The following is a 114,885-nucleotide window of genomic DNA, read 5'->3' on the forward strand; positions in this document are numbered from 1 at the left end:
CAAACACGACCTAGCGGTCGGGTACTCAACCCGTCGGAACGAGCGGCCTCCTACCGAAGGTCGACCGACTTCCCGGTCGCGGCCGCGTGGCCCGCCCGGTAGCCGAAAACCATTGCCGGACCGATGGTTCCGCCGGCCCCGCCGTAGGCCCGTCCGGTCGGCCCGGCCATGGCGTTGCCGGCGGCGAACAGGCCCGGTATCGGATCGCCACCGACATGCAGCACGCGGCCGTCGCGGTCGGTGCGCGGCCCCCCTTTGGTGCCCATCGCGCCGATGCACACCGGCACCGCGTAGTAGGGCGCGGTGTCGATCGGGCCGAGGGTCTTCCCGGCGAGGGTGGTGGCGCTGTCGTCGCCCCAATACCCGTCGTAGGCGCTGGAACCGCGGCCGAAGTCCGGGTCGGAGCCGGCGGCCACATGACGGTTCCATTCCCGGATCGTGCGGGTGAGGCCGTCGGCGTCGATGCCGGTCCTTGCGGCCAATTCGGCAAGATCCGCCGACTCGCAGAACCAGTCGGGGGCGGCTTGCCCGGCCGCAATGCCGAGAAATCCATAGCGCCGCAAGTGGACTGCGTCGAAGACCATCCATCCTCGATCGTTGACATACCCGCCGCGGGGATCGAGGTAGTGGAAGGCGCCGGCCATCGAGTTGTAATCGCACGCCTCGTTGACGAACCGACGGCCGGCCGAATTGACGATGATGCTTCTCGGGCGGGTACGTTCCAGCCGGACGCTGCGGCTGCGTTGCTTGCCGTCGATGGTGTCGCCCGGTATTCGTACGATCGGCACCCACCAGGCTTCGCCCATGTTGGCGAGGTCCGCGCCCTGCGCCATCGCCATGCGCAGGCCGTCCCCGGTGTTGTTCGGCGGGGACACCGCGCCGTGCATCGGGCCGCGCAGAAAGGCTTGCACCAGAACGGTATCCCATTCGAAGCCGCCGGTGCCCAGGATGACCCCGCGCCGAGCGCGCACGCTCATGGTCCCCTCCGGCACCGCGATCCGCACTCCGGTGATTTCGCCGGACTCGGCGATGAGTTGTTCGGCCCTCGCGTTCACCCGCGGCGCCACCCCCGACTCCAACAAACCCTTGAGAAGGCCCGCGATCAATGCGGTGCCGGCAACGCAGAGCTGACCGGTTTGTTCATCCACCGCCGCGTGCAGGCGGGCTCTGGTTTCGGCGTCGAAACCGACGTTGGAGCAATCCGCCGGAAACGACGTGATGCGCGAACCCCACTCGCCCAATGCGGTGAGGTCAAACGGAGCCGCGCTGAGTGATCGGCCCCCGGACGGCCGCCCGCCCGGCAACTCCGGCCGGTAATCGGGGAAGCCGGTGGCGATCTCGAAGCGCAGGCCGCTGTGGGCCTCGACGAAGTCGAGCATCGCCGGACCGGTCCGCACGAACGTTTCGACCAGGGCGTCGTCCATCGAAGCCAAAGACTGCGCACGCAGGTATCGCAAGGCGTCGGCTACCGTCAATTCCCCATCGGGAGAACGGTTGTGGGCGGGGATCCACGCGATGCCACCCGACACCGCGGTGGTCCCGCCGACGGTCGGGGCCTTCTCGAAGACCTCCACCGAGGCGCCCGCGGCCGCCGCCGCTAGCGCCGCAGTGAGCCCCGCGCCGCCGCTGCCCAGCACGACGACGTCGACTTCGTGGTCCCACGGCATAAACTGCTACCCCTTCAGCTCAGTCGCCCGGACAGCTGCTGGGCGGCTTTGATGACGGCGTCTTTGCCGCGCATCACGACGTCTTCGCGGTGGGAGATGAGGTTGATGCAAGTCGGCGGACACGGCGCCTCGCGGCGGACCGGCACGGCCAGGCCATAGGTATTCGGTTCGATCTCCCCGTACGTCGTCACCCAGCCGCGCTTCCGGGCCCGGGCGACCAGATCTCGTTCTCCCGGCCGCGGCGGCATGCTCGCGAGCAACGCGATCCCGGCGGCACCGCGGCTGAGCGGATACCGGCTGCCCTCGTGAAAGGCCAATTGGTAGGCGACATGGCTCGGCACGATCACGGCGATCGCGACCTGCTGGTCGCCCTCGGCGATGAGCAGCGACACGGTGGTGCCGAGCTCGTCGGCCAGCGTTCGCAACGTCGGCAGGCTGAGCTGGCGCACGTTGCGGTCGAACGACGCGCCGAGCACGGCGAGGCCGGCGGCCGGCCGGTAGCGCCCGTCCTCTCCCTTGGCCACCAAACGGAATTGGGTCAACGTCGACAGCAATCGGTAGGCGATGGTGCGGTGCACGCCGACGTGGTCGGCGAGCTGCTGCACCGTCAGCCCGCCGGGCGAATCCGCGACCATTTGCAGCGCGGTCAGCCCCCTGGCCAGCGTCTGAGAACCCGTGCCCGGACCCGTCACAACCTTGACAGACCACCACGCGAGAGCGAAGCTCTATATATACCGCACATGACTGTGCGATATTAGCACATTAGCTAAGCCCAAAACGAGAACTAGATTTCCAGCATGGCGAGGCCGGAGAGGAACCGTGGCGGAGTTCGAGAGCATCTGGAGCGATCTCCAGGGCGTCGCGTTTGAGCAGGGCTATCTCGACGTGGGCGGAGTGCGGACTCGCTATCTGCGCGCCGGCCGGCCCGGCATGCCGGTGCTGGTGCTGTTGCACGGATCCGGTGGCCACGCCGAGGCTTACGTCCGCAATCTGGCCGCGCACGCCGATCACTTCTGGACGTGGTCGATCGACATGCTGGGCCACGGCTACACCGATAAGCCGGGCCACCCGCTCGAAGTTGGCGACTACGTCGAGCACCTGATGGCCGTGCTACGCACCATCGGTGTCGATCGCGCCTGCCTGAGCGGCGAATCGCTCGGAGGCTGGGTGGCCGCGCGCGCCGCCGTCGACCATCCGGACGTGGTCGACCGGCTGGTGCTCAACACCGCCGGCGGCTCGCAGGCCGATCCCGTGGTGATGAAGCGGATCATCACCCTGTCCATGGCGGCCGCCGAGGACCCGACGTGGGAGACGGTTCAAGCGCGGATCAAATGGTTGATGGCCGACAAGTCCAAGGACTACGACGACCTGGTCGCCAGCCGCCAACGGATCTACCGCCAGCCCGGATTCGTCGCGGCCATGCGCGACATCATGGCGCTGCAGGACACCGAGATTCGCGCGCGCAACATCCTCGGCCCGGCCGAATACGGGTCGATCACCGCGCCGACGCTGGTGCTGTGGACGAGCGACGACCCGACCGCCGACGTGACCGAGGGCCGCCGCATCGCGTCGATGATCCCCAACGCGCGCTTCGAAGTGATGCCCGGCTGCGGTCATTGGCCGCAGTACGAGGACGCCAAGACCTTCAATCGCCTGCACCTCGACTTCCTGCTGGGGCGGTGATGGACGGCCCCCGGCAAGGCGCGGATGTGGACGTTCTGGTGGTCGGCGCGGGCCCGGTCGGGTTGACGCTGGCCAATATCCTTGGCCGGCAAGGCGTTCGGACGCTGGTGGTCGACGAACGCGACACGCTCATCGACTACCCGCGCGGCGTAGGATTGGACGACGAGGCGTTGCGCACCTTCCAGTCGATCGGGCTGGTCGACCGCATCCTGCCGCACACCGTGCCCAACCAGATTCTGCGTTTCCTCGACGCCAAGCGGCGCGTGCTCGCCGAAATGGCCCCGCCCGACGCGCGTTTCGGCTGGCCGAAGCGCAACGGCTTCGTGCAGCCGCTCGTCGACGCCGAATTGCTGCGCGGCCTGGACAGGTTCGAGCATGTCGAGGTGCGGTGGAACCACCCCATGACCTCGTGCGCACAGGCCGCCGACGCGGTTTCGGTCGAACTCGGCGGCGACTCCCCGAAGGCCGTGCGGGCGCGTTATGTCGTCGGCTGCGACGGCGGCCGCAGCACCACCCGCCGGATGATGGACGTGTCGTTCGAGGGGACGACGTCGTCGACGCGGTGGCTGGTCGTCGACATCGCCAACGATCCGCTGGGCCACCCGAACAGCGAGGTCGGTGCCGACCCGGAACGCCCGTACGCCTCCATCTCGATCGCGCACGGAATTCGCCGCTTCGAGTTCATGATTCACGCCGACGAGTCCGACGAACAGGCGGAAGATCCGGATTTCCTGAGGCGGATGCTGGCGCGGATGGTGCCGCACCCCGACCGGGTCGACGTGATCCGGCGCCGCGTCTACACCCATCACTCGCGCATCGCCGGCGCGTTCCGCAGCGGACGGCTGTTGCTCGCCGGAGACGCCGCGCACCTGATGCCGGTGTGGCAGGGACAGGGTTACAACAGCGGAATCAGGGATGCGGCCAACCTGGGGTGGAAGCTCGCGGCGGTGGTGACCGGGCGGGCCGGCGACCGGTTGCTGGACACCTACGACGTCGAGCGGCGCAAGCACGCCCGGGCGATGATCGACCTTTCCACCATGGTGGGCCGGGTGATCTCGCCGACCGACCGCAGGGTCGCCACCGTGAGGGACCTGCTCATCCGGTCGGCGTCAATCGTGCCCTCGCTCAAGCGGTATGTGCTGGAAATGCGGTTCAAGCCGATGCCGCGCTACGAGCAGGGGGCCGTCGTGCACACGGTGGTTCCCAAGAAGCCTGGCGGCGCCGACTCGCCGGTCGGCACCCTGTTCATCCAGCCGCGTGTCGACACCCGGACCCGGCAGGATGTGTTGTTGGACGACGTGCTCGGCGATTGGTTCGCCGTGCTGTGCTGGAACAACAACCCACGCAAGATCCTCGGCGACGAGGCCTTCGCGAACTGGAAGGCCTTGGGAGCGCGCTTTGTCGCGCTGCGACCGTCGACGCAGCTGCAGTGGACCGGCGACGACGACCCCGATGTCGTGGTCGTCGGCGATCGCGGCGGTGCCCTCAAGTCCTGGTTCGACGTCCACCACGAATCCGTGTTGTTCCTGCGCCCCGATCGGTGCATCGCCGGTGCCTGCATCGCTCAACAGGCACCCGAGCTGAGCGCCGCGCTGCTGGACGTCCTGGCACTCACGCCGGGAGGGGGTGATCTCGACAATGACCCTGGCTCTGTGCTGTATGTCGCACAGCCCGCTGCTGAATCTTCCGGGGCCGTCGCGGGACCTGCTTGACGACATCGAAGGCGCCATCGCCCGGGCGCGCACATTCGTCGAGGGCTACGACCCGGAACTCGTCGTCATCTTCTCACCCGACCACTACAACGGGTTCTTCTACAAGGTGATGCCGCCGTTCTGTATCGGCATGCGTGCCAACGGGGTTGGCGACTACGGCACCCACGCGGGCCCGCTCGACGTGCCCGAGGACCTGGCGTCCGAGTGCGCGAAGGCCGTGCTCGGCGCCGGCGTCGACGTCGCGGTGTCGGTCGGCATGGACGTCGACCACGGCACCGTCCAGCCGCTGGAGAAGCTGTTCGGGAATGCCACCGCGCGCCCGGTGATACCGATCTTCGTCAACGCGATCGCGGTGCCGCTGGGGCCGTTGCATCGTTGCCGCGCACTGGGTACCGCGGTTGGGGCGTATCTGGCATCTCTGGACAAGCGCGTCCTGGTGGTGGGATCCGGCGGGCTTTCGCATAGTCCGCCGGTGCCGACACTGGCGACAGCGCCTCCGGCGGTGCTGGAGCGGATCGTGGATGGCCGGCCGATGACGCCGGAGCAGCGGCAAGCCCGGCAGGCGGCCGTGATCGACGCGGCCAAGAGCTTCGCCGGTGGCCAGAGCGAACTGCAACCACTCAACCCCGTGTGGGACCAACAATTCCTTGAGATCATCGACGAGGGGCGGCTGGCGGATCTCGATCAGTGGTCGAACTCGTTCGTGGTCCACGAGGGTGGCGGTTCCGCACACGAAATCAGAACGTGGGTCGCGGCGTTCGCGGCGCTGGAGGCCGCGGGGCCCTACCAAACCAGCGTGCGCTACTACAAACCGGCCGCCGAACTGATCGCCGGCTTCGCCATCCGGACGGCGGTGCCGACATGACCGCCGGCGTGGATGGCGTTGATCACGCGGTCGACGTGCTCATCGTCGGGTCCGGCGGCGGCGGCATGACGGCCGCCCTGACCGCTCACGCTTGCGGGCTGGACGCGTTGGTGATCGAAAAGTCCTCGTATTTCGGGGGTTCCACCGCACTATCCGGTGGCGGCATCTGGGTGCCGGGCGCGCCCGCGCAACGCAGGGAAGGCTACGCCCCAGAACCCGAAGGCGTCGTCGTGTATCTACAGAAGATCACCGACGGACTGGTCAGCGAGGCGCGGATACGCCGGTACGTCGAGTCCGCGCCGCGGATGCTCGAGTTCCTCGAGAAGCTGTCGGGATGGTTCGAGTTCGTCTGGAAGCCAGGCTATGCCGACTACTACCCGGAGTTGCCCGGCGGTTCCGAACTCGGCAGCACCATCAACGTGCCGCCCATCGACCTGCGCACGTTGGGCGTCGACGAGCAGAGGCTGCTCAAGCCGCTCGCTCTGGCCCCTAAGGGAATCTGGCTGGGTCCCAAGGAGCTTCGGACCTTCTACCGGATCAGGCAGTCGTGGGCCGGCAAAGGCGTGTTGCTGAAGCTGATTTGGCGGATGGTCAAAGCGCGCGTGTTCAACGAGCGCATCGCGGCGATCGGGCAGTCGCTCGCGGCCCGGCTCAGGCTGGCGATGAGGGAACGCGGTATCCCCCTGTGGCTGGACGCCCCGATGGTGGAGTTGCTGACCGACGCCGACGGATCGGTGACCGGTGCCTTGGTGGAGCGGGAAGGCGGGCGGCAGCGGATCGGTGCGCGCCGCGGGGTCATCCTGGCGTCCGGCGGCTTCGACCACGACCTTGCCTGGCGCAAGGAGCTTTTACCGGTCCTGGACCAGGACTGGAGCTTCGGTAACCCCGCCGCGACGGGCGACGGCATCCGCGCGGGGCAGAAGGCCGGCGCCGCAACCGAGCTGCTCGACGAGGCCTGGTGGTTCCCGGCGATCCAATGGCCCGACGGCCGAATGCAATTCATGCTCAACGAACGGATGATGCCGGCGCAGTTCATCGTCAACGGCGAGGGCAAACGCTTCGTCAACGAGGCCGCGCCCTACATGGACTTCGGTCACGCGATGATCGACGGCCAGAAGTCCGGGGTCGCCCACATCCCGTGCTGGCTCATCACCGATCACAGGTCGTGGAATCGCTATGTCATCGCCGGCCACCTGCCGATACCGAAGATTCCCGGGGCGCCGGTGCCCACCGGCCGTAGGGTCCCGGCGGCCTGGCTGGAGTCGGGCGTGGTCAAGGCGGCGACGAATTGGGACGACATGGCAACCAAGATCGGCGTTCCGGCGCACCAGCTGTCGGAAACCGCGCGCCGCTTCAACGAGCTCGCGCGCAAAGGTCACGACGACGACTTCAATCGCGGGGACAGCGTGTACGACAACTACTACGGCGATCCGACCCTGCCCAACCCCAACCTGTACCCGCTGGGCGATCCGCCGTACTACGCATTCCGCATCGTCCTCGGCGATCTGGGGACCTCGGGTGGCCTGCGCACCGACGAACACGCGCGGGTGCTCAGGGCCGACGGCACGGTCGTGCGGGGACTGTACGCGGTGGGCAACACGGCCGCACCGGTCATGGGTCGCAGCTATGCCGGCGCCGGGGCGACCATCGGCCCGGCCATGACGTTCGGCTTCGTCGCGGCGAAACACGTTGCCCGGCAGGCCGTTAATTCTCCTAGGAGGTAGCGATGAAAATCTCACTGTTCTACGAGTTCGCCCTGCCCCGCCCCTGGGCGCCCGACGACGAGCGGATCATGCTGCACGACTGCCTGGATGAAGTGGAGGCCGCGGACAAGGCCGGCTTCTCCAGCGTCTGGCTCACCGAGCATCACTTCCTGGAGGAATACTGTCACTCGACGGCGCCGGAAATGTTCCTGGCCGCGGCCAGCCAGCGGACCAAGAACATCCGGCTGGGATTCGGCATCATGCACCTGCCGCCCGCCGTCAATCACCCCGCCCGGGTGGCCGAGCGCATCGCCACCCTCGACCTCATCTCCGACGGGCGGGTCGAGTTCGGCACCGGCGAATCCTCCTCCGTCGGTGAACTCGGCGGATTCAACATCGACCCCGCCGACAAGCGCGCCCAGTGGGAAGAGGCCCTCGAGGTCGCGATCCGGTGCATGATCGAGGAGCCCTTCACCGGCTTCAAGGGCGAGCACATCCAGATGCCGGCCCGCAATGTCATTCCCAAGCCGATGCAGAAACCGCACCCACCGGTCTGGGTCGCCTGCACGCGCCCGGCCAGCGTTCAGATGGCCGCCCAAAAGTGCATCGGCGCACTAAGTTTCGCCTACACCGGTCCCGGACCGCTCACCGAGCGGGTCAACGGATACTACAAGGAATTCGAGGAGAACGGCGTGCCGGTCACCCCGAAGATCAACCCGAACATCCTGGCCATCGGCGGCGACCTGTCGATGATGGTCGCCAAGACCGACGAGCAGGCGCTGCAACGCCTCGGGCAGGGCGGCGGGTTCTTCTCGTTCGGCATCATGCACTACTACATGACCGGTGTGCACACACCCGGACGGACCGGAGTGTGGAAGCGCTACCTCGAAGAGGTCGAGAAGGACCCGACGCTGGCCTACGGCCCCGGGCGCGGCGCGATCGGATCCCCGGCCACCGTGCGTGAATTCCTGCGCGGCTACGAAGAAAGCGGCGTCGACGAGATCATCCTGCTGCTCAATCCGCGCAGCCACGAGGGCACCATGGAATCCATCGAGCTGATGGGCAAAGAGGTGCTGCCGGAGTTCATCGAGCGCGACGAGAAGGCGGTGGCCGACAAGGCCGCGCGGCTGGCGCCCGTCATCGAGAAGGTCGAGGCGCGCCGGCCAGAATCGGCCGCGCCGGCATTCGACGAGAATTACTCCTTCGGCGGCCTGCCCACCGGCCGGGGCGGTAAGTTCACCGCCAGCGAGATCCCCGAGGCCATGGCGGAGATCAACGAGGGCCGCGTCCAGGCCGCGCAGCGCGCCAGGGAACAGGAGCAGCGCACGTGATACCGGAAGCGGATTGAGCGTTGGCACGAATCGACGATCTATGGCGCTACGACGGTCGCCGCGCGGTGGTGACCGGGTGTGCGTCGGGCATCGGCCAACAGGTGGTGTGCCAGCTCACCGAACTGGGGGCCGAGGTGATCGGCTTGGACAAGCGCCGGCCGCCCTTCGAGATCAACGAATTCCATGAGGTCGACCTCGCCGATCCGGCGTCGATCGATCACGCGACGGAGAGCGTCGGCGGGCCGGTCGATGCGCTGTTCAACGTGGCAGGTGTCTCTTCCGGGATCGGTGACCCGCCGCTGGTCGTCGCCATCAACTTCCTGGGCCTGCGGCATGTCACCGAGGCGCTGATCCCGAAGATGCCCGCGGGGTCGTCGATCGTCAGCGTGTCGTCGCTCGCGGCGGCGGCGTACCGCGAACATATGCGGGCGGTGGCACCCCTGCTGAACACCGAGACGATGCAGGACGGTATCGACTGGTGTCACGCCCACCCCGATGCGCTGGCCGGTGGCGGATACCAATTATCCAAGGAGGCCATCATCCTGTACACCATGCGCAACGCCACCCCGCTCGGCGCGCGGGGCATCCGCATCAACTGCACCGGCCCCGGCGTCACCGAAACCCCGATTCTCGATCAGCTGCGGACCGCGTATGGGCAGGGCTTCCTCGACGACATACCCAAGCCATTGGGCCGCGTTGCCGGCCCCGCCGAACAGGCCTCGGTTCTTCTCTTTCTGAACAGCGCTGCGGCCAGCTACATTTCGGGTCAGGTCTTGTGGGTCGACGGTGGAAACGTGGGGGCCGCGATCGCCCGTGAACTCGAGGAAGGTGCACCGTGGCCAATGTGACTGACTTTCGGCGGGTCGCTCGCGACGTCTCCAACTGGGGACGGTGGGGAGCTGACGACGAGCTGGGCACGCTGAACTTCATCACCGCGGACAAGGTCGCGCAAGCCGCAAGCCTGGTCCGGCACGGGAAGGTGTTTCCGCTCGGCGTGGACTTCGGCTCGTCAGGTCCGCAGGGCGCCTTCGGCTTTCGGCACAATCCGGTGCACGTCATGACGGTCGACGGCGGCGACGTGAACACGCTGGCGCAGTACGGGCCCAGCTGGGCGCGCAACCCGGGGGCGCAGCAGATGGGCGGCTACCTCGTCGACAACCTGTTCCGGTTCAACGACGACATGATCATCATGCCGTTGCAGGCGGCCACCCAATGGGATGCGCTGTCCCACGTCTACTACGACGACAAGCTCTACAACGGCTTCCCGGCGGGTTCGGTCACCAGCATGGGGGCCTACCACTGCGGCATCGAGAAGGTCGACGTCAAGGGCATCACCTCGCGCGGCGTGCTGCTGGACCTTGTTCGCCATCGTGGCGCCGACGTCTTCCTGGAGCACGGCAACCCGATCACTCCCGAAGAATTGGACGACGTCGTTCGCGCGCAGGGCGTGACGGTCGGGCGGGGCGACATCGTGCTGATCCGAACCGGCTGGTGGACGCGGTTTCTCATGACCGGCAACAAAACCGAACCCTACTCCGGGCTGGACTGGCGATGCGCCTCGTGGCTGCACGACCACGAGGTCGCGGCGGTCGCCTCCGACAACCTCCAGGTCGAAGACCAGGTGTCCGATGTCGAGGGTGTGTTCTTGCCCTTCCACCTGCTCTGCCTGCGCGACATGGGGCTGATGCTGGGCGAGTATTGGGACCTCGCCGCGCTGGCGGCCGACTGCGCCGCCGACGGCGTCTACGACTTCCAGCTCGTCGCGCCGCCGTTGAGATTCGTTGGCGCCGTGGGTTCACCGGTGAACCCGATCGCGATCAAGTAGAGAAGGCGGGCGTGGAGATTCGCCACAAGACGAAGCTGGTCGACGGCCTGGTCACCAGTTACCTGGAGGCGGGCGAAGGCGAGCCTCTGGTGCTGCTGCACGGGGGCGAGTTCGGTGCCAGCGCCGAACTCGGCTGGGAACGTAACATCGCCGCCCTCGCCACGCGCTACCGAGTGCTGGCGCCGGACCAGCTGGGGTTCGGGCAGTCGGCGAAGGTCGTCGACTTCGTCGACGGCCGCGGCATGCGGATCCGGCATGTGGCTCGCTTCTGTGAGGTGCTTGGTATCGGCTCGGCCCACTTCGCCGGCAACTCGATGGGCGCCATCAACCTGCTCACCGACGCCACCTCGGATACGCCGCGGCTGCCACTCCGCAGCCTGGTGATCCTCTGTGGAGGCGGCGAGATCCAACAGAACCGGCATTTCGACGCGCTCCAGCAGTACGACGCGACCCTGCCGGCGATGCGGCGCATCGTCGAGGCGCTGTTCTACGACCCCGGTTACCCGGCAGACGAGGACTACGTGCGCCGCCGCTATGAGTCGAGCATCGCGCCCGGCGCGTGGGAGGCCGTGGCCGCGGCCCGATTTCGCCGCCCCGATGCCAAACCGTCTTCGGCTCCCTCGAGCACACGAGCGTACGAGCGCATCGACGTGCCAACGCTCGTCATCGAGGGGGGAGACGACAAGCTCCTCCCGTCCGGCTGGGCCGCTCAGATAGCCAAACAAATCGAGGGCGCCCGCTCGGCAGTGGTCGGCGAGGCCGGCCACTGCCCGCAGATCGAGCAGTCCTCGACGGTCAACCAGCTGCTGCTCGACTTTTTCGCGGCCGTCTGAGGGTCTTAGAAGGCGTAATCCAGCCTGGTCTGCATGCCGGCCTCTTGGTGATAACCGTTGTGGCAGTGTAACATCCACAAGCCCGGGTTGTCGGCGACCAGCACGGCGAGGATTTTCTGCTTGGGCAGTACGATGACTGTGTCCTTGCGCGCACCGGGACTACCGTCGGCCTTGAGCACCTGGAAAGTGTGGCCGTGTAGGTGAATCGGGTGATACATCATCGTTGGGTTGTCGAATGTGATGGTGGGCCGTTGGCCCTGTCGGACGTGCAGCGGATCCGTCTCGCTGTAGGGCTTGCCGTTGATCATCCAGTTGTACTGCATCATGTTGCCGCCCAGGAGGACCTGGAGGTTGAGGTCCGGCTGCGGCCGACCCAAGTTCACGGGTGTTGTGGCGGTGAACATTTCGACGGTGCCCACCCGCTTGGTCAGTTCGGCCGGTTGGAAGCCCGGGTCGGGTGGGCTGCCCGCCCCGGTGGAAAACAGCGCGCGTGCCAGGTCGTTCTTTCCTTCGGCGAGCGCGACCAGCGGGAAGACGCCGTCGGCGGCGGTCACAACGACGTCGTAGCGCTCCGCCATGCCGATGAGCAACGCGTCGACCTGGGTGGGCACCACGGGGAAGCCGTCGGTATGGGTGACGGTCATCGAGTGCCCGGACAGGGCGACGCGAAATGTGGTGTCGGAGCCGGTGTTTATGAACCGGATCCTGATTCGTTGGCCCGGCTTCGCGTTGAACGTGGTGGGGGCCGCCGGAATTCGGCCGTTGATCAGGTAGTACGGATACGCGATGTCTCCGGCGTCGCCGCCGAGCAGGTCGCTGTCGCCGACGCCGCCTTCCGGCATCGCCGCCCCCGGTGTCGTCGCGCTGGTCGTGGAGCTCGTGGATGTGGGCGGGGACATGTTCCGCGTCCTGGGTTTGTTCGGGCTCGTCAATTCGGCGTAGATCTGTTCCGGGCTCTTTCCGGCGCCGTCGGTCCAATCATCAAGGATGACAACCCATTCGGCGTCATAGTTGCCCTCGGTCGGATCGTCGACGATGAGGGGCAGGTAGAGACCCTTGTCGGCGTCGAGACCGGTGTGCGGATGGCCCCAGTAGGTGCCCGGATTCGGCACGGAGAACCGGTAGGTGAAGTCCTGGCCGGCATCGATGTTGGGCGTCGCGGGCGCGGCGCCGTCCATGTCGTTGCGCAGGGCGATGCCGTGCCAATGCACCGATGTCGGACGGTCGAGCCGATTGGTGACGTTGACGACAAGCTCATCACCGATGTTGGCGCGGATCAGCGGTCCGGGAATGGTGTTGCCGAACGCAAACGTACGGACGACCGGTCCGCCCAGATCGATTTGTGTCTGTTGGGGTGTCAGGCTGGCGGTCACGGTGCGCCCGCTGTGCGGCCGGGCCGCCTCGGCCGCGGCGATGGCGGCGGCCATTTGGGCGGCGGCGCTCGACACCTGAGACGTGGATTGGCTACAAGCCGCCAGGGTCAATCCGCCGGCGATGCCGGCGGCCATGAAGCCACGCCGGGTGAGCCGCGTCCTGTCGAAGGGGACCCCGCTTGTCGGTAGCCCTGGCATTGCTCGCTCCTCGCGTCGGTTATTCGCCCCCGGCGCTTTATACCGTGCTCGGCCGTTAGCCGGATCGCAAGTGCTGGCGCAACCAGGTAGCGCCCGGGCGTGCATTGAGCGTCGGGAAGGTGAGCCGTGCGGTGTCGAGCCGGTGACGCGATGACGTCGATCTTGTCGCGCTGCCGCACAAGCGGATTCACCGACTCGGCGTCCGCCAGCTCATGACTGCGGGTGGGAGGCGACCCAATCGCCAAAGCGGGTTGGGTAGATCGTCGCGTCGTCGGCATCGACCGGAACGATGCTGTGGTCGTCGAGCACCGCACCGAAGTAGCGGGCCTCGGGGTCGGTCACCACCTCGCGTCGATCGCCGGTTGCCGCAAATCGGGTCCGGATGAAGTCGTCCATGCCCGATTTCTCCGGGCCGGCGATGTTGATGATGCCATTGCGCGGCTGCCCGATTGCCGCGCGGGTGACGGCGGTGGCGACGTCCTCGGCGGCGATGGGCTGGAAGGCCGCATGCGGCAGGCGAACCGTGTTGCCGTCGGTTGCCGAATCGGCGATCGCGTCGACGAATTCGAAGAATTGAGTTGCCCGCACGATCGAATACGGGCATCCCGACTCCTCGATCAGCTTTTCCTGGGCGCACTTGGCGCGCATGTAGCCACTCTCCCGGGCGCGGTCGGCACCAACGATCGACAGCGCGACGTGCTGCCGCACACCGGCCGCGCGCTCCGCGTCGAGAAGGTTTCTGGTCGAGGCGGTGAAGAAGTGCATGACCGGTTCGTCTTCGAAGGACGGCGAGTTCGAGACGTCCACCACCGTGTGCGCACCCGCCACGGCGTCGGCGAGCCCCTCGCCGGTCACGGCGTCGACACCCGACCGCGGCGAGGCTGAGAGCGCCTCGTGCCCCAGCCCGGTCAGGTTGGCGATGACCCGCGAGCCGATGAGTCCGGTGCCGCCGATAACCAAGATCTTCATAATCGAGCCCTCCCGAGGTCCGCGCCGAACTGGTGACTTCATCATCGCGCTCATGCTCGCCGCTCGGAACCCGTGGACGTTTGTCGTCAGCGCGCGGCCGCACCCCGAAGTACGGTCAACACCCCCTTAAATCAATTGCTTGACTTAACAGGGCCCACGCCGATTAACTCGTCCTGTGGTCAACGAGTTGGCGGGCAAGGTAGCCATCGTCACGGGCGGGGCCTCGGGCATCGGCCGCGGCACGGTGGAAAAGTTTGTGGCCGAGGGCGCGCGGGTCGTCATCGCCGACGTCGAAAGCGATAGCGGCGAGGCGCTCGCGGCGGCGCTGGGACCCGACGCCTTTTTCCGGCGGGCGGACGTTTCCGATCCCGACCAGGTCGCGGCGCTGGTGACCGCGGCCGTCGAAAGGTTCGGCGGTCTGCACGTCATGGTGAACAACGCCGGGGTCTCGGGCACCATGCATCGTCGGTTTCTCGACGACGACCTGGCCGACTTCCACCGCATCATGGCGGTCAATGTGCTGGGGGTGATGGCGGGTACCCGAGACGCCGCCCGGCACATGGCCGCCCACGGCGGCGGATCGATCATCAACATGACCTCGATCGGCGGAATCCAGGCCGGCGGCGGCGTGATGACCTACCGCGCGTCCAAGGCGGCGGTCATCCAGTTCACCAAGTCCGCGGCAATCGAGTTGGCATACCACGAGATTCGGGTCAACGCGATCGCACCGGGCAACATACCCACGCCGCTGCTGGCCACGTCGGCGACGAACATGGATGCCGAGCAGCTCGAGCGGTACGAGGAGCGCATCCGCGAGACGATGCGGGCCGACCGGCCGCTGAAGCGCGAGGGCACGCCCGCCGACATCGCCGAGGCGGCACTGTATTTCGCCAGCGACCGGTCACGCTATGTCACCGGAACCGTGTTGCCGGTCGACGGGGGCACGGTCGCGGGCAAGGCGATCAGGTCCAAACGCAAGGAATGACGTCCGGGACCGGACGACTTAAATCAAGCACTTGACTTAAAATCGCGGGCGCGGTTGACTGGTCCAATGACCACGGCAGGCAGGACCGTTCGCACCGAGCGGGCCAGCTCGACCCAGGAGGCGATCCTGGTGGCCGCCGAGCGGCTGTATGCCGAGCACGGCATGTTCGCGGTGTCCAACCGGCAGGTCAGCGAGGCCGCCGGCCAGGGCAACAACGCCGCGGTCGGTTACCACTTCGGTACCAAGGCCGACCTGGTGCGCGCCATCGAGGAGAAGCACCGTGGGCCCGTCGAACGGCTTCGCGAGCGCATGGTGGACGAGTTGGACGATTCCGCCGGAATGCGGGACTGGGTGGCCTGCCTGGTGCGCCCACTCACCGACCATCTGGCGGATCTCGGCCGTGATGGGTCGCCCACCTGGTACGCGCGCTTCGCGGCGCAGGCGATGACCGACCCGGCCTACTACAACATCATCGTCAAGGGCGCGCTCAGCTCGCCATCGCTGGTTCAGGTCGTCGACGGGATCAACAGCTGCCTGCCCAACCTGCCGGCCGAGGTCCGTTTCGAACGCAACATCATGGCCCGCAACCTGCTGATGCACACCTGCGCCGACCGCGAACGCGCACTGTCGGCGGGTCCATCGATACACCAAACATCTTGGCGCGCTGCGGCATCCGGCCTCATCGACGCGATCGCGGGCCTGTGGTTGGCGCCCGTGACGCCATACGAGTGAAGGCTCTCCAGATGAAAGTGACTGTCGACCAAAACGTGTGCGCATCATCGGGAAACTGCGTCATGAACGCGCCCGACGTCTTCGACCAGCGTGACGAGGACGGCGTCGTCGTCCTGCTCAATGCGAACCCGCCGCCCGATCAGGCCGAGGGCGCACGCCGAGCCGCCGCGGCATGCCCGGCGCAGGCCATCTATATCGAGGAATGAAATGTCGGACACACTGACGAGCACCGCGACCGAGGCGGCTTCCGAGATCCCGGAGTATCCGATGGCCAGGAACGCGGGCTGCCCGTTCGCCCCGCCACCGGACGTCATGGCACTGGCCGAATCCAAGCCGCTGTCCAGGGTCCGGATCTGGGACGGCAGCACACCGTGGCTCATCACGGGCTACGAGCAAGTGCGGGAACTGTTTTCCGATTCGCGGGTCAGCGTCGACGACCGCACGCCGGGGTTTCCGCACTGGAACGCGGGCATGCTGGCCACGGTGCACAAGCGCCCGCGGTCGGTCTTCACCTCCGACGGCGAAGAGCACACGCGATTCCGGCGGATGTTGTCGAAGCCCTTCACGTTCAGGCGGGTTGAGGGTTTGCGCCCGACCATCCAGCAGATCACCGACGACCACATCGACGCGATACTCGCCGGACCGCAGCCCGCCGACCTCGTCACCGCGCTGGCCCTGCCGGTGCCGTCGCTGGTGATCAGCCAGCTGCTCGGGGTGCCCTATGAGGACGCCGAGATGTTCCAGCACCACGCCAACGTCGGGCTCGCGCGCTATGCGACCGGTGAGGACACCGTGAAAGGCGCGGTGAGCCTGCACAAGTACCTGGCTCGCCTGGTCGAGGCCAAGATGGAAAACCCGGCTCCGGATTCTGCGCCAGATGCGGTATCCGACCTGGCCGAACGGGTCAGGGCCGGCGAGCTCAGCGTGAAAGAGGCCGCGCAGTTGGGCACCGGACTGCTGATCGCCGGGCACGAGACGACCTCCAACATGATCGGGCTCGGCGTGCTCGCCCTGCTGGGAAACCCGGACCAGTTGGCCGTCATCCGCGACGCCGAAGACCCCAAGATCGTCGCCAACGCCGTCGAGGAACTGTTGCGCTACCTCAGCATCATCCAGAACGGACAGCGTCGCGTGGCCCTCGAAGACATCGCCATCGCCGGAGAGGTCATCCGCGCCGGCGAAGGCATCATTATCGATCTGGCCCCGGCGAACTGGGATTCGCACGCCTTCACCGAGTCGGATCGGCTCTACCTACACCGGTCGGGGGCCGATCGCAACGTCGCCTTCGGCTACGGCAGGCACCAATGCGTGGGGCAGCAGCTTGCCCGCGCGGAGCTCCAGATCGTCTACCGCACGCTGTTTCGTCGCGTCCCCACGCTGGCGCTGGGCATCCCGATCGAGGACGTGCCATTCAAACACGACCGGCTCGCCTACGGCGTCTACGAACTGCCGGTGACCTGGTAAACCCCGAATGGAGGGTCAATGATGACGACTCAAACACACACCGTTTCGCTCTATCCGCCGGGAGGCTTTGGGGCGCCGAAGGATCGCCGTGGCCACGCCACCGGCAGCAACGTGGGCCTGCCGGAGGGAACCGTCGTTTTCTCCGCCGACAACCACATTTCCCTGGCCGACGACATCTTCTACGAACGCTTCCCCGACGACCTCAAGGACAAGGCCCCGCGGATCTGGTACGAGGACGGCGCCTACCAGGTCGGGCGCAAGGGGCAGTCGTTCTTGCCGGGCGACTTCAGCGCGGTGCTGATGCAGTACGACGATCTGCCCGGGGCCGCGAGCACCAACATCGAGGCCCGGATCCGGGAGCTGCACGAGGACGGCGTCGACAAAGAACTGGCCTTCCCCAACGCGGTGCTGGCGCTCTTTCACTACCCGGACAAGAAACTTCGCGAGCTCACATTCCGGATCTACAACGAGTACATCGCGGAGCTGCAGGAACGCTCGGCCGGACACTTCTACGGTGCCGGGCTGATCAACTGGTGGGACCCGCAGGGCACCAGGCGAACACTGGACGAGCTGAAATCGTTGGGGCTCAAGACGTTCCTGATGCCGCTGAACCCGGGCAAGGACGACGACGGCAACCCGATCGACTACGCGAACACGTCGATGAGCGCCGTCTGGGACGAGATCGAAGCCTCCGGCCTGCCGGTCACCCACCACATCGGGGAAACCCCACCGAAGAGCCCATGCGAGTTCAACAGCGTCGTCGTCGGCATGATGATCAACATCGACGGATTCCGGGAGACGTTCTCCAAGTACATCTTTGGCGGAATCCTCGATCGACACCCGCGCCTGCGCATCGGATGGTTCGAAGGCGGGATCTCCTGGGTTCCATGGGCGCTGCAAGACGCCGAACACCTGGTGGCGTCCTATCAGCACATGTTCAACCGGCCGCTGGAGCACGACGTGCGCTACTACTGGGACACCCACATGAGCGCGTCCTTCATGGTCGACCCCCTGGGTCTGCAGCTGATCGACAGGATCGGGGTCGACAAGGTGATGTGGTCCAGCGACTACCCGCACAACGAAAGCACATACGGCTACTCCGAGAAGTCGTTGGCCGCCGTCGTCGACGCCGTCGGTCCGGCCGATGCGGCGCGGATCGTCAGCGGTAACATCACGGAATTCCTTGGCTTGTAAGGCGCTTAGATGACCACATTCGCGCAGCCGCCGTCGCCCGCGATCGAGATCCCCGAAACACCCGACCTGCCGCGCATGCGTCGCGAGACCGGGGCGCGGCTGCGCTCGGCGATGGCCGACCGCGGCGTCGACGCGATGATCCTGCTGGGCAACAGCGCCGTGGTCTACGCCACCGGGACCAGCTGGCCGCTGGGCGATGCCGGGCTGTCCTACGTCGAGCGGCCGGTGGCCGTGGTGGTCGCCGCCGACGAATCGCCGCACCTGTTCCTGCCGTTCCGCGAGGGCGCCTCGCAGGAGTCGGACCTGCCCGCCGATCACCTGCACGGCCCGGTCTACCTCGAATTCGACGAGGGCGTAGAGGATTTCGCCCGACTGCTGGCCGGCCTGATTCCGGCCGGGGCGACGATTGCGGTCGACGAGTGCACCGGTGCCATGTCGCGCGCGGCGAAGCTGTTGTTTCCCGGCGGCGCTCCCGTCGACGCGGCGGCGATCGTCAGCGCCGCCAAGGCGATCAAAACCCAGGACGAATTATCGTGCCTGCGCACCGCCATCCGGATCACCGACGAGGCGATGGTCGAAGTCCACAAGCGTCTGGCACCCGGCATCCGCCAGATCGACCTGTCGGCAAGCTTTTTGCGGCAGGCCTTCGAATTGGGTGCCACGGCCAGCATGCTCGAACCCATCTGGCAGGTGATGCCACAGAGCAAGGCCGACGGTGTGTGGACGACGCACGGAGACCTGGCGTTGCCGCTGCTGACCACCGAACGCGAATTGGCCGAAGGCGACGTGTTGTGGACCGACGTCAGCATCACCTACCGCGGCTACTGCTCCGACTTCGGACGCACCTGGATCGTCGGCCGGGATCCGACACCGCGCCAGCAGGCGCAGTTCGACAAATGGTCCGACATCATGACCGCCGTCCTCGACGTCGCCCGGGCCGGCGTCACAGCAGCCGACCTGGGCAGGGCGGCGACCGCGGCCAACGGCGGGAGCCGGCCGTGGCTGCCGCACTTCTACCTGGGCCACGGCATCGGCGTTAACGCGGCCGAAATGCCCATGATCGGGACCGATCTCGGCGACGAGTTCGACGAGAAGTACGTACTCCAACCGGGCATGGTGCTGGTCCTGGAGCCGGTGGTGTGGGAGGACGGCACCGGCGGCTATCGCAGCGAAGAGGTCCTGGTGATCACCGAGGAAGGCTGGACACGGTTGACCAACTACCCCTATGACCCCTATGGCTCCTATGTCAGTTGAAGTTTGCCCTGACGCTCGCGCACTGCGCTTGGGTCGCCGCCAGCGTGCACTGGAGCAGATGGCCGCGCACGACCTCGATGTCCTGGTGGTAGGCCGGCAAGCCAACGTCCGCTACATCGCCGGCGCACCGCAGCTGTGGGTGGCCGGGACGCGGCCGTTCGGCCCGACCTGCGTGCTGGTGCGGGCGACCGGCGCGGTCCATCTGCTCAGCACCTGGGACGAAGGCGTGCCCGACGACATTCCCCACGAGAACCTGTATGGCATCTCGTGGAATCCGACCAACACCGTCTCGGCGCTGCGACGCATCGACGGTGCGGCCACCGCCCGCCGCGTCGGAACCGACGCGCTGTCACCGGTTTTCGCGCAGCTGCTACCGACCGCGTTTCCCAACGCGGAGCTGGTTGACGGGGAACTCGCCCTGCGCGCCGCCCGCCGCATCAAGACGGCCGAGGAAGTGACCGCACTGCGGGAGGCGATCGCGGTGGCCGAGTCGGGCCTGGCGGCCGCGGTGTCCGGGCTGCGGCCCGGGGTAAGCGAACAGACCCTGGCCGGCGTGCTGCTGGAGGCCCTGGCGGCCGGCGGTGTGAGCACCCCGTCGAATCAGGATGTCGCGTGGGTGACTTCGCGTGATCACCTGTGGCGGCGGCCCAACGGCGACGGGAGCGTGAAAGACGGTGACCTGGTGGCCTTCTCGGCCGGCGTGCTCGCCGGTGGCTACATCGGCGAGGTGGGCCGGACCTGGCCCGCGGGTGAGGCCGGCGGCGTCGCCGGCCTTTATCGGCGCTGGGCGGGCTTGTGGTCCGAGTTGTTGGACGCATGCCAGCCGGGAGCCACCGCCGACGGGCTGCTGGCCGCCTACGGAGCCGCCGGGGAACCGGCGCCGCCGATGCCGGTGGCCCGGGGTCTGGGCATGGGCTTCGACCCGCCCGTCGTCTCCCAGCACCTACCCCGCAGCGCGGCCGACGAACGCTTGGAACCGGGCATGGTGCTGGCCGTGACCGGCTATGTCTGGGAACCGGGAGTGGGAGCGGTCTTCGGGCGTGAGGCCGTCCTCATCACCGATGACGGCCCCGACGTGCTGACCTCCAGTCCCTCATGGCGGCCGTGAATGGGTGATCTGCGGCCCGAACCGGACGCGCCGCCGCTAGCCGGTTACAAGGTTGTCGACCTGTCGACCGGAATAGCGGTGGCATACTGCACCAAGCTGCTCGCCGACGGCGGCGCCACGGAGCTGGAGCAGCTGGCGTTTCGCGGTTTCTTCGAAGAAGTCGAACACCCCGTCAACGGCCGGCCTAAGCTCAGCACCGTGCCGATGAGATTGTCCGCCGGGCCCGGCCTGACGCCCCCGGAGATCGCCGACCTGGAAGCCGACGGGGTCATCGGCCACTCGCCGGCATGATCCCGCACCGGGTGAGCAGACGCAGAGTCGCACGCCGCGTGCCGCGCGCGTGCGACTCTGCGTCTGCTCGCGGGTGATCGGCATGGCCGCATTCGGTGCCGAGGTGGCGATCTGGGAGCGCGACCCGCAGACCTGCGCGCAGGCCGCGGAATCCATTGGTGCGCTGGGAGTCGTGACCGATGTCCGCGACGGCGGCCAGGTGGACGCCGCGCTGCAGCGCACCACCGCCGAACTCGGACCCGCCACCATTCTGGTGAACAACGCCGGCGGCGTGTTCCCCTCACCGCTGCTGGACACCAGCGAAAACGGTTGGGATGCACTGTATAAGGCCAACCTACGCCACGTGCTGCTGTGCACCCAGCGAATCGCGCGGCAATTGGTGTCGGTAAACCTGCCCGGTAGCGTCATCTCCGTGACGTCGATCGAAGGCGTGCGCGCCGCGCCCTGCTACGCCGCCTACGCGGCGGCCAAGGCGGGCGTCATCAACTACACCAAGACCGCGGCCCTGGAACTGGCTCCCCACGGCATTCGCGTCAACGCGATAGCGCCCGACATCACGCTCACCGAAGGGCTGGCACAGCTCAGCGGCGACGCGGCGGGCAGCGTGGGCAATATCGTGCCGCTGGGGCGCCCCGGTCACGTCGACGAGATCGCCAGTGTCGCAGTGTTTCTCGCTTCCGACATGTCGGCTTACCTGACCGGGCAGACGCTGCATGTCGACGGCGGTACCCATGCAGCCGGCGGCTGGTATCGCGACCCGCAGACCGGGAACTACCGGCTCGGGCCGTCGAACTAGTGCTTCCCCCCCTCGGCGGCCTGGTCGTCGAATGTGTGATCAATGCGCTCGAACCGGCGGCGGATTGAGGCCCGGGCGGCCTCGTGCGGCAGGACGTACAAGCGGTTGGCCAGGATCGCGTCGGCCGTCAGCCGGGCGACGTCGTCCACGCCCAGGCTGTCGTCCTGCGCCGGCAGCGGCCCGAACGCCTCAGGCGTGGACGACACCCCGCCGCGGATGCGTTCGGAGTTGGAGACCAGCCTGGTCTCGACCACCATCGGGCAGAGCACCGACACGCCGATGCCGTTGTCCTTGAGCTCGCGGGCCAACGTCTCGGCCAGGCCGACGACACCATATTTGGCAACGCCGTACGCCCCAAGGCCGGCGTTGGGCACCAGCCCGGCGAAGGACGCGGTGAACGCGATGTGCCCGCCCGTACCCTGCTTGAGCAACCGCGGCACGAACGCCTCGACGGCATGGATCGAGCCCCACAGGTCGATGTCGATCACCCAGCGCCAGTCCTCGTGCGTCATCTGCGCGATCGGGCCCGCGACAACGATGCCGGCGTTGCTGAACACGACGTCGACATGGCCGAGAAGGCGGAAAGCCTCGTCCGCGAGGTGCACCACCTGGTCCAGGTGCCGGACGTCGCAGACGACACCGTGCGCGTCAACCCCGTCGCCGCGCAACCGCGACACGGCCTGGTCCAGCGCGGGCTGATCGACGTCGGCGAGCACCAGACGGGCTCCCCGGCGCGCGAACTCGGCGGCGGTGGCCAAGCCGATGCCGCTCGCACCGCCGGTGATGACCGCCGAGCGTCCTTCGAATGTGTTCATAAAGATAAGCACCCCGGGTTGTCGTCGCACTACCGTCATTCGACCACTGCGGTCGGTGGAGGATTGATCCGGGTCCACAGGGCCGCGAGGTAGACCAGGCTCTGGTCGACGGGTTCAGTAGATCGAGGCCGGTCAGCTTCTGGATCCGCTTGATGCGGTAAAGCAGGGCGTTGCGGTGGACAACCAATTCTGCGGCCGGCTTCGTCGGCGAACACGACCAGCATTTGCAGCCGCCCGAGCATCGCCCGAACGGAACTGCTCGGGTTGGGAAGACCAGTTGTACGCGCACGGCAACGAGCTGTGTGCATGTGCGCAACTCGGCGGGCGATATTGGGCCGCTGGCAGTTGTGCTTTCGCGCGGCGCGGCTGACGATAGGCAATGTCCAGAGCCAATCCCCGCGCGACGATCCTCCGAACACATCGAGCCCGGACAGACAGGACCCGCCATGAGCACCGTTAGGCAAGCAACCATCGACCTGTTTCGATCGCACGGTCTGACCACGTGGTTCGGCAACCCCGGTTCATCGGAGCTGACCCTGTTGGAGGACTTTCCGGATGATTTCCGTTACCTGCTGGGCCTGCAGGAGATGGTGCCGGCGGGAATGGCCGACGCCTATTCGCAGATCACCGGCCGCCCCGCTGTCGTGAATCTGCACACCGCGCCGGGCATGGGCAACGCCCAGGGCGCGCTGTACAACGCATTCGTCAACAAAACCCCGCTGATCGTCACGGCGGGAAACCAGCGCCGCTTCATGCAAAACCAGTACTGCCTGCTGACCAACATCGAAGCCACCACGGTGCCAAAGCCTTTCGTGAAATGGGCGGCCGAACCGGCGATCGCCAGCGAGACCCCTGCCGTCCTCGCCCATGCCATCCACCTGGCGACCACACCGCCGACGGGCCCGGTGTTCGTCTCCTTGCCGATGGACGACCTGCAAGCAGAACTCGATGACACCCAGGCCGCCGACATCGCCGCGGTGTCCGCCCGGAAAGTGACCCACGCCGTTGGATTTCCAGCGGATCTCGCCGATCAGATCTCCGCGCGCTTGGAAGCCGCGGCCGCACCGGCGTTGATCGTGGGTGGCGATGTCGAGCGCTACGGCGCATGGGACGCGGTCATCGGATTGGCCGAACGCACCCGATCGATGGTGTGGACGGCCCCGCTGACCGGGTGGAGCGGGTTCCCCGAGAACCACCCGCTGTATCAGGGCATGCTCCCCCCGGGTGCGGGCTGGATCTCCCAAGCATTGACCGGACGCGATCTGATTCTGGTGATCGGGGCGCCGGTATTCCGGTACTACCCCAAGGTTCCCGGCCCCTATCTGCCGCCGGGTGCAGACCTGATCCACATCACCAATGACCCCGACGAAGCCGCCCGCGCACCGGTCGGGGACGCGATAATCGCCGACCTGCGCAGCGCCGCGGAGGCCCTGCTCGCCGCGGCCACACCAAGCCGGCGGCCCGCCCCGCCGCCGCGTGCGCTGATCCCCGACGTCGAGCACGCCGAGGCACCCCTCAAGCCGGAGACGCTGTGGGCGGCCGTCGGGCGCGCCGCACCGCCGGAGACGCTCTGGGTCAGCGAGGCCGGCAGCAACGAGTTGGCGATCACCACCGGTATCCGGCCCGGCAAGCCGTTCTCCCACTTGTCGGCGGCCGGCGGCGGGCTCGGCTTCGGGTTGCCCGCCTCCGTTGGCGCTCAACTCGCCGCCCCCGACCGCCCCGTCGTGGCGTTGATGGGGGACGGCTCCATGCACTATGCGATCACCGCGTTGTGGACGGCGGCGCGGTACCGCATCCCGGTCACCATCGTGGTCGCATCCAATGGCGAATACGGCGTGCTCAAAGAATTCGGCAAGTGGGAGAAAACGGCCGGGGTACCCGGCCTGGACCTACCCGGGCTGAACGTCGTGGCCACCGCCGCCAGCTACGGCGTCGACGCTCACGAAGCACGCACCACCGACGAGGTCATCGAACTGGTGGAATCCGGCATCGCCGACCGCGAGCGACCCACCCTCATCAACGCGCGCACCATCCCCGTTGACGCCTGAATCCATTGGGGCGGCACGGAATTCGGCGTCGCGCTGGCCCCTTATTTCAGGCAGCCGCCCGCGTCGACGGGCAGGGTCACGCCGGTGACGTAGCGGGACTCGTCGGAGGCGAGGAACAGCACCGCGTTGCTGATGTCTTCGGGCTCCACCCACGGAATCGGCAGGGTGTGGAACATCTGGCAGATCGGCGCCATGTCGTCGGGGCCCGGATTCTCCAGATCCGGGCGGAACATCCTGAACGTCCCCTCGTTGTGCAGCATGGGTGTCCGCACGTGGGTGGGATGCACGGAGTTGACGCGAATCATGTGCTGGCCCAACTCAACCGCGAAGGCGCGCATGAGCCCCACCACACCGTGTTTGGCCGCGACGTAATGGCCGGTATGCGGGTAGGCCTTGAGCCCGCCGACCGAGCTGGTCAACACGATCGACCCCCCGCGGCCGCCGGCCAGGATATGCGGGACACCGGCTTTCACGGTTTTCCACACGCCCGACAGGTTGACGTCGATCATTTCCGTCCAGTCCTCTTCGCTGGTTTTGTCCAGCGTCGCACCGCCGTTGCCGATGCCCGCGTTGGCCACGATGATGTCCAGCCGGCCCAGCTGCCCCACACCGCTGTCCACGGCGGCCTTCAGCGCGTCATAGTCACGCACATCGACCTCGGCCGTGAAGATCCTGCGGTTGTGGCCCTTGACGAGGTCGGCGGTCTCGGCCAGATCCTCCGGCGTCGACGCCGGGATCGCCGTGTTCCCGACGATGCCCTCGCGGATGGGCTTGCAGATGTCGACGGCGATGATGTCGGCGCCTTCTTGCGCCAACCGCACCGCGTGGCTGCGGCCCTGACCGCGCGCCGCCCCGGTGATGAAAGCGACCTTGCCCTCGACACGTCCAGTCATGGCTACCTCAATTCGTTGATCGGCGCGCCTCAGCGGAGAACGGCCGGCATTGTCTCCCATCCCCGCACGGTGGAAGTGGGGGAGAGCCTCGCTTCGGTAAGGTCGACGTCCCACTCGGGGAAGCGCCTCAAGATCTCCTCGAGCGCGATGCGGCCCTCGAGCCGAGCCAGCGCCGACCCGAGGCAGTAGTGGGTACCGACGCTGAACGTCAGGTGTTGGTGTGGTTCGCGGCGGATGTCGAAAACGTCTCCGTCTGGCGGGAATTGGCGGTGATCGCGGTTGGCCGCACCGATGAGCATCATCATCACGCTGCCCGCGGGCACGCGCTGGCCGTAGTACTCGACGTCACGGGTGACATAGCGGGCGACGTGCGGTGCGGGCGGTTCGAAACGCAGCAATTCCTCGATGGCCGCGGGGATCAGCGACCGGTCCGCCGCCAGCTCACGCCGCTGGTCCGGGTGCTCGGCCAGCACCTTGCCAGCCCATCCGATCAACCGCGTGGTGGTCTCGTTGCCCGCGCCGGACACCACGCTGATATAGATCAAGAGTTCGTCGCGGCGGAGCCGGCGGACGGTCCCGGTCTCGTCCTCGAACTCGGCGTGCAGCAGTTCGGTCATGATGTCGTCGGAGGGATGCTCGGCCCGCCAGTCGATGAACTGGCCGAAAAACTCGCCGTCCATCATGTTTTCGGCCGTGGCGTCCATCGGTTTGCCGGCTTCGGTACGCAAATTCGCGTTGGCGCGATCGCGCGCGGCCTCCTGGTATTCCTCGGGGATGCCCAGCAGCATCCCGATCACCCGCATCGGCATCTGCGCCCCAAGGTCGGCGACGAAGTCGAACCGGTCGGTGCCGACCAGCGGATCCAAACTGCGAGCACAGAATTCGCGGATCTTCGGCTCGAGGTCGTTGATCTTGCGCGGCGTGAACATCCGGGACAGCAACTTGCGGTGGACGTCGTGGATCGGCGGATCCTCGAACAACAGCACGCCCGGCGGAATGGCGATGTTGGCCTTGATCAGCTCGAGTATCGCGCCCTTCGCCGAGCTGAAGGTCTGGAAATCGACCAGCGCGCCGTCGATGTCGTCGAACCGGCTCAGCGCGTAGAAGTCATGCGCCTCGTTGTAGTACAGCGGCGACTCCTCGCGCAGCCGCCGAAACATCGGGTAGGGGTCAGCGTTCAGCCCCACGTCGTAGGGATCAAAGTAGATTTCGCTGGCCGCGCTGACTGTCACGGGTAATCGCCTCTCGCCGGACCGCGTTCCCCCAGAACCGCGGGTCGTGCCGCATGTGAACTCTGTCATCACCCACCAACGGGTGTCAACGACGAATCCGTTTTGGCTATTTGCGATTCTAAATTCTAGAGAATCCGATTCTCACGGGGCAAATGGCGTGCGCTATTTGCTCAGTACTCTCGTGGCGACCCGGGCGTGCTAGCCGACGAATCCGCGTGAGCAGAAGTCCCACACCTCGTCGGCGGTGATGGGATGGACCGTCGCGTCATCGGAGCCGCCGCTGGACTGCGCGATGAACATGACCGTCTGCATGGTCATGGCGGCCACCCGCTTGGGATTGACGCCGGCGCGCAACTCGCCGGCGCCGTCGGCGGCTTCCATCAGCTCGGTGAGCAACGCCAGCAGCGGCGCGTGGGCGACCTTGACCTCGGCGGGATGCGTGACCAGCAACCGCGGCGCAAAGTCGGTGAACAGCGGCCGCTTGGCCGTTGGGTCGGGGCGCGAAGCCTCGTACAACAGCTCGACGGCGACTTTCAGCCGCTGCAGCGGATCGGTGTGGCTTTCCGTGGCGGCGCGGATCTGGTCGGCGGACCGGCTCAGCGCGTCCTCGAACAGCGCGAGCAGCAGCTCGTGTTTGCCGTCGAACTGCAAGTAGAAGCTCCGCAACGACTGGCGCGACCGATCCACGACCTCCTGGACGGTAAAGTCGGTGCTGCCCTTCTCGATGATGATCGCCTGCGCGGCGTCGAGGAAACGCTGAACACGTTGCGCGGCACGCAGTTTCGCGGTCTTGATGGAGCGCTCGACGGCGCGCTGCTTCCAGGCCGGCTCTTCGCTTGGGCTGGTCACGGGCGGCTCAGTCGATTGCCGCGTGGGAAGAACATGGTTGGACTCTACCGGAGAACGCCGTGCCATAGCTGTGCCCGACCCCTTCACGCAGCCCGTGTCCGAGATTGTAACTTTCTCATGACGAGAATAGTATTCTCTTACACGTGTGTATGGAAGCGCAATCGCAAGAGCGGAACGCGTCGTCTCGCCGGGGGGAAGTGCAGTGCAGCTGACCTTTGACGCCGACGTCGAGGCGTTCCGCGCCGAACTCGTGGCTTTCCTGGACGCGCATCTGCCCCCCGAGGCCGAGGCGGTCGAGCGGCCGCGGTCCAGTTCGCACGTCCCGGCGTGGGCCCGCCGCTGGCAACGGCTGCTGTTCGACAGCGGTTGGCTGCTGCCCGGCAACCCGCCGGAATTCGGTGGGCGCAACGCCACGCTGTTGCAGCAATACGTGTACCTGGAGGAGCTGGGGCGGCGGCGCATCTATCAAAGCTTCAATCCGCAGGGCGTGAGCATCATCGCGGCGTCGTTGTTGACGTTTGGCACGCCGGAGCAGAAGCGGCGATGGGCGGTGCCGATACTGCGGGCCGAGATCACCGCCTCGCTGGGGATGAGCGAGCCCGGGGCGGGATCGGATCTGGCGTCGCTGAAAACACGGGCGGTGCTTGACGGCGACCACTTCGTGGTCAACGGGCAGAAGGTATGGACGTCGGGTGCCCACGACGCCGATGTGCTGTTGACGTTCGTCCGCACCGACCCGGACAGGCCAAAGCACAAGGGCATCAGCGCGTTAATGATCCCGACCGACACCCCCGGCGTGGTGTGCCGCCCGTTCGCGTCCATGTGCGACGGCGATGAGCTCGACTTCAACGAGGTCTTCTTCACCGACGCGCGCGTGCCGGCCGAGAACCTGGTCGGTGAGCTCAACAACGGCTGGCGGGTGGCAACGGGTTCCCTGGGCCACGAACGCATCATGCTGTGGATGGGATATGTCGACTTATTGCACGAGCTGACCGTCGATTTCACGCCTTCCGGATCACTTGAGCGGGATCGCTACGCCACCCTGGTGATGGACTCCTACGCGCTGCGGCTGCTGGGGTCGGCGGCCCTGGCGCGCGCCGCTCGCGGGGAGGAGGACGTTCCCGCCCAATCGGTGCTCAAGCTCCTCGGTTCCGAAGCCCTGCAACGCGCCGCCGAGGACGCGCTGAACGCCGCGGGCGCCGACGGGCTCGTCTACCGCGCGGTCACCGCACCGTTCGCCCCGTTGAACCTGGATAGCCACTACCGCAGCTGGTTCGATCGATACGCGCGCAGCTTCGCCGCGACCATCGCCGGCGGCACCTCCGAGATCCAGCGCAACATCATCGCCGAACGAGTGCTCGGCATGCCGCGCACTTAGCCCACGCTCGTTCGGGCGTCCAACCAGGCGTAGTAGCCGATCCCGACGAGCCCAGCCACGATCGACACCGCCCCTAACGCGATGCCGGCCAACGCGGTTCGGGGATTGTTTGCTTCGCCGCGCTGCACCCGCCGGCGGGCGATATCGCCGGTTATCACCGCCGCTATGCCGAATGGCACCCCGATCAGAAGCCAGCATGTGAAGAGTGAGACCAGGCCCAAGATCAACGAAGCGACGCCGAACTCGTTTCGGGGTGCATCGGGCTGACCCATCAGACGAGTCTACGTGGAGGTCGGCGTGGGTTGTCCGTCCGGCCCCTTCTGCTAAAGATTCCCCTGTGTCATAAGAATCCTGGGCCATACCGATGTGCCCATCTCATAGCGACTCTTCGGCGCGGCCCCACGCGGTCGCGTGCAGTCCCAGCGATTGTCGCGCAGAGGTGGGCAAAGAGCCACCACCGGCCTCCTGGTGACCCAAGTGACGGATGGGGCGAAAGCCGACCGCTACAGCTCGGCCAGCCGAGGCGCAGATCCCTTGGCGCGCAGCAGGCCTCCGGCCTCACGGGTAAGTTCCCGTGCGCCACCCAGCAGACCGTCCAGCATCAGCGACCGTTTGACGTGGCGGTGCAGCGGGTGCTCGGCGGTGAAGCCGATGCCGGCCAGCACCTGCTGGCAGTGTCGCGCGGTGGTCAGGGCCGCCTGGCCGGCCGCCGCCTTGGCCAGCAGGGAGGCCAGGCCGTCGTCGTCTGGCCGCGCGCCGGCGACGTCCAAGGTCGCCTCGGCACCCTCGATCGCGACGAGCGACTCGGCCAGCCGGTGCCGGACCGCCTGAAACGAGCTGATGCGCCGGCCGAATTGAACGCGATCCACGGCATGCTGACGTGCCAGCGACAGCATCGCCCGGCTGGTCCCGATCAGCCACCAACCCAGTGCCCGCCGTCCCGCACTCAGCGCGGCCGATGACAACGGATCGCCCTGTCGCACAGGGTGTATCGGAAGCTCGTCGTCGAGCGCCGAGCTGGGGCCGTCCCCGCGCTCCCACGCCACCGACGCGCCACCCGCGAACGGCAGCGGCAGCGTGCCCCCCGGTGTGGCTCCGGCCGCGCACAGCACCACGTCGTTGAGCACGGGTGCGTGCGCTCCGGTCTCACCAAGCAACCGGAACACCAAAGGAACTGCCGTGCTAGGCATTTCGTACAACATGTCATACCATCCCAGGTCGGACAGCGCCGCGTCGAGCTTGGCGCCCGAAGCCGCGCTCATGATGGCGCGCAACGAGTCGGCCAGCATCTGCAATGCCCCGGAATCCACGGCTCACTCCTTCCCCAGGTCGAGCAGCCGGCGGGCGATGATGTTGCGCTGAATCTCCGCGGTGCCGCCATAGATGGTCGCCGCGCGCGAGTACAGGTACTCCGGTCGCCACGGTGTGTCTTCGAGCTCGAGAGCCCCCGGCAGCAGATCGCGGACGGTGTCGTAGAGCCGTTGTTCGGCGGTGGACAGCAGCACCTTGTCGATGGAGGTCTCCGGACCGAGCCGCTCTCCGTTGCCCAACCGGTGCTGGGTGCCGCGGGACCGGCATCGCAACGTGTGAAGCGCAAGATACGCAGCGCCAAGCGCGAATTCATCGACCTCGTGGGCTTCCGTGAGGAGTCCGTCGAACCGTGAGTAGAGGTAGGCGATCCGCTGCCAGAAGCAGGTGGAGCGCTCATAGGGCAGCAGGTCCATCGCGAGGCGCCAGCCGTCCCCGGGCCGGCCGAGCATCCGGCTCGCGGGGACCACCACGTCGTCGTAGTGCACCTCGCAGAATTCGTCCACCCCGTGCATCGTGCGCAGCGGCCGGATGGTGATGCCCGGCGTGTCCAGGTCGACGAAGAACGCGGTGATGCCGTCATGGCCCGCGGCCGTGCGGGTGAGCAGGACGCATCGCGTGGAGAACTGCGCGAAGCTGGTCCAAACCTTCTGCCCGTTGACAATCCAGTTGTCCCCCCGGGGCGTCGCGCGGGTGGACAGCGAGGCCAGGTCGCTGCCGGACCCCGGTTCGGAAAATCCCTGGCACCATTGCTCGCGGCCGCTCAGCAGCCGCGGCACCATTTCCGCGGCGAGTTCCGGTGGGGCGTAATCGATCATGGTGGGCGCGAGCACCTCGACCATCGAATAGGGGCCCGGCTCGGCCAGCCTGCGGCCCACCACCTCCTCGCCGACGATCGCGCGAAGCGCCGCGGGCCCACCCAATCCGCCGACCTCGACGGGCCAGCCGTACCGCATCCAATCGGCGTCGTAGAGCGCGCGGTGGACTCGGGCGAGCTGCCGCATCTGGCCCTGCAGCGAGTGGTCGGGTCCGGGCGTCAGGTCGTGGTCGTCGAGCCACGCACGCAGATCGGCCCGGAACTGGGCGACATTCACGGGGCGGGACGGCCTACGGCGTGCGGGCGGCCCGAGTCGTGCGCGCCGCTGCGGCGGATGAACGTCATGGCGCGGGTCTTCAGCCGCCAGCCGTCGGCGGTGCGGGCGTAGGTGTCGCGGTAGTAGCCGATCCGCATGTCGTGGGTGGCGTGCTCGATGAAGCACAACGGTTGGGTGCCGCTCGCCGAATCGCCGTCGATGTCGACCGCCGCGGTTCCGGTGAGAAACAAGCCCTTTGGCGCGGCGGCCACCAGCTCCGGGAACCTGTCCAGGCCGTAGGTGTCGCCGAAGGCGCTGTAGGTTCCGTCGGGTGTGAAGACGGCCAGCAGGCCGTCGATGTCTTCCTGGGTGATGGTGACCGCGTAGCGGGCGAGCAGCTGCTGGATCTCGACGAGATCGTCAGTTCTGGTCGACATAGACCTTGCCGCCTTTCATGACGAAACCGACGTGCTGGGCAACGGTGATGTCGTCCAACGGGTTTCCTGGTACCGCGATGATATCCGCGAGCTGGCCCCGCGCGAGCCGTCCCCGGTCGTCCGCGTTGATCAGCTCGGCGGCGGTCACCGTGGCCGCCCGCAGCACCGCCAGTGGCGGCAATCCCCATTCGACAAGGGTGACGAGCTCATCGGCGTTGCGGCCGTGCGGTATCGCGGGGGCATCGGTGCCGACCGCGATCTTCACACCGGCCTCGTGGGCGGCCAGTATCGAGGCGCGCGATCGCGGGAACATCTCGGCGGCCTTGGCCTGCAGCTCGGGCGGGGCGTGTGACACGTCCATGCCCTCCGCCAGGCGCCGGGTGGATACCAAAAACGTGCCGTGCTCGACCATCGCCGCGATCGCCCCGTCGTCGATCAGGAAGCCGTGCTCGATGCAATCGATGCCGGCGGCCACGGCGTGCTTGACCGCCTCGGCGCCGTGCGTGTGCGCCGCCACGCGCAGGCCACGCCGGTGCGCCTCATCGACGATCGCGCGCAGTTCCTCGTCCGAATAGTGCTGCGCGCCAGGGGGGCCCGTCAGCGACATCACCCCGCCCGAGCAGCAGACCTTGATCAACTGCGCGCCGTGTTTGATCTGGTAGCGCACCGCCTTGCGGATCTCGTCGATCCCGTTGGCGATGCCCTCCTCGACCGTCAGCTCCAGCACGTGCGGCGCGAACGCGGCGAACATCGTCGGATCCAGATGCCCGCCGGTGGGTGTGATGGCATGGCCGGCCGGCACCACCCGCGGCCCGTCGATCCAGCCCGCGTCGATGGCCCTGCCCAGCGCGACATCGAGCAGGTAGCCGCCCGTCTTGACGAACAACCCGAGGTTGCGCACCGTGGTGAACCCGGCGCGCAGCGTGCGGCGGGCATTGCCGACCGCGCGCAGCACCCGCGTCGGCGGGTCATCCTGTACCTGGGACAGGCCGGGCTTCTCGCCGCGCCCGCCCATGAGCAGGTTGACCTCCATGTCCATCAGCCCGGGCAACAGGATCTGATCGCCGAGATCGATCAGCTTGCCCTCAACGCCGCCGCCGACATCGGCGATCTGGTCGCCCTCGATGTGCAGGATGCCCGGCGACCGGATCTCGCCGGCTTCGACGTCGAGCAGCCCGGCGGCCTTGAGCGTCAACACTTCCTAGATCACCGGCTCTTTGATCAGCTTCACCCAGGCCGCGCCGCTGTCGGGGACCCGCGGCTGCTTCCACGCCTCGATCGGAAACGACACCATGACCAGCGACTGCATCAGGTGCATGAGCGTTCGTGCGTCCTCGGGCAGATCGTCGAGTGGGAACTTGTCGCAGTAGGCGATCACGTCGTTCAGACGGGGAAATGCCGCGTCGTAGAACGCCTGCATCTCGGTCATCGTCGAGGCCAGCCGCTTCGCATAGCGTTCGGGTTCGGTGGCCAGGTCCCAATCCAAATACGGCTCCAGGTCGGCGAATTCAGACGGTAGCGCCATTGTTGGCGTACTCCTTTACAAAGTCACCGGTCACCTTGTGCAGGTGGCGGAGCAGGATTTCCTGATCGCACAGCGGAAAGTCCCGAACGACCCGGGTGCCGATCATCGTCTGCGTCGCTTCCAACGTGTTGGCGTCCTGCAACGCGTACTCCTTGAACGTCACCGCGGCGAGCTCATGGGCCAACCGCTCCCGCGCGTTTCTCGGTGGGACGAAATACAGCGTGCACTCGAAGATGTGCTTGTCGACGGCGGTCGGCCAGTAGTGATAGGTGAGGAACCAGCCTGGCTCCCAGATCAACAGCATGAAGTTCGGGTAGAAGTGCCACGAGTCGATGCCCCACTGCTTGACTTTCTTCGGGTTGACGCCCGGCGGCAGCTGATCGAGATTGGCGATGACGTCGGGCTTGTCCCAAGGTCCGAACAAGCCGCTGCGCAGCACCCGGTCCATGGGCTTGACCATCTTCATGTCCGCGGGCGGCGCCTGACCGCCCCAGGTCGAGATCATCCCATGCGGGCTGGCCAGCTCGTAGTGCAGCGCCTCGAAGCCGTACTTCATGATCTTGGCGGCTTCTTCCTTGGTGTACTGGCCTTGGTGGAGCACCGGCGCGTGGTAGAACTCGGCGAACGCGTCGATGAACAGCTTCCAGTTGCTGCCGACCTCCGCCCGGTAGGAGTAGGACTCGGTCATCTCGCCGAAGGGGTAGCCCTCGATGCCCTTGGCCAGCGGTCCGAGGTAGTCGACGAGCGGCATCGCGTCTCGGTCTAAGTTGACGAAGACGAACCCCTCCCACACCTCGCAGCGGACGGGCACGAGTCCGTACTGACCCTTGTCGACGTCGAAGAACTCGTCTTCCTGCTGGATGAAGGTCAGATCGCCGTCCAGGCTGTAGCGCCAGGCGTGGTACTTGCAGGTGAATTGCCGGCAGGTGCCCGACGTCTCCTCGTGCGGATAGTCGTTCCACACCAACTTGTTTCCGCGGTGGCGGCAGACGTTGTGATACGCCTTGACCGACCCATCTTTGGTCTTGACGACGATCACCGACATGCCCTTGCCGGCCGACGGCAGCTCCTTGGTGAAGTAGCTGCCGGTGCGCGGCAGCCGCTCGACCCGGCCGACGTTGAGCCACGTCCGCTTGAAGATGGCCTCGCGCTCGGCTTCGAAGAAGGCTGGGTCGATCGAGTCGGTGTAATCGACCGGCGCGGTGCCCAGTTCGGGATAGTTTTCTGTCCAGCTTCCCGCGGCTGGTTTCGCGAAGTGGGGCAAGGCTCTTACCTCTCTACCTCTTCTAGTTCTATGCCAAAGGTGTTGAAAGCCATGGCCAGCAGCGTGTAGCAGCCGACCGTGAAGACGAAGTCCATCCGCTGCCGGTCGTCCAGTCGCTCGCCGAGGGCGGCCCAGGTCTCGTCGGACAGCTGGGATTTCTCGTCGAGCTCGTCGACTCCGGCGAGCACGGCACGCTCGAACGCATCGAGGTCGCCGGCGTTACCGTCCCCGGGCCGGCGAACCGCGGCGATCTCGTCGTCGCGTAATCCGGCCTCCTTGGCCAGGGCAACGTGATGGGTCCATTCGTACGCACAGTCGCGGCGATGCGCGACCCGCAGGATGGCCAGTTCGCGGATGCGCGGCGGCAGCGTCGACGAATAGAGGAGGTGGACGTTGAACCGGAGAAATGCCTTGGCCAGCGCCGGGTGGTTGGCCAACGTCGAAAGCGCGTTGCCGGCGTCGCGCGGGTTGCGGCGTTCCGCGGGCAACATGCCCGACAGCGACCGCTGGACAGCCTCGTCCCACTCCTCGGCGGGCAGCGGCCGCAGGCGCATCCGCGGTCTCCTCTCGGCGTCCTCCCGATCACCTCTCGGTGAGAGAGAATCAGATTCTCATTTCTCAGCAATAGACTTGCACGATTCGGTCGGCTGGTCAATGCCGGTGGGTACGGTGCCTACCACCGGCCCGCGCAGGTCGGACGCCCGGTATAGGCGGGCAATGTGACTCGTCGCCGGGCCCGCCTCCCGGCCCGGGGGGCTCGGCATGGCCGTCCTGGATGTTGATTCTCGCTTGGCGAGAAGATAGTTTTCACATTAGTGATCTTGTCGCAAGGCAGCGGTTCGCCGAGGCTGTGTGGGAGCGGAATCGAAGAGATGGACCCGAGGGAAGGGCAACGGCCATGAACAAAGAAGACATGATCCTGATCAGTGTCGACGACCACACCGTCGAGCCGCCGGACATGTTCAAGAACCATCTGCCGAAGAAGTACCTCGACGACGCGCCCCGGCTGGTGCACAACGCCGACGGCTCGGACATGTGGAAGTTCCGCGACACGGTGATCCCCAACGTGGCGCTCAACGCGGTCGCCGGCCGGCCGAAGGAGGAGTACGGCATCGAGCCAACCGGGCTCGACGAGATCCGGCCGGGTTGCTACAACGTCGACGAGCGCGTCAAGGACATGAACGCCGGTGGCATCCTGGCTTCGATCTGCTTCCCGTCCTTCCCGGGTTTCGCCGGGCGGCTGTTCGCCACTGACGACCACGATTTCTCGATCGCGCTGGTGCAGGCCTACAACGACTGGCACATCGACGAGTGGTGCGGCGCCTACCCGGCGCGATTCATCCCGATGGCGATCCCGGTGATCTGGGACGCCGAGGAGTGCGCCGCCGAGGTGCGCCGGGTGTCGAAGAAGGGTGTGCATGCGCTGACGTTCACCGAGAACCCGGCCGCGATGGGGTACCCCAGCTTTCACAACGAGTACTGGAACCCGCTGTGGAAAGCGTTGTGCGACACCAACACCGTGATGAACGTGCACATCGGATCCTCGGGCCGGCTCGCGATCACCGCGCCGGACGCGCCGATGGACGTGATGATCACCCTGCAGCCGATGAACATCGTGCAGGCCGCGGCGGACCTGCTGTGGTCGCGGCCGATCAAGGAGTACCCGGACCTGAAGATCGCGCTCTCCGAGGGCGGAACCGGCTGGATTCCCTACTTCCTGGAGCGCGCCGACCGGACCTTCGAGATGCACTCCGCGTGGACGCACCAGGACTTCAAGGGCAAGCTGCCCAGCGAGGTTTTCCGCGACCACTTCCTGACCTGCTTCATCAGCGACAAGGTTGGCGTGGCGCTGCGCAACATGATCGGCATCGACAACATTTGTTGGGAGGCCGACTACCCGCACAGCGACTCGATGTGGCCGGGGGCGCCCGAGGAGCTGTGGGACGTGCTGTCGTTGAACAACGTTCCCGACGACGAGATCAACAAGATGACCTACGAGAACGCCATGCGTTGGTACTCGTTCGATCCGTTCACCCACATTTCGCGCGAACAGGCGGCCGTGGGTGCGCTGCGCAAGGCCGCCGAGGGGCACGACGTGTCCATAAAGGCGCAGGGCCACGAAAAGGACAGTCGAGGTGGCTCGTCTTTCGCGGATTTCGCGGCGAACGCGAAAGCCCTTACCGGCAACAAGGACTGAGGCGCGCCGGTGCCCGGCGAGCAGTCGCAGAATCGCATTGTTCGGGCGGCAATCATGCGATTCTGCGACTGCTCGCGGTGAGGAAAGGTGCGGCGGCATGGATTTCGAGCTGACCGATGATCAGGAGCTGATCCGTCGGTCGGTCGCGGAGCTGGCGCGGAAGTTCGACGATCAGTACTGGATGGAAAAGGACCAGGCGCACGAGTTTCCGACGGAGTTCTACCGCGCCATAGCCGACGGCGGCTGGCTGGGCATGACGATCCCCACCGAGTACGGCGGCCACGGCCTCGGCATCACCGAAGCCACCATCCTGCTCGAGGAGGTCGCCAAATCCGGCGCCGCCATGAACGGTGCCAGCGCGATCCACCTGTCGATCTTCGGCATGCAACCGGTGGTCGTGCACGGCTCCGACGAACTCAAGGCCCGCACGCTGCCCTCGGTGGCGACCGGTGAGGTGCACGTCTGCTTCGGGGTGACCGAACCCGGTGCGGGGCTGGACACGTCGCGCATCACGACGTTCGCCAAGCGCGACGGCGATCGCTACGTCGTCAACGGCCGCAAGGTGTGGATCTCCAAAGCCATGGAGTCCGACAAGATCCTGCTGCTGACCCGCACCCAAAGCTATGAGGAAGTCACCAAGAAGACCGACGGGATGACGCTGTTCCTCACCGACCTCGACCGCAACCGGGTCGACGTCCGCCCGATCCGCAAGATGGGCCGCAACGCCGTCAGCTCCAACGAGCTGTTCATCGACAACCTGGAGGTGCCGGTCGAGGATCGAGTCGGCGAGGAAGGCAAGGGATTTCACTACATCCTCGACGGCCTGAACCCGGAGCGGATGCTGATCGCCGCCGAGGCGCTGGGCATCGGCCGGGTGGCGCTGGACAAGGCGGTGAAGTATGCCAACGATCGCGAGGTTTTCGGCCGGCCGATCGGCATGAACCAGGGCATCCAGTTCCCGCTCGCCGACTCGTTGGCCCGGCTGGACGCCGCCGAGCTGATGCTGCGCAAGGCCACCTGGCTCTACGACAACGGCAAACCCTGTGGGCGCGAAGCGAATACGGCCAAATACCTGTGCGCCGATGCCGGCTTTACCGCGGCGGACCGGGCGTTGCAAACCCATGGCGGCATGGGCTACGCGGAGGAGTATCACGTGGCGCGCTACTTCCGCGAGGCCCGGCTGATGAAGATCGCGCCGATCAGCCAGGAGATGATCCTGAACTTCCTGGGGACCCATGCCTTGAAATTGCCGAGGAGCTACTGATGACCGATCCGCTGTTCGACCTCGCCTGACCGTGACCGACGGGCCCGCGCTGCTGTCGGAGGACCGCGACGGTGTGCGCACGCTGACGCTGAACCGCCCCCGCCGCAAGAACGCGATCAACCCGGAGCTGTGGCTGGCGTTGCGGGACGCGCTCAACGAGGCCGGTCGTGACCGCGCCGTGCGCGCGCTCGTGATCACCGGTGCGGGCGGGAGCTTCTGCTCGGGCGCCGACATCTCGGTCCCCGACGACGTCCACCCGAAATACAAGCTGCAGCGCTTGACCGACGTGGCGCTCGCGTTGCACGAGCTCCCCATTCCGACCGTCGCCAAGGTGACCGGGGTCGCCGTCGGCGCCGGATGGAATCTGGCGCTGGGGTGCGACCTGGTGGTCGCGACGCCGGAATCGACGTTCTCCCAGATCTTTTCCAGGCGGGGCCTGTCGATCGACCTCGGCGGTTCCTGGCTGTTGCCGAAACTCGTTGGCCTGCAACAAGCCAAGCGGCTCGCGCTGCTCGCCGAGACCATCGACGCCGCCGAGGCCCACGCGCTCAACCTGGTGACCTGGGTGGTGGCCGCCGCCGAGATCGACGCGTTCGTCGACGACCTCACCGGCCGGCTGGCGGCCGGTCCGCCGATCGCGCTCGCCCAGACCAAGGCCCTGCTGAACGAGGGCGCCGACCGCACCCTGCGCGACGCGCTGGCCGGCGAGGCCCGCGCCCAGGCGGTCAATTTCGCGACGGCCGACGCGGCGGCCGCCTATGCCGCCTTCGCGCAGCGGCGGGAGCCGTCGTTTACTGGTCGCTGGGCGCTATCGAGATCTGACCAACAATCGGAGTAAACATGCGGGAGACAGTCATCGTCGAGGCGGTACGCACGGCGGTCGGGAAACGCAACGGCGGGTTGTCCGGCATGCACGCCGCCGACCTGTCCGCGGTCGTCCTCAACGAACTGCTGGAACGCGCCGGTGTCGGCCCGGAAATCGTCGACGACGTGATCTGGGGATGCGTATCGCAGGTCGGCGACCAGTCCAGCAACATCGGGCGCTACGCGGTGCTGGCCGCGGGCTGGCCGGAGACCATCCCTGGTACCACCGTCAACCGGGCGTGCGGTTCCAGCCAGCAGGCGCTCGATTTCGCGGTGCACGCGGTGATGTCGGGCCAGCAAGACGTCGTGGTGGCCGGCGGCGTCGAGGTGATGAGCCGCGTTCCGCTCGGCGCGGCCCGGGCGACCGGGATGCCGTATGGCCCGAAAGTCCTTGCGCGCTACGACGATTTCTCCTTCAACCAGGGCCTGTCGGCGGAGATGATCGCCAAGAAGTGGGGGCTTTCCCGCGCCCGGCTCGACGAATACTCGGTTCGGTCCCACGAACGCGCCGCCGCGGCCCAGGACGGCGGCGCCTTCACCGACCAGATCGTCCCGGTGTTCACCGGCGAGGGCGACGTCGTCGTCGCGGACGAGGGCGTGCGGCGGGGGACCAGCGTCGAAAGGCTGGCCGGGCTCAAGCCCGCGTTCGTCGACGACGGCGTAATCCACGCCGGCAATTCCTCGCAGATCTCCGACGGTGCGGCCGCGCTGCTGGTGACCACGGCGGAGATGGCGCTCGGGCTGGGATTGACGCCGCTGGTGCGCTACCGCGCCGGCGCGGTCACCGGGGCGGATCCGATCCTGATGCTCACCGGTCCGATTCCGGCAACCGAGAAGGTGCTGAAGAAGGCAGGCGTCTCGCTCTCGGAGGTGGGCGTCTTCGAGGTCAACGAGGCCTTCGCCCCGGTCCCGCTGGCCTGGCTGTCCGAAACCGGAGCGGACCTGCGTCGCCTGAATCCGCTGGGCGGTGCCATCGCCCTGGGACACCCGTTGGGCGCTTCCGGCGCCGTGCTGATGACGCGCATGGCACACCACATGCGCGACAACGGCATTCGTTTCGGCCTGCAGACCATGTGCGAGGGCGGCGGCACGGCGAACGCCACGCTGGTCGAGCTCGTCTCGTAACGAGGCCGAACACGGCCTAACTGAGACCCTTGTCACAGCGGGCCAAACCGACCTACTGTGTGTTCACTAGGTTCGTTTTCAGAATCGGCACAAGGGAGCCCGGTGGCCATCGCGCGGCGATACGACACGCTTCTCGCCAAGGGGGAGGACCGCAAGCAGCGGATCCTCGACGTCGCGCAACGCCTGCTCACCCGCAACGGCTGGCGCAACACCACGCTCGCCCAGATTGCCGGCGAAGCCGGGGTCACCCCCGCGGGCCTGCTGCATCACTTCGAATCCAAGGAGCAGCTGCTGCACGCGGTGCTGGACGCGCGTGACCTCGACGACGACTCGCATGCCGACCGGGCCGGCGATCTCCTCGTCGAGATCGCCCGGGTCGCCGAGCGCTTCAACCGGGCGCCCGAAATGGTGGGCACGTTCACCGTGCTGCTGGTCGAAAGCATCCTCCCCGACGCCCCGCTGCACGATCGCATGCTGTCCAGGCAGCGGGAGGCGATCGACATCGTCGCCGAGCTGATCCGGCACGGTCAGGCCGACGGCCGCTACCGCGCCGACATAGACCCCGCCGTCAAGGCGGTAGAAATTCTCGCCTTCGTCCACGGAATGGAAACGATATGGTTGCTCGACCCTTCGATACCGCTGACCGATGCGTTCAAGGAGTACGCGGAGGCGCTGGCACGGGACTTCGCGCCCCGCAGGACGCGCAAGAAGACATGAGGTATCGGCTCGACGTCGTCGCCGCCGGCGTCGCCGACGTGGTGCGGTTCGCCGGTGGATGGCTCTTCGATCGGGCGATGGCGGGATGGGACGTCACCGTGCTGCTGACCGACCTGCCCGGCCACCCCGACGATCGGCCGCTGCAGATCCTCGGGGCCCAGGTGCTCGACCTCGAGCACGCCCTGGCCTCGGTGGGATCACGGCCCCGGCCCCAGGCCCTGGCGGCCGCGGCGGATCTCTTCGGATGCGACCCGCGGGTGCGGCGCGGCGTGTTGCAGGCCCTCGATCGGGGCGTCACGGAGGTCACGCTGTGGGGCGAAACCTGGCCGGCCGAGCTGGATGACAGCGTTGGACTGGTCCAACACCGGCTGAGCATGGCCGCGCAGACGTTCAAGGCCCAGGCGCTGGCGGCCGCCGTGAATGCCGGCGGGGCGCCGGGCGGCCCGATCGGCCACACCGAGACCTTCCGGAGCGGCCTGCTGGCATGGCCGTCGGTCGCCGCCGACCTGGTCCCTGCCAGCTGACGGCGCCGCATCGGCAACCTTCGTCGGTTCCGAACCCCCCGACGGCACCGAACCCTCGTTGACGACCACCATCCCCTATGGAAATGTAATACTCATCTGCGAGAGGCGAGTTCTCACTAGCCGAGATTCAAGGAGCAGGAGATGGTGAACGACTTCACCGAGATGGACTTCTTCCGCGACGGTCGGCTCGTCGAGAACCCGTACCCCTACTACGAGGCTCTCCGGCAACGGTGCCCCGTGACCCGGGAAAACCACCACGGGGTCACCATGGTGACCGGCTGGGACGAGGCCGTCGGCGTGTTGAGCGACGCGGACACGTTCTCGTCGTGCATCTCGGTGACCGGCCCGTTTCCCGGCTTTCCCGTCCCGCTCGAGGGCGACGACGTGACCGAGCTGATCGAGCGGCACCGCGACGAGCTGCCGTTCAGCGACCAGCTGCCGACCCTCGACCCGCCGACACACACCAATCACCGCGCCCTGCTGATGCGGCTGATCACGCCGAAGCGCCTCAAGGAGAACGAGGACGCCATGTGGGTGCTCGCCGACCGGGCGCTCGACCCGTTCCTCGCGCCCGGCGAGGGCGAATTCATCAAGGGCTTCGCGGGCCCCTTCACGCTGCTGGTCATCGCCGACCTGCTGGGCGTCCCCGAGGAGGATCGCGATCAGTTCGTCAAGAACATCCGCGAGCACTCGGGCGGCGGCGTCGGGGGCACCGGCAGGGAATCGTTGGCGCACAACCCGCTGGAATTCCTCTACGGAACCTTCGCCGACTACGTCCGGGACCGCCGCCGCGAACCGCGCGACGACGTGCTGACCGGCCTGGCCACCGCGACGTTCCCGGACGGCTCCATTCCCGACGTCGACGACGTGGCGCGGGTGGCCTGCAACGTGTTTTCCGCGGGGCAGGAAACCACCGTGCGGCTGCTGGGCGCCGCGTTGCAGACCATCGGCGAGCGCCCCGACATCCAGCGGCGGTTGCGCAAGGACCGCAGCCTGATTCCCAACTTCATCGAAGAGGCGCTGCGCATCGAGAGCCCCGTCAAGGGCGACTTCCGCTTGAATCGGGTGCCCGTCAACGTCGGCGGTGTCGAGCTTCCCGCGGGCAGCACCGTGATGGTTCTGCAGGCCGCCGCCAACCGCGATCCGCGCCGGTTCGACGACCCGGCCAGCTTCGACCCGGCCCGCAAGAATGCGCGGCAGCACCTCTCGTTCGGGCGGGGCATCCACAGCTGCCCGGGCGCGCCGCTGGCGCGTGCCGAAACCCGGGTGGCGATCGAGCGGATGCTCGACCGGACGTCGGACATCAGGATCAACGAGCGCGTTCACGGCCCGGCCAATGACCGCCGCTACCACTACGTTCCGACGTACATCCTGCGTGGCCTGACCGAACTGCACCTGGAGTTCACCCCGGCATGAAAGTCTCGGTCGACGACCAGCGCTGTCGCGGTCACGGCGTGTGCGTCACGCTGTGCCCCGAAGTGTTCGGTCTGACCGACGACGGCTATGCGGTGGCGATAGCGTCCGATGTGCCAACGGAATTGGAGAAGGCGACCCAAGAGGCCATCGAATGCTGCCCCGAACAGGCCATCAGCGAGACCGAACACGGCCGGTGGCCGATCGCTACTCCGTGATCGAGATCGCCTGCCGCGGGCACTGACGGACGGCCTCGCGCACCTGGGCCTCGTTCTCCTGGGTGACCTCGGGTTGCAGGACGGTCAGCATGTCGTCGTCTCCCAGATGAAACACCTCCGGGATGATGCCCATGCATACCCCGTTGCTCTCGCAAAGGTCCCAATCGACTTCGATCCTCATTGCGGCCTCCTCACCGCAGCACGCGCACAGGCACGTTCTTCCAGCCCGCGACGTTTTGCATGTTGACTCGTCTGCATGCCGGCCAGTCCACCTCGTAGCGTGGCATGAAGTCGAGGAGCTTTTCCAGCGCGATCGCGCTTTCCATCCGGGCCAGCGCCGCGCCGAGGCAGCTGTGGATCCCGTAGCCGAAGCCGACGTTGATGGCTTCGTGCGGGTCGCGGTCGATGTCGAACGCATCCGGGTCGGTCCACGCCTCGGGATCGCGGTTGGCCGAACCGCCGATCAGGAACACCGGCTTGCCCGCCGGAATCGTAACGCCGTGCAGGTGAACCTCTTTGAGTGAGCAGCGCACGTTGTACTGGGACGGCGCCTCGTAGCGCAACAACTCTTCGACCGCGGCCGGGATCTTGCTGCGATCCTTGAGCAGCTTCTGCCACTGGTCGGGGTTGCGGCCGAACACCACCGCGGCGTTGCCGACCAGCTTGGTGACTGTCTCCGCGCCGGCACCGCCCAAAAGGGTCGCGAAACCGGCGATCTCGACGTCATCGAGCTGGGTTCTGCCGCCGTTCTCCCGCTCGATCTCGGCGGTGAGCAGCTTGCTGAACAGGTCATCGCCCAGCTCGGCGCGGCGCTGCTGGATCAGGTTGTAATAGAACATCCCGGTCTCGATGCTCGCCTGCAGGCCGGCCTCGCTCACCTCGACCTGGCCGGGCTCACGGGTGAGGGTCTCGTCGATCCATATCCGGATCCGCTGGCGATGCTCCGGGGCCACCCCCAACATGGTGGTGATCACCTCGACGGGGAACGGCGCCGAGAAATCCTGCACGACGTCGAACCGATCGGGGTTGGCGGTGCTGAGGAACCGCTCGATGGTCTCGGTGACCATCTCCCTCTGGGACTGGATCGCGCGCGGCGTGAACACCTTGTTGAGCAGGCTGCGCATGTTGCGATGTTCGGGCGGATCCATGAAGATGATCGACTTCGGGTCGGGCGTTACACCCGACCGCACCATCGCCAGGTCGACCCCGCGCGCCGACGAATACGCTTCGTAGTCCTTGAACGCGGCGGCCACGTCCTCGTGCCGGGTGAGCGCGTAGAAGTCGTATTTCTCGTCGTAGTAGACGGGGGCTTCCTCGCGCATCCGGCGATACGTCTCATAGGGACTGTTGAAGAAGTCCTCGGAGAACGGATCGAAGACGACCTTCGTTTTAGTCACTGCATCCTCCTCAGCGGCGGGCTGAACCGTTGCACTAGACTGCTTGACTGTAACGCTAACGGTAGCGGTTTCGGGACGGCCCGAAAAGACCAAAACGCTGTCATCTCAAACCTTCCCGGCGTCATCCATGACGTGGTCGACGACCTTGATGACGTTGTCCAGCGCGCCCAGGTCGGTCCCGAGGTCCTCGGCGATGCCGCGGACGACGGCCACGTCTTTGCCGACGAATTCGCCGGCTACCTCGATGAACGACGCGACCGAGCCCCGTGCCGCGACGATGCCCAGCACCCGGCTGGCCGCGCTGCCCTGGGCCAGGGCGGCCAGCAAAGTCGACTCCGGGACGCCGAGCCGCTCGCCCAACCGGATGGACTCGGCCACCAGCCCGATGTGACCGGCGAACAGCGCGTTGTTGACCAGCTTCACCTTTTGGCCGGTGCCGCTCGGCCCGACGTGCAGCACCGGATCGCCATAGCAGCCGAGCACCGGTCGCGCTCGCGCGACGGCGTCGTCGGCGCCGCCCACGAACAACGTCAGCGTGCCGGACGCGATGTCGTGGGGGCCGCCGCTGACGGGTGCGTCGACCACCCCGACATGGTCGGCGCGGTCGGCGATGGCCTCGATCGTTTCCGGACTCGCGGTGGTGTGCACCACCAGCGCGGAGCCCGACGGCATGCTGGGCAGCAGGGCGCTCTCCAAGCAGACCTGCCGCAGCTGTTCGTCGGTGAACACACAGAGCACCACGACGTCAGCGCGCGCACCGGCTTCGGTCACCTCGTTCACCGCGCAGGCACCCAGCCGCTCGAGCTCGCGGCGCCGCTCGGCCGTTCGGCCCAGGGCTCTGACGTCGTGACCGGCCCCGACGAGGCGGGCCACCATCGGGCGTCCCATCCGGCCCGCGCCGATGAACCCGACCTTCACGGGGCCTTCATCGGGGATGGTCCATCAAGGCCAGCGCGGCGTCGGCGGCGTCGAGCACGGCGCCGGCGCGGGCACCGGCCTTCTCGGCGAGGTCGACGATCAACCGGACGTCCTTCTGCAGCAGCGTTCCCGCGAGGCCGGCCAGCCGTTCCAGGCCGCCGACTCCGCCAAGGGCGTTGAGCGCGAAGCTGTTCCCGCTGCTGCGGGAGACGACTTCGGTCAGCCGAGCCGGGGAGACGCCCAGGGCATCGGCCAGCGAGAGGGCGGTGGCCGCCGTGCCCAGGTTGGCGGTGAACAGTAAGTTGTTGAGCAGCTTGGTGGTTTGGCCGGAACCCAGCTCGCCGAGATGAACGACGGGATCCGCGTAGGTTTCAAAGATGGGGCGGCAGCGTTCGACGACGCCGGCGTCGCCACCGACCATCACCAGCAGGCGCCCTTCCGACGCCGCCCGACCACCGCCGCTCACCGGTGCGTCGATAACCGAAACACCAATGGCAGCAGCCTCTTTGGCCAACTCTTGGCACGTGTTGGGGTGCACCGTGCTGTGCACCGCGATGACGCTGCCCGGTTTCATCGCCGCCAACAGGCCGTCCTCCCCGCCGGTGACTTCCGCGATGTCGGCGTCGCCGACGACGCACAGGCACACCAGATCGCTGGCCGCGGCGAGTTCGGCGGGTGACTCGGCGACCTTCGCCGGGGTGTCGGCGAACGGCTCCAGCGTCGCGGGCCGGCGGGCCCAGAGTGTCGTCTCGTGGCCGCCCTCGATGATCCGCCGCGCCATGGGTGCGCCCTGGCTGCCCAGGCCGATGAATCCGACTCTCACCCGGCCTCCAAATCGGCTTCTGGGTCACCGGGTTTCGCGCGGGTGGCCACGCATTCGCCCGCGAACGCAAAGACCTTCGAATGGTAATCCGCGGCGGTGTGGCCGAGGCTGATGTTGTGCCCCGCCTCGGGTTGTCTGTGTACGGTGAACCGCGGCGCGGCGGAGAACAGGCCGGCGATCTCGGCCAACGCGGAATCGTCGGTCTGCCAGACCCTTTCGTACTCGGCGATGCTGAACTGCACCGGGACGCGCACGGCGGGGGCGAGCGTCGGGAAGGTTTGTCGGGCCCAATCCGACACCATCTGGTCCTCGTAGGCGGGGGCCGTCGGCGAAACCGTGATCCCGGTGAGGACCTCGGGTGGATACAGCCGCTCCGGGTGCCACAACAGCTCGCGCAGGCCCGCCGGCCGGCGTTCTCTGGTTGCCGTCTTGAGCATTTCGCGGGCCGCGGGGTGATAGTGCCGGCCGGTACCCGCCAGTTCGATGCCCAGCAGATCGGCGCCGCGCTCGTCGGCGGCCATCTGCATCGCCAGTTCACACCCGCCGGAATGGCCCATCACGAACAATCCCGCGCCGCGCGGCCCCTGTCCGAGGATGCGATCCACCGCCCCGTACACGAGATCGACCCGCTGCTCGGGCCGGGTCATCGCCTCCGGATAGGGAGCCGAGCTGCCGTAGCCGGGCCGGTCGAGCGCCACCACGGTGAATCCGGCTGCCGCGCCGGTCCGTAGCAGGGAGAAGGACGGGTGGCCCGGGCAGTCGAAATAGACGGCGGTGGTGCCCCCGCCGTGGATGGCCACGATCACCGCGGTGGGCTGCTCCGCTTCGGCGACCAGCGCCGACATCGGCACGCCGTCCACGATCACCACCCTGGGGCGGATAGCCGGCGGGCTCACGCGTCGACCCGCAGCAGGAGGACGCCACTGGGGGTGAGGCCGCCGCTGCTGACCACGCCGACGCGCGCGTCGGCGACCTGGCGGTCACCCGCCTCGCCGCGCAGCTGGCTGACCGCCTCGTGCAGCAGGCCCATGCCGTGGGTGCGGCCGTGCGAGAGCTGGCCGCCGTGCGTGTTGAGCGGCAGTTGACCGTCGCGCGCGACGTTCTTGCCGCCGTCGAGAAACTCTCTGGCCTCGCCGATCCCGCAGAAGCCCAGCGCCTCGATCCAGGACAGGCAATTCATGGTGAACCCGTCGTACAACTCGGCGACGTCGACGTCGCCGGGTCGCAGCGACGTGCGCGTCCACACGTGCGCTGCCTGGCCCAGAACCTGCGGCTCGTGAGTCAAAGTGCTTTGGTCCCAATCGATTCGCTCGATGATCTGCGTCCCCACCGCCTCCACGAGGACGGGCGGCTTGGCCAGGTCGCGGGCGGCGTCGACGGCGGAGACGATGACGGCTATCGCGCCGTCGCACGGCACGTCGCAGTCGTAGAGCCCGAACGGCGTGGTGATGGGCCGCGCGTTCAGGTAGTCGTCCATCGTCATCGGCGTCCGATAGATCGCGGTCGGGTTGAGTTCGGCGTTGGCCCGCTGGTTCAGCGCGATCCAGCCCAGCGTCTCTTTCGTTGTGCCGTAACGGTGGAAGTGCCGCTGCGCGTTCATCGCGAGGGTGTGTGCGGCAGACGTCGCGCCGAACGGGAACTGCCAGCCGGCCATGCGGCCCACGGGTGAGCTGATCTTGCCCTGCTTCATCAGTTCGTTGTAGGTGGCTTCCCACAGCGTCCGGAAACACAGCACATGACGGGCCAGGCCGCCGGCGACGGCGAGCATCGCGGCGATCACCGACCCACCGGGGCCGAACGTTTCGATGCCGCCGTTGTGCCACGTCGGCCGGATGCCCAGCGCCGCCTCCAGCGCGGTGACCCCGCCCTCGCCGAACCCGCCGAGGTTGCCGCCGCCGGGATAGGTGGACAGGCCGTCGATGTCGGCGAACGTGAGCCCCGCATCGGCAATCGCGGCCTCGCAGGCGTCCACCGTCAGCGACAGCGGCGGCACCATCAGCCGGCGGCCGATCTTCGACATGCCGATCCCGGTGAGCGCGACCTTGTCTTCGAACTTCTCCGCCGTCAGCATGGGCCGGACGTGTTCGCCGAAGCGCTCCGGAGCGATCTCGTCGACCGGCAGGGGAGCGGGCTGCGCTTCGGCGATCGGCCGGAACAGCGGCAGCCACACGTCCTCGATTTGCTCGAAAACGACCTCCACGTGCTGGCCGAGTTCGAGCCGATCGGAATCGCACTCGACGATGTTGGTGGTCAGCCGTACCCGCGGGTCTTCGGCGATCGCCACCTGCGCGACCACGTACGGCGCCGGCAGCCCGGGCAGGCTGAACCGGTGGTTCACGGTGAATCCGGCCAGCGTGGCCTTGCCGGAGACGGCCCGCACACCCATGTCGCGGGAGCGGCAATACCGGCACACCGGAGCCGGCGGGTGGATCAGCGATTCGCAGGCCCGGCATTCCTGCAGCCGCAGCGCGCCGTCGGCGCCCGACGTCCAGAAGAACTCGTTTTCGTCGGTGACCAGGGGTAGCGGGCGTCCCGATGCTGCTGACACATCACCTCCCGGACGGCCGCCCAACGAACGCGGTAGGCACATTATACGAATCGGAGAATTACGTTATCAGTTCCGAGCGGGGACGATCCAGGCCAATATTCACCGCTCAACTCGCGAACTTGGGCGTAGTCGGTCTCGTTGAGTATCGTTCGGACTGCCTTGCCCATGCCCGCAATCGCGGCCAGGATCGGCAGGTGCACCTTCTGCGCCTCGGTGTCCAAGCGGCAGAACAGTCGGTAGTGCCGGCCTTGGGCGTCTCCGAGTTGGGACGAAATGCGCTGGTGTGCAACCATATTCCTGCGCGAGCCATCTACTTGCGCCGGGCCGGGCCGATCCGGCGCAGCGGGCGATGTCGTGGCGGTCACATGTGTCACTCGCGTCTCGGTTTCGGAGGCACATACTTCTTTGTCCACCTACCAGCGACAAGTGCGGTGGGCTGTCGCTCACGAGGCGGACGCATCGCCCATGCCGGCCAGCGAGTTGCCGATGTGACAAATGGGATTAACGCCCGACTTCGGCCGACCGCGCACCGGCCCGGGGCGACGTGACCCGCGGCGTGGGCCAAGGAAAGGTCAGCGCGTGAAACCCCATTCGGCTTCGTTTTCCTCGGTCTTGAGGTGCGCGGCGGGATCTTCGTCGCCGCTCGGCGGCGGCGACACGTCATCCGGCCGGCGTTCGTCCATCTCCATGATGGCGTGCACCGGGCAATCCATCAGCGCGCGCATGACCGCGTCGCGGTCGGCCTCGGCGACGGTGCCGTCCCCGATCAGCGACGCGTATCCCCAGTCGTCGAGCGAGAAGTACCCGGGCGCGTGCTTGGCGCAGACGCCGAAGCCGTCGCAGAGGGTGCGGTCGAGATGGATTCTCATGCCCGATGTCACGCGCACACCACCGCCTCCACCTCGTAGGGCCGTTCGGCGCGAAACGCGTTGGCGCGGCACTGTTCGCAGCCGCCGTCGAGGTGGCGCGCCACCGCCTGCGGAAACTGGTTGAGCAGGCTCCCCGCGACGTTAGTCGCGGCGTCCAGGGTGGCGCAGGCGCCGCGGCCACGCAGCGTCGTCGACCAGCGCCGCAGCCGGTCGAGGTCCTCGGAACTGGCGGCTCCATCACGCAGCGCGCCGGCGACGGCGGCCATCGCCGCGGTGCCGTTGAAACACGAACCGCACTGCCCGGCGTTCTCGCGGTCGAAATACGCCAGCACGGAGGCGGCGACCGCGACCGGGCAGTCGTCGGTGATCACCGAGATCGCACCACAACCCAGGCCGGCGCCGAGGTCACGCAGCGTCTCGTGGTCCAACGTGGCATCCAGCACCGTCCGATTGAGCAACCCGGCGAAATACCCGCCCAGCAGCGCGCCCCGCACCCGATCGGGCGAAACCCCGTGCAGGGCAAGCAGTTCGCGGAATGGCAGGCCGTGCGGGACCTCGTAGAGGCCCGGCGGTCGGCCGGCGCCGGTGAGGGTCGCCAGGAAGGTGCCGGGCGATGACGATGTGCCCAGCGAGCGGAACGCCGCCGAGCCGTGGCGCTGCACGTGGGGCAGGTTGGCCAGCGTCTCGACATTGCTCACCAGGGTGGGCCGCCCGCCGACGCCCTTCTGGAACGGCCGCGGCGGCTTGTCCGTCGGCTTGACCGGGCCGCCGTTGATCGCGCGCGTGACCGCCGTCTCCTCGCCGGCGATGTATCCCGGATCGACGATGAATAGCTCAACCGCGATGTCGCCGAGCGCGCCGGGTTCCAGTTCCGCCAACGCGGCTTCCGCACCGCGAGCCGATTCCGGGTCGGACACGTACACGTAGGCGCGGTCGGCCGCCACCATCGCCGCGGCCAGCCGCAGACCGTCGAGAACCAGGTGCGGCCGGTACCGAAGCAACCAGCGATCCTTGATCGACGCCGGCTCGCCCTCCTCACCGTTCGCGACGACGACCGCGCCACCGGCCCGGCGCCCGTTGTCGCGCACCGCGCGCAGCTTCACCGCGAGCGGAAAGGCCGCACCGCCGCGGCCCTGCAGCCCACTGAGTTCGACCTCGTCGAGCAGTTCCCCGGGCACCGCAAGGGGGCGGTAGCCCCCGAGTTCGCGGTAAGCCGGGTAGTCCTCCCGCGGGCGGCCGGGGCGATCGCCCAGCAGTCGCGACGGACAGCCGGGCCAGGTGGTGACGGTGATAGCCGGCGCGGCGCTGGTTTCCATCAGCCGGCTCCCAACGCCGCGATTAGGCTTGCGCACATGCGAACTGCCGTGGTGCGCGTCAACGTCGACCCGTCCGGTCTGCTCACGGCCGCAGAGTTAAGCCAGGGCATGGCGGCGCTCCTCGGGCTTGTCCACAACATCGGCGCCGACGTGGTCGACAACAATCTCGCGGCCACGCCGGCCCGCCGCCGCGAGGTGGAGCTGCTCATCGCCGGTGACGACGCCGAGTCCGTCAAGAGCGCCGGAGTTGACCTGTGCGCCAGAGCCTTTGGTACCCAACCGGTGGCGGGCGTAATCACCTTCATCAGCCGGGGAACCGACGACGACGCGCACGGTGTGCTGTCCGCCTTCGGGCTCGCCGGCGAGATCGTCCGGGAGCCCGGCGACGACGGCTTCGACGTCGTCCATGTGACGCTGCGCGAAGCGGACCTGGAGCGGATCCCGGAAAGCCGGATCCACACGGCCCTCGAGGCCTCGCTCAATTGTGAGGTCCACATCCGCATCGTGTAAACGCATCAGGAGCCCAGGAATTCGAGGATCGGGGGCGCCGCGAGCACCCAGGTGTCGAACATGTTGAAGTGCTGCACCCGGCCCGCCGCGCGGTCTTCGGACGCGCGCTCCCAGGCGTCCTCCGGCCACGGCGGGTCGATCAGCTTCGACCCCTTGATCAAGCAACTGACTTCCAGCGACGTCCGCTTGGGGTGATCCCAGTCGTTTTCGCCGCCCCGGATGATGAGCGTGGGAACCTTGATGCGGTCGAACATTTCGTCGTCGACGCCGGGAATGGTCTGTCCGGGCTTGGAGACGAACGCGTTGAGCCAGCGCAGCATCACCCTGAGGAACTCGTCGCGGTCCAGGTCGAGGAACCGTTGCTTGTTGTCGGGGTTCTCCTCGATGCGCTCGCGCCACTCGGGTACCTTCAGCACTCCCTCCATTCCGGTGCCACGCGCCGCGAGAATGCTGGGGACCACGTAATAGGACCCCAGCACGAACGTGCCGTAAATGCCGCCGACGATGTTCCACACCACCAGCTTCTCGACGAGTTCGGGGTAGAGCATCGTCGTGAGCATGGAATCCCTTGCCCCACCGGAGCCTCCGGCGAGGATGCATCGCTGGACACCGAGCGCGCCCAGCAGGCCGTGCAGCGTCTCCGCGCGCATGTGTGACTCGCTTTGGCCGTAGAACTGCACGTCCGACGCACCGCAATTGGGCCGGTCCCACAGCAGCACCCGATAGCCACCGGCGACCAGCGCCTCGGCCAGCGGACGCAGCCCCGGGACCTCCTTGCTGAACCGGCCGCCCGGCGTCAGGGCGATGAGTTCGCCTGCGTCTCCGAGGATCTCGTAGACAACGTTCCCACCGTTCACCTCGATAGAAGACACAGATTCTCCCGTAGCGTCACGCCATCACCAGAACGTCATTGTCGACGACCCGCACCGGGTAGGTACGGATGCTCCACTCCGGCTTGACCGCGGTGGTGCCGGTCGCCAGCTCGAAACCCCATTGATGCCAGGGGCAGTAGATGTACTCCATATCGCGCACCATGACCGCGTCACCGGCGGCGGTCTCGTCGACGACGGTCCGTCCCCGGGGGCGTCCCGAGCACAGCGGACCGCCCTGGTGCGGACAGTAATTCGCGATGGCGTAGAAGGTGCCGTTGACGTTGTAGACGCCGACGCCGTGCCGGCCGATGGGCACCAGCTTGTGGCTGCCCGGCGGGATTTCGTCCACCGTCGCGACGACGTGCTCGCGGCCCTGGGCGAGGCGGGGCTGGGGCCGCTGGGGGGTTCCTTGCGTCAACTCAGAGCACCCGGACCTGACCCTCGAGGACCGGCACGGTCTCGGGGAGGTGGTAGGTCGCGATCCCGTTCTCGTACATCACCGCGTCCCGGGCCGCCTTGGGAAGGTGCTTCACCAGCCAGCGTGGGTCGTCGAACGTCCAGTGCGGGTAGTCCGAGGAGTACAGCAGGATCTTGTCGCACTCCATCCACTCCAGCGCGCGGGTCAACTCGGTCTTGTCTTCCGGGTAGTCCAGCGGCTGGGTGGTGAACTTGATGTGCTCCTTGACGTATTCCGACGGCTTGCGCTTGATGTCGACGCGCTGCTTGCGTGCCTCGTAGATCGCGTCCATGCGCCACATCAGCGGCAGGATCCAGGTGAAGGCGTGCTCGACGAACACGATCCGCAGCGTCGGGAACCGGTCGAAGACGCCGTCGAAGATCAGGCTCATCACCTGGTTGGCGGCCAGCAGCGAGTACGTGACCATGAAGTCGTGGTTGTAGCTGGGGAACCCGACCGGCGGCGTCGGCAGCATCTCGTAGTTGCTGCGCGACAGGTGACAACTGACCGTGATGTCGTGCTTGGTGGCGGCCGCCCAGATCGGGTTGTATTTCGGGTGGCCCCATGACGGCCGCGGCTCGGCCTTGATCAGGATCTGCGCCATATACGGGTGCCCGGCCCACTTTTCGATCTCGCGCGCCGCACCCTCCGGATCCTCGACCGCGCCGCAGATCGAACCCCGCCAGCGCTCGTGCCAGTTGTTGTGGCTGTCGAGCCAGTGGTTGGCCTGCCAGTCGTTCAAGGCGCTCGAGAACGCCTGGTGCGCCTCCGCCAGGCGCGGCGTGCGCCCGCCGGGCTCCAGGATCGCGATGTCGGATCCCGCCTCCATGATCAGCTGGCGAAACGCCATGTCCGGGTCGCTGCCCGGGAACTCGCCGTCGGGCGGGAAGGTGTCGGTGCGCATCGCGAAGCTGTGGGCGTAGTCGGGAGCGTCGTAGTAGATCAGCTCGCCCACCTTGTGGTCCAGGAAGAACTTGCTGCGCCACGGTTCCGGGATGTACTGCGTCAGCTCGCCGCGTTTGGGCACCGGGTGGACGTCCGAGTCGACGCACCGGACGGCGATGCGCTCGGCGGCGGGAACGCGTTCCTGCATATGGGTCAGCGTCATCGTGATCTCCCTCGTTCACTTCATATTCTGCGACTAGCCCGCCGCGAGGTCGACCGAAACGTCGATCCCGTACAGGTCGGCCGCGTTGCGCCAGCACAGCTTGTCCCGCTGTTCGGCCGCCAGCGATCTCGGCAGCCGGCGGATGTCGTTGCTTTGCCAGTGCGGATAGCTGGAGCCGAACATCACCATGTCGTCCTTGCCGGTGAAGCCGAACCACTCGCCGGCGAATTCGGTGTCGGGGGGACCGTCGAGGCTGCCCTGCACGAAGTACACGTGCCCGGGGAGGTAGTCGCTCGGGATCCGCGGCGCCCACGGCGTCTGTTCAAGGTGCGGCCGTCCGAACGTGTCCATCCGCCAGATGAACGGCGTCAGAAAGTCCGCGGCACCGTCGGCCCAGACGAACTTCAGCGTCGAAAAGCGCTCGAACACGCCCTCGGCGATCATGTTCATCAGGTGATAGAGGTAGTTCAGCGCCATGAAGCTGACGTATTGCTCGTAGGTCAGGGTGTGCCCGGATGGCGTCGGGGGAAACCCGATGCCCTCGCCCGTCTCGATGTGCACCGCGACCGGAAGGTTCGCGTCGGCGGCGGCCTCCCACAGCGGCCAGAACTGCGGCTTGCCGTAGAGCTCGCGGGATTGCAGCGGAACGCCGACCTGGACCACGCGCGGGTGTGCGCGCCATTTGTCGATTTCGCGCACGGCGCCGGCGATGTCGTCGGGGTTGACCCGGATCGTGCCGCGGAACCGGTCGCCGAACTCGTCGTGCTCGAGCCAGCGCGACACCATCATCTCGTTGTGGGCGGCGTGCAGCGCGGTGCCCAGGTGCCGGTCGGGCATGATGCCGCGGCCCATCGGATGCAGGATCGCCACATCGACGCCGCGGTTCGAAAATAGTTCGTCGGCAACGAATTCTGGATCCGAGCCCGGATACTGGCGGTCGGGTCCCTCGGTGTTCGGCGCGTACTCGCTGCCCGGCGCGCCGTACCAGTCCATCTCGTAGTCGGGGAAACCGCGGCTCTTGAACGGCTCGCGCAAAAAGGAACGCAAGTCCTTGTTGGACGGAAAGAAGATGTGCACGCTGGCGTCGATCACCGGTGTGCGGGCTCCGTCAGCATGTTCGATCACGAAAGCCATCCTTCGGCTCGCGCAGCCAAAGCGACTCGGACCCCGTCATACGATAGAAAACCTAACATTCTCATCGACAGTCCTCAATGGGTTTCCCGTAAGCGCTTCGGTTAGTCGTCGGCCCTGGTAGTCGCTGATATTAGGACCGCGAGGGCAAGTGCCGTTCTTCCAAGAAGATAATATCATTCTCCGCCGCTGCTGCCGGTGCCAGTGCTGGCGACCATTATCAGTGCACAACGTCGGGCGTGGTCGCGGTATCGGCGCCCTAACGCGCGCCGATACGCCATGCACAGATTTCGAGATCATTCATTCCGAAACAGAGAATGCTATTCTCGCGATGGCGGTGACGACAGGAGGGCGGCCTGCGATGCTCTTGGAGTTCGATGCTGATCAGCGACTGTGGCAGAGCACGGTGCGCGATGTCGTCACCAAGCAGTGTCCACCCTCGTTAGTGCGTGGCGTGGTTGAGGAGAACGTCGACCCGAGCCCGGTATGGAAGTCCTATGTGGACCTTGGCTGGACCGAGCTGAACGATCCCGCCGGCGCGGTGGAGCTGGCCATCGTGCTCGAAGAATTGGGCCGCGCAACCGATCCCACACCGTTTTTGGCGACGATGAGCCAGTTCGCGCCGTTGGCCGCGGATCGGTTCGATCCGCACGAGTCGGGCACCGCGGTGCACGACGGGGTGTCGGCGCACCGGGACGCCGACGGCTGGGTGTTGGACGGGACGGCGAGGCATGTCCTGGACGGCGATCGTGCGGCCCGGTTGGCGGTGGTCACCGATGCCGGGGTGTTCATCGTCGCGGCGAATCAGGTGTCGGCCCGGCGCTCGGCGGTGTTCGACCCGGTGCTGCATGTCGCCGATCTGTCCTTCGCCGATGTCCGGCTGCCCGACAGTGAGCGGCTGACCGTCGATGCGGAGCGTGCGCATCATATTGCGTTGACGGGCATGGCAATCACGATGGTCGGCGCCTGCCAGCGCATCCTCGATATGGTCCTCGACCACGTCCGCAGCAGGCAGCAGTTCGGCGTGCCGATCGGATCGTTCCAGGCCGTGCAGCACAAGGCCGCCGACATGCATGTCGCGGTGGAGCGCGCACGGGCGTTGGCCTACTTCGCCGCGTTGACGATCGCCGCCGACGATCCCCGGCGCAGGTTGGCGGCCGCGATGGCCAAAGCCTCGGCGGGGGAGTGCCAGTCGCTGGTATTCCGGCACGGCTTGCAACTGCACGGCGCGATGGGGTTCACGTGGGAGAACGACCTGCAGTTCGCGCTCAAGCGGGCCAAGGCGGGTGAGCTGATGCTCGGCGGCGCGGCAGAGCATCGGGCGCGGATCGCCGAGGAGTACCGTGCAGCTGACTTTTGATCCCGACGTCGAGGCGTTTCGGGCGGAGTTTTCGGCATTCCTGGATGAGAATCTGCCTCCCGCAAGCGAAACGAGCGAGCGTCCCCGGTCGGTCTCGCACGTGCCGGCCTGGGCGCGTCGGTGGCAGCGGCTGCTGTTCGACAACGGGTGGCTGCTGCCCGGTCAGCCCCCGGAATTCGGTGGGCGCAACGCGACGCTCGTGCAGCAGTTCGTCCACCTCGAGGAGTTGTGTCGCCGGCGGATCTACCAGAGTTTCAATCCGCAAGGCGTGAACATCGTTGCGGCATCGCTGTTGTCGTTCGGCAGCGACGCACAGAAGCGACGCTGGGCGGTGCCGATCCTGCGGGCCGAGATCACCGCTTCGCTCGGGATGAGCGAGCCTGGTGCTGGGTCTGATCTGGCGTCGCTACGTACCCGTGCGGTGCGTGGCTCAGATTCGCAAGGCGATCACTTCGTGGTCAATGGGCAGAAGGTGTGGACCTCCGGGGCGCACGACGCCGATGTTTTGTTGACGTTCGTGCGTACCAATCCAGATGTGCCGAAACACAAGGGAATCAGTGTGCTGGTGATCCCCACCGACACTCCAGGTGTGGTGCGGCGGCCGTTCCCGTCGATCTGTTCCGCCGACGACCTGGATTTCAACGAGGTGTTCTTCACCGATGTGCGGGTGCCGGCTGAGAACCTGGTGGGTGAGCTCGACCAGGGCTGGCGGGTGGCCAACGGGTCGCTCGGGCACGAGCGCACGATGATGTGGCTGGGCTTTGCCGATCGAATGGACAACCTGATTGCCGATTGGCGTCCCGGCACGCGGCTCGAACGCGACCAATACGCCACCCTGATCATGGACAAACAGGCGCTGCGCTTGCTGGGGTCGGTGGCCTTGGCTCGCGCCGCTCGCGGCGAAGACCACGTGGCCGCGATATCGGTGCTCAAGCTCCTGGGTTCGGAAGCCGAGCTACGCGGGACCGAACACGCCTTGTCGTCCGCCGGAGCGGGCGGGCTCATCCACCCGGGGCAGACCGGCCCGTACGCGCACATGAATCTCGACCACTATTTCGCCAGCTGGTTCGAGCGCTACGCCCGCAGCTTCTCCGGCACCATCGCCGGCGGGACCTCGGAGATCCAGCGCAACATCGTCGCCCAGCGAGTGCTCGGCCTACCGCGTGGCTAGCGGTCTCGCCCGTAAGTTCGTCGGGTCTGTTCGCTGAGGCGCCGAGATTGCGGTGGCAGCGATGCCAAGGGAAAGCTGACCTGAACACAGGTTCGACACCACCAGCGCAGACTCGGCGCCAGCGGTTCTGGTAGCAACCCCCGACGAACTTACGAGCGAGACCACCACGTGTTGGCCACGTGAAGATCGGGTAGATGCCGGTCATCGGCCCCGCGGGCGATGACGGCGGAGCTGGCTACCGCGACGCTGGCTACCGCGACGCTGGCGGCGATCCGCTCATTTGTTCGATGTGAAGTGCCGGCGAGCACGATATACCTGAAAAGAACCTGAGGTTGTGGGGCTTTCGGCAAACATTAGGGGATTAGCCTGGGAAACCGCAGTCTCGCAACCTTCTCGGAATCGAAAGCTCGCTGGTAGACGTGTACTACGCGCATAGAATGGCAAACTAGATCCGGCGCTGTGATAGTTCAGTTTGAAAGTACCTGCCAGTAGCAAAGCGTCGCGCACTCACGTTAACTGCTACTCGATTCCGATAGGCATCTGCCAGCTTATATAGCGAAGGCATCTTGTTTGCTGTGGTCACTCGCCACGAAAGGCGTGGGAACCGGCGGGGCCGCGGTCGTTATGTCTTGTCAGGCACAAAACTCGAGAAAAAGCGTGCCGTCGATGGGGCCGCGCTGCCGCGATCGGGCGCCTGATGGGTAATAGCGCGGTGACTTCTCCTCCGGGTGCTTGGCGGCGGTAACGGCCATGTCGTTTCACAAGTCCCCAAGTCCCAGACGTCGCGCCTCGGTGATCGCCCGTTCGGCGGCAGTGTCCCTGCTGTAACGGTCGACTCTGTCGAGTACGCCAGCCGGCGGCCTGCATCGCGAGTTGCCGGCCGGGCGGAAATGCCACCAAGTCGTGGGGTGCGGCGACGCCGACAAGAATTTCAAAACGATAATAATTCCGGGTTCATTTTGTGCGGATTTCTTTTGCTACGAATTCCTATCACCGCAGCTAATTACCCATTTTATTGCACGATCTGCTCAACATATTTTTCAGGTATGTTCAGCGAGTCGTTAACCAGAACGCACAAAGGAGTTGGTCCCGGAGCGGATCGTGACCTGCCCCTCGAAGGTTGCTAGCACCCGGGTTCTTCTCCACGTACGGCTCTGACGCATCGCTCTAGCGGTTATGACAGGAAGGCGCTCAGATGAAGCGTAAGCAGCACAGCATGAGGCGGAACCGCCGCAACGCGAAGGCGAGCCGTGGCCGTGTGGTCGGCCTCAGCACGGCCGCGGGTGCATTCCTGACCGCCACCATAACCCCGATGGTTGCGCCTCCCGCCCAGGCGGGGGTGCTCGACGTGATCATCAACCCGATCATCCAGCCCATCATGGGCGCCGCCAGCACGGCTGCCGCCGCGGGCACCACGGCGATGAACGGTTTCGGTGCGGGTGCGCTCGCGGGCCTGCACACCTGGTGCCCTTCAAGGTATCACGAATAGTCTCAATGCGGGTGCGGCGGCTTTCGAGGGTGTGCATTCGGCTGCCCTGGCCAGCATCACCAGCAGCCTTAACGCCAGTGCTGCCGCCTTTAATACCGGCGGACTGAATGCGGCCCTGGAAGGCCTGCATGCCAGTGCCGCGGCGGCCTTTAGTGGTGGGGGGCTCAGTGCGGCCGCGGCCAACGCTGCGGGGAATGTGCAGTTGAACAACCTCGTGTATGGCGGTTTTAGCAATGTCTACACCACGATCTACACCGCCGGACAGACCTGGCTTGTCAGCCCGACCGGTCAGCAAGTGGACGGAGTCATCAACGCGCCGTTCCTCTACTTGTTCGGGCGCGATCTGATCGGCAACGGCGTTAACGGTGCCACCGGTCCCAACACCTCGCTGCTCGGCCAGCTCGGGCTCAACGGCAGCCTCCACGATGGCGGGTTCTTGTTCGGCGATGGCGGGGCCGGCGCAGCCGGTACCGCCGCCAGTCCCAATGGTCTTGTCGGCGGGTCCGCCGGGCTGATCGGCAACGGCGGCATCGGCGGTGCCGGTTTCAACGCTACCAGCGGCGCTGGTGGTGCCGGTGGCGCTGGCGGTAATGGCGGCTTCCTGCTCGGTAGCGGCGGCGCTGGTGGTGTCGGTGGCACCAGCACCAGCAGTCACGGCGTCCTTGGTGGTGCCGGCGGCAACGGTGGCTTGCTATTCGGTAACGGTGGTGCCGGTGGTGCCGGTGGTGCCGGTGGTGCTGGTGGCGCTGCCGGTTCCAGCGGTTCCGGCTCGCTGGGCGGTTACGGCGGGCTGGCGGTAACGGCGGCGTCCTGGTCGGTAACGGGGGCATCGGTGGCGTCGGCAGCTCTACCGGAAAATTCGGCGGCAAAGGTGGTGCCGGCGGTCTCAGCGGGATCTTGGCCGGCAACGGTGGTAATGGCGGCAACGGCGGTATCCCGGACGGTTATGCCGGGCTCGGCGGCCTCGCCGGGATCCTCGGCCAAAACGGTGCGGCCGGCGTCTACGCGGGCAGCTAATACCCCCTACGAACATCCAGATCACAAACAGCAAAGGAACAAAGCACATGCAACAGCTAACAGCCCTTCGGCCCCTCGCCACCGCGGGCGCCGCAGCGGTCGGTGCCGGCGTGATCGCCCTGACACCGGTGCTCTCAACGGATGTCGCGTCTGATCTCCAGCGCGGTACTGTCGCTATCCAGCACCGCGCGATAGAGCTCGCCGATACCGTCGCCAACCCCATACAAACCTGGATCGACACTTTCCAGGCGGCGGGCATCAATATCCAATCGCTTGTCACGCAATTTCAAGCGTATCCGTTCCCGGGGTTGGAGCAGGTAACCGCCAACTTTTTGCAGTACGGAGTCGATTATGTGAGCCCGTATCATACGGCCGCAAACGCCGCTGTCAATTACTTCCTCGGGACTGGTAGTTCAGATCTCGTACCGCTTATCCAAACGGGATTGGCTGAGGCAGCGGCGGGCAACTTCAGCGGCACCAAGGGCGCGGTTGACACCCTGGTGCAGGCTCTATATATCAACCCGTTCGTAAACGTCTTGGAACCACTCGAAAAGATTCCGCAAATCCTTAACCCTATCACGCTGAATCTCTCGAGCGCGACTAATTTCCTAACAGTCAACGCTATAGCGGATATCGGTGTAATATTTGTCTTCGACTTGCCCGGCGAGTTCGAACAGGCACTCGGCACTAGCCTGCAAAATATTTATAATTCATTCACCGCCGGGGACGCAGTGGGTGCTCTGGTCAACGCGGTTGATATCCCTGGCGCAGTGACAAACGCGCTCCTCAACGGATCCTACAGCGGCGGAGCCTACAACGCCGGCTTGATTAGTGACGGATCCGGTCTTGCCAAAACCCTGTTTCTAACGATCCCACAGCAACTTGCTCCCGAGATCGTTGCCCCCGGCGCCCAGAACATCATGAGTGGCGGCAGTCTCTTGACTGCGTATCAGGACTTCTTTAACGCGCTGACCAATGGCTGGCCCACCGCGCAGGAAGTGTTCAATAATCTGCTAAACGTCATTGATTATGCGCTGAGTAAATCTGGTGTCTCGGCCGCGGCGGCGAACGGGGGCGACTTCGCGGCCCTGGCGCCGGCTGCCAGCATTCTGTCGGCTGGTTTGCCTGGTTTGTCGGTTGGTGTGTTGAAGGGGTTTGATCCGGCGGCGGTGACCAGTATTGCGGGGTCGTTGGGTCCGTCGTTGGCGGCGGAGGTCGCGGGATCATTGGGTTCGTCGTTGGGGGCGAATCTGGCGGGGTCGTTGGCGACAACGCTGTCCGTTGACCTCTCAAAGGTCGCGCTGCACATTCTGTCGGCGCTGTAAGTCCCTTTCCTTTGGTGGTTGTGGGGTGTGCCGGCGGCCCCGGTTGGGGTCGCCGGCACACGCCCGGGGTGTGGGAGGTGCTTTCGATGATTTGGTGGGCGGCACCCGTGTGGTGGTGTGGCGTTGATTCTTTGCTGCTTGTGGGTATGGCCGGTGGTTGTTGATGTCTGTGGGTTGGCGGGCATGGGATGAGGGCGACGCCGCCGATGAGGTGTTGGGTGCTACCGGTGTCTGGTTGATTCCCCGGGCCCCCACGCTGGTGGTGGAGCCCAGATGTCGGGTCGTCACCCCCGACACCAGTCGCGACGCGCATGCCGGGACGGTGCTGTCTCGCGAACATCAGGAAGTCCTGGATTGGGCGCAGGCCCGTGTTGATGAGTTGATCGGTGTGGTCGAAGCCAAGGAACGCTTCGCGGGGTGGCGCACCGTCCTGCAAACCAGCCAGCACAGCGGCGCGGTGCCCACTTGTGCGGACAATCACATGGTGTTTCTCGGCGCGCCGGGGACGGCGAAAAGGACGTTTGCCCGGGTGATCGGTGAGGTGTTGTTCGGGTTAGGCACCATCGCGCGCCCAGACGTGACGGAGGTGAGCGTGGAGGATGTGGTGGTGGGGGGTCTTTCGCGTAGCGCGGTGGCGATGAAGAGTGTGTGTGACGATGCCCGGGGTGGGGTGTTGTTTATCGAGGAGGCCTACCGGCTAGCCCCACAGACCGCAGGTCACTCGTGGGGTGTGGATGCGCTGACCATGCTCCAAACGTGTATGGCGGAGTACCGCGACGAGCTGGTCGTCATCCTCGCCGGCTACCCCGACCCCATGCAGGACTTCCTCACCACTCACCACGAGCTAGCCGGCCGATTCCCGGTCACGATGAGCTTCGCCAGCTACACCCCCGCCCAAGTCGTCGCCATCGGGCGCCGTATAGCCGGTAAGGAGAACCTGGTCGTGGGGGACACGGTATGGGAGCTGCTGCGCACCGAAGCAACCCGGTTGCGGTCGATCCCCTACGGCCACGCCACGCTGCTCGATGCCGCCGGCAACGCCCACTACGCACACGACGTGATCTCCATGTGTCGGCGTGCGCGGCTTCGCCGACTAAACCGACTGGCGCCCAACCGCGGCGACCTTAAACACCTCGTCCGCACCGACCCCGGTGTTCTCCACGTCAGCACCACAGACATGCAACGCGCCCTCACCGCCTCACACCCAGCCGTAACAACCGGCTGACCCCAAACCGCCAGGCACACAACAACAATAGATCCGCCTCACGTGCTCCTGCTCGCGCTTGTTGGGTTCGCGGTTCTCGACTCGCTGAATATCCTCAATGGGGGATTCAGTCTCGGCGAACCCTGAACCCCTTCAGCAGGCAACCGACGCACTTCGCGCGTCGACACCCAGAATCCCGGATGCGACGTGCGAGTTATGTCAGTTTTCTATCGGAAGGTATGTGTCAGTAATCCCACTTCGTGGCAGACGACAGCGGAGTGGTTCGTGACCATGGCCTTACGGGCCGGTCGTGCTAGTGTTGTGAGTCATTAATTATGATCTAGCTGTTAGACTGGGTTGTGCCTGCTCCCCGTGCTGCCGAGATCGTGTTGACCGCCGACGAGCGGACCGAGTTGGAGGGGTGGGCACGACGGCGCAGCAGTGCGGCGGGGTTGGCGATGCGGTCGCGAATTGTGTTGGCGGCCGCCGAGGGCGGGACGAATACCGAACTGGCCCAACGGTTGGGATTGTCGATCACGACGGTGCGCCGGTGGCGCAATCGGTTCGTCGTTGACCGTTGTGACGGCTTGCTAGACGAGCCGCGTCCTGGCCGGCCCCGGGTCATCGGCGATGAGCGGATCAAAGACTTGGTCACCGCGACGTTGGAGACCACTCCACCTGATGCCACGCACTGGTCGACCCGGTCGATGGCCGAGCATCTGGGCTTGAGCCAGTCGATGGTCTCGCGGGTCTGGCGGGCATTCGGATTGGCTCCGCACAAACAAGATTCGTGGAAATTGTCCAAGGATCCACTGTTCGTCGAGAAGGTCCGCGACGTGGTCGGGCTCTACCTGGACCCACCCGAACGCGCGGTCGTGCTCTGCGTCGACGAGAAGACCCAGATCCAGGCCCTCAACCGCACCCAACCGGTGTTTCCGATGCTGCCTGGCACTCCGGTGCGGGCCAGCCACGACTACATCCGACATGGCACCTCAAGTCTGTACGCCGCCCTGGACCTGGCCACAGGCAAAGTCATCGGATCCCTGCACGCTCGCCACCGCAGCCGGGAGTTCCTGGCGTTCCTCAAAAAGATCGACGCCGAAGTCCCCGCTGACCTGGACTGCCACGTCGTGCTCGACAACGCCTCCACACACAAGACACCGGCGGTGAAGCGGTGGCTGACCAACCATCCCCGGTTCGTGCTGCACTTCACCCCGACCAGCTCGTCATGGCTCAACCTTGTCGAACGCTGGTTTTCCGAGCTGACCACCAAAAAGCTGCGTCGCGCCACCCACACCTCGGTAAGACAACTCAACACCGACATCCGCGCCTGGATCCAAACCTGGAACGACAACCCCCGCCCCTACGTCTGGACCAAGACCGCCGACCAAATCCTGACCAGCATCGGCAACTACTGCACCAGAATTAATGACTCAGGACACTAGCTGTACATACCTAAGAAGAACCTGAGCCCACAGGGTTTTCGGTGGACATTTGCCGATCACTTCGGAAACACACCGTCCAGCAATCCCCGAAAAGTTGCAAAAACACTGGTGAGCATGCACTACTGCGTATGTCAGCAACAGCTCTCCGGCACTGTAATAGTTCAGTTTGAAAGTACCTGCCGGTAACAAGCCTGGCCCGTACCCGCCTCCCACTCACGATAGCTGCAATCCTTGCCATTAGGCTATTTGGCACGGAGTACAGCACATTACTGAATTTGCTGTGACACACTGCGCCAGCATGCATCCGACACATCGTGATGACCCGATGCCACCAGGGAGCAATCTCACTTTTTCTCAGGTTCACCCCGATCGTCGCGACCCCCTGCTCGACGCGACCCCATGTCACCGTCCAGGTAGACACCTCCAACAACACCCGCCACCCCGGCCAGCCCGCGGTGGCCATCGCTCTCGATTTCCGCGTCAAACACGCTGCGCCGGCCCACACAAAGACAACGCACCCGCTACCCGCGCCGGCCAGTAGGGACACCGAGAAGCGGGCCGCCCACTCACCCGGGCACCAGGGCAAGAACCCCTAATTACGCTGTCCTCAACGACGATCGCCGAATCCCAGCAGATGATCGCTAAGAAACGTCTTCATCCACACCGACGAGACTCCCACACCTCGCCGGCCCGCTGGCCCGGCGGCACCTGCCTACCAGACCCTCCCGATCGCAGCCCCCACCCCGATAGCGACGTTCCCTTTCCACGCCACGAGCCTCGGCGGGTGACCGCCAACACGGCCGCACTTGCTCTCGGATCGACATTCGACGATGCCACCCAGTCGTGGGGTGCGACAGCGCCGTCAAGCATTTTCGAAAGGCCAATAATTTTCGGGGCTTTTTAGGCGGATTCTTTTGCTGCCAATTTCGTCTCACCACAATTAATTACCGAGTGTATTGCACGATTTTCTCGACGTAATTCTTAGGTATGTTCAGCGTGTCGTTATCCAAAACACACTGTGGATCCAGATCGAAGGTCGCCCAGCCCCCGGTTTTAGGTATGGCTCCGACTCGTTTTATCGGTCATGACAGGAAGGCGCTCAGATGAAGCGTAAGCAGCACAGCATGAGGCGAGACCGCCGCAACACCAAGGCGAACCGTGGCCGTGTCGTCGGCCTGGGTACGGCGGCTGGCGCGTTCCTGACCGCCGCGATGACCCCGGTGGTTGCGGCGCCTTCCGCGCAGGCCGGGGTGCTGGATATGATCATCAACCCGATCATCCAACCCGTGATGGGCGCTGCTAGCACGGCTGCCGCCGCGGGTACCACGGCGATGAATGGTTTCGGTGCGGGTGCGCTCGCGGGCTTGCAAGCGGGCGCCCTCCAGGGCATCACGAATAGTCTTAATGCGAGTGCGGCGGCTTTCGAGGGTGTGCATTCGGCCGCCCTGGCCAGCATCACCAACAGCCTTAATGCCAGTGCTGCCGCCTTTAATGCCGGCGGACTGAATGCGGCCCTGGAGAGTATGCATGCCAGCGCTGCGGCTGCCCTCAACGTCGGCGGGTTGAGCACCGCCCTCGAAGGTCTGCATGCCAGCGCTGCTGCGGCCAACGCTGCCGGGAATGTTCAGCTGAACAACCTCGTGTACGGCGGCTTCAGCAATTTCTATAACACGATCTATATGGCCGGTCAGTCGTGGATTGTCAGCCCGACCGGTCAGCAAGTGGATGGGGTGATCAATGCCCCGTTCGTCGCCGTGTTCGGGCGCGATCTGATCGGCAACGGTGTCAACAACTTCACCGGAACCAACACCTCGCTGCTCGGCCAGTTCGGGTTGAGCGGCAACCTCGGCTCCGGCGGGTTCCTGTTCGGTAATGGCGGGGCCGGTGCCGCCGGAACCGCCACTAATCCGGCCGGTTTGGCCGGCGGCGCCGCCGGACTGATCGGCAACGGCGGTGTTGGCGGCGCCGGTGCCGCAGGTGGCGCCGGTGGGCTTGGCGGTAACGGCGGCATGCTAATGGGCAACGGGGGTGCAGGTGGTATCGCCGGCGCCGCCACCGCCACCTCCGCCAATAAGGGTCCTTTGGGCGGAGCGGGCGGTGCTGGCGGCTTCCTGTTCGGTAACGGCGGCGCAGGGGGCGCCGGGGGCGTCGGCATCGGCATCGCCGGGCACGGTACGGCCGGTTACGGGGGAGCGGGTGGTAGTGGCGGCTTCCTAGTCGGTAACGGGGGCGCGGGTGGTGTCGGCGGCGCGGCCGGCGGCGCCAAGTTCGGCGGCAAAGGTGGGGCGGGCGGCCTGGGCGGGATACTCGCGGGCAACGGTGGCAACGGGGGCAACGGCGGCCTGACCACCGGCTACGGCGGGGGCGGCGGGTTAGCGGGGCTCCTTGGCCAAAGCGGCATCGCTGGCGCGTACGGCACTGGCTAACACCCCAGTAGAGGCACGGATTGTCTCGTGTCGAAGCCATATCGAACCTATAGCCAATTCATTGCAGGACGCATCACCAGTAGTCCACGAACATTCCGACCACCGATAGCAAAGGATCACAGCACATGCAACAGCGAATAGCTTTCCGGCCGCTCGTGGCTGCGGGCGCCGCGGCAGTGGGCGCCAGCATTATCGCCCTAATCCCGGCGGTGTCCAACGACGTGGCTGCAGGTATTCAGCAGCACGTGGTTAATGTCGAGCACCGCGCGGTAGCGCTGGCCGATACGGTCGTCAACCCGATTCAAAGTTGGATGGACCTCATCCAAACGACGCAGACCAATCTGCAGACGGTAACGCAGGACTTTCTCAGTCTTCCGTTCCCGCTTGCGCAGCAGCTGGCTGCGAACTGGCTTCAGTTCGGCAATCTCTATGTTTCGACAACGCAGATCGGCGCGACCGACGCTATCAAATACTTCACCGGACCCGGGGTCTACGATTTTGTTCCTCTGTTATACACGGGATCTCGCGACCTGATCGCGGGCAACGTTGCCGGCTGGATGAGTAGCATGGTCTACGCTTTCTATACGGGGCCCCTTGTTGACATCGGGCAACCAATGGAAGCTACGTTAACTATCCCTGAAAATATGGCAACGAACTTCGGATATGCAGTCAACACACTGCTGACCACCGGTGTAACGAATTTTGGTTATTACGTTGTTACCGCGCCAGGATCTGTCGCGGGAACATTCGGATCCAGCTTACAGCTGGCCATCAATTCAGCCAACAGCGGAGATCTGGCTGGGACAGTCCTCAACTTGCTCAATGTTCCGCCCGTGACGTTGAATGGATTCATTAATGGATTAAACGGGGGGTCGCAACCCAATTTGGGCCTTATCAATACGCCATATTCCAGTCTATACACCGAGTATTCGTTTGTTTCAAATGCCCTTGCGAAGGCTATCGTCGCTCCTAATAGTCAAAACATCGTGAATGGCGGCAGCCTGTCGACGGGAGCCCAGCAATTCGTCAGCCAGTTCCTCAATGGTTGGCCCTCGCCGCAGCTTGCCATCAACCAGCTGATCAGTACCCTCGAAGGACTCTTTGGTGGCAGCAATGCCGCGGGTGCGGCAGCGGCCCTCAACGGTGGCGGTATCGCCGCCAGCGTGGCGGCTGGTTTGCCTGGTGTGTCGGCTGGTGTGCTCAAGGCGTTTGATCCGGCGGCGGTGACCAATATTGCGGCGTCGTTGGGTCCGTCGTTGGCGGCGGAGGTGGCGGGGTCGTTGGGGGCGAATCTGGCGGGGTCGTTGGCGACAACCCTGTCGGTCGACCTCTCCAAGGTTGCGCTGCACATCCTGTCGGCGCTGTAAGCCCCACCATTTCGTTGTTGCTGCGGTGGTGTGCCGGCGACCCGATCAACGGTCGCCGGCATACGCCCGGGTGTGGGAGGTATCACGATGACCGGGATCTGGTGGGTGGCGCCCGGGTGGTGGTGTGGCGCTAACCCCGTACCGCCAGCGGGTATGACCGGTGGTTGCTGATGTCTGTGGGCTGGCGAGAGTGGGATGACGAAGACACCACTGACGAGGTCCTGGGTGCTACAGGTATCTGGCTGATTCCACGAACACGCCCAGTGCTCGCGGAGCCCAGATGCCGAAACGTCACCATCAGCACCGGTCGCGACGCGCGCGCGGATGCTGTCCTGGCCGCGGAGTGTCAGGAGGTGCTGGAGTGGGCCCAAGCACGCATCGACGAACTGATCGGTCTAGCCGAAGCCAAAGAACACTTCACGACATGGCGCACCGCCCTACAAAACAACCCCCACCATCATCGTGTTGAGCATGGTGGCGCGGTGACGTCCTGCCGGGAAAACCACATGGTGTTTCTCGGCGCGGCGGGCACAGCGAAAAAAGCGTTCGCCCGAATCATCGCTGAAGTGCTATTCGGGTTAGGCACCCTCACCCGCCCACAAGTCACCGAGATCACCGCCCACGACATCGTGGTAGACGATCCTTCACACAGCGCCGCCAGAATGAAAACCGTGTGCGACGACGCGCGTGGTGGGGTGTTGTTCCTCGACGAAGCCCACCAGTTGGTCCCCCACACCGAAAGCCTCTCCTGGGGTGGGGATGTGATCGCCGCCCTGCAGGCGTGCGTGGCGGATTACCGCGGCGAGCTGGTCGTCATTCTCGCCGGCCACCCCACCCCCATGCGGGAGTTCTTGACGGCTCATGCGGGGCTGGCCGGTCGATTCCCCCACACCGTGGCTTTCACCAGCCCCACCCCCGACGACATCGTGGCTCTCGGGCACCGCTTAGCCGGCAAGGAAAACCTCCACGTCGAAGACACCGCATGGGAACTACTGCGCGCCGAAGCGGCCCGGTTGCGGTCGATCCCCCACGGCCACGGCACGCTGCTCGACGTCGCCGGCAACGCCCACTACGCATGTGACGTGGTTCTGACGTGTCGGCGTGCACGGCTGCGCCGGCTACACCGACTCGCACCCCACCGCCGCGACCTCGAACACCTCCTCCGCACCAACCCCGGTGTCCTCCACGTCAACACCACCGACATGCAACGCGCCCTCACCGCAACGCATCCACCCACAGGAATATGAAGCGACATACTGGCACCCGCCGGCATCGCTAGTGACCATTGCGGACGGACTGGGGTCCTCGCCACAGCCTGTTATGTCGTCACAGCGGTAATGAGAGTGGGCCGGCTGCTCGCCATCCCCGCGACGCTTTCTCGCGTGGTATGAGGACCAGCCGCATCTAAAAAGGCTGCTCCGTAACCACTTCAGGGTGGTGACAACGAAGCGATTCGCTGAGAGGGAGCCGGGCTTGGGTGGTTCACGGTGAAGGCCGGTCCTTACCGGGCCGGCGAACTGTACGTACTTAAGAAGAACCTGAGCCTGCAGGGTTTTCGGTAGACATTTGCCGATCACTTCGGAAACACGCCGTCCAGCAATCCCCAAAAGGTCGCGAAAACACTGGTGAGTATGCACTACCGCGTATGTCAGCAACATCTCTCCGGCGCTGTGATAGTTCAGTGTGAAAGTACCTGCCGGTAACAAGCCGGACCCGTACCCGCTCTCTACTCACGATAGCTGCGCCCATTACTATAAGGTCGTTTGGCAAGGAATACAGCGGATAACTGAGTTTGCTATAGCGCGCTTCCTCGGCATGTAGCCGACACGTCGTGATGGACTCATGCCACCAGGAGTAATCTCATCTTTTCTCAGGATTGCCCCGATTGTCGCGATCCTCTGCTCGACGCGGCCCGTGTCACCGTCCAGGTAGACATTCCCGCGTCAAACATGCTGCGCCGGCCCACACGAAGACAAAGCACCCCACTACCCACACCGTCCAGTAGGGGACGCCGAGAAGCGGCAGCCACTCACCTAGACAACGGGGCAAGAACCCCTAATCACGCTGTCCTCAACGAGGGTCGCCGAATCCCAGCAGGTGATCGCCGAAAAGTGTCTTCGTCAACACCGACGAGATCGCCCCACATTGCTGGCCCACCGACCCGGCCGCACCTGCCTACCAGACCCTCCCGATCGCAGCCCCCACCCCGATGGCGACGTTCCCTTCCCACGCCGCGCGCCGCGGCGGGTGACCGACAACACGACCGCACTTGCTCTCGGATCGATACTCAACGATGCCGCCCAGTCGCGGGGTGCGACAGCGCCCGCAAGCATTCCGAAAAGCCAATAATTCCGGGGTTATTTTGTGCAGCCTTTTTGCTGCCAATTTCCTCTCACCGAAGCCAATTACCCAGTGTATTGCACGATTTTCTCGACGTAATTCTTAAGTATGTTCAGCATGTCGTTATCCACAACACACTGTGAATCCAGAACGAAAGTCACCAGCACCCGGTTTTACGTACGGCTCTGACACATCGCTCTATCGGTCATGACAGGAAGGTGCCCAGATGAAGCGTAAACAGCACAGCATGAGGCGGGACCGCCGCTCACGCAACGCCAAGGCGGCTCGTCGTGGCCGTGTGATCGGCCTAGGCAGCGCCGCGGGTGCTTTTCTGACCGCCACCATAACCCCGATGGCCGCCGCACCTGCTGCCCAGGCCGGGGTGCTCGACATGATCATCAACCCCATCATCCAACCCGTGATGGGCGCCGTCGGCACCGCCGCTAACGCGGGCACCACGGCGATGAACGGTATCGGCGCAGGTGCACTCGCGGGCCTTCAAGCGGGCGCCCTCCAAGGCATCACCAACAGCCTCAACGCGAGCGCGGCGGCTTTCCAAGGTGTTCACTCGGCCGCCCTGGCCAGCATCACCAACAGCCTCACCGCCAGCGCCGCCGCCTTCAACACCGGCGGACTGAACACCGCCTTGGAAGGTCTGCATGCCAGTGCTGCTGCTGCCCTCAGTGGTGGGGGGCTCAGTACTGCTGCGGCTAACGCTGCCGGGAATGTGCAGCTGAACAACCTCGTGTACGGCGGCTTCAGCAACGTCTACAACATGATCTACACCGCCGGCCAGTCGTGGCTTGTCAGCCCCACCGGCCAGCAAGTGGACGGGATACTCAATGCCCCGTTCCTCTATTTGTTCGGGCGCGATCTGATCGGCAACGGCGTCAACGGATTCACCGGCCCCAACACCACGCTGCTCGGCCAAACCGGGCTCTTCGGCAACCTGCAAAACGGCGGATTCCTATTCGGCAACGGCGGAACCGGCGCGGCCGGAACCGCCACTAATCCCGCCGGCCTGGCCGGTGGTGCCGCCGGGCTGTTCGGTAACGGCGGCGTCGGCGGCGCCGGATTCAACGCTACTAGCGGCGATGGTGGTGTCGGTGGTGCTGGTGGTCCCGGCGGCATCCTGATGGGTGTCGGTGGTGTCGGTGGTGTCGGTGGTGTCGGTGGTGCCGGCGATTTCGGCGGCAACGGTGGTGCCGGTGGCGCTGGTGGCTTCCTGTTCGGCAACGGGGGCGCCGGAGGTGCCGGCGGTCTTGGCCCTCCCAACGCCGGTGGCTACGGCGGTGCCGGCGGTAACAGTGCCTGGCTGGTCGGTAACGGGGGCTTCGGTGGTAACGGTGGCCCAGGCGTCTCGAAGGGCGGTAGCGGCGGTTTGGGCGGGATGCTCGCCGGCAATGGCGGCAACGGTGGTGACGCTACTACCGCCAAGGTTGTCGGTGCCGGCGGCCTCGCCGGGCTTCTCGGTCAAAACGGCAGCCCCGGCAGCGTCACCCCCTAGCTCGGATAGACCCTGCCGCCTCTCGACACCACAGCGTAGAGGCCACGAACACCTAGACGACCCACAGCAAAGGAAGTAAACGCACATGAAACAGCTAGTAGGCCCCCGGCCCCTCGTCACCGCGGCCGCCGCGGCCCTATCCGCTGGCATGATCGCCCTCACGCCGGCGGTCTCCAACGATCTGGCCGCCGACATCCAACACAGCATGACCGATCTGCAGCAACGCGCGGTCGAACTCACCGACTACGTCGCCAACCCCATCCAAGACTGGATCACCACATTCCAGGCTGCGGGTGTCAACCTCTCGTCGCTGTACGCACAATTTCAGCAGCATCCCTTCGTACTGTCACAGCAGCTGGCCGCCAACCTTTTGCATTACGGAGCCAGCTATGTGAAGCCTTACCAAACGGCCGCAAACGCTGCGGTCGGTTACTTTCTCGGGACCGCCGCTAAAGCGGGTAGCGCAGATTTCATACCGCAGATCTACACTGGACTGACTGATCTGGCGGCGGGGAATTTCGCGGCCGGGATCCCCGCGCTTACCAATAGTATTTGGGTAAGTACTGCCGTCGGTGTCTTGCAACCGCTCGAGGCCATTCCCCAAATCCTCAACCCGATCACGCAGAACCTCGCGAACGCGACCTCGTACATGACGGTGACGGGTATAGCCAATATCGCTGGATACTTTGCCGACCACTTTCCTGCCGTGCTTTTCGGACCGATCGGCGTGGGGGTCCAGAATGTTTACAATTCACTCGTCGCGGGGGATCCGCTCGGCGCTGTGATCAATGCGATCGATATCCCTGCCCTGGTGACTAATTCGTTGCTCAATGGAACGGTCAACGCAAGAACCGGGCTCTACAGCGGCGGTTTGCTCTCCGATGGATCTGCCGGTTTCCTCAACTACCTCATCACCGTGACCCCGCAAGGGCTTGCCAAGGTCATGGTCGCCCCCAACGCCCAGAACATCTTGGGGGGCGGCAGCCTCGCGTTTCAGGCCGGGTACCTCGGGAACGTCCTGGCCACCGGCTTCCCCACCCCGCAAATCGCCTTCGACAACCTACTCAACGTCATCCGAACCTATGCGGGCATCCCCAGTGCGGCGGCCGCCGCAGCCGCGAACGGAAGCGGCTTCGCGGCCCTGGCCCCGGCAGCCAGCAGCGCCATGGCCGGCCTGTCGACTGGTTTGCCTGGTTTGTCGGCTGGGGTGCTCAAGGCGTTTGATCCGGCGGCGGTGACCAATATCGCCGCGTCGCTGGGTCCATCGTTGGCCGCAGAAGTCGCGGGGTCGTTGGGGGCGAATCTGGCGGGGTCGTTGGCGACAACACTGTCGGTCGACCTCTCCAAGATGGCGCTGCACATCCTGTCGGCGCTGTAGCAGCCCCTCCATTTCGTTGTGGCTGTGGTGGTATGCCGACGACCCGATCAACGGTCGCCGGCATACCCCCGGGTGTGGAAGGTACCTCGATGACCGGGATCTGGTGGGCGACGCTGACGTGGTGGTGTGGCACTAATTCCTCACTGCCAGCGGGCATGACCGGTGGTCGCTGATGTCTGTGGGCTGGCAGCAATGGGATGAAGAAGACACCACCGACGAGATATTGGGTGCTACCGGTATCTGGCTGATCCCACGAACACGCCCGGTAGTTAAGGAACCGAGACACCGAGTCATCACCACCAGCATCAGTCGCGATGCGCTGGCTCGCGAGCGTCAGGAGGTGCTGGAGTGGGCCCAAGCACGCATCGACGAACTGACCGGTCTAGCCGAAGCCAAAGAACACTTCACGACATGGCGCACCGCCCTACAAACCAGCCACCATCATGATGTTGAGCACGGCGGGGCGGTGACCTCCTGTCGGGAAAATCACATGGTGTTTCTCGGCGCGCCGGGCACAGCGAAGAAAACGTTCGCCCGAGTGATCGCTGAAGTGTTGTTCGGGTTAGGCACCCTCACCCGCCCGGAGGTCACCGAGATCACCGCCCACGACATCACCATGGGCGACCCTTCACACAGCGCCGCCAGAATGAAAACCGTATGCGACGACGCCCGTGGTGGAGTGTTGTTCCTCGACGAAGCCCACCAGTTGGCCCCCCACACCGACATCCCCTCTTTGGGTGGGGACGCGATCACTACCCTGCAGGCGTGCGTCGCGGATTACCCCGGCGAGGTGGTGGTCATCCTCGCCGGCCACCCCACCCCCATGCAGAACTTCCTCACAGCTCATGCCGGGCTGGCCGGTCGATTCCCCCACACCGTGGCTTTCACCAGCCCCACCCCCGACGACATCATCACCCTCGGGCACCGCCTCGCCGGCAAAGAAAACCTGATCGTCGAAGACACCGCATGGGAACTACTGCACGCCGAAGCGGCCCGGCTGCGGTCGATCCCCTACGGCCACGGCACGCTGCTCGATGTTGCCGGTAACGCCCACTATGCCCACGACGTCATCCACACCTGCCAACGCACACGACTGCGCCGACTCCACAAACTCGCACCCCACCGCCGCGACCTCGAACACCTCCTCCACACCAACCCCCACGCCCTCCACGCCAACACCACCGACATGCAACGCGCCCTCACCGCAACCCACCCACCCATAGGAATATGAAACGGCGCACGCGCAAGGTGTTCTCGGCTAGTGGGAGTGAAGATGCACGCCGATGCCAAAGCTGAAGTGCCGGTTTACTTTACGATCCAGAATGACCTTGTCCGGTTCGGGGAAGACCGCAGGGTCTCGTCGAAAAACGTTAGGCCATCGCCGGGCGCCGGGCGTCAGAACGGCCGGCGCGATGATGGCCAGACCATCGACGAAATCGGTCAGGTCAGCCGTGTAGTCCCAGGATAGGCGTCGAAGCCGCGGTCAAAGCTCATCAGGTCGGTGATGTGGTGTCGAGCCATGGTGGCGACGTGTAGCGCATCCCTGGCAGACAAGTCCAGATAGCGCAAGAGGGTGTCCTTGGCGTGCTCGACGTCGGTGCGTGCGATCGACAGCACGTCGTCGACCACCCCGAGGAGGGCATCGAAGGCGGGCTGGATCGCCTCGCGCCGGTCGATCGCTACGTAGCGGTGACAGATTTCCTGCAGCGCTTCGGCGTCGGTGACCAGCCGCCGGACTGCGGGCAGTGCGGACTCGAGCAGACGCTGCGCGTCGAGCTTGTGGGGGTGCAAGTGCCCACCAATACATGGGGATGTTGGAATCGACGAAGATCACCGCGACGTGTACGGCAGCGGCCCTTGTCCGCGGTCGATCTCGTCGAGCATCTGCTCAATATCGGCGGTCGGGAACTCATGGTGTGCGGCGGTACGGATTGTGCGTAACTTGATGTCGAGGTCGCCACCGGGTTCGCGCTCCCGCGCTTCGCGCAGGGTGCGGCGAACCCACTCCGAGACGGTCGTGCGGTGCCGGCGTGCAATCGCGTGCAGCTGCTCCCATTCGTCGGCGTCAAAGACGACCTACAAACGCTTACTCATGCATGCGAGTATGCCGTTTAGTCGATAACGGCGGCTTCCTTGCGTTCGGTGACGGGTCGGGCCAGCTCCTGCTCGTCGCAGATGCGCTGCAGCTTGTCGAGGGTTTCATCGAGGCCGGCGCCAACGCGGCGACCCGGCGTGAAGGTGGCCGGCAGGTTGCGCATGCCCTGGATGACGCCGATGGTCTCGTAGTGGACGGCGCCGTCGGGGTCGCAACGGTAGTCCGGCATGCGGTCGAGAACAGCGGTCAGCATGGATTTGAACACGGTGCGCGCCACGTTGGATCCGATGCATCGGTGCACGCCGATGCCAAAGCTGAAGTGCCGGTTACCTTTACGATCCAGAATGAGCTTGTCCGGTTCCGGGAAGACCGCAGGGTCGCGGTTGGCCATGGCCCACGAAATCCACAGTCGCTCACCCTCTTTGAACTGCATACCATCGAGCTCCACGTCGTCCGAGAATGTCCTGCCATCGCCGGGCGCCGGGGTGAAGTAGCGCAGGAACTCTTCGGTCGCGGGGTCGAGCAGGGTATCGCGGTTCCGGCTGAGACACTCCCGCTCATCGGGGTTTTCCGAAAGCCATTCCAGGGAATGGGCGGTCAGGGCCGTCGTGGTGTCGAAGCCGCCGCCGATGACCAATCCGAGATTGCCGAGGATCTCCAGATCGGGAGCCGGCTCGCCGTCTATCCGCATCTCGACTAAAGCATTCACCACACCGGGTCGCGGATGGTCGCGGATCTCGATCATGTTGTTGACCAGGTCAAGCCCCATCTTCCGGTGCATCTCGGTGACACGCTGGATGTCCGGCGAGTGCTCGGGGGTGTACACGGCGGCATGAACCGGCTCGCTGTACATCTTCCAGTTCTTCAATGGGATGCCCAGGATCGCCAGCGTCAGAACGGCCGGCACGATGTTGGCCAGATCGTCGACGAAATCGATGCTGCCCTGCTGAATCTTCTCGTCGAGGCAGGCGCGCGTCACGTCGTCGATGAACGGCTCCCAGCGCTTGATCGCGGCCGGTGACAGGTAGGGGTTGAGCACGGTGCGGTAGGTGCGGTGTTCGGGGTCGTCCATCTCCAGGATGCCGCCCCGTACGCCGTTGATGCGGCTGGCCGTCGGAATCGAAATGCCTTTGTAGCCACGACGTTCGTTGTTGACATCGTGATCGTTGGAGACCGCCGGGCAGCGGGCCAGTTCGAAGACCTCGTGGCTGCCGGCCGCGACCCAGTGCCCGTCATAGGTGTCGCTCCACGCCATCGGGCACCGGGCGTGCATCTCCTCGGTGATCGCCTTGAACCGCGACCGGTACTCCGCGGAGTGCCGGTCGAAGTGATACCGGTTTCGCTTGCTGTCGCTGTCGCTGACGACGTCGTCGACGCTCAAAGCACTGTCTCCCTTTACGTTTCATCGGTAATGATGATGGCCTGCTCCGGACAGGACTGCGCGGCCTCGCGAACCTTATCCTCCCGGCCGGCCGGCACCACCTCGTCGATCGCCGACGAACTTCCGTCGATGTCGCTGAGCCGGAAAGAATCCGGAGCGATCATCGAACAGAGGGTATGGCCCTGGCAGCGTTCTGAATCAACCCAGACCTTCACGGTGTTTCCTTCTTGCCGGCGCCGTCTCCCACCGCTTCTCCTTCCAGTTGGTTGCCCGGCATCGCCGAGGGTGGCTGGCGCTCAGGTGTTTCGACCACCGTTGACACCCAAAATCTGGCCGGTGATGTAGCCGGCTTCCTCGGACACCAGGAAAGCGCACGCCGCGGCGATGTCTTCGGGCTTGCCCATTCGGCGCACCGGGGTGCGCGCGATGGTCTGGTCGATGTCGCCGAGGTACCCGTGTCTTTCGGCGCTGCGCAGCATCGGGGTGTCGATGAAGCCCGGCGGCACGGCGTTGACCGTGATGCCGCTGGGCCCGTACTCGAGCGCCAGCGACTTGGTGAGCCCGTTGACCGCGGACTTGGCCGCCACATAGTGGGACATGTAGGGCGCGCCGGAATGCGTACTCGACGACGAGATGTTGACGATCCGTCCCCACCCGGCCGCGACCATGTCCGGCAGCACCGCCTGGGTCACGTGGAAGACCCCGTTGAGGTTGACATCGATCACGCGCTGCCAGTCCTCGAAGGTGATGTTGGTGAAGCGTTTGAACCCGTCCAGGCCCGCGGCGTTGACAAGGACCGTCACCGGCCCCAGCCGGGCGCGGATCGCCGCGAGCGCGCCATCCACCTGAGCCCGGTCCGTCACGTCGGCGGTGAAGGCGAAATCGGACTCGGACGCCCTGAGGTCGATGGTGGCGACGTCAAGGCCGTCGGCGCGCAGCCGTTGCGCGACGGCCAGACCGATGCCGGACCCGCCGCCGGTGACAACAGCCGTCTTCACGTCGCCGCCGTCAAGCCCGCCACGCTGTCACATGCGGCCGTCTCGCTCACCAAGAATCTCCCTTACAATTATGAGAACCTTACTCTCCGCTCGAATCGCCGTGCAACATCGATGCGAAACCACGCGCGGCCTGCGTCGGAAGGCCCGTCGTCGCGGCGTCGCGGCGGTTGTACCGCAGGTCAGCGGGCCCATCGTATTCCTGAGACTTCCTTGAATTATCGAGACCCGAATGTAAGATTCGCCCGGGAAGAGAATGAAATTTTCGTGACCGTCACCACATCAGGGGATACGGATGCCAGCGCAGGACACGGCAGAGACCACCGCGGATGCCGCGCCCGAGCCACAGGTCGCCCGCCGACTGCTGATCGACGGCCGGCTCGTCACCGCGGCCAAGAGGTTCCCCTCGATCAATCCCGCCACCGGCGAGGTCATCGGGCACGCTCCGGATGCCGGTGTCGAGGAGGCCGAAGCGGCGATCGCGGCGGCCCGGCGCGCGTTCGACACGACGAGCTGGCCGACCGACGCGGAGCTGCGGATCCGCTGCCTTGACCAGCTCCACCGGGCCCTTGTCGAGCATGCCGAGGAGTTGCGTGAGCTGACCATCGCGGAAGTCGGCGCCACCCGAGCGCTCACCCAGGGCGCTCAACTCGACGAGCCGATCAGGATCGTGCGTTTCTACGCGGACCTGCTCCGCACCTATCCGATGTCGGAGGACATCGGGGAAATCGAATCGCGGGGCATGCGGCATCACCGATGGGTGGAGAAGGAAGCCGCCGGGGTGGTGGCCGCCATCATCGCCTACAACTATCCGAACCAGCTCGCGCTGGCCAAGCTGGCCCCGGCGCTGGCCGCCGGATGCACCGTCGTGCTCAAGGGCGCGCCGGACACCCCGCTGACCACGCTGGCCCTGGGTGAGCTGATCGCGAACCACACCGACATCCCGCCCGGTGTGGTGAACGTTCTCACGTCGTCGGACGCCGCCGTCGGAGAGGCGCTGACCACCAGCCCCGACGTGGATGTGGTCACCTTTACCGGGTCGACCGCGGTGGGTCGCCGGATCATGGCCGCGGCGAGCGGGACCGTCAAGCGGGTCTTTCTGGAATTGGGCGGCAAGTCGGCGGTGATCATGCTCGACGACGCCGACTTCGCGAGCGCGGCCATGTTCGCGGCGTTCAGCATGGTCACTCACGCCGGCCAGGGCTGCGCCTTGACGTCGCGGCTGCTGGTGCCCAGAAAGCGTCATGACGAGATCGTGGAGCTGATCGCGCGGAACTTCGCCAAGGTCCGTCACGGCGATCCGGCCGATCCCAAAACGTATATGGGGCCGCTGATCAACGAGCGTCAGCGGGACAAGGTCGACGGCATGGTCCAGCGCGCCGTCGCGGCGGGGGCGACCCTGGTCACCGGAGGCAAGCGGCTGGATCCGGGCTATTTCTATGCGCCCACGTTGCTCACCAACGTCGATCCCGACAGCGAGATCGCCCAGGACGAGGTCTTCGGGCCGGTGCTGGTCGTCATCGGGTTCGACGATGACGACGACGCGGTGCGCATCGCCAACAACTCGATTTACGGGTTGGCCGGCGCGGTCTTCAGCCGCGACCAGGACCGGGCGCTGGCGGTGGCGCGCCGGATCCGGACCGGATCGTTTTCCATCAACGGCGGCAACTACTTCGGCGCCGACAGCCCGTTCGGGGGCTTCAAGCAGTCCGGTGTCGGCCGCGAGATGGGGGTGGCCGGGCTCGAGGAGTTCTTGGAGCGCAAGACCCTGGCGGTCCCGGTCGTTGCGGGGGGTGACGCATGAGGCCGCTGGAGGGCATCCGCGTCCTGGAGGTCGCCATGTACGGGTTCGTGCCGTCCGCGGGCGCCGTGCTGGCCGAGTGGGGCGCCGACGTGGTCAAAGTCGAGCACGCCGTGACCGGCGACCCGCAACGCGGGCTCCGGCAGACCGGAATGCTGCGCGTCGAAGGCGATCCGAACCCCAACATCGAACACGCCAACCGCGGCAAACGCAGCATCGGGCTGGACATGTCGGTGCCCGGGGGCAAGGAGGTTCTCTACGAGCTGGCCCGCCGGTCCGATGTGTTCCTGACCAGTTTTCTGCCCGACGCCCGCCGGAAGTTCGGCATCGACGTCGACGACATTCGGGCGGTGAATCCGTCGATCGTCTACGCCCGGGGAAGCGCGCTAGGGCCCCGCGGTGACGAGGCCACCAAGGGCGGCTACGACATGACCGCCTTCTGGTGTCGGGCCGGAACCGCCGCGACCATCACCCCGGCGGGCATGCCCGGCATGATCGCGCCGCCCGGACCGGCGTACGGCGACACCATCTCCGGTACCAACCTCGCCGGTGGCATCGCGGCGGCGTTGCTCAAGCGCGAACGCACCGGCGAACCTTCGGTCGTCGATGTCTCGCTGCTGGGCAGCGGCCTGTGGTCGATGGGGCACACGGTGGCGTTGACCACGCACCTGGGCCAGCGGCTGGAAGCGCCACCCCCGGGTGTGCACGGCGCGCCGAATAACCCCTTGGTGGGCCTGTACACGACGTCCGACGGCCGCTACATCTCCTTCGTGATGATGCAGCCCACCAAGTTCTGGGCGGACGTGTGCCGGCACGTCGGCCTACCGGAGCTGGCCGACGATCCGCGCTTCGCCACCGTCGAGTCGATCGCCGCCAACACCGCGGATGCCGTGGAGACCTTGACCAAGGTCATCGCAACCCGCACGCTTGCCGAGTGGAGCGAACGCTTTGCGACGCTCGCGGGACCCTGGGCGCCGGTGCAGGACACCTTGCAGGCGGTCGGCGACGCGCAGATCCGCGCGAACGAGTACGTGGTTCGCGCAGGCGAACTCGAGCTGGTCGCCAATCCGGTCCAGTTCGACGTGGCGGCGCCGAGCAGCGGGCCGGCGCCCGGATTCGCCGAGCAGACCGACGAGATCCTGATGGAAATCGGGCTCGATTGGGACCGCATCATCGAACTCAAGACGGCCGGCGCCGTCACTTAGGGGCCGGAGCTGCTTGGAATGTTTGAGCCGAACGTCGCTTCCGTTGCGACTCACTCGCCGTGCCGACGCGCTGTGTCCGATAACGGTTATGCATTTTTCGTTACGCCCGGGCACGGCATGAGTCATAATCGCCGCACGCTTCAAGACGGGTGGGCCCTCGTGTTGGAGCGGCCAACTCACGCAACAGAATGGAGGCTGGCGTGAGGATGGAGGGCATGGTCGCCGACGCGCAGCCGCGGTCCGCGGCCGCTCGGATCGGTCTGGCGCACAGGGTGGTTGGTTCGGGCGAGATATTTACTTCAGCGTCAACGGTCACGCTGCCGGAAGGACCTCGCTTCGATGGCGAGTAGGGGAGCGGACCGCTGGTCGCCGGGCATCTCGTTGGGGCGCGGCTCCAAGCCCGCGGAGGCGATCGGCGGCTTGTTCGCGATGTCCGCGGACGCGATCAAGTTTTTGTTCCGCCGGCCGTTCCAGTGGCGTGAGTTCTTGGAGCAGTCGTGGTTTGTCGCGCGCGTGGCAATGGCGCCGACGTTGTTGGTGGCGATTCCGTTCACCGTCTTGGTCAGCTTCACGCTCAACATCTTGTTGCGTGAACTGGGGGCCGCGGATCTTTCGGGTGCGGGCGCCGCGTTCGGGGCGGTGACCCAGCTCGGCCCGCTGGTGACGGTGTTGATCGTGGCCGGCGCCGGTGCCACGGCGATGTGCGCCGACCTGGGTTCGCGCACGATCCGCGAGGAGATCGACGCGATGGAGGTGCTGGGCATCAATCCGGTGCAGCGCCTGGTGACGCCGCGCATGCTGGCCTCGGGCCTGGTGGCGCTGCTGCTGAACAGCCTGGTCGTCACCATCGGCATCGTGGGTGGCTACGTCTTTTCGGTGTTCGTCCAAGACGTCAATCCCGGCGCGTTCGCCGCGGGCATCACCCTGCTGACGGGCGTGCCGGAGGTGATCATTTCTTGTGTCAAGGCAGCGCTTTTCGGTCTGATCGCCGGATTGGTCGCGTGTTATCGCGGACTGACGATCACCGGCGGCGGCGCGAAGGCCGTCGGCAACGCCGTGAACGAAACGGTGGTCTACGCGTTCATGTCGCTGTTCGTGGTGAATGTGGTTGTTACCGCTATCGGCATCCGAATGTCGGCCAAGTAGCGGAAGGAGGTGTAGGGACACGCTGTGACGCTGCGCGCCGCCTATCCGCGCCTGACGCGACAACTCGAGAAGCCGGTCGGCATCCTGAGCCGGGTCGGCGATCACATGTTGTTCTACGGCAAGGCGATTGCCGGGATACCGTTCGCGGCCGCCCACTACCGGCGGGAAGTGATTCGTCTCGTCGCCGAAATCAGCATGGGTGCGGGAACTTTGGCGATGATCGGCGGGACACTCGTGATCGTCGGCTTCTTGACGCTGGCCGCGGGTGGCACGCTGGCGGTCCAGGGGTACAGCTCGCTGGGCAATATCGGCATCGAGGCGCTGACCGGTTTCCTGGCGGCCTTCATCAACGTCCGGATCGCGGCGCCGATAGTCGCCGGAATCGGATTGGCCGCCACCTTTGGCGCCGGCGTGACCGCGCAGCTGGGCGCCATGCGGATCAACGAAGAGATCGACGCGCTGGAATCCATGGCGATCCGGCCGGTTTCGTATCTGGTCAGCACGCGAATCGTGGCCGGAATGCTCGCGATCACCCCGCTGTATTCCATCGCCGTCATCCTGTCTTTCGTCGCCAGCCAGTTCACGACCGTGGTGCTGTTCGGCCAATCAAGCGGCTTGTATCAGCACTACTTCACGACGTTCCTCAACCCGATCGACCTGCTGTGGTCGTTCCTGCAGGCCGTCCTGATGGCGCTCACGATCTTGTTGATCCACACGTATTTCGGTTACTTTGCTTCGGGGGGACCGGCCGGCGTGGGTGTCGCGACCGGTAATGCGGTGCGGACCTCGCTCATCGTGGTGGTGTCGGTGACGCTGCTGGTTTCGCTGTCCATCTACGGCACCAACGGCAACTTCCACTTGTCCGGGTAGGGAGGAGACCTGACGTGACGGAGCACCTCGGGCCCGGCCCCATTCACCGTTCCGAAACCACAAGCGCCGCAGCGCCTGTCGCGGCGTCGCCGGGCCACCACTTCGGGGCGCAATCGTACGTCCGGCCGCTGGCGGGGTTGGCGACCATCATCGTGGTCGCCGCGATCGTCGCCGTCGCGGTGGGCCTGTTCCGGGGCGACTTCACGACGAGCGTGCCGGTGACCGTGGTCTCGCCGCGCGCCGGCCTGGTGATGAACCCGGACGCCAAGGTGAAGATGCGCGGCGTGGAGGTGGGCAAGGTCTCCTCGATCGACGTACGGCCGAACGGCGAAGCCGTGCTGCATCTCGCGATGCAACCGTCGCAGATGCATCTCATTCCGTCCAATGTGCTCGTCGACATCGCGTCGGCGACGGCCTTCGGCGCCAAGTTCGTCGAGCTGATCCCGCCCGCCGAGCCGTCGCCAAAGCCGTTGACCGCCAATCAGGTGCTCGAGGGCAAACACGTCACCGTCGAAATCAACACGGTATTCCAACAACTCACGTCTCTGCTGGCGAAGATCGATCCCGCCAAACTCAACGAAACCCTCGGCGCGATAGCGTCGGCGGTGAACGGCCGCGGCCACAAGATCGGCCAGATGATATCCGATCTGGATTCGTTTCTGGCCACCCAGGAACCCAGCCTTCCCGCGCTGAGCCGCGACCTCGAAGCCTTGCCCACGGTGAGCAACGCCTATGCCGACGCGGCGCCGGACCTTCTCGCCACCACCGACAACGCGATCAGGATCAGCAAGTCGATCGTTGACGAGCAACGGAACCTGGACGCGTTTTTGATCAGCTCGATTGGCTTGGCGGACATGGGAAATGACGTTGTTGGCGGCAACAGGAAGGCGCTGACCGACGTCCTGCACCTGTTGGCGCCGACCACCGACCTGCTCAACGAGTACCACAAGGCGCTGTGGTGCGGCATAGCCGGGGACCTGGGGAATGTGACGGCGCCGGACCTACCCGAACCGATGGTCAAGGTGACGGTCTATCTCGGCTTCGGAACCGAACGTTACCGCTACCCAAGCAACTTGCCCAAGGTGGCTGCGACCGGGGGTCCGCAGTGCCAGGACCTGCCCGTGGTGCCGTTTGACGCTGCGCCGCCGTTCGTGGTGGCCGACGTCGGCTCCAATCCCATGGAGTACGGCAACCCGCAATTGCTGATCAACTCCGACGCGCTCAAGCAGCTGCTGTACGGGCCGATCGACGGGCCGCCGCGCAACTCCTTCCAGGTGGGACAGCCCGGATGAGCGGTTCACGCGCGACGATCGTCAAGTTCGGGGTCTTTGCCACCGTGATGGTCCTTTTGACGGTGTTCTTGTTCTTCGTCTTCGGCCAGTACACAACCGGTGCGACGAACGGGTATTCGGCGGTCTTCTCGGATGTGTCGCGGCTGAAGACCGGGCAGACGGTGCGGGTGGCCGGGGTCCGGGTGGGCACGGTCAACAGCGTCTCGTTGCGGCCGGACAAGAAGGTGGTGGTGAAATTCGACGCCGACCGCAGTGTCGTGCTCACCACCGGCACCCGGGCCGTCATCCGCTATCTGAACCTGGTGGGCGATCGCTATCTCGAGCTGGTCGACGGTCCCGGATCCACGAGGGTGCTGCCGGCCGGAGCGGAGATCCCGATCGATCGCACCGCGCCGGCCCTCGACCTCGACCTGCTGCTCGGTGGATTGAAACCGGTTACCCAGGGCCTGAATCCACAAGACGTCAACGCGCTCAGCGCAGCACTCATCCAGGTTTTCCAGGGCGAGGGCGGAACCCTGCAGTCGCTGCTGTCGAAGACGTCCTCGTTCTCCAATGCGTTGGCCGACAACAACCAGACGGTGCAGGGGCTGATCGACAACCTGAACACCGTGGTGGGCACCGTCGACCAGGAGGGCACCAAGTTCTCCGGCGCCATCGACCGCCTGGAGAAGCTGATCAGCGGATTGTCGCAAGACCGCGACACCATCGGCGCCGCGATCACCGCCCTGGACAACGGAACTGCCTCGATCGCGGATCTGCTTGGCCGCGCCCGCGCGCCGTTGGCCGGCACCGTCGACCAACTGAATCGGCTGGCCCCACTGCTGGATAAGGACAAGAACCTTCTCGACGTTTCGCTGCGCAAGTTGCCCAACGACTACCGCAAGCTAACGCGGCTGGGTGCCTACGGCGCCTGGTTCCCCTACTACCTGTGCGGACTCGCGCTGCGTGTGTCCGATCTGCAGTACCGGACAGTCGAAGTCGGCATCAAGCACCAGATCACCGGAAGGTGTGCGGAGCCGAAGGATGGCGAATGAATAAGTACCGTGGAGCGGGCCTCATTCGCGCCGGATTCATCGGCGCCGTGCTGGTGGCGCTGGTCATCGCGGTCGGACTGAATCCCGAACAGCTGATACAGCGAGCGACCACGGTCCGCTACCAAGCGCTGTTCTCCGATGCCGGCGGCCTGGCAACGGGCAATGACGTGACGGTGTCGGGAATCAAGGTCGGCAGCGTGACGGGCATGTCGCTGCAGCGCGGCGATGTTCTCGTGACATTCACCGCCAAGGGCAACGTTCTGCTCGGGTCGGCCAGCACCGCACACATCAGAACCGGCTCGCTGTTGGGTCAGCGGGTGCTCACCGTCGACTCCGCGGGCAGCGGCACATTGCGTCCGATGTCCGTCATCCCGGCGTCGCGCACCTCCTCACCCTATTCACTGTCCGAGGCCGTCGGTGACCTGACGACCGACATCGCGGGAACCAACACCGAAGCGCTCAACCAGTCCCTCGACACGCTGTCGGCGACGCTGAATCAGGTTGCGCCGCAACTAGGGCCGGCGTTCGATGGGATCACCCGGCTTTCCCAGACGCTGAATGCCCGCAACCAGACACTCGGGCAGCTACTCAAGGGTGCCGCCGATGTCACCGGCATCCTTTCGCAACGCAGCCAGCAACTCAACACGTTGATCCTCAACGCCAACGACCTGTTATCCATGCTGGTGGCGCGGCGGCAGGCAATCGTGCGGCTGCTGGCCAGCACGTCCGCCGTGGCCAAGCAGCTGTCGGGCCTGGTGCATGACAACGAGGCGAAGCTGGCACCGTCGCTGGAGAAGCTGAACTCGGTGACGGCGATGCTGGAAAAGAACCGCGACAACATAGCGAAGGCCTTGCCCGGACTGGCGAAATATGAGCTGACGCAGGGCGAGACGGTGTCCAGCGGGTTCTACTACAACCCGTTCATCCCGAACCTGTTCCAGTTGGAATTTTTCCAATGGTTGTTCGACTACTCCTTCGGATTCCGCGCCTACGGCGCCCCCGGTCAACCACCGGACACCGCCGGGCCGCGGGCATTCTTCCCGTTCCCGTTCAACATGGATCCGGGAGGCCGGCCATGATGCGGCTCGAGGCGATTCCGCGCGACAAGCTCAAGCGCGGACTGGCGATCGTGTTGGCCGGGCTCATCGTTGTTGGCGCGGCGATTGCCATCCGCAACACCTTCTTTCGCCCGACGACGATCACCGCCTACTTCCCGACCGCCACCGCGATCTACCCGGGCGACGATGTCCGGGTGTCCGGGATGAAGGTGGGCACCATCGCGTCCATCCGGCCGCAGGGCACCCAGGCGAAGCTGGTGATGCACGTCGATCGCGACGTGCGCATTCCCGCGGACGCGAAAGCGGTGATCGTCGCCCAGAACCTGGTGGCGGCACGCTACGTCCAGCTCACCCCGGCCTACCGGTCGAGCGGTCCCGCCATGCGTGACGGTGCGGTGATACCGGTCGACCGGACGGCGGTGCCCGTCGAATGGGACCAGGTGAAGGACCAATTGATGCGCCTGGCAACCGAGTTGGGCCCCAACAGCAAGGTGTCGACCCCGTCGGTGGCGCGGTTCATCGACAGCGCCGCCAACGCGCTGGGCGACGGCAACGGTGAGAAGCTACGGCAGACGCTGGCCCAGCTGTCCGGGTTCGGGCGGATCCTGGCCAACGGCAGCGGCAACATCGTCGACATCATCAAGAATCTGCAGACTTTCGTTGGGGCACTGCGCGACAGCAATGTTCAGATCGTGCAGTTCGACAACCGGCTGGCCACGCTCACCAGCGTGCTCGACGACAACAAGTCCGATCTGGACGCGGCGTTGACGGACCTGGCGAGCGCGGTCGGCGAGGTGCAGCGGTTCATCGAGGGGAGTCGTGACCAAACCGCGGAGCAGATAACGCGGCTGGCCGACCTGACGCAAGTACTCGTCGACAACCAGATGGCGTTGAAAAACGTTCTGCACGTGGCGCCGAACGCGCTGGCGAACGCCTACAACGACTACGACCCCGATGTCGGGAACATCCGCGGCGGGGTCGGAATCCAGAACTTCACCAATCCGACGTTTGCCTGGTGCTCGCAAATCGGGGCCATAGAGAACGCCACCGCCGTGGAGACCGGCAAGCTGTGCGGCTTGTACCTGAGCCCGGCGCTGAAGGTGTTCAACCCGAATTTTCTGGTCAACTTCAACTATTTGCCGATTCCGGTCAACCCACTGCTATCCCCGGCGTTTGACCCGAAGAACGTCGTTTACACCGAGCAACGGCTGGCGCCCGGCGGCGAAGGACCGAAGCCGGCGCCCCCCGAGCTGCCGCCGGCGGTGTCCGCGTATACCGGGTTGCCGGGCGATACACCGCCGGCACCGCCACCGCCGCCGCCACCGGCGCGGATACCTGGAGCGGCCATGCCCGAGCCCCCGCCGCCCAGCGTGCCGCCCGGACCGCCGGCCGAAGCGCCGCCGGGCCCGGCGAATGTGTCGGACATGCTGCTCCCCGGGGGAGGCTCGCAACCATGACCACTCGAGTCGCGGTACGGCGAGTGCTCGGCATCGGCTGCAGCATCATGCTCGTCACAACGGGTTGTAGGTTCAACGGCCTGAACTCGTTGCCGCTGCCGGGCGCGGTGGGGCGCGGTCCGGGCGCCACCGTCTACCATGTCGAGCTCGCCAATGTCGTCACGATGGAAGCGAATTCGCCGGTGATGATCGACGACGTCATCGTCGGCAGCATCAGCAACATGAAGGTGCGGGGATGGCATGCCGACGTGGAAATCTCGGTGCGGCCCGGTGTGGTGATCCCCGCCAACGCGGTGGCCAGCGTCGGCCAGACCAGCCTGCTGGGGTCCATGCACCTGGAACTGAATCCCCCACTGGGCCAACCGGCGATCGGGCGCCTGCAACCGGGCGCCACGATCCCGCTGAACCGGTCGTCGACCTATCCATCGACCGAGCAGACGCTGTCATCGCTGTCCGTGATCCTCAACGCCGGCGGGCTGGGACAGATCGGGGACGTCATCCACAACTTCAACGCCGCCCTGTCCGGGCACGCGAGCGACGCTCGCGATCTGCTGGAGCGCCTCGACAGGTTCGTGGGCACGCTGGATCGGCAACGCGACAACCTCGTCGCGTCCATCCGGGCGCTGGACCGGCTTTCCGCCACGTTCGCCGGGCAACGCGACGTGATCACCCAAGCGCTGCACGAGATTCCGCCGGCCCTGGACGTGCTCATCAAGGAGCGGCCCCGGCTGACGGAGGCTCTCGAAAAACTGGGGACGTTCAGCGGCACCGCCACCAAACTCGTCAACGACGCGGGATCTGACTTGGTCAGAAACCTGAAGAATCTCGGACCGGCGCTCAGCGCGCTCGCCGACGTCGGGCCGAACCTCGACGCCGCACTGGCGGAGGCGCCGTTATTCCCGTTCACCCAGAGCATCGTCGACCGGTACATCCGGGGCGACTACATGAACGGGTATTTCATCATCGACCTGACGAACGCCGGGCTGCGCAAGAGCATCCTGCGGGGTACCCACTGGGAGCGGCTGGGCGCGGAGGGCGTGCCGGCGCCCGGGGATCCGGAATATCTGCAATTCAGATACGGTGCGCCGCCCGGGGCGCCCGGGGCACTCAGCAAGCCCGGACCAGTTGGGGAACCGGCGCCGTTCGGGCCGCCGCCACCCTGGGGACGGCCGGGACCGCCGCCAGCCGGGACACCGGCGGCGCCACCGCCGGTCCCGCCGATAGTCGCCGGCCTGACAATGCTCGGCCCAGACGCGCAGAAGGCGCCCCTACCGGTCCCCGGTCAGGCGCCGCCGCCGGCCGACCAGGGTGCCCCGGTACCGGGTGCGACTCCGACCCCGGACCAGCCGACGGACGGGGGGCGATAGATGCTAACCCGTTTCGTCCGTATCCAATTGGCGGTCTTCGCGATCGTGGGCATCGTCGGTGTCGTCGTCATGGTGTTGTGGTACATCCAGGCGCCGACGCTGCTGGGCATCGGCAAGATGACGGTCACGCTGAAACTGCCCGCCACCGGTGGGCTCTACCGCTTCAGCAACGTGACCTATCGCGGGGTGCAGATCGGTAAGGTGACCGCGATAGGGCTGACCCGCGATGGCGCCAAAGCCACTCTCTCCCTTGATACTTCGCCGAAGATCCCCGCGGACCTGCAAGCTCAGGTGCTGAGCATTTCCGCGGTGGGCGAGTATTACGTCGATCTGCGTCCACGCACCGACTCGCCGCCTTACTTGCGCGACGGTTCGATCATCGCCGTGAACGACGCGACGATTCCGCAACCGATCGGTCCCGTGCTCGACCAGACCAGCACCTTGATCAACAGCATTCCCCAGGGCAAGCTCAGCACCTTGCTCGACGAGTCCTTCCAGGCATTCAACGGCGCCGGTTACGATTTCGGATCGCTGTTCGACTCGTCGGCGCAAGTCTCGGGGGACCTCAACGGCGTTGCCGATCGCGCGCGGAACCTGACCGAAGACACCGGGCCCTTCCTCGACGCGCAGGCTCAGACCGCTGACTCGATCCGGACGTGGGCGCGCAGCCTTGCCGGTGTCACCGGGCAGCTGTCGCGGAACGACCCGCAGATCCGCACCCTGCTCGAAAAGGGGCCGGGCGCCTTCGACGAGGCGTCGCAGCTGCTCGACCAGATCAAGCCGACGCTGCCGGTGCTGCTCGCCAACCTCACCACGATCGGCCAGATCGGCGTGACCTACCACGCTTCGCTCGAGCAGGTTTTGGTGTTGCTGCCGCCGTTCACCGCGGCGATTCAGTCGTTCATCGGCATCAAGGCCCCGGACGGGCTGGCCAAGGGCGCCTTCAATCTCATCATCAGCGATCCGCCCGCATGCACGGTCGGCTTCCTGCCGCCGAGTCAATGGCGTACCCCCGCAGACACCCGCGTCGTCGACACGCCGGACGGGCTGTACTGCAAGCTCCCGCAGGATTCACCCATCGGAGTGCGCGGTGCCCGCAATTACCCATGCATGGGGCAGCCCGGAAAACGTGCGCCGACGGTCGAAATTTGCGAGAGCGACAAGCCTTTTCAGCCGCTGGCGATGAGGCAGCACGTCTTCGGGACCTATCCGCTGGACCCGAACCTCATCGCGCAGGGCATCCCGCCGGATGACCGCGTCAACTTCAACCGCGAGAGAATCTTCGGGCCGGTGGAGGGAACGCCGCTTCCCCCGGGAGCGGTTCCGCGGGGAACGCCGCCGGGCGCACCGTTACCGCCGGCGCCGCTGAACTCCGCGACGATGGGGGAGGTGTCGCCCATAGCGCCGATCGACGAACCGTCTCCCCCGACCGGTGCCCCGGCGCCGGCCGCGCCTTCCGTGGCGCCCAGCGCGTTCGGACGCGGCGAACCGCAGCCCGGTCCGTCGATATCCACGGCCCAGTACGACCCGCGCACCGGCAGTTATGTCGCCCCGGATGGCCAGGTTTATCGGCAATCGGACTTGGTCATGAAAAAGTCTCCCAAGACGTGGAAGGACATGTTCGCCATCTGACGTTCCGGGCCCCTTGGCCGGGAACCTTGGGATTAGGCACGCCGGCTCACCCTATTTTGTCCAGCCGGAATGGCTGGTCGATGTACAGGGGCAGATTGGTGCCACAGGCGCCGGGTTTGCCGGTTGTGTGTTCTCTTCCGGCCAAGACCGACGAGCCAACCACTTTTTCGCCGGTCTCCGGGTCCGCGGGATAGAAATGGATGACTTCGTGCCCGGTGTATGAGGTGCCGTCGGGACAGGTTGTCCAGTTCGGGATGTCGCGGCTGACGAACCAGGTGCTTCCGTCATGCATGTTGATCGGTGCGGTCCAGCCCTGGTCGCTGACCACCTGGCCCGTGCAATCCTCCGCGGTTTGGCACGAAGTGGTGATTTTCCACGTTTCTCGCACCACCGGTTCCTGGTGATACACATCGTTCGTCCTGGCCCAGTCGCCGACCCAGGTGGCGGTATATGTTCCGTTGAGGGAAGCGTCGTAGGCCCACGCTGACGGGGCCGCGCCCACACCGCCAATCACGCCGGCGGCCACCAGTGCCGCGCTCGCCGTCGCATTCATGAAACGCATCGGCTGCTCCTTGACGCGCTGATGCCGCCAGTTTGAAAAGCAGTTGAATTCACAGGCTAACACCGCCTCCGCATATCGCGATCTGGTTTGGGGCAAACCTGCATTCGGCGCTCACACGACATCGAATTTTTCGATAAGCCATGACCCGTTGACCTTTGTCAGCGCTACCCGAAGACTGCTCGATGTCACCACCGGTTGTGGCTTTTCCTTGCTTGCCGTCTTCTGCCTTATGAAGACAAGCACGACAGCCGAATTCGGGTGCATCTCCGACACGGCGGCCTTGACCACGGTGGCGGTCGTCGTGACTTGGCCGCGCTGAGCCGACGGGCCCACGATCTGGTCCGCGAAGCGCTGGTAGTAGGCCAGGTAGTCCTCGGTAAGACGGGATTTGGCGTTGGCGAAATCGCGGTCAAGGGTTTCCGGCGAGTAGGACAGCAGCGCCACCGTGCCATCGCTGGCCGCCTTGACGACCTGGTGTGCAGCGGTGTCGTCGGTCTGCAAATCCGGACGGTAGGTGAAATAGAAATAGCCGGCCGCATAACCGGTCGCGGCAACAAGCAGAAGTGTCAACAGAATTGGACGCCACCTCGCCGCGCAACGACGCGTCCAGCGCCGGATCGCGCCGGTTCGGCGACGACGGGTCGGTTCCGGGGGTGATCCGTCGACCGTCACGGAACGAACTCGACTCTCGAAACTTTCAGCTGGCCCGCGTCCCTTTGGATGGCAACGACCGCCCGCAGGGACCGCGAATCCGGCTTAGCCTCACCGGGTTTGATGATCTCTGATTTCGCCGCGACCAGGACAAGCGCCGAATCCTTGGTCATGGATTGCACCGCGACGGCTTGCACGGTGGCCTTGGCGCTGATTTTCGACTGCTCGATTGCTTTGACGAGATCCTCGGCGCCCATCAAGAAGCCGACCTTGAATATCCCGGTGGTGTCGTCGGCGAAGCGCTGCATGTCTTCTCTTGCCTTGTTCGGATCGATCGACATCATCGTCACGATGGCGTTGCAGGCGGCTGCGGAAAACTCCGCGGCGCGTTGCCGTTCCGCTACGACGTTGCGGTGATGCCACACCAGATACCCGCTCGCCGCCAGCGAGGCGCAGATGACCACAGCCGCGGCAGCGGCGGCGAGGGCCGTCCTGCCGGGGCGACGCAGCCGCCGATGCGACGACGCCGACTCGGGCTCGTCGCGTACGGTATCGACATCCGCTTCGGGCCGGTTGCCTTGATCGCCCGACGCCGCCTCGGCTTGTTGGCGCAGCCGCATCGCGCGGGCACGAGCGGCCTCGGCGCGGGCCTCCGCCTGGGCGAGTTCGTCTGCTCCGGCTACCGAGGCGGACGGTGACGCGGAGAGCACCCCCGCCCGCGGATTATCGGCCCCGATCGGGTCGCTGGGAAGCTCGCGCGGCGGCATGGATCACCTCCCCGTCCGCACCTATGGACGAGAGTCACATTATCACTGCCAGGCGGGCACGCTCCCGCCGGCGGCGGCGATATCCGGTGCCGATCCTCTCTGAAAGGGAGAATTCTATTCCCCACCGTGGTTCGGCTGTGGCAAAGTAATCTCGTGCGATTCATCGTGGCAGCGGTCGCCGTACTGCTGGGCCTCGGTGTGGTGGCGGCGCCGCGAGCCGCCGCCGGACCGAGCGTCTGCGATTACCCGGATTGCACTCCGGGCATCATGCCGCACGTTGTGCTCGGTGCGCCGTGCGACAACACCACGTACTACGTGTTCGGGACCGCCGACTACTACGTGTCTTTCGCGACGCAGCCGGGACGGTTGATGTTCTGCGGTTCGCCGAGAAGATATGAGCCCCGGTGGTTCCGCTCGCCCCCGATGGCCGGCGTCAAGGAAGAGAACTCGTCGTGCGTTGACTACCCGGAGTACTACGTCGCGCAGGCGCCGGACGGCCTGTTCCTGGTCTGCAACGCACATGACGGCACCCAAATCTGGGAGCGCGGCGACACGTAGCGGTCCGGTCAACCAAACCCCTTAGCCGCCGGCCGGATTCACGGCCGCGTGTTCGGTATCTCCGGCCATGTTTGAAAGGGGCTGGGTCCGAAGTAGTCGCCGTTATGAATCGTGCCGTCCATGTCGCGATGGTGCGCGTCGTGGCAGGTGGTCGGGTCCCATTGAGGCCCCCATGCCGGGTTGAAGGGCTGCCCCGGGCACCAGTGGTATCCGACGAACGGCCAGGGCGGATCGTCGGCGTGGGCGCTGGTCGCGGTGCCCACACCCGCCAGTCCAATGCCGGCGGCCACCATGATCGCTGCGGCAGCCAAACGCGCCATTGTGTTCATGAGAAAACCGTACCCGAGCGGGTGGAGGTCGCCACCATAGTTTTCGGCCCAATGCCGTTTAGCCGGCGGCCCATTGCTTGGCGCGCTCAAGCTCGTTGAGGCCGAAGAAGGCGAGTTCGCCGGGGATCATCCACGCCAGCGCATGCAGCGTATGGGCGACCCATTCCTTGTCGGACACTATCGCAATCCGCTTGAAGGTCGAATGATGCTGGAAGAGAGCGCCGAAGCCCAGCTTCAGGTCTTCGACCAACCCGCCGGGCCCGAAGCCCTCGTAATCGGACGCGATGACCTCCACGATCCTGATCTCGCCGCTCTTCAGCAGCTTTTCCAGGGTCGGCTTGACCTCGCGCAGGTCCTCACCGCGCAGCCGGCCCGACACGCGGATGCCGATCACTCGCTGCGGCACGTCCGGCAGTACTTCGATCATCGAACTCTCCTTCCTAGCCAACGGGCCAACAGCGATGTATAGCTTGGGATTTAATCTCCGGCCATGGTGAGCCGCCGCTTGGCTTTGCGTGAGCCGGCGGAGCCGTCATTGGCTTCGGCCGCGTCGACGAGTCGGCGGGTGATGCGCCGCAGCTGGCAACGCAGCGTCTCGTCGTCGATGCCGGCCACCACGGGATGCATTACCCCGACCGCGATGGCACCCGACATGATCGCCGCCAAAACCCTGCTGTCGTCGCCGGCGTCACCAACGAGCACTCGGTAGAGACGCTCGATGAACCGCTGGAACGGTTGGTGCTCGGCCAGCAAGCGGACGATGACCGGATCGAACTGCAGGGTGCTGGCGGCCCCGCGGCGTTCGACGGCCAGATCGATGACCCGGTCCAGCAGCAACTCGCGCGCCCGCGGCGGGTGATCCTCGGCTTCGGCGGCTTCCAACGCCTCCTCCAACCCGCCGAGTTCGCGTTCGGTGAGCGCGATGACGATCTGCTCTTTGGTTTTGAACTGGTGGTAGACCGCCGCCTTGGTGACCCCGATCGCGTCGGCGATCATCTGCAAGGAGGTCCCGCCGACGCCGTGGTCGGCGATCAGTTTCAGGGCCGCATCCATGATGCGGGTCTGTGCCGGGCTGCGCGTGACGGCACCGAATTGACACCCGGCCCGCGGAGAATCCACACCCCGAGCGTAGCCGATCGGCTATTGACGCTCGGCTAGCCGATCGGCTAGCTTCGCTGACGAGCCAGGCGGTGTCGTGTGCCGGAAGGAGTCAGGCGATGTCCGACGTCGGCGCAAACGATGCGGCAGGTCGCGGATCCTCGCGAGTTGCGTTGCGCCACATCGACGGTGAGCTGATCCTGTTGTGGACGTTGCCGGTGGTGGCGATCGTCTGGATCGCCGCGTTTCTCCTGTTCCCGGGCTTCACGCCGCCGATGTCGCCCACGATGTCGGCGGGGCGGGTGGCCGCCTTCTATCGGGAAAACTACCCGGGCATCCGATACAGCATGATCCTGTTCAACTGGTTCGGCGTCGGCCTCATCCCCGTCCTGACCCTGCTGGTGCTGCAGATCCGCCGGATGGCTCATCGCACGCCGGTCTTCTCCTACTGCATGCTCGGCTGCGTCGCCGGCGGACCCACCCTGTTCCTCATCGCCAACGTCTGCTGGCTGCTGGCCGCCTTCCGCCCGGAACGCAGCCCGGAGCTGACACAGCTGCTCAACGATTTCGCGTGGATCACCTTCACCACCTCGGTGCCCTTCCTCATCGCGCAAAGCGTAATTTTGGCCCTGGCAATCTATTTCGATGATCAACCACGTCCGGTATTCAACCGATGGGTGGCCCACTTCAACCTTTTCATCGCGGCCGCGCTGGCGCCGGCGGCGTTCGTCGGGCTGGCGCTGACCGGCCCACTGGCGTGGGACGGAGCGTTGTCGTTCTGGCTGAAGAACACCGCCATCGCGGTATGGATCGTCGTGACGGCCGTCGTTGTGGGCCGGGCCGTTTACCGTGAACGCGCCGAGTACCCGCGGCGCGTCGACGAACGGGTGAACGCATGAACGCGACACAGACGCTCCGGCATGACTCGAAGCGCGAGCTGTGGTTGGCGTGGTGGACGCTCATCGTCTTCTACAACTTCTTCTTCCTGGTGTTCTTCGTGCTGACGCGCACCCAGCCCCCGCCGGACCCCGCATGGGACGCCGCGAGGATCGTGCGGTGGTTCCGCGACAACCACTTTGGGCTTCTCGCCGGGTTCGCCATCATGTTCCTCATCACCGGCATGACGACCATGTGCAACGCCCTCATCGCCTATTCGATGCGGCGCATGTCGGTCAGCCGCGCTTTCGCGTACTCCTACCTGGTGCTGTACTCGCTCAGCGCCATACCCGGCATGCTGCTGATGTGCGTCGCGCTGACCGTCGGCGCGCTGCGACCCGACCGCGACCCCGAACTGATCCATTGGATCTACGACTTCGCGTTCCTGTCGTTCGTCGGAACCATGGGGGTGTTCCTGATCGGCTCGCTGGTATGGATGCTCGCGATCCTCATCGACAAGAACCGGGTGTTCCCCAAGTGGTTCGGCTACCTCAACCTCTGCAACGCCCTCACCGAGATCGTCGTGTCGCCGGCCTGGGCGTTCCGGCGGGGCGTGTTGGCGTGGAACGGCCAGATCGCGTGGTGGCTCGACGTGGTCGTGTTCGGCATCTACACGGGCGTTTTCATCGCCCTGCTCCGGCGGATGATCCAACGCGAGGACTTCGGCACCGGGCCCCTGCCCGACGTCGCCCCGGCGGCGCCATGACCGACCTCGCCGGAGCCGACGTGGCACGAGACGCGAACAAGCACGCCAGGTTCGTGCCGGGCCAGCCGGACATGTGGGCCTTCGTGTTGTTCGAAACGCTGGTTTTCACGGCGTATTTCGGCTTCTACCTGTTCTACCGAACCCAAAGCCCCGAACTCTTCCTGCGCTCCCAGGCGCAGCTCGACCTGCGCATCGGGGTCTTCAATACCCTTGTGCTGCTCCTGAGTTCCTGGTCGGTGGCTCGATGCGTGCAGGCGTCGCGCGCCGGTGCCTACCGTCCGGCGCTGAAGGACGCCTTCCTCACCGCCTTCTTCGGTCTGGTGTTCCTCGGTTCCAAGGTGTTCGAGTGGGCGCGGCAGATCCGCATGGGCAACGGCCTTACCGGCAACGACTTCTTCACCTACTACTTCTTTCTCACCGGGATCCACTTCGTGCACCTGCTGATCGGCTTCGTCGTCCTCGGCGTTGCGGTGTACCAACTTTGGAGTCCAGCGGGGCGATCCCAGGAGCTGGTCGAAACGTGCGCCACCTACTGGCACACCGTCGACTTCCTCTGGGTGCTCATCTTCGCGCTGCTGTACGTGGTGAGGTGATCGGTGATCGGATTCAACAAAAGGCTGCTGGTCGTGTGGGTCGTGCTGGCGTCATTGACGCTGGCCTACCTCTGGATAGATCACTCCGCCGAAGATCGGGCCGGCGCGCTCAGCCCCAGCGCGGTGGTCACGTCGAGCGTGATCGTGATCGCGCTCATCAAGGTGCGCATCATCTTTCGGGAGTTCATGGAAGTCAGGCAGGCCCCCGCGTTGCTGTGCCGGCTGACCGACGCCTGGGTCATCCTCATCGGCGCGAGCCTGCTCGGCACCTACTTCATCGGAACGCAGATCCGATAGTTCTCGCGAAGGAGTTTCAGCGCACGGACGCGACAGCGTCGGCGGTGGTGAACCTCAGGTGCAGTTCGCTCAAGCCACGCAAGATATACGTCGGCTCGTAGGTGTAGCGGCGGCCGGCGCTCGGGCCGTGGTGGGCCTCGTCAATCTCGATGTGCGACATCCGATCCAGGATGCGCTCGATCGAGACGCGGCCCTCCACCCGGGCGAGCGGTCCGCCGGGGCAGGAGTGTACGCCGCGGGCAAAGGCCATGTGCTCGCGAACGTTCTTGCGGTGGAGGTTGAACTCGTGCGGGTTCTCGAACCGGCGCGGGTCGCGATTGGCGGCGCCCGGTAGCACCATCACCACGGTGCCGGCGGGTATGTCGACACCGCCGATGCGGGTGGCCTTGCGGGCCAGCCGCGAGTCGCTCTTGACGGGGCTTTCCATGCGCAGCGATTCTTCGATGAACGCGGGAATCAGGCTGCGGTCGTCACGCACCCGCCGCTGGATGTCCGGCCGGTCGCCGAGCACCTGCAGCGCGGCGCTGAGCAGCTTGGCCGTGGTCTCCTGCCCGGCCGCGAACAGGAACGTCGCCGAGCGGACCACCTCGATCACCTCGGGTGTCGATCCGTCCGGATACTTCGCCGTCGCGAGCGCGGTGAGCACGTCGTTGCGCGGTTCGCGCCGCCGGTCCTCGATGTAGGAGCAGAACTTCTCGTCGAGCCACTGCAGCGGGTTGATGCCGACCGATCCCTGGTTCAGGGCGCCCACCCGCGACTCGGGACGGTCGGCGCCCAAGACGACGCGGAACTCCTTGTGATCGTCCTCCGGCACGCCGAGCAGGTCGGCGATCACCAACGTGGCGAACGGCTTTGAGTATTCGGCGATGAACTCGCACTCACCGTTGTGCAGGAACTCGTCGAGCTGACGGTCGGCCAGGCGCCACATGAACTCCTCGTTCTGCTTCAGCCGGCTCGGGGTGAGCAGCTTGCTCAGCACCGACCGGGCCCGGGTGTGGTCCGGCGGATCCATGGTGACCATGTGCTCGAACATCGGAAAATAACTGCGGTGCCGGTCGATTTGGGCGCTGATGTCGTCGCCCTCGGGCTGGAAGGGCAGCGGCGGAAACGGCCCGCCGAGCGCGACGATGTTGGAGAACGTGTCGGCGTCCTTGTAGACCTCGGAGGCTTCCTCGTAGCCGGTGACGGCGACGGCCCCGTGGTGGGGCAGGCGCAGCACCGGGTTTTGGCCGCGCAGGTAGTCGAAGTAGGGGTGCGGATCGGGCACCAGCGACGGATCGGTGAAGAAGTCGATCGAGTCGTAGTCGCTCATCGGATTGCGTCTCCCTGGGCTGGGTTTACCGGTGGTATTCGGCGGCAAGCGATGCCGCCGCCCGGTTTCAAGAATGTGCTGAGCACCTGCTTAGCATGGCGGTAATGTCAGGGTCAAGGTCGCGGGCGGCGCACCACGATACGATCCGTCTGGTCGGCACGGGGGCGCGGAAAGGACAGAGGGCAGGGCATGGCATCTGCTTCAGCGGCCCGCAGGATCGGGGCGCCGGACGCGAAGAATCGCGGCCTGCTGCTCGACGCGGCCGAGCGGCTCATGCTCGACGAGGGCTATGCGGCGGTGACGTCGCGCCGGCTCGCGCACAAGGCCGGGCTCAAACCCCAACTCGTGCATTACTACTTCCGCACCATGGACGAGCTGTTCCTGGCGGTCTTCCGCCGCCGCGCCGAGGAAGGCCTGGCGGTTCAGGCGCAGGCGCTGCAATCGGCCCAGCCGCTATGGGCGCTGTGGAGATTCGGCACGGATCCCGGGTTTACCCGGATTTCGATGGAATTCATGGCACTGGCCAACCATCGCAAGGAGATGCGAACCGAAATCGCTTACTACGCTGAATGTTTCCGCGAGGAACAACGCCGAGCGGTGACGGGCGCGCTGCGGCGCTACGGTGTGGAAGCCGACGATGTGCCCCCGGTGGTGTGGACGGTGCTGATGACCAGCCTGTCGCGGTTTCTGGTGCTCGAGCAGGCGCTCGGCATGTCCGCCGGTCACGCCGAAACCTTAGAGCTGGTCGAGAGTTATCTGCGCCGCCTGGAAGGGGAGCCGGAGCCGGCCGGGCCGGTTCACCAGGTGCGCAGCGAACAGAGCGCGCCCTTGGGGCCGATTTTGGACACGACGACCTTCCCGTCCACCGACAGGTCGCATTGAATGCCGCCGGGCGCGGCCGGTTGCCGGCCGGTCGTGACGGTCACCATCGCCCACTGATCGGGGTTTAACAGGTTCACCGGCTGAACCCACGGCTTACCGGGGGCGATATCCGCGTGGACCTGCGGGGTGAAGGTGTACGGGTTGTGGCTGTAGTCGGAGAAGAGGGTCGGGTCCTGATCCTGATAGAAGATGTCGACGTAGGCCGGGCTCGTGGACGAGACGACGTACACGACCTGATGCCACACCGGGTCGGCCTGTGCCCGTTCGCTGCCGACCAGCAAATCCGCCACAATCAACGATGTCGCCGAGCTCGCGACCAACAGTGTCTTCACGGTGGTGTTCATGACGCTCCTCCGGCTGCCGGGCGCGGACTGGCGGTGCGGTTCATCACCCGCTCTGCGGCCTGCCAGTGGGCGTCGGCAACCCACAGCCGTGCAAAGGATGCTATCGCCTCGTCGGGAGGAACTCCCCGTATTACGCGCTTTATCTCCGTCGCCGGATGGCGGGCCAGTTTCGTCGCCACCGAACGCCATCCCTCGTCGAACGATGACCGGGGAAACACCAGATCCACCAAGCCAATTCGCTGCGCCTCGGCGGCGTCGACGGCGGTTCCGGTGCCCGCCAGCAGAAGCGCCCTGCCCTTCCCGACGAGGGCGGCCAGTCGCTCGGCGCCGCCCCAGGCCGGCATGATTTCCAGCTCGACCTGATTGAAGCCGATCTTGATGTCGTCGGCGGCGATCCGGATGTCGGCGGCGACGGCGACCTCGGCGCCGCCGCCGAAGGCGTGTCCGTTCAGCGCGGCGATCACCGGGGCCGGGAAGCCGGCAAGCTGATCGCAGACCGCCCGCATCCGCTTGGCCATCGCTGCGGCATCCTCCTCGGTCCGCAGCGCGCTCAGCTCCTTGAGGTCGCCGCCGGAGACGAATGCCCGGTCGCCCGCGCCTTTGATGACAAGGGTTTTGGCGTCCGCGGCCGCGTCGAGCGCCTTCTCCAGCTGATGCATGGTGTCGAGTCCGATGGCATTGCGAGCGTGGGGACGATCGATGGTGAGCACCGCCAACCCGCCGTCGATCTCCAGGTCCACCATGCGTCGTCGCTCCTCGGGCGAGAACGCCGATATTGGCATTCTCTTATCGGGAGAATAACATCATCGTCGCAGGCCGAAGAACTTTCGTCGGCGAGGATGGGGGTGGTCCGGTGCGTAGCCGAATCGCAGCCGCGTTCGTTGCGGCTCTCGCCGCCGTCGCCGTGCTCGGGGCCTGCACGTCGCGTCCGCCGACCCAGGTGTCCAGCACGGCGTCGGTCACGGTCAACGGCAACGACGCGAACATCCATGTCGTCAAGTGCAGTCAGTTGGAGTGGTACCGGACGATCGACATCGGCGGCGACTTTGCGGGGGCCACCGTTGTCATCGATCAACGAGCGGAACCGCTCACCACCGAGTCCGTGCGCATCCGGAACTTGGGCGGCTTCACCGGCATGTACTCGCAAGGCGACGGCGGCGACGCCGACATGAGCCTGAGCGGCGACAGATTCACCATCACCGGCACCGCCAACGGCTACAACACCGACAAGCCCGGTGAACCGGTCACCGTCGCCTTCAAGATCGTCGCGACCTGCTGACGTCCCGCGCCGAGCGCTCGAGCGGGGCCACGCGTTGCGGTTGGCAACCCCGAGAGAATACAATTCTCAGAAATTGCGAAGGAGGATTTCATGGGGCAGTTGTCGCATCGGGTGGACGTCCCGTTCCCACTCTTTGACGCGGATAATCATCTCTACGAGCCGCCGGAGGCGCTGACCAAGTTCCTGCCCAAGGAGTACAAGGACTACGTCCAGTACGTGCAGATCAACGGGCGCACCAAGATCGCGCTCCGCGGCGTGATCAGCAACTACATTCCCAACCCGACCTTCGAGGTCGTCGCGCGGCCGGGCGCCTGGGAGGAGTACTTCAAGTACGGCAACCCGGAGGGCAAGAGCAAGCGCGAGCTGTTCGGCGAGCCGATGCGCGCGATCCCGGCGTTCTTCGAGCCCGGCCCGCGCCTGGAGAAGATGAACGAGCTGGGCCTGGACCGCACCCTGATGTTTCCGACGCTGGCCAGCCTGATCGAGGAGCGGCTGCGCGACGACCCGGTCGCCATCCACGTCCTGATCCATGCGCTGAACCAGTGGCTCGACGAGGTCTGGGGCTTCAACTACCAGAACCGCATCTTCACCACCCCGGTCATCACCCTGCCGATCGTCGAGAAGGCAATCGAGGAGCTGGAGTGGGTGGTCAAGCGCGGCGCGCGGTGCATCCTGATCCGCCCGGCGCCGGTCCCCGGATTTCGCGGCCCCCGGTCGTTCGCGCTGCCCGAGTTCGACCCGTTCTGGGAGCGGGTCGTCGAGCACGACGTGCTGGTCGGCATGCACTCCAGCGACAGCGGCTATTCCCGGTACACCTCCGAGTGGGACGGCGCCGACCAGGAGATGCTGCCGTTCCAAACCAACGCGATGGGCATCCTCAACGAGTGGCGGCCGATCCAGGACGCGGTGGGCTCGTGGGTGATCCACGGCGCGCTCTACCGCCACCCCAAGCTGAAGGTCGCGATCGTCGAGGCCGGATCGAAATGGATGACCCCGCTGCTGGACGGCCTGGCCGAGGTCTTCCGGAAGGCGCCGGAAGCGTTCCCGAGCGACCCGGTCGAGATGGTCAAGAACCGGGTCTATGTCAGCCCGTTCTTCGAGGAGGGCATCGACGATCTGATCAACCTCGTCGGTGTGGACCAGGTGCTGTACGGCTCGGATTGGCCGCACCCCGAAGGGCTGGCGGAGCCGACCTACTACATCAACGCGCTGTCGCACCTGCCCGTCGACGACCAGGCAAAGATCATGGGCGGCAACCTCGGTCGGCTCGTCACCGTGTGACAGACCGGACGAACTGGCAGACCATCCCCGAGATGGTCTTGAGCGCGGCGGACCGCTTCGGCGACGCCGAAGCGGTCGTCGACGGTCCGCTGCGCCTCACATTTGCCGACGTTGTCGAGCGGATACGCTGCGCCGCAGGAGCATTCGCGGACCTCGGGATCGACAAGGGCGAACGGGTCGCCATCTGGGCGCCCAACTCCGCGGAGTGGATCATCGCGGCGTTCGGCCTGCTGACCGCGGGCGGCGTGCTGGTGCCGGTGAACACCCGGTTCAAGACGGAGGAGGCGGGCGACATCATCGCGCGCAGCGGGGCGAAGGCCGTCCTGGTGCAGAATGGATTCCTGGGCCGGGATTACACTCTGTCCTCTTTGAAGCCCTCCGGGCTTCCACCGGTCATCGATCTGAAATCCGACTTCCTCTGCGGCGGTTCCCCGTTCGAGCGGCCGGCGAGCGGCACCGACATCGCGGACATCATCTTCACCTCGGGCACGACCGGCCGCCCCAAGGGCGCGATGATGAATCACCGCCAAACGCTGCGTGCGTACGAGGAGTGGGCGACGCTCGCGGACCTGCGCGAGGGCGACCGCTATCTGATGATCAACCCGTACTTCCACACGTTCGGCTTGAAGGCGGGCCTCGTCGCGTGCTTCCTGCGCGGCGCGACGATGCTGCCGGTCGCGGTTTTCGATCTCGACACGGTGGTGGATCTCGTTGAACGCGAACGCATCACGATGCTACCCGGTCCGCCGACGCTGTACCATTCGTTGCTGACGGTTGGTGACGGGGCCAAGCTGTCGACGTTGCGGGCGGGCGTGACCGGCGCCGCGGACATCCCCGTCGAACTGGTCCGTCGCATCCACGGTGAGCTGCCGTTCCGGACGTTGATGACCGGTTACGGGCTCACCGAGGCCGGCAACGTCACCTTGTCCCGGCCCGGTGATTCCTTCGAGGATGTGGCCACCACCGCGGGCCTGCCGTGCGAGGGGGTTGAGGTGCGCATCGCCGGCGACGGCGAGATCCTGGTGCGCGGGTACAACGTCATGCAGGGCTATCTCGACGATCCCGCCGCCACCGCGGAGGCGATCGACGCCGACGGCTGGCTGCACACCGGCGATCTCGGCAACCTGGACGACGCGGGCCGGCTGCGTGTCGCCGGCCGCAAGAAGGACATGTTCATCGTGGGCGGATTCAACGCCTACCCGGCCGAGATCGAGGGCTTCCTGCTCAACCACCCGGCCGTCGCGCAGGCGGCCGTCATCGGTGTCCCCGACGAGCGGCTCGGACAGGTGGGCAAGGCGTTCGTTGTCCGCAAAGGTGCCGTCAGCGCCGAAGAATTGATCGGTTGGTGCCGCGAACGCATGGCGGGGTTCAAGGTGCCGCGGTCGGTGCGGTTTCTCGAGGCGCTGCCCCTCAACGCCACCGGCAAGGTGGTCAAAGACCTGCTTCGGTAGACGGCAGACCATCCTCATATGCCGGATAAGAGAACCCTATTTCCACAGCTTGTTAGGCATTTGTCGAGTGGCGTCCGGGACGGCATCGGCGGGAGTGGCGGGAGAAGGTGATAACGTGGCTCTCCTGGTCGTCGGGACGTTGGCGGCGGAAAAATATCGGCGCAGATGCTCGCGCGTTAACGCGTCTGCCGAGTAGGGTTGCCGAACGGCGACGCCCACGCCGGGATACCGTCGCCTGCCGTCCGTGGCCGGAAGCAAACTTGCCACCGACGGGCAAGCGGCAGAGGAGTTTGGCATTGAGTCACGAGCGGCCTCGTTCCCGGGCTGGTGAATGGTGAATGGCGGCGCCCGCCAAAATGCCACTGACACGAAATCGGTTCCGGTGAACGAGGACGAAATCCCAAGCACCGCCGCCGAAATCCGGGCAATGGCCGAACAGGCCGAGGCGGAGGCCACGGAGGCGGAGGCCCTTGCCGCCGCCGCCCGTGCCCGCGCCCGCGCCATTCAATTGCGACGCCAGGCCGAGCTCGTCGAAGCCAAAAACCAAGCAGCCGCGGCGGACTCCGCTCAGACCGAGGTACAGGGCGCCCACGAGAGCGAGTCGGAAGAAACCCAGTCCGCGGTCGAGCCGGAAAGCGTCGAGACCGAAGAGGGGCCGGCCGAAGCCGATGCCTCGTCGGTCGACGCGGAGAAACCTGCACGACGCCGGTCCCGACTTTCCAGGCTTCGCCGTCCCAAATGGTCCACCGTCGCTGCGTCCATAGCCATCGTTATTATTGTCGCCGCGCTGGCGGGCAGCGGCTACATGATCAAGGAGCATCGCGATGCGGTCCGGCAGCGGCAGCGCGCGGCCGAGTTCACCGCGGCGGCACGCCAGGGCGTCGTGACGTTGACATCGCTGGACTTCAACAACGCCAAGCAAGGCGTGCAGCGCATCCTCGAGAACTCCACCGGCTCGTTCAAGGACGACTTCCTCAAGATGGCCGACGATTTCACCAAGGTGGTGGAGCAGTCGAAGGTGGTCTCGCAAGGCACCGTTCAGGCCGCCGCTGTTGACACGATGACGGCCGATTCGGCTGTGGTGCTGGTGGCCTCCACGTCGGAGGTGACCAATGCGGCCGGCGCCAAACAGGATCCACGTAACTACCGGCTGATCGTGACGGTCACCCGCGACGGTGGTCAGCTCAAGATATCGAAAGTCGAGTTCGTGCCGTGACCGCAGACGAAACGTCGGTGCCAGAGACGGCCGACCCCGAGGAAACGGCGGATGCCGGCCCCACGAACGATTCCGACGGCGGTGCTGCGCCGCCCGGTCGGTTGAAGCGCTCCTTCGCCGCGCTGAAGAAACGGTCGTCCGGCAAGATCCTTCCCGCCCTGTTGGCGTTGTCGGTAGCGGCCTCGTTGGCGCTGCTGGGTGCGCTGTTCTATTTCTTGTACCTGCCGGATCGGAACACCGACGCCGCGGCCGCAAAGGCGGCGATTTCGGCCGCCAGCGAGGGAACCGTGGCGGTCCTGTCGTATTCTCCCGACACCCTCGACCACGACTTCTCTTCCGCGAAATCACATTTGACCGGTGACTTCCTGTCCTACTACGACCAATTCACCCAGCAGATCGTCGCCCCGGCCGCCAAACAGAAGTCGGTGAAGACCGCCGCGGTGGTGCTTCGCGCCGCCCTGTCGGACTTGCGCCCGGATTCGGCCGACGTGCTGCTGTTCGTCAACCAAAGCACGCAGAGCAAGGACCGGCCGGAACCGACGTTCACCTCCAGCAGCGTATCGGTCAAGCTCACGAAAGCTCATGGGAAGTGGCTCATTTCGTCGTTCAATCCGGTGTAGGCCTGCGGTGACGACGAACGAGATACATTCGATGGTGATCGCATCGGACTACCGCGTCCCGGATCCGACCCGGGTGTGGCCGCTGCTCGAGCGCAACAAGGCGGCACTCGCCGACATCGGCGCACACCATGTCTTGGTGTACACGTCCGCCCACGACTACGGCCGCGTGCTGGTGATGATCGGCGTGCACAGCCGTGAGCCCATCGTGGAACTGCTGCGCTCGCGGGTGTTCTTCGACTGGTTCGATGCCGCCGGCGTCGAAGACATCCCCGCCGTCTTTGCCGGCGAGATTATCGAGAGGTTCGTTCCGGCGCCATCGCCGACACCGGGCGCGCCCGGTGTCGTGGTGGCCGCGATCGCGTCCGTCGACGACGTGTCGATACTGGCCGCGGGGGTCCGCTCGGCGATGGACAGGTTCACCGCGGCCGGCATCCGAAAGACCTGGGTCTTCCAGGCTTTCGACGATGAGCACGAGGTTTTGATCTTGCAGGAGTTTCCCGACGAGGGGGGCGCGCGGGAGTGGATTGACCATCCCGACGCCGCGGCCCAATGGATGTCGGGCGTGGGCGTCGGCGCCTATCCGCCGCTGTTCGTCGGCCGGTTGTTCGACATGATGCGCATCCAGGCGGACTGACCCGGACCGAACGGGGCGGTCGGTCTAGCCCTCCTCGCGGCGCCGGCCGCCGTCCGGCGACATGGGCCCAACGAGTTGACCGAGCAGGTGAGGGATGTCGAGCCGCGGCAAGACCACCTCGACGAACACCATGCGGTCCTGGTGCTCCGCGGCCGCGGTGAATGCGTCGTCGAGTTCGCCGTAGGTCCGGGCGCGGAACGCCAGATGGTGGGCCACGCCGAGCGCGTTGGGGATGTCGGTCCACTTCCAGCTCACAATGTCGTTGTAGGGGGCCGTCTTTCCGTGGATCGCCCGCTCGACGGTGTAGCCGTCGTTGTTGACCACCACGATCACCGGGGACAGTCCCTCGCGGGAGAAGGTGCCAAGCTCCTGGACGGTCAGTTGGGCGGCCCCGTCGCCGATCAGTAACACCGTCCTGCGGTCGGGATGCGCGACCGCGGCCCCGACCGCCGCGGGCAGGGTGTAACCGATTGAGCCCCATAGTGGTTGGCCGATGAAGGTGACTCCGTGCGGCAGCCGGTGATCCGCCATGCCGTAGAAGGACGTCCCCTGATCGGCGAGGACCACGTTTCCCGGTGTGAGGGCCGCGCAAAGCCGGTCCCACAGCATCTGCTGGGTGAGGGGTTGATCGGGCGGCGGGGCTGGCGGCAGGGGTCGGGCGGGTGGCAACTCGACGGGTGGGGAGGTGATCCCGCGCCGGGCCAGGATCGCGGCCAGCGCCTCGAGCGCGGCGTCCATTTCCAGGGGCGCGAAGACCTCGCCGGCCACGCTGCTTTGGTACTGCCCGACGTCGATGGTCCGGGCCGGGTCGATCCGCTGGCTGAAGAAGCCGCTGACCATGTCGGTGAACACCACCCCGGCCGTCACCAGCACCGGCGCCTCCTCGATCGCCGTGCGCACCCGTTTGGCGCTGGCCGCACCCGCGTAGATCCCCAGGAAGTTGGGCGAGCTCTCATCGAGCAGGCTCTTTCCCCACATCAATGTGGCGTGCGGCACCACGTCCGCCGCCAGCAAGGCCTCGAGTTCTTTGACCGCTTGCAGGCGGTGGACCAGCAAGTCGGCGAGCACGGTCAACTGGTGATCGCCGATGAGTTCGGCGGCGGCCTCGACGAACAGCGACAGCGCGCGGGGACTGGTGCCCCCGGCGTAGCGCGGCAACGGAACCGCCGGCGGCTCGGTGGGGAAACGCGCCACATCGGTGGACAGCAAGATGTATCCGGGCCGCTTCTGCTCGCGCACCTCCGACAGCACCCGGTCGATCTCCCTGCACGCCGTCGCGGGCATGAGATTGGCTTGTGCACAAGTGATTTCGCGGCTGATCCGGAAGAAGTGCTCAAAGTCGCCGTCGCCGAGCGAATGGTGCAGCGCGCGCCTGGTGCCCTGCGCGTCTTTGGACGGGCCGCCGACGATGTGCACGACGGGCACGTGCTCGGCATAGCTCCCCGCGATCGCATTGGCCGCCGAGAGTTCACCGACGCCGAACGTCGTTACCACGGCGGACATTCCGCGCAACCGACCGTACCCGTCGGCGGCGTAACCGGCGTTGAGCTCGTTGGCGCTGCCCACCCAGCGGATGGTGGGGTGGGCGACGATGTGGTCCAAGAACGCCAGGTTGTAGTCGCCGGGAACGCCGAAGATCTCGGAGACACCGAGTTCGGCGAGGCGGTCCAGCAGGTAGTCACCGACGGTGTAGACGGGATCAGTCACAAACACGACGGTACGCCCGCGTCGAAACCGTTCCGGCGGACATGCCATTTCGCCTATTGTGCGGGCCATGGCAATCAAAGAGTCCCGCGACATCGTCATCGAAGCCAGTGCCGAGGAGATCCTGGACGTCATCGCCGATTTCGAAGCGATGCCCGAATGGTCGGACCCCCACCAGAGCGCCGAGGTCCTCGAGACCGGAGACGACGGGCGGCCCACCAAAGTCAAGATGAAGGTCAGGACGGCGGGCATCACCGACGAACAGGTGGTGGCCTACACCTGGAGCGGCAACGACGTCAGCTGGACGCTGGTCAGCTCCGGCCAGCAGCGCTCGCAGGACGGCAAGTACACCCTGGTCCCCCAAGGCGAGTCCACTCTGGTCAAGATGGAGATCAGCGTCGACCCGAACGTTCCGCTGCCCGGCTTCGTGCTCAAGCGCGCCGTCAAGGGGACGATCGATTCGGCGACCAAGGCGCTGCGCGAGCGGGTGCTTCAGGTAAAGAAAGGCAACTGATACGGTGACCGGCGCGGGACCCCTGGCCGGGGTGCGGGTGATCGAGCTCGGCGGCATCGGACCGGGGCCGCACACGGGGATGGTGCTCGCCGACCTGGGCGCCGATGTGGTGCGGGTGCGGCGCCCCGGCGGCCTCACCATGCCGCCCGAGGACCGCGACTTGCTGCACCGCGGGAAGCGGATCGTCGACCTGGATGTCAAGACGCAGCCGGAGGCGCTGCTGGGGTTGGCCGCCAAGGCCGACGTACTGCTGGACTGTTTCCGGCCCGGCACCTGCGAGCGACTCGGCATCGGCCCCGACGACTGCGCGGCGGTCAACCCCCGGCTGATCTTCGCGCGCATCACCGGCTGGGGGCAGGACGGACCGCTGGCCCCGACGGCGGGCCACGACATCAACTATCTGTCGCAGACCGGTGCGCTGTCGGCGTTGGGCTACCGGGATCGGCCGCCGCTGCCACCACTGAACCTGGTCGCCGACTTCGGCGGCGGTTCGATGCTGGCGCTGCTGGGCATCGCGGTCGCGCTGTACGAGCGGGAACGGTCGGGCAAGGGTCAGGTCGTCGACGCCGCGATGATCGACGGGGTCAGCGTGCTCGCCCAGATGATGTGGACCATGAAGTCGACCGGTGCTCTGCGTGACCAGCGCGAATCGTTCCTGCTCGACGGCGGCGCCCCGTTTTACCGTTGCTATGAGACCTCCGATGGCAAGTACCTGGCCGTCGGCGCCATCGAGCCGCAATTCTTCGCGGCGTTGCTGACCGGGCTCGGCCTGACGCCCGACGAGGTGCCCGGCCAGCTGGACGTCGGTTCCTACCCACGGATGTACGACGTCTTCGCCGAACGGTTCGCCAGCAGGACCCGCGACGAGTGGGCGGAAACCTTCGCCGGCACCGATGCCTGCGTCACCCCGGTGCTGACCTGGAGTGAAGCCGCGACCAACGATCATCTGCAGGCGCGGGCAACGGTCATCACCGCCCATGGCGTCGAACAGGCCGCTCCGGCACCGCGTTTCTCCCGAACGCCGGCCGGGCCGGTTGGGCCGCCGCCGGCGGCAACGACACAGCTTGACGAAATCGGCTGGTAATCAAGGAATTACGGCGAACCGCACCCGCGAAGGGCGCGGCGTTGCTACCTTGTTCTTAGTGGCCGTAAAAGCATCACGGGAATTTGTCGTTGACGCGCCGCCAGCAGTGGTCATGGAGGCGCTGACAGATGTCGGTCTTCTGTCATCCTGGTCGTCGCTGCACAAACAGATGGAAGTGATCGATCGTTATCCCGACGGTCGCCCGCACCTCGTAAAGGCCACTATCCGGATTCTCGGGCTCGTCGACAAAGAGATCCTCGAATACCACTGGGGTCCCGACTGGCTCATCTGGGACGCGAAAGGGACCGCCCAGCAGCATGGCCAGCACGTCGAGTACAACCTCAAACCCGAGGGCGTCGACAAGACACGAGTGCGTTTCGACATCACCGTCGAACCGGCCGGACCCATTCCGGGTTTCGTCGTCAAGCGGGCAACGGAGAATGTCCTCAACGCCGCGGTGAAGGGGTTGAGTGATCTGGTCGTCGGCGGCGGAAATTCCGGCAAGGCGAAGTAAAGGTACTTACGCGATACCGTAATTGCTAATTTTGTAGCAATGGCCGTACAAGCATCGTCGGAAATCGTCATCGACGCGCCCCCGGAAGTAGTCATGGAGGCGCTCGCCGACATGGACGCCGTGCCGTCGTGGTCGTCGGTGCACAAGCGGGTCGAAGTTATCGACAAACATCCCGACGGGCGACCCCATCACGTGAAAGTCACCATCAAAGTGACCGGCATCGTCGACACGGAACTGCTCGAATACCACTGGGGTCCGGACTGGATGGTGTGGGACGCGCAGAGGACGGCCCAGCAGCATGGTCAACACGGGGAGTACAACCTGAGCCGCGAGGGTGACGACAAAACCCGGGTGCGGTTCGCGATCACGGTCGAGCCGTGGGCGCCGCTGCCCGAGTTTTGGGTGAAGCGGGCCCGCAGAAAAATCTTGCATGCCGCGCTCGAGGGCCTGCGACAGCGCGTGATGGGCGCCGAGGGGCCTTAGCTGTTCAGTCGCGCAGCGCGGCCAGCCGCCTGAGCGCCTCGTCGAGGGTGTCGTCGCGTTTACAGAAAGTGAAGCGCACCAAGTGATTCCACACCCCGGCTTGTTTTGCGGCGTGCTCGGCGGCCGGATCGCAGAACGCCGACATCGGGATGGCTGCCACCCCAACCCTTTCCGGTAGCGCCGCACAGAACGCGGTGCTGTCATCGTACCCGAGCGGGCGCGGGTCGGCGCACAGGAAGTAACTGCCGTCGCTGTCGTGCACCGCAAAGCCGATCTCGGTCAGCCCGGCGGCCAGCCGATCGCGCCTGCCCCGCAGGGAGCGGCGAAGTTCGGCCACCCAGGCGTCCTCGGTGTCCAGCGCGAGGGCCACCGCGGGCTGGAACGGCGCGCCGCCGACGTAGCTCAAATACTGCTTGGCCGCACGCACCCCGGCAATGAGTTGCGCTGGGCCGCAAGCCCATCCGATTTTCCAGCCGGTGCAGTTGAACATCTTGGCCGCGCTGGAGATGGTGATCGTGCGCTCGGTCATTCCATCGAAGGCCGCCAACGGTAAATGCTTCTTGCCTCCCGGGCCGTCGAACACCAGGTGTTCGTACACCTCATCGGTGATCACCACAAGGTCGGCCGCCACCGCGATCTGCGCGATGGCCGCCAAGTCCGTCGCGCTCAGCACCGTGCCCGTCGGGTTGTGCGGCGAATTCACAATCAGCGCACGGGTCCGCGGGGTCACCGCCCGCCGCAACGCGTCGGCGTCGAGCGCAAAGCCGCGGCCATCGGGCACCAGCGGCACGGCCACCCGGTGCGCGCCGGCCATCGCCACCACCGGCGAGTAGGAGTCATAGAAGGGCTCGATCAGGATGACTTCCGAGCCCGGCTCGATCAGCCCGATCACCGCCGCGGCGATGGCCTCGGTGGCCCCGACGGTCACCAGCACCTCGGTGTCCGGGTCGTACCGCACGCCAAAATGCCGCTGACGATGTGCCGCGATCGCCTGCCGCAGCGAAGCGATGCCGATCCCGGGCGGGTACTGGTTGGCGCCCTCGGCGATGGCGTCCTGGGCGGCCTTCAGCATCGCCGGGGGCCCGTCCTCGTCGGGGAAACCCTGGCCGAGGTTCACCGCGCCGATCCGCGCGGCCAGCGCCGACATTTCGGCGAACACCGTGGTCGCGTATGGCCGCAGTCGCGACACCGTCATGGTCGTCGAGCTTATGCCGGCGTGTCCCGCGACCGTCACGCCAGCGTGACGCCCGCGTCTGACAGGCACGCTGGCGTGACGCTCGGCGTGGCTGATCAGCGGCAACCCGCCCAACCAACAGGTTGGCCGGGCGTCCTGTTAGGGTGCTGGTAGACGGACCCGAAACCCCCATTTGTGAACAGGAAGTCGATATGTCCGAAGAAGCCTTTATCTACGAGGCCATCCGCACACCCCGCGGCAAGCAGCGCAACGGATCGTTGCACGAGGTCAAGCCGTTGAACCTGATCGTCGGCCTGGTCGACGAGCTGCGCAGGCGTTTCCCCGACCTCGACGAAAACCTGATCAGCGACATGATCCTCGGGGTGGTGTCGCCGGTCGGCGACCAGGGCGGCGACATCGCCCGCACCGCGGTGCTGGCCGCCGGGCTGCCCGAGACCACCGGCGGCGTGCAGCTCAACCGGTTCTGCGCGTCGGGCCTGGAGGCCGTCAACACCGCCGCGCAGAAGGTCCGCTCCGGCTGGGACGACCTGGTGCTGGCCGGCGGTGTCGAGTCGATGAGCCGGGTGCCGATGGGCTCCGACGGCGGCGCCTGGGCGACCGACCCCGAGACCAACTATCAGATCGGCTTCGTGCCGCAGGGCATCGGCGCCGACCTGATCGCCACCCTCGAGGGCTTCTCCCGCGAGGACGTCGACGCCTACGCGCTGCGCAGCCAGCAAAAGGCCGCCGAGGCCTGGTCGGGCGGCTACTTCGCCAAGTCGGTGGTGCCGGTGCGCGACCAGAACGGTCTGGTCATTCTCGACCACGACGAGCACATGCGGCCCGACACCACGATGGAGGGCCTGGCCAAGCTGAAGACCGCGTTCGACGGCGTCGGCGAGATGGGCGGCTTCGACGACGTGGCGCTGCAGAAGTACCACTGGGTCGAAAAGATCAACCACGTCCACACCGGAGGCAACAGCTCCGGCATCGTCGACGGGGCGGCGCTGGTGCTGGTCGGTAGTGAAAAGGTAGGGGCGGCCGCCAATTTGACGCCCCGGGCGCGCATCGTGGCCACCGCCACCAGCGGTGCGGACCCGGTCATCATGCTCACCGGCCCGACGCCGGCCACCCGCAAGGTGCTCGACCGCGCGGGTTTGACGATCGATGACATCGACCTGTTCGAGCTGAACGAGGCGTTCGCGTCGGTGGTGCTGAAGTTCCAGAAGGACCTGAACATCCCGGACGAGAAGCTGAACGTCAACGGTGGCGCCATCGCGATGGGCCACCCGCTGGGCGCCACCGGCGCCATGATCACCGGCACCATGGTCGACGAGCTTGAGCGCCGGGGCGCGCGCCGCGCGCTGATCACGCTGTGCATCGGCGGCGGCATGGGCGTCGCCACCATCATCGAGAGGGTGTAAGAGCATGCCAGAGAACACGATTCAGTGGGACAAGGACGCCGACGGCATCGTCACGCTGACGATGGACGACCCCACCGGGTCGGCCAACGTGATGAACGAGCACTACGCCGAGTCCATGCACAAGGCTGTAGAACGCTTTGTCGCGGAAAAGGATTCGATCACCGGGGTGGTCATCACCAGCGCGAAGAAGACCTTCTTCGCCGGTGGCGACCTCAAGGGCATGATCAAGCTCGGCCCGGAGAACGCCGGCGAGGCGTTCGACACGGTCGAATCGGTCAAGCGGGACCTGCGGGTGCTGGAGACCCTCGGCAAGCCGGTGGTGGCCGCCATCAACGGCGCCGCGCTGGGCGGCGGGCTGGAGATCGCGCTGGCCTGTCACCACCGCATCGCCGCCGACGTCAAGGGCCTGGTCGTCGGTCTGCCCGAGGTGACGCTGGGCCTCCTGCCCGGTGGCGGCGGCGTCACCCGCACCGTGCGGATGTTCGGCATCCAGAACGCGTTCATGAACATCCTGTCGCAGGGCACCCGGTTCAGGCCGGACAAGGCCAAGGAGATCGGGCTGGTCGACGAGCTCGTCGGCTCGGTCGAGGAATTGGTGCCCGCAGCCAAGGCATGGATTAAGGCGAATCCCGAGGCGCACGAACAGCCTTGGGACAAGAAGGGTTACAAGATGCCCGGCGGCACCCCGTCCAGCCCGGCGCTGGCCGCCATCCTGCCGTCGTTCCCGGCGCTGCTGCGCAAGCAGCTCAAGGGTGCGCCGATGCCGGCGCCGCGGGCGATCCTGGACGCCGCCGTCGAGGGTGCGCAGGTGGACTTCGACACCGCGAGCCGCATCGAGAGCCGCTACTTCACGTCTCTGGTTACCGGCCAGGTCGCCAAGAACATGATCCAAGCGTTCTTCTTCGACCTGCAGCACATCAACGGCGGCGGCTCGCGCCCGGACGGCATCGAGCCGGTCAAGATCAACAAGATCGGTGTGCTGGGCGCCGGCATGATGGGCGCCGGCATCGCCTATGTGTCGGCCAAGGCCGGCTTCGACGTGGTGCTCAAGGACGTCAGCGTGGAAGCCGCCGCTAAAGGCAAGGGCTACTCGGAAAAGCTTGAGGCCAAGGCACTTCAACGCGGCAAGACCACCGAGGAGAAGAGCAAGGCGCTGCTGGACCGCATCACGCCGACGGCCGATGCCGCCGACTTCAAGGGCGTCGACTTCGTGATCGAGGCGGTGTTCGAGAACCAGGACCTCAAGCACAAGGTTTTCCAGGAGATCGAGGACGTCGTCGAACCCAACGCGCTGCTCGGGTCGAACACCTCGACGCTGCCGATCACCGGCCTGGCGACCGGCGTCAAGCGGCAGGAGGACTTCATCGGCATCCACTTCTTCTCGCCGGTCGACAAGATGCCGCTGGTCGAAATCATCAAGGGCGAGAAGACTTCTGACGAGGCGCTGGCCCGGGTGTTCGACTACACGCTGGCCATCGGCAAGACCCCGATCGTCGTCAACGACAGCCGCGGCTTCTTCACCAGCCGCGTGATCGGCACGTTCGTCAACGAGGCGCTGGCGATGCTCGGCGAGGGCGTGGAGCCGGCCAGCGTCGAGCACGCCGGCTCGCAGGCCGGCTACCCGGCGCCGCCGCTGCAGCTGTCCGACGAGCTCAACCTGGAGCTGATGCACAAGATCGCTACCGCTACTCGCAAGGGTGTCGAGGATGCCGGCGGCACCTACGAGCCGCACCCGGCGGAGGCCGTCGTCGAGAAGATGATCGAGCTCGGCCGGCCGAGCCGGCTGAAGGGTGCCGGCTTCTATGAGTATGCCGACGGCAAGCGCACCCGCCTCTGGCCGGGCCTGCGGGAGGCGTTCAAGTCCGGCTCCTCGCAGCCGCCGCTGCGGGACATGATCGACCGGATGCTGTTCGCCGAGGCGCTGGAAACCCAGAAGTGCCTCGACGAGGGCGTGCTGACGTCGACCGCCGACGCCAACATCGGGTCGATCATGGGCATCGGGTACCCGCCCTACACGGGTGGCAGCGCGCAGTT

General features: G+C 65.9%; 109 protein-coding genes and 5 pseudogenes (1 of these 114 cut by a window edge). 69 read left to right on the plus strand and 45 right to left on the minus strand.

Annotated features, from left to right (window positions below):
- Positions 1-50: 50 nt before the first annotated feature.
- Both G6N25_RS13495 and G6N25_RS13500 read right to left on the minus strand, forming a co-directional pair.
- Positions 51-1,667, minus strand: coding sequence for an FAD-dependent oxidoreductase (locus G6N25_RS13495; protein ID WP_083072194.1), 1,617 nt, complete (start codon positions 1,665-1,667; stop codon positions 51-53).
- A 14-nt stretch (positions 1,668-1,681) separates the two neighbouring features.
- Positions 1,682-2,359 (minus strand): IclR family transcriptional regulator, encoded by a 678-nt coding sequence (locus G6N25_RS13500; protein WP_083072193.1) that lies wholly within the window; start codon positions 2,357-2,359, stop codon positions 1,682-1,684.
- Positions 2,360-2,486: 127 nt separating this feature from the next.
- On the opposite strand from G6N25_RS13500, the gene G6N25_RS13505 reads away from it, so the two are divergent.
- From G6N25_RS13505 to G6N25_RS13540, 8 genes are read left to right on the plus strand one after another with little or no spacing between them, the layout of a single operon-like run.
- Complete coding sequence (locus tag G6N25_RS13505; RefSeq protein ID WP_083072192.1) at positions 2,487-3,350, plus strand: alpha/beta fold hydrolase; 864 nt, start codon at positions 2,487-2,489, stop codon at positions 3,348-3,350.
- Positions 3,350-5,062: a bifunctional 3-(3-hydroxy-phenyl)propionate/3-hydroxycinnamic acid hydroxylase gene (locus G6N25_RS13510; protein WP_083072191.1), complete on the plus strand. Its 1,713-nt coding sequence runs from the start codon at positions 3,350-3,352 to the stop codon at positions 5,060-5,062. The genes G6N25_RS13505 and G6N25_RS13510 overlap by 1 nt, the downstream gene beginning before the upstream one ends.
- Positions 5,010-5,927 (plus strand): 3-carboxyethylcatechol 2,3-dioxygenase, encoded by a 918-nt coding sequence (locus tag G6N25_RS13515; protein ID WP_232065791.1) that lies wholly within the window; start codon positions 5,010-5,012, stop codon positions 5,925-5,927. The genes G6N25_RS13510 and G6N25_RS13515 overlap by 53 nt, the downstream gene beginning before the upstream one ends.
- Entirely contained in the window at positions 5,924-7,651 is a 1,728-nt protein-coding gene (locus G6N25_RS13520) for an FAD-binding protein (protein ID WP_083072189.1), read from the plus strand. Before G6N25_RS13515 ends, G6N25_RS13520 begins: the two co-directional genes overlap by 4 nt.
- A gap of 2 nt (positions 7,652-7,653) precedes the next feature.
- The gene (locus G6N25_RS13525; RefSeq protein WP_083072188.1) at positions 7,654-8,961 is read left to right on the plus strand and encodes an LLM class flavin-dependent oxidoreductase; all 1,308 of its coding nucleotides are present in this window, start codon (positions 7,654-7,656) and stop codon (positions 8,959-8,961) included.
- Positions 8,962-8,981: 20 nt separating this feature from the next.
- Positions 8,982-9,809: a coniferyl-alcohol dehydrogenase gene (locus G6N25_RS13530; protein WP_083072187.1), complete on the plus strand. Its 828-nt coding sequence runs from the start codon at positions 8,982-8,984 to the stop codon at positions 9,807-9,809.
- Positions 9,797-10,786 carry a cyclase family protein gene (locus tag G6N25_RS13535; protein ID WP_083072186.1) on the plus strand — a complete coding sequence of 330 codons (990 nt, stop codon included), beginning with the start codon at positions 9,797-9,799 and terminating at the stop codon, positions 10,784-10,786. The genes G6N25_RS13530 and G6N25_RS13535 overlap by 13 nt, the downstream gene beginning before the upstream one ends.
- Positions 10,787-10,797: 11 nt before the next feature.
- A complete protein-coding gene (locus G6N25_RS13540; protein WP_083072185.1) occupies positions 10,798-11,619 on the plus strand; it encodes an alpha/beta fold hydrolase in 822 nt (273 codons plus the stop codon).
- Positions 11,620-11,624: 5 nt separating this feature from the next.
- Here the strand turns inward: G6N25_RS13540 and G6N25_RS13545 are convergent, their stop codons facing one another.
- Both G6N25_RS13545 and G6N25_RS13550 read right to left on the minus strand, forming a co-directional pair.
- A complete protein-coding gene (locus tag G6N25_RS13545) occupies positions 11,625-13,190 on the minus strand; it encodes a multicopper oxidase family protein (protein WP_083072184.1) in 1,566 nt (521 codons plus the stop codon).
- Positions 13,191-13,400: 210 nt separating this feature from the next.
- Positions 13,401-14,159 carry an SDR family oxidoreductase gene (locus tag G6N25_RS13550; protein ID WP_083072183.1) on the minus strand — a complete coding sequence of 253 codons (759 nt, stop codon included), beginning with the start codon at positions 14,157-14,159 and terminating at the stop codon, positions 13,401-13,403.
- A 175-nt stretch (positions 14,160-14,334) separates the two neighbouring features.
- Between G6N25_RS13550 and G6N25_RS13555 the strand changes: the two genes are divergently transcribed.
- From G6N25_RS13555 to G6N25_RS13595, 9 genes are all read left to right on the plus strand, one after another.
- Positions 14,335-15,144: an SDR family NAD(P)-dependent oxidoreductase gene (locus tag G6N25_RS13555; RefSeq protein WP_083072182.1), complete on the plus strand. Its 810-nt coding sequence runs from the start codon at positions 14,335-14,337 to the stop codon at positions 15,142-15,144.
- A gap of 66 nt (positions 15,145-15,210) precedes the next feature.
- A complete protein-coding gene (locus tag G6N25_RS13560; protein WP_083072181.1) occupies positions 15,211-15,876 on the plus strand; it encodes a TetR family transcriptional regulator in 666 nt (221 codons plus the stop codon).
- A gap of 11 nt (positions 15,877-15,887) precedes the next feature.
- Positions 15,888-16,082, plus strand: coding sequence for a ferredoxin (locus G6N25_RS13565; protein ID WP_083072180.1), 195 nt, complete (start codon positions 15,888-15,890; stop codon positions 16,080-16,082).
- A gap of 1 nt (position 16,083) precedes the next feature.
- A complete protein-coding gene (locus G6N25_RS13570; RefSeq protein ID WP_083072179.1) occupies positions 16,084-17,340 on the plus strand; it encodes a cytochrome P450 in 1,257 nt (418 codons plus the stop codon).
- A 21-nt stretch (positions 17,341-17,361) separates the two neighbouring features.
- Complete coding sequence (locus tag G6N25_RS13575) at positions 17,362-18,534, plus strand: amidohydrolase family protein (protein ID WP_083072178.1); 1,173 nt, start codon at positions 17,362-17,364, stop codon at positions 18,532-18,534.
- A gap of 9 nt (positions 18,535-18,543) precedes the next feature.
- Entirely contained in the window at positions 18,544-19,788 is a 1,245-nt protein-coding gene (locus tag G6N25_RS13580; protein ID WP_083072177.1) for a M24 family metallopeptidase, read from the plus strand.
- Entirely contained in the window at positions 19,778-20,896 is a 1,119-nt protein-coding gene (locus G6N25_RS13585) for a M24 family metallopeptidase (protein WP_083072176.1), read from the plus strand. The genes G6N25_RS13580 and G6N25_RS13585 overlap by 11 nt, the downstream gene beginning before the upstream one ends.
- Complete coding sequence (locus tag G6N25_RS13590) at positions 20,897-21,187, plus strand: hypothetical protein (protein WP_083072175.1); 291 nt, start codon at positions 20,897-20,899, stop codon at positions 21,185-21,187. It abuts the gene before it with no gap.
- An 82-nt stretch (positions 21,188-21,269) separates the two neighbouring features.
- Complete coding sequence (locus tag G6N25_RS13595; RefSeq protein ID WP_083072372.1) at positions 21,270-21,983, plus strand: SDR family NAD(P)-dependent oxidoreductase; 714 nt, start codon at positions 21,270-21,272, stop codon at positions 21,981-21,983.
- Here G6N25_RS13595 and G6N25_RS13600 read toward each other — a convergent pair.
- Together G6N25_RS13600 and G6N25_RS24185 are read right to left on the minus strand one after the other, a co-directional pair.
- Positions 21,980-22,798 (minus strand): SDR family NAD(P)-dependent oxidoreductase, encoded by an 819-nt coding sequence (locus tag G6N25_RS13600; protein ID WP_083072174.1) that lies wholly within the window; start codon positions 22,796-22,798, stop codon positions 21,980-21,982. The two genes, G6N25_RS13595 and G6N25_RS13600, sit on opposite strands and share 4 nt — an antisense overlap.
- 109 nt (positions 22,799-22,907) lie before the next feature.
- Positions 22,908-23,270 (minus strand): annotated as a pseudogene (locus G6N25_RS24185) (helix-turn-helix domain-containing protein); the annotation flags it as partial.
- Between G6N25_RS24185 and mdlC the strand changes: the two are divergent.
- On the plus strand, positions 23,245-24,846 hold the full coding sequence (mdlC, locus tag G6N25_RS13610; RefSeq protein ID WP_083072172.1) for a benzoylformate decarboxylase: 1,602 nt from the start codon (positions 23,245-23,247) through the stop codon (positions 24,844-24,846). The pseudogene G6N25_RS24185 and the gene mdlC overlap by 26 nt on opposite strands.
- 41 nt (positions 24,847-24,887) lie before the next feature.
- Here the strand turns inward: mdlC and G6N25_RS13615 are convergent, their stop codons facing one another.
- The 3 genes from G6N25_RS13615 to G6N25_RS13625 all read right to left on the minus strand — a co-directional run bounded on the left by G6N25_RS13615 (position 24,888) and on the right by G6N25_RS13625 (position 27,820).
- Positions 24,888-25,739: a mycofactocin-coupled SDR family oxidoreductase gene (locus G6N25_RS13615; protein WP_083072171.1), complete on the minus strand. Its 852-nt coding sequence runs from the start codon at positions 25,737-25,739 to the stop codon at positions 24,888-24,890.
- 29 nt (positions 25,740-25,768) lie between these two features.
- Positions 25,769-26,971: a cytochrome P450 gene (locus G6N25_RS13620; protein WP_083072170.1), complete on the minus strand. Its 1,203-nt coding sequence runs from the start codon at positions 26,969-26,971 to the stop codon at positions 25,769-25,771.
- 198 nt (positions 26,972-27,169) lie between these two features.
- Positions 27,170-27,820, minus strand: coding sequence for a TetR/AcrR family transcriptional regulator (locus G6N25_RS13625; protein WP_083072169.1), 651 nt, complete (start codon positions 27,818-27,820; stop codon positions 27,170-27,172).
- A 202-nt stretch (positions 27,821-28,022) separates the two neighbouring features.
- On the opposite strand from G6N25_RS13625, the gene G6N25_RS13630 reads away from it, so the two are divergent.
- Positions 28,023-29,198: an acyl-CoA dehydrogenase family protein gene (locus G6N25_RS13630; protein WP_083072168.1), complete on the plus strand. Its 1,176-nt coding sequence runs from the start codon at positions 28,023-28,025 to the stop codon at positions 29,196-29,198.
- Here G6N25_RS13630 and G6N25_RS13635 read toward each other — a convergent pair.
- The 8 genes from G6N25_RS13635 to G6N25_RS13670 all read right to left on the minus strand — a co-directional run bounded on the left by G6N25_RS13635 (position 29,195) and on the right by G6N25_RS13670 (position 35,359).
- Positions 29,195-29,470, minus strand: coding sequence for a DUF4190 domain-containing protein (locus tag G6N25_RS13635; protein ID WP_083072167.1), 276 nt, complete (start codon positions 29,468-29,470; stop codon positions 29,195-29,197). The genes G6N25_RS13630 and G6N25_RS13635 overlap by 4 nt on opposite strands.
- Positions 29,471-29,701: 231 nt before the next feature.
- Positions 29,702-30,487: an acyl-CoA dehydrogenase family protein gene (locus tag G6N25_RS13640; RefSeq protein ID WP_083072371.1), complete on the minus strand. Its 786-nt coding sequence runs from the start codon at positions 30,485-30,487 to the stop codon at positions 29,702-29,704.
- A 24-nt stretch (positions 30,488-30,511) separates the two neighbouring features.
- Positions 30,512-31,600, minus strand: coding sequence for an acyl-CoA dehydrogenase family protein (locus G6N25_RS13645; RefSeq protein WP_083072166.1), 1,089 nt, complete (start codon positions 31,598-31,600; stop codon positions 30,512-30,514).
- Complete coding sequence (locus tag G6N25_RS13650) at positions 31,597-32,016, minus strand: nuclear transport factor 2 family protein (RefSeq protein WP_071509751.1); 420 nt, start codon at positions 32,014-32,016, stop codon at positions 31,597-31,599. Before G6N25_RS13650 ends, G6N25_RS13645 begins: the two co-directional genes overlap by 4 nt.
- Positions 32,000-33,214 (minus strand): metal-dependent hydrolase family protein, encoded by a 1,215-nt coding sequence (locus tag G6N25_RS13655; protein WP_083072165.1) that lies wholly within the window; start codon positions 33,212-33,214, stop codon positions 32,000-32,002. Before G6N25_RS13655 ends, G6N25_RS13650 begins: the two co-directional genes overlap by 17 nt.
- Before the next feature lie 3 nt (positions 33,215-33,217).
- Positions 33,218-33,541, minus strand: coding sequence for a hypothetical protein (locus G6N25_RS13660; RefSeq protein ID WP_083072164.1), 324 nt, complete (start codon positions 33,539-33,541; stop codon positions 33,218-33,220).
- A complete protein-coding gene (locus tag G6N25_RS13665; RefSeq protein ID WP_083072163.1) occupies positions 33,525-34,805 on the minus strand; it encodes an aromatic ring-hydroxylating oxygenase subunit alpha in 1,281 nt (426 codons plus the stop codon). The genes G6N25_RS13660 and G6N25_RS13665 overlap by 17 nt, the downstream gene beginning before the upstream one ends.
- 5 nt (positions 34,806-34,810) lie before the next feature.
- The gene (locus tag G6N25_RS13670) at positions 34,811-35,359 is read right to left on the minus strand and encodes a carboxymuconolactone decarboxylase family protein (RefSeq protein WP_083072162.1); all 549 of its coding nucleotides are present in this window, start codon (positions 35,357-35,359) and stop codon (positions 34,811-34,813) included.
- A 344-nt stretch (positions 35,360-35,703) separates the two neighbouring features.
- Here G6N25_RS13670 and G6N25_RS13675 point away from each other — a divergent pair, with 344 nt between their 5' ends.
- From G6N25_RS13675 to G6N25_RS13710, 8 genes are all read left to right on the plus strand, one after another.
- A complete protein-coding gene (locus G6N25_RS13675) occupies positions 35,704-37,002 on the plus strand; it encodes an amidohydrolase family protein (protein ID WP_083072161.1) in 1,299 nt (432 codons plus the stop codon).
- Between the two features lie 97 nt (positions 37,003-37,099).
- Entirely contained in the window at positions 37,100-38,266 is a 1,167-nt protein-coding gene (locus tag G6N25_RS13680) for an acyl-CoA dehydrogenase family protein (RefSeq protein WP_083072160.1), read from the plus strand.
- Between the two features lie 25 nt (positions 38,267-38,291).
- On the plus strand, positions 38,292-39,104 hold the full coding sequence (locus G6N25_RS13685) for an enoyl-CoA hydratase/isomerase family protein (RefSeq protein WP_083072159.1): 813 nt from the start codon (positions 38,292-38,294) through the stop codon (positions 39,102-39,104).
- A gap of 2 nt (positions 39,105-39,106) precedes the next feature.
- Positions 39,107-40,255, plus strand: coding sequence for a thiolase family protein (locus G6N25_RS13690; protein ID WP_083072158.1), 1,149 nt, complete (start codon positions 39,107-39,109; stop codon positions 40,253-40,255).
- Positions 40,256-40,357: 102 nt separating this feature from the next.
- Positions 40,358-40,972: a TetR/AcrR family transcriptional regulator gene (locus G6N25_RS13695; protein WP_083072157.1), complete on the plus strand. Its 615-nt coding sequence runs from the start codon at positions 40,358-40,360 to the stop codon at positions 40,970-40,972.
- Positions 40,969-41,496, plus strand: coding sequence for a hypothetical protein (locus G6N25_RS13700; RefSeq protein WP_083072156.1), 528 nt, complete (start codon positions 40,969-40,971; stop codon positions 41,494-41,496). Before G6N25_RS13695 ends, G6N25_RS13700 begins: the two co-directional genes overlap by 4 nt.
- A 141-nt stretch (positions 41,497-41,637) precedes the next feature.
- The gene (locus G6N25_RS13705) at positions 41,638-42,912 is read left to right on the plus strand and encodes a cytochrome P450 (RefSeq protein WP_083072155.1); all 1,275 of its coding nucleotides are present in this window, start codon (positions 41,638-41,640) and stop codon (positions 42,910-42,912) included.
- Entirely contained in the window at positions 42,909-43,127 is a 219-nt protein-coding gene (locus tag G6N25_RS13710) for a ferredoxin (RefSeq protein WP_083072154.1), read from the plus strand. The genes G6N25_RS13705 and G6N25_RS13710 overlap by 4 nt, the downstream gene beginning before the upstream one ends.
- Here the strand turns inward: G6N25_RS13710 and G6N25_RS13715 are convergent.
- The 8 genes from G6N25_RS13715 to G6N25_RS13750 form a co-directional block, all read right to left on the minus strand.
- The gene (locus tag G6N25_RS13715; RefSeq protein WP_083072153.1) at positions 43,117-43,308 is read right to left on the minus strand and encodes a ferredoxin; all 192 of its coding nucleotides are present in this window, start codon (positions 43,306-43,308) and stop codon (positions 43,117-43,119) included. The genes G6N25_RS13710 and G6N25_RS13715 overlap by 11 nt on opposite strands.
- A 10-nt stretch (positions 43,309-43,318) precedes the next feature.
- Complete coding sequence (locus G6N25_RS13720; protein ID WP_083072152.1) at positions 43,319-44,524, minus strand: cytochrome P450; 1,206 nt, start codon at positions 44,522-44,524, stop codon at positions 43,319-43,321.
- Between the two features lie 105 nt (positions 44,525-44,629).
- On the minus strand, positions 44,630-45,442 hold the full coding sequence (locus G6N25_RS13725) for an NAD(P)-dependent oxidoreductase (protein ID WP_083072151.1): 813 nt from the start codon (positions 45,440-45,442) through the stop codon (positions 44,630-44,632).
- Positions 45,443-45,449: 7 nt separating this feature from the next.
- Positions 45,450-46,265 carry an NAD(P)-dependent oxidoreductase gene (locus tag G6N25_RS13730; protein ID WP_083072150.1) on the minus strand — a complete coding sequence of 272 codons (816 nt, stop codon included), beginning with the start codon at positions 46,263-46,265 and terminating at the stop codon, positions 45,450-45,452.
- A complete protein-coding gene (locus tag G6N25_RS13735; RefSeq protein WP_083072370.1) occupies positions 46,262-47,110 on the minus strand; it encodes an alpha/beta hydrolase in 849 nt (282 codons plus the stop codon). The genes G6N25_RS13730 and G6N25_RS13735 overlap by 4 nt, the downstream gene beginning before the upstream one ends.
- Before the next feature lie 47 nt (positions 47,111-47,157).
- Complete coding sequence (locus G6N25_RS13740; protein ID WP_083072149.1) at positions 47,158-48,813, minus strand: thiolase C-terminal domain-containing protein; 1,656 nt, start codon at positions 48,811-48,813, stop codon at positions 47,158-47,160.
- 572 nt (positions 48,814-49,385) lie between these two features.
- Positions 49,386-49,682 (minus strand): ferredoxin, encoded by a 297-nt coding sequence (locus G6N25_RS13745; RefSeq protein ID WP_083072147.1) that lies wholly within the window; start codon positions 49,680-49,682, stop codon positions 49,386-49,388.
- A gap of 8 nt (positions 49,683-49,690) precedes the next feature.
- On the minus strand, positions 49,691-50,998 hold the full coding sequence (locus G6N25_RS13750; RefSeq protein ID WP_083072146.1) for an NADH-ubiquinone oxidoreductase-F iron-sulfur binding region domain-containing protein: 1,308 nt from the start codon (positions 50,996-50,998) through the stop codon (positions 49,691-49,693).
- Between the two features lie 36 nt (positions 50,999-51,034).
- Here G6N25_RS13750 and G6N25_RS13755 point away from each other — a divergent pair, with 36 nt between their 5' ends.
- Positions 51,035-51,508, plus strand: a complete 474-nt coding sequence (locus G6N25_RS13755; RefSeq protein ID WP_083072145.1) for a hypothetical protein — start codon at positions 51,035-51,037, stop codon at positions 51,506-51,508.
- A 5-nt stretch (positions 51,509-51,513) separates the two neighbouring features.
- Here G6N25_RS13755 and G6N25_RS13760 read toward each other — a convergent pair whose 3' ends face one another.
- Genes G6N25_RS13760 through G6N25_RS13775 form a run of 4 tightly spaced genes read right to left on the minus strand, consistent with a single transcriptional unit; the run spans position 51,514 to position 55,070 of the window.
- On the minus strand, positions 51,514-52,380 hold the full coding sequence (locus tag G6N25_RS13760; protein WP_083072144.1) for an alpha/beta fold hydrolase: 867 nt from the start codon (positions 52,378-52,380) through the stop codon (positions 51,514-51,516).
- Between the two features lie 16 nt (positions 52,381-52,396).
- Positions 52,397-52,798, minus strand: a complete 402-nt coding sequence (locus G6N25_RS13765; RefSeq protein ID WP_083072143.1) for a Rieske (2Fe-2S) protein — start codon at positions 52,796-52,798, stop codon at positions 52,397-52,399.
- Between the two features lies 1 nt (position 52,799).
- Entirely contained in the window at positions 52,800-53,945 is a 1,146-nt protein-coding gene (locus G6N25_RS13770) for an amidohydrolase family protein (RefSeq protein ID WP_083072142.1), read from the minus strand.
- A gap of 33 nt (positions 53,946-53,978) precedes the next feature.
- A complete protein-coding gene (locus tag G6N25_RS13775; protein ID WP_083072369.1) occupies positions 53,979-55,070 on the minus strand; it encodes an amidohydrolase family protein in 1,092 nt (363 codons plus the stop codon).
- 367 nt (positions 55,071-55,437) lie between these two features.
- Between G6N25_RS13775 and G6N25_RS13780 the strand changes: the two genes are divergently transcribed.
- The 13 genes and pseudogenes from G6N25_RS13780 to G6N25_RS13840 all read left to right on the plus strand — a co-directional run bounded on the left by G6N25_RS13780 (position 55,438) and on the right by G6N25_RS13840 (position 74,336).
- Entirely contained in the window at positions 55,438-56,436 is a 999-nt protein-coding gene (locus G6N25_RS13780) for an acyl-CoA dehydrogenase family protein (RefSeq protein ID WP_083072141.1), read from the plus strand.
- On the plus strand, positions 56,420-57,607 hold the full coding sequence (locus G6N25_RS13785) for an acyl-CoA dehydrogenase family protein (protein ID WP_083072140.1): 1,188 nt from the start codon (positions 56,420-56,422) through the stop codon (positions 57,605-57,607). The genes G6N25_RS13780 and G6N25_RS13785 overlap by 17 nt, the downstream gene beginning before the upstream one ends.
- A gap of 1,195 nt (positions 57,608-58,802) precedes the next feature.
- Positions 58,803-59,096, plus strand: a complete 294-nt coding sequence (locus tag G6N25_RS13790; RefSeq protein WP_083072139.1) for a hypothetical protein — start codon at positions 58,803-58,805, stop codon at positions 59,094-59,096.
- A gap of 337 nt (positions 59,097-59,433) precedes the next feature.
- Positions 59,434-60,113: pseudogene (locus tag G6N25_RS24585) on the plus strand (hypothetical protein); the annotation flags it as partial.
- 47 nt (positions 60,114-60,160) lie between these two features.
- Positions 60,161-61,438: a hypothetical protein gene (locus G6N25_RS13800; protein WP_158084843.1), complete on the plus strand. Its 1,278-nt coding sequence runs from the start codon at positions 60,161-60,163 to the stop codon at positions 61,436-61,438.
- 163 nt (positions 61,439-61,601) lie between these two features.
- Complete coding sequence (locus tag G6N25_RS13805) at positions 61,602-62,663, plus strand: AAA family ATPase (RefSeq protein WP_083072136.1); 1,062 nt, start codon at positions 61,602-61,604, stop codon at positions 62,661-62,663.
- Between the two features lie 338 nt (positions 62,664-63,001).
- A complete protein-coding gene (locus tag G6N25_RS13810; RefSeq protein ID WP_083077664.1) occupies positions 63,002-64,087 on the plus strand; it encodes an IS630 family transposase in 1,086 nt (361 codons plus the stop codon).
- A gap of 1,763 nt (positions 64,088-65,850) precedes the next feature.
- Positions 65,851-66,513: pseudogene (locus G6N25_RS24480) on the plus strand (PGRS repeat-containing protein); the annotation flags it as partial.
- Between the two features lie 125 nt (positions 66,514-66,638).
- A complete protein-coding gene (locus tag G6N25_RS13820; RefSeq protein WP_163672448.1) occupies positions 66,639-67,880 on the plus strand; it encodes a hypothetical protein in 1,242 nt (413 codons plus the stop codon).
- Between the two features lie 170 nt (positions 67,881-68,050).
- Positions 68,051-69,127 carry an AAA family ATPase gene (locus G6N25_RS13825; RefSeq protein WP_163672450.1) on the plus strand — a complete coding sequence of 359 codons (1,077 nt, stop codon included), beginning with the start codon at positions 68,051-68,053 and terminating at the stop codon, positions 69,125-69,127.
- 1,967 nt (positions 69,128-71,094) lie between these two features.
- Positions 71,095-71,727 (plus strand): annotated as a pseudogene (locus G6N25_RS24590) (hypothetical protein); the annotation flags it as partial.
- An 85-nt stretch (positions 71,728-71,812) separates the two neighbouring features.
- On the plus strand, positions 71,813-73,105 hold the full coding sequence (locus tag G6N25_RS13835) for a hypothetical protein (protein WP_142272912.1): 1,293 nt from the start codon (positions 71,813-71,815) through the stop codon (positions 73,103-73,105).
- Between the two features lie 172 nt (positions 73,106-73,277).
- Positions 73,278-74,336 carry an AAA family ATPase gene (locus G6N25_RS13840; protein ID WP_163672452.1) on the plus strand — a complete coding sequence of 353 codons (1,059 nt, stop codon included), beginning with the start codon at positions 73,278-73,280 and terminating at the stop codon, positions 74,334-74,336.
- 209 nt (positions 74,337-74,545) lie between these two features.
- Here G6N25_RS13840 and G6N25_RS13845 read toward each other — a convergent pair.
- The 5 genes and pseudogenes from G6N25_RS13845 to G6N25_RS13865 form a co-directional block, all read right to left on the minus strand.
- Positions 74,546-74,939: pseudogene (locus G6N25_RS13845) on the minus strand (type II toxin-antitoxin system VapC family toxin).
- Positions 74,936-75,151, minus strand: a complete 216-nt coding sequence (locus G6N25_RS13850; protein WP_232065948.1) for an antitoxin — start codon at positions 75,149-75,151, stop codon at positions 74,936-74,938. The pseudogene G6N25_RS13845 and the gene G6N25_RS13850 overlap by 4 nt, the downstream one beginning before the upstream one ends.
- A 65-nt stretch (positions 75,152-75,216) precedes the next feature.
- Complete coding sequence (locus tag G6N25_RS13855) at positions 75,217-76,581, minus strand: cytochrome P450 (protein WP_083075543.1); 1,365 nt, start codon at positions 76,579-76,581, stop codon at positions 75,217-75,219.
- Positions 76,582-76,595: 14 nt separating this feature from the next.
- Positions 76,596-76,796 (minus strand): ferredoxin, encoded by a 201-nt coding sequence (locus G6N25_RS13860; protein ID WP_083075545.1) that lies wholly within the window; start codon positions 76,794-76,796, stop codon positions 76,596-76,598.
- An 81-nt stretch (positions 76,797-76,877) separates the two neighbouring features.
- Positions 76,878-77,579, minus strand: a complete 702-nt coding sequence (locus G6N25_RS13865) for an SDR family NAD(P)-dependent oxidoreductase (RefSeq protein WP_083075546.1) — start codon at positions 77,577-77,579, stop codon at positions 76,878-76,880.
- A 292-nt stretch (positions 77,580-77,871) separates the two neighbouring features.
- Here G6N25_RS13865 and G6N25_RS13870 point away from each other — a divergent pair, with 292 nt between their 5' ends.
- The 10 genes from G6N25_RS13870 (at position 77,872) to G6N25_RS13915 (ending at position 90,438) form a co-directional block, all read left to right on the plus strand.
- Positions 77,872-79,380, plus strand: coding sequence for an aldehyde dehydrogenase family protein (locus G6N25_RS13870; protein ID WP_083075548.1), 1,509 nt, complete (start codon positions 77,872-77,874; stop codon positions 79,378-79,380).
- On the plus strand, positions 79,377-80,582 hold the full coding sequence (locus G6N25_RS13875; protein ID WP_083075549.1) for a CaiB/BaiF CoA transferase family protein: 1,206 nt from the start codon (positions 79,377-79,379) through the stop codon (positions 80,580-80,582). The genes G6N25_RS13870 and G6N25_RS13875 overlap by 4 nt, the downstream gene beginning before the upstream one ends.
- Before the next feature lie 339 nt (positions 80,583-80,921).
- Positions 80,922-81,728: an MlaE family ABC transporter permease gene (locus G6N25_RS13880; protein ID WP_071509718.1), complete on the plus strand. Its 807-nt coding sequence runs from the start codon at positions 80,922-80,924 to the stop codon at positions 81,726-81,728.
- A 24-nt stretch (positions 81,729-81,752) separates the two neighbouring features.
- Positions 81,753-82,598 (plus strand): ABC transporter permease, encoded by an 846-nt coding sequence (locus G6N25_RS13885; protein WP_083075551.1) that lies wholly within the window; start codon positions 81,753-81,755, stop codon positions 82,596-82,598.
- 14 nt (positions 82,599-82,612) lie between these two features.
- Positions 82,613-83,890: an MCE family protein gene (locus G6N25_RS13890; RefSeq protein ID WP_083075554.1), complete on the plus strand. Its 1,278-nt coding sequence runs from the start codon at positions 82,613-82,615 to the stop codon at positions 83,888-83,890.
- Positions 83,887-84,924: an MCE family protein gene (locus G6N25_RS13895; RefSeq protein WP_083075555.1), complete on the plus strand. Its 1,038-nt coding sequence runs from the start codon at positions 83,887-83,889 to the stop codon at positions 84,922-84,924. Before G6N25_RS13890 ends, G6N25_RS13895 begins: the two co-directional genes overlap by 4 nt.
- Entirely contained in the window at positions 84,921-86,003 is a 1,083-nt protein-coding gene (locus tag G6N25_RS13900; RefSeq protein WP_083075557.1) for an MCE family protein, read from the plus strand. Before G6N25_RS13895 ends, G6N25_RS13900 begins: the two co-directional genes overlap by 4 nt.
- On the plus strand, positions 86,000-87,439 hold the full coding sequence (locus tag G6N25_RS13905; protein WP_142272758.1) for an MCE family protein: 1,440 nt from the start codon (positions 86,000-86,002) through the stop codon (positions 87,437-87,439). The genes G6N25_RS13900 and G6N25_RS13905 overlap by 4 nt, the downstream gene beginning before the upstream one ends.
- Positions 87,436-88,806 carry an MCE family protein gene (locus G6N25_RS13910; RefSeq protein WP_083075558.1) on the plus strand — a complete coding sequence of 457 codons (1,371 nt, stop codon included), beginning with the start codon at positions 87,436-87,438 and terminating at the stop codon, positions 88,804-88,806. The genes G6N25_RS13905 and G6N25_RS13910 overlap by 4 nt, the downstream gene beginning before the upstream one ends.
- On the plus strand, positions 88,807-90,438 hold the full coding sequence (locus G6N25_RS13915; protein WP_083075560.1) for an MCE family protein: 1,632 nt from the start codon (positions 88,807-88,809) through the stop codon (positions 90,436-90,438).
- Positions 90,439-90,484: 46 nt separating this feature from the next.
- Here G6N25_RS13915 and G6N25_RS13920 read toward each other — a convergent pair whose 3' ends face one another.
- Genes G6N25_RS13920 through G6N25_RS13930 form a run of 3 tightly spaced genes read right to left on the minus strand, consistent with a single transcriptional unit; the run spans position 90,485 to position 92,271 of the window.
- Entirely contained in the window at positions 90,485-91,063 is a 579-nt protein-coding gene (locus G6N25_RS13920; protein ID WP_232065795.1) for an Rv2253/PknI dimerization domain-containing protein, read from the minus strand.
- 48 nt (positions 91,064-91,111) lie between these two features.
- Positions 91,112-91,672 carry a twin-arginine translocation pathway signal gene (locus tag G6N25_RS13925; RefSeq protein WP_083075561.1) on the minus strand — a complete coding sequence of 187 codons (561 nt, stop codon included), beginning with the start codon at positions 91,670-91,672 and terminating at the stop codon, positions 91,112-91,114.
- Positions 91,669-92,271 carry a hypothetical protein gene (locus G6N25_RS13930; RefSeq protein ID WP_232065797.1) on the minus strand — a complete coding sequence of 201 codons (603 nt, stop codon included), beginning with the start codon at positions 92,269-92,271 and terminating at the stop codon, positions 91,669-91,671. The genes G6N25_RS13925 and G6N25_RS13930 overlap by 4 nt, the downstream gene beginning before the upstream one ends.
- Before the next feature lie 300 nt (positions 92,272-92,571).
- On the opposite strand from G6N25_RS13930, the gene G6N25_RS13935 reads away from it, so the two are divergent.
- Positions 92,572-92,976 carry a hypothetical protein gene (locus G6N25_RS13935; RefSeq protein WP_083075565.1) on the plus strand — a complete coding sequence of 135 codons (405 nt, stop codon included), beginning with the start codon at positions 92,572-92,574 and terminating at the stop codon, positions 92,974-92,976.
- A gap of 38 nt (positions 92,977-93,014) precedes the next feature.
- On the opposite strand, the gene G6N25_RS13940 is transcribed toward G6N25_RS13935, so the two are convergent.
- The 3 genes from G6N25_RS13940 to G6N25_RS13950 form a co-directional block, all read right to left on the minus strand.
- Positions 93,015-93,296 carry a hypothetical protein gene (locus G6N25_RS13940; protein ID WP_232065798.1) on the minus strand — a complete coding sequence of 94 codons (282 nt, stop codon included), beginning with the start codon at positions 93,294-93,296 and terminating at the stop codon, positions 93,015-93,017.
- A 67-nt stretch (positions 93,297-93,363) separates the two neighbouring features.
- Positions 93,364-93,732, minus strand: coding sequence for a SpoIIAA family protein (locus G6N25_RS13945; RefSeq protein WP_083075568.1), 369 nt, complete (start codon positions 93,730-93,732; stop codon positions 93,364-93,366).
- 50 nt (positions 93,733-93,782) lie between these two features.
- Positions 93,783-94,358, minus strand: coding sequence for a TetR/AcrR family transcriptional regulator (locus G6N25_RS13950; RefSeq protein WP_083075569.1), 576 nt, complete (start codon positions 94,356-94,358; stop codon positions 93,783-93,785).
- A gap of 164 nt (positions 94,359-94,522) precedes the next feature.
- Here G6N25_RS13950 and G6N25_RS13955 point away from each other — a divergent pair, with 164 nt between their 5' ends.
- The 4 genes from G6N25_RS13955 to G6N25_RS13970 are packed head-to-tail and all read left to right on the plus strand — an operon-like array spanning position 94,523 to position 96,935.
- Positions 94,523-95,302, plus strand: a complete 780-nt coding sequence (locus G6N25_RS13955; protein WP_083075571.1) for a hypothetical protein — start codon at positions 94,523-94,525, stop codon at positions 95,300-95,302.
- Positions 95,299-96,045 (plus strand): hypothetical protein, encoded by a 747-nt coding sequence (locus G6N25_RS13960; RefSeq protein WP_083075573.1) that lies wholly within the window; start codon positions 95,299-95,301, stop codon positions 96,043-96,045. Before G6N25_RS13955 ends, G6N25_RS13960 begins: the two co-directional genes overlap by 4 nt.
- A complete protein-coding gene (locus G6N25_RS13965) occupies positions 96,042-96,638 on the plus strand; it encodes a cytochrome c oxidase subunit 3 family protein (protein WP_083075575.1) in 597 nt (198 codons plus the stop codon). Before G6N25_RS13960 ends, G6N25_RS13965 begins: the two co-directional genes overlap by 4 nt.
- 6 nt (positions 96,639-96,644) lie before the next feature.
- Positions 96,645-96,935 (plus strand): cytochrome C oxidase subunit IV family protein, encoded by a 291-nt coding sequence (locus G6N25_RS13970; RefSeq protein WP_083075634.1) that lies wholly within the window; start codon positions 96,645-96,647, stop codon positions 96,933-96,935.
- Between the two features lie 16 nt (positions 96,936-96,951).
- On the opposite strand, the gene G6N25_RS13975 is transcribed toward G6N25_RS13970, so the two are convergent.
- Positions 96,952-98,247 carry a cytochrome P450 gene (locus G6N25_RS13975; RefSeq protein WP_083075577.1) on the minus strand — a complete coding sequence of 432 codons (1,296 nt, stop codon included), beginning with the start codon at positions 98,245-98,247 and terminating at the stop codon, positions 96,952-96,954.
- A gap of 189 nt (positions 98,248-98,436) precedes the next feature.
- Between G6N25_RS13975 and G6N25_RS13980 the strand changes: the two genes are divergently transcribed.
- Positions 98,437-99,129, plus strand: coding sequence for a TetR/AcrR family transcriptional regulator (locus G6N25_RS13980; protein WP_071509703.1), 693 nt, complete (start codon positions 98,437-98,439; stop codon positions 99,127-99,129).
- Here G6N25_RS13980 and G6N25_RS13985 read toward each other — a convergent pair.
- Positions 99,045-99,473, minus strand: coding sequence for a hypothetical protein (locus tag G6N25_RS13985; RefSeq protein ID WP_083075578.1), 429 nt, complete (start codon positions 99,471-99,473; stop codon positions 99,045-99,047). The genes G6N25_RS13980 and G6N25_RS13985 overlap by 85 nt on opposite strands.
- Positions 99,470-100,216: an enoyl-CoA hydratase/isomerase family protein gene (locus G6N25_RS13990; RefSeq protein WP_083075580.1), complete on the minus strand. Its 747-nt coding sequence runs from the start codon at positions 100,214-100,216 to the stop codon at positions 99,470-99,472. Before G6N25_RS13990 ends, G6N25_RS13985 begins: the two co-directional genes overlap by 4 nt.
- Positions 100,217-100,326: 110 nt before the next feature.
- On the opposite strand from G6N25_RS13990, the gene G6N25_RS13995 reads away from it, so the two are divergent.
- The 6 genes from G6N25_RS13995 (at position 100,327) to G6N25_RS14020 (ending at position 105,954) form a co-directional block, all read left to right on the plus strand.
- On the plus strand, positions 100,327-100,752 hold the full coding sequence (locus G6N25_RS13995; RefSeq protein ID WP_083075581.1) for a lipoprotein LpqH: 426 nt from the start codon (positions 100,327-100,329) through the stop codon (positions 100,750-100,752).
- Between the two features lie 90 nt (positions 100,753-100,842).
- A complete protein-coding gene (locus tag G6N25_RS14000) occupies positions 100,843-102,033 on the plus strand; it encodes an amidohydrolase family protein (RefSeq protein WP_083075583.1) in 1,191 nt (396 codons plus the stop codon).
- Positions 102,030-103,484 (plus strand): FadD3 family acyl-CoA ligase, encoded by a 1,455-nt coding sequence (locus G6N25_RS14005; protein ID WP_083075585.1) that lies wholly within the window; start codon positions 102,030-102,032, stop codon positions 103,482-103,484. Before G6N25_RS14000 ends, G6N25_RS14005 begins: the two co-directional genes overlap by 4 nt.
- A 331-nt stretch (positions 103,485-103,815) precedes the next feature.
- Positions 103,816-104,700 (plus strand): hypothetical protein, encoded by an 885-nt coding sequence (locus tag G6N25_RS14010; RefSeq protein WP_083075586.1) that lies wholly within the window; start codon positions 103,816-103,818, stop codon positions 104,698-104,700.
- On the plus strand, positions 104,697-105,320 hold the full coding sequence (locus G6N25_RS14015) for a twin-arginine translocation pathway signal (protein WP_083075588.1): 624 nt from the start codon (positions 104,697-104,699) through the stop codon (positions 105,318-105,320). The genes G6N25_RS14010 and G6N25_RS14015 overlap by 4 nt, the downstream gene beginning before the upstream one ends.
- A 7-nt stretch (positions 105,321-105,327) precedes the next feature.
- Positions 105,328-105,954: a fatty-acid--CoA ligase gene (locus G6N25_RS14020; protein ID WP_142272759.1), complete on the plus strand. Its 627-nt coding sequence runs from the start codon at positions 105,328-105,330 to the stop codon at positions 105,952-105,954.
- A gap of 24 nt (positions 105,955-105,978) precedes the next feature.
- Here G6N25_RS14020 and G6N25_RS14025 read toward each other — a convergent pair whose 3' ends face one another.
- Positions 105,979-107,709, minus strand: a complete 1,731-nt coding sequence (locus G6N25_RS14025) for an alpha-keto acid decarboxylase family protein (protein WP_083075635.1) — start codon at positions 107,707-107,709, stop codon at positions 105,979-105,981.
- A gap of 19 nt (positions 107,710-107,728) precedes the next feature.
- On the opposite strand from G6N25_RS14025, the gene G6N25_RS14030 reads away from it, so the two are divergent.
- From G6N25_RS14030 to G6N25_RS14045, 4 genes are read left to right on the plus strand one after another with little or no spacing between them, the layout of a single operon-like run.
- Complete coding sequence (locus tag G6N25_RS14030) at positions 107,729-108,172, plus strand: SRPBCC family protein (protein ID WP_083075636.1); 444 nt, start codon at positions 107,729-107,731, stop codon at positions 108,170-108,172.
- Between the two features lie 4 nt (positions 108,173-108,176).
- Positions 108,177-109,256, plus strand: a complete 1,080-nt coding sequence (locus G6N25_RS14035; protein ID WP_083075591.1) for a CaiB/BaiF CoA transferase family protein — start codon at positions 108,177-108,179, stop codon at positions 109,254-109,256.
- A gap of 58 nt (positions 109,257-109,314) precedes the next feature.
- A complete protein-coding gene (locus G6N25_RS14040; RefSeq protein WP_083075593.1) occupies positions 109,315-109,770 on the plus strand; it encodes an SRPBCC family protein in 456 nt (151 codons plus the stop codon).
- A gap of 39 nt (positions 109,771-109,809) precedes the next feature.
- Positions 109,810-110,253, plus strand: a complete 444-nt coding sequence (locus G6N25_RS14045) for an SRPBCC family protein (RefSeq protein ID WP_083075594.1) — start codon at positions 109,810-109,812, stop codon at positions 110,251-110,253.
- Between the two features lie 4 nt (positions 110,254-110,257).
- On the opposite strand, the gene G6N25_RS14050 is transcribed toward G6N25_RS14045, so the two are convergent.
- Positions 110,258-111,448: a pyridoxal phosphate-dependent aminotransferase gene (locus tag G6N25_RS14050; RefSeq protein WP_083075596.1), complete on the minus strand. Its 1,191-nt coding sequence runs from the start codon at positions 111,446-111,448 to the stop codon at positions 110,258-110,260.
- A gap of 191 nt (positions 111,449-111,639) precedes the next feature.
- Between G6N25_RS14050 and G6N25_RS14055 the strand changes: the two genes are divergently transcribed.
- A complete protein-coding gene (locus G6N25_RS14055; protein ID WP_083075597.1) occupies positions 111,640-112,851 on the plus strand; it encodes an acetyl-CoA C-acetyltransferase in 1,212 nt (403 codons plus the stop codon).
- Positions 112,852-112,855: 4 nt separating this feature from the next.
- Positions 112,856-114,885 carry the 5' portion of a 3-hydroxyacyl-CoA dehydrogenase NAD-binding domain-containing protein gene (locus tag G6N25_RS14060; RefSeq protein ID WP_083075599.1) on the plus strand. It continues 115 nt past the right edge of the window, so the window shows 2,030 of its 2,145 coding nt (coding positions 1-2,030); the start codon lies at positions 112,856-112,858; its stop codon lies off the right edge, out of view.

The sequence above is a fragment of the Mycobacterium heidelbergense genome, assembly GCF_010730745.1.
GTDB classification, from domain to species: Bacteria; Actinomycetota; Actinomycetes; order Mycobacteriales; family Mycobacteriaceae; genus Mycobacterium; species Mycobacterium heidelbergense.

Coding starts and splice junctions, on each gene's coding strand:
- G6N25_RS13495 (WP_083072194.1), bottom strand. CDS start 1,667: ATGCCGTGGGACCACGAAGTCGACGTCGTCGTGCTGGGCAGCGGCGGC.
- G6N25_RS13510 (WP_083072191.1), top strand. CDS start 3,350: ATGGACGGCCCCCGGCAAGGCGCGGATGTGGACGTTCTGGTGGTCGGC.
- G6N25_RS13515 (WP_232065791.1), top strand. CDS start 5,010: ATGTCGCACAGCCCGCTGCTGAATCTTCCGGGGCCGTCGCGGGACCTG.
- G6N25_RS13520 (WP_083072189.1), top strand. CDS start 5,924: ATGACCGCCGGCGTGGATGGCGTTGATCACGCGGTCGACGTGCTCATC.
- G6N25_RS13525 (WP_083072188.1), top strand. CDS start 7,654: ATGAAAATCTCACTGTTCTACGAGTTCGCCCTGCCCCGCCCCTGGGCG.
- G6N25_RS13545 (WP_083072184.1), bottom strand. CDS start 13,190: ATGCCAGGGCTACCGACAAGCGGGGTCCCCTTCGACAGGACGCGGCTC.
- G6N25_RS13550 (WP_083072183.1), bottom strand. CDS start 14,159: ATGAAGATCTTGGTTATCGGCGGCACCGGACTCATCGGCTCGCGGGTC.
- G6N25_RS13560 (WP_083072181.1), top strand. CDS start 15,211: ATGACCACGGCAGGCAGGACCGTTCGCACCGAGCGGGCCAGCTCGACC.
- G6N25_RS13565 (WP_083072180.1), top strand. CDS start 15,888: ATGAAAGTGACTGTCGACCAAAACGTGTGCGCATCATCGGGAAACTGC.
- G6N25_RS13570 (WP_083072179.1), top strand. CDS start 16,084: ATGTCGGACACACTGACGAGCACCGCGACCGAGGCGGCTTCCGAGATC.
- G6N25_RS13575 (WP_083072178.1), top strand. CDS start 17,362: ATGACGACTCAAACACACACCGTTTCGCTCTATCCGCCGGGAGGCTTT.
- G6N25_RS13580 (WP_083072177.1), top strand. CDS start 18,544: ATGACCACATTCGCGCAGCCGCCGTCGCCCGCGATCGAGATCCCCGAA.
- G6N25_RS13585 (WP_083072176.1), top strand. CDS start 19,778: ATGTCAGTTGAAGTTTGCCCTGACGCTCGCGCACTGCGCTTGGGTCGC.
- G6N25_RS13590 (WP_083072175.1), top strand. CDS start 20,897: ATGGGTGATCTGCGGCCCGAACCGGACGCGCCGCCGCTAGCCGGTTAC.
- G6N25_RS13595 (WP_083072372.1), top strand. CDS start 21,270: ATGGCCGCATTCGGTGCCGAGGTGGCGATCTGGGAGCGCGACCCGCAG.
- G6N25_RS13600 (WP_083072174.1), bottom strand. CDS start 22,798: ATGAACACATTCGAAGGACGCTCGGCGGTCATCACCGGCGGTGCGAGC.
- mdlC (WP_083072172.1), top strand. CDS start 23,245: ATGAGCACCGTTAGGCAAGCAACCATCGACCTGTTTCGATCGCACGGT.
- G6N25_RS13615 (WP_083072171.1), bottom strand. CDS start 25,739: ATGACTGGACGTGTCGAGGGCAAGGTCGCTTTCATCACCGGGGCGGCG.
- G6N25_RS13635 (WP_083072167.1), bottom strand. CDS start 29,470: ATGGGTCAGCCCGATGCACCCCGAAACGAGTTCGGCGTCGCTTCGTTG.
- G6N25_RS13640 (WP_083072371.1), bottom strand. CDS start 30,487: ATGCTGGCCGACTCGTTGCGCGCCATCATGAGCGCGGCTTCGGGCGCC.
- G6N25_RS13650 (WP_071509751.1), bottom strand. CDS start 32,016: ATGTCGACCAGAACTGACGATCTCGTCGAGATCCAGCAGCTGCTCGCC.
- G6N25_RS13660 (WP_083072164.1), bottom strand. CDS start 33,541: ATGGCGCTACCGTCTGAATTCGCCGACCTGGAGCCGTATTTGGATTGG.
- G6N25_RS13670 (WP_083072162.1), bottom strand. CDS start 35,359: ATGCGCCTGCGGCCGCTGCCCGCCGAGGAGTGGGACGAGGCTGTCCAG.
- G6N25_RS13675 (WP_083072161.1), top strand. CDS start 35,704: ATGAACAAAGAAGACATGATCCTGATCAGTGTCGACGACCACACCGTC.
- G6N25_RS13680 (WP_083072160.1), top strand. CDS start 37,100: ATGGATTTCGAGCTGACCGATGATCAGGAGCTGATCCGTCGGTCGGTC.
- G6N25_RS13690 (WP_083072158.1), top strand. CDS start 39,107: ATGCGGGAGACAGTCATCGTCGAGGCGGTACGCACGGCGGTCGGGAAA.
- G6N25_RS13700 (WP_083072156.1), top strand. CDS start 40,969: ATGAGGTATCGGCTCGACGTCGTCGCCGCCGGCGTCGCCGACGTGGTG.
- G6N25_RS13705 (WP_083072155.1), top strand. CDS start 41,638: ATGGTGAACGACTTCACCGAGATGGACTTCTTCCGCGACGGTCGGCTC.
- G6N25_RS13710 (WP_083072154.1), top strand. CDS start 42,909: ATGAAAGTCTCGGTCGACGACCAGCGCTGTCGCGGTCACGGCGTGTGC.
- G6N25_RS13715 (WP_083072153.1), bottom strand. CDS start 43,308: ATGAGGATCGAAGTCGATTGGGACCTTTGCGAGAGCAACGGGGTATGC.
- G6N25_RS13735 (WP_083072370.1), bottom strand. CDS start 47,110: ATGTCGGCGCTGGTCGCCGAAGCGGAGCAGCCCACCGCGGTGATCGTG.
- G6N25_RS13745 (WP_083072147.1), bottom strand. CDS start 49,682: ATGAGAATCCATCTCGACCGCACCCTCTGCGACGGCTTCGGCGTCTGC.
- G6N25_RS13750 (WP_083072146.1), bottom strand. CDS start 50,998: ATGGAAACCAGCGCCGCGCCGGCTATCACCGTCACCACCTGGCCCGGC.
- G6N25_RS13755 (WP_083072145.1), top strand. CDS start 51,035: ATGCGAACTGCCGTGGTGCGCGTCAACGTCGACCCGTCCGGTCTGCTC.
- G6N25_RS13770 (WP_083072142.1), bottom strand. CDS start 53,945: ATGACGCTGACCCATATGCAGGAACGCGTTCCCGCCGCCGAGCGCATC.
- G6N25_RS13780 (WP_083072141.1), top strand. CDS start 55,438: ATGCTCTTGGAGTTCGATGCTGATCAGCGACTGTGGCAGAGCACGGTG.
- G6N25_RS13790 (WP_083072139.1), top strand. CDS start 58,803: ATGAAGCGTAAGCAGCACAGCATGAGGCGGAACCGCCGCAACGCGAAG.
- G6N25_RS13800 (WP_158084843.1), top strand. CDS start 60,161: ATGCAACAGCTAACAGCCCTTCGGCCCCTCGCCACCGCGGGCGCCGCA.
- G6N25_RS13805 (WP_083072136.1), top strand. CDS start 61,602: ATGTCTGTGGGTTGGCGGGCATGGGATGAGGGCGACGCCGCCGATGAG.
- G6N25_RS13820 (WP_163672448.1), top strand. CDS start 66,639: ATGCAACAGCGAATAGCTTTCCGGCCGCTCGTGGCTGCGGGCGCCGCG.
- G6N25_RS13825 (WP_163672450.1), top strand. CDS start 68,051: ATGTCTGTGGGCTGGCGAGAGTGGGATGACGAAGACACCACTGACGAG.
- G6N25_RS13835 (WP_142272912.1), top strand. CDS start 71,813: ATGAAACAGCTAGTAGGCCCCCGGCCCCTCGTCACCGCGGCCGCCGCG.
- G6N25_RS13840 (WP_163672452.1), top strand. CDS start 73,278: ATGTCTGTGGGCTGGCAGCAATGGGATGAAGAAGACACCACCGACGAG.
- G6N25_RS13870 (WP_083075548.1), top strand. CDS start 77,872: ATGCCAGCGCAGGACACGGCAGAGACCACCGCGGATGCCGCGCCCGAG.
- G6N25_RS13875 (WP_083075549.1), top strand. CDS start 79,377: ATGAGGCCGCTGGAGGGCATCCGCGTCCTGGAGGTCGCCATGTACGGG.
- G6N25_RS13880 (WP_071509718.1), top strand. CDS start 80,922: ATGGCGAGTAGGGGAGCGGACCGCTGGTCGCCGGGCATCTCGTTGGGG.
- G6N25_RS13895 (WP_083075555.1), top strand. CDS start 83,887: ATGAGCGGTTCACGCGCGACGATCGTCAAGTTCGGGGTCTTTGCCACC.
- G6N25_RS13900 (WP_083075557.1), top strand. CDS start 84,921: ATGAATAAGTACCGTGGAGCGGGCCTCATTCGCGCCGGATTCATCGGC.
- G6N25_RS13905 (WP_142272758.1), top strand. CDS start 86,000: ATGATGCGGCTCGAGGCGATTCCGCGCGACAAGCTCAAGCGCGGACTG.
- G6N25_RS13910 (WP_083075558.1), top strand. CDS start 87,436: ATGACCACTCGAGTCGCGGTACGGCGAGTGCTCGGCATCGGCTGCAGC.
- G6N25_RS13915 (WP_083075560.1), top strand. CDS start 88,807: ATGCTAACCCGTTTCGTCCGTATCCAATTGGCGGTCTTCGCGATCGTG.
- G6N25_RS13930 (WP_232065797.1), bottom strand. CDS start 92,271: ATGCGGCTGCGCCAACAAGCCGAGGCGGCGTCGGGCGATCAAGGCAAC.
- G6N25_RS13940 (WP_232065798.1), bottom strand. CDS start 93,296: ATGGCGCGTTTGGCTGCCGCAGCGATCATGGTGGCCGCCGGCATTGGA.
- G6N25_RS13945 (WP_083075568.1), bottom strand. CDS start 93,732: ATGATCGAAGTACTGCCGGACGTGCCGCAGCGAGTGATCGGCATCCGC.
- G6N25_RS13950 (WP_083075569.1), bottom strand. CDS start 94,358: ATGGATGCGGCCCTGAAACTGATCGCCGACCACGGCGTCGGCGGGACC.
- G6N25_RS13955 (WP_083075571.1), top strand. CDS start 94,523: ATGTCCGACGTCGGCGCAAACGATGCGGCAGGTCGCGGATCCTCGCGA.
- G6N25_RS13960 (WP_083075573.1), top strand. CDS start 95,299: ATGAACGCGACACAGACGCTCCGGCATGACTCGAAGCGCGAGCTGTGG.
- G6N25_RS13965 (WP_083075575.1), top strand. CDS start 96,042: ATGACCGACCTCGCCGGAGCCGACGTGGCACGAGACGCGAACAAGCAC.
- G6N25_RS13975 (WP_083075577.1), bottom strand. CDS start 98,247: ATGAGCGACTACGACTCGATCGACTTCTTCACCGATCCGTCGCTGGTG.
- G6N25_RS13980 (WP_071509703.1), top strand. CDS start 98,437: ATGGCATCTGCTTCAGCGGCCCGCAGGATCGGGGCGCCGGACGCGAAG.
- G6N25_RS13985 (WP_083075578.1), bottom strand. CDS start 99,473: ATGAACACCACCGTGAAGACACTGTTGGTCGCGAGCTCGGCGACATCG.
- G6N25_RS13990 (WP_083075580.1), bottom strand. CDS start 100,216: ATGGTGGACCTGGAGATCGACGGCGGGTTGGCGGTGCTCACCATCGAT.
- G6N25_RS14000 (WP_083075583.1), top strand. CDS start 100,843: ATGGGGCAGTTGTCGCATCGGGTGGACGTCCCGTTCCCACTCTTTGAC.
- G6N25_RS14010 (WP_083075586.1), top strand. CDS start 103,816: ATGGTGAATGGCGGCGCCCGCCAAAATGCCACTGACACGAAATCGGTT.
- G6N25_RS14025 (WP_083075635.1), bottom strand. CDS start 107,709: ATGGCATGTCCGCCGGAACGGTTTCGACGCGGGCGTACCGTCGTGTTT.
- G6N25_RS14030 (WP_083075636.1), top strand. CDS start 107,729: ATGGCAATCAAAGAGTCCCGCGACATCGTCATCGAAGCCAGTGCCGAG.
- G6N25_RS14045 (WP_083075594.1), top strand. CDS start 109,810: ATGGCCGTACAAGCATCGTCGGAAATCGTCATCGACGCGCCCCCGGAA.
- G6N25_RS14050 (WP_083075596.1), bottom strand. CDS start 111,448: ATGACGGTGTCGCGACTGCGGCCATACGCGACCACGGTGTTCGCCGAA.
- G6N25_RS14055 (WP_083075597.1), top strand. CDS start 111,640: ATGTCCGAAGAAGCCTTTATCTACGAGGCCATCCGCACACCCCGCGGC.